105 protein-coding genes, 5 tRNA genes and 1 riboswitch (1 of these 111 cut by a window edge) are annotated in these 110,456 nt (G+C 72.1%); of the genes, 59 read left to right on the top strand and 51 right to left on the bottom strand.

The features are described 5' to 3' along the window. Positions 1-1,471 carry the 5' portion of a tetratricopeptide repeat protein gene (locus ACFYQQ_RS08255; protein ID WP_355790561.1) on the bottom strand. It extends 71 nt beyond the left edge of the window, so the window shows 1,471 of its 1,542 coding nt (coding positions 1-1,471); its start codon is at positions 1,469-1,471; its stop codon lies off the left edge, out of view. Positions 1,472-1,563: 92 nt separating this feature from the next. Here ACFYQQ_RS08255 and ACFYQQ_RS08250 point away from each other — a divergent pair, with 92 nt between their 5' ends. Then, positions 1,564-2,970 (top strand): FAD-linked oxidase C-terminal domain-containing protein, encoded by a 1,407-nt coding sequence (locus ACFYQQ_RS08250; RefSeq protein WP_355790558.1) that lies wholly within the window; start codon positions 1,564-1,566, stop codon positions 2,968-2,970. Positions 2,971-2,992: 22 nt separating this feature from the next. Here ACFYQQ_RS08250 and ACFYQQ_RS08245 read toward each other — a convergent pair whose 3' ends face one another. Beyond that, positions 2,993-3,466 (bottom strand): SsgA family sporulation/cell division regulator, encoded by a 474-nt coding sequence (locus ACFYQQ_RS08245; RefSeq protein ID WP_355790555.1) that lies wholly within the window; start codon positions 3,464-3,466, stop codon positions 2,993-2,995. A gap of 267 nt (positions 3,467-3,733) precedes the next feature. Here ACFYQQ_RS08245 and ACFYQQ_RS08240 point away from each other — a divergent pair, with 267 nt between their 5' ends. Further along, positions 3,734-5,449 carry an RDD family protein gene (locus tag ACFYQQ_RS08240; RefSeq protein WP_388903919.1) on the top strand — a complete coding sequence of 572 codons (1,716 nt, stop codon included), beginning with the start codon at positions 3,734-3,736 and terminating at the stop codon, positions 5,447-5,449. Between the two features lie 68 nt (positions 5,450-5,517). Continuing rightward, positions 5,518-6,231, top strand: a complete 714-nt coding sequence (locus ACFYQQ_RS08235; protein ID WP_355795307.1) for an RDD family protein — start codon at positions 5,518-5,520, stop codon at positions 6,229-6,231. Between the two features lie 94 nt (positions 6,232-6,325). Here ACFYQQ_RS08235 and ACFYQQ_RS08230 read toward each other — a convergent pair whose 3' ends face one another. Beyond that, positions 6,326-6,628 (bottom strand): hypothetical protein, encoded by a 303-nt coding sequence (locus ACFYQQ_RS08230; protein ID WP_388903917.1) that lies wholly within the window; start codon positions 6,626-6,628, stop codon positions 6,326-6,328. Positions 6,629-7,076: 448 nt separating this feature from the next. On the opposite strand from ACFYQQ_RS08230, the gene ACFYQQ_RS08225 reads away from it, so the two are divergent. Then, positions 7,077-9,422: an immune inhibitor A domain-containing protein gene (locus ACFYQQ_RS08225; RefSeq protein ID WP_355791750.1), complete on the top strand. Its 2,346-nt coding sequence runs from the start codon at positions 7,077-7,079 to the stop codon at positions 9,420-9,422. A 121-nt stretch (positions 9,423-9,543) separates the two neighbouring features. Further along, on the top strand, positions 9,544-9,885 hold the full coding sequence (locus tag ACFYQQ_RS08220) for a hypothetical protein (protein WP_355791753.1): 342 nt from the start codon (positions 9,544-9,546) through the stop codon (positions 9,883-9,885). Positions 9,886-9,910: 25 nt separating this feature from the next. Here the strand turns inward: ACFYQQ_RS08220 and ACFYQQ_RS08215 are convergent, their stop codons facing one another. Together ACFYQQ_RS08215 and ACFYQQ_RS08210 are read right to left on the bottom strand one after the other, a co-directional pair. After that, positions 9,911-10,495 carry a nicotinamidase gene (locus tag ACFYQQ_RS08215; protein WP_356172803.1) on the bottom strand — a complete coding sequence of 195 codons (585 nt, stop codon included), beginning with the start codon at positions 10,493-10,495 and terminating at the stop codon, positions 9,911-9,913. Between the two features lie 301 nt (positions 10,496-10,796). Continuing rightward, complete coding sequence (locus ACFYQQ_RS08210; protein ID WP_388903914.1) at positions 10,797-12,173, bottom strand: nicotinate phosphoribosyltransferase; 1,377 nt, start codon at positions 12,171-12,173, stop codon at positions 10,797-10,799. 80 nt (positions 12,174-12,253) lie between these two features. Between ACFYQQ_RS08210 and clpS the strand changes: the two genes are divergently transcribed. From clpS to ACFYQQ_RS08175, 7 genes are all read left to right on the top strand, one after another. Next, positions 12,254-12,571 (top strand): ATP-dependent Clp protease adapter ClpS, encoded by a 318-nt coding sequence (gene clpS / locus ACFYQQ_RS08205; protein WP_355780375.1) that lies wholly within the window; start codon positions 12,254-12,256, stop codon positions 12,569-12,571. A gap of 134 nt (positions 12,572-12,705) precedes the next feature. Next, on the top strand, positions 12,706-13,311 hold the full coding sequence (locus ACFYQQ_RS08200) for a DUF2017 domain-containing protein (RefSeq protein ID WP_355780372.1): 606 nt from the start codon (positions 12,706-12,708) through the stop codon (positions 13,309-13,311). A gap of 332 nt (positions 13,312-13,643) precedes the next feature. Further along, complete coding sequence (locus tag ACFYQQ_RS08195; RefSeq protein WP_355780369.1) at positions 13,644-15,086, top strand: amino acid permease; 1,443 nt, start codon at positions 13,644-13,646, stop codon at positions 15,084-15,086. Between the two features lie 92 nt (positions 15,087-15,178). Beyond that, positions 15,179-15,601, top strand: a complete 423-nt coding sequence (locus tag ACFYQQ_RS08190) for a M67 family metallopeptidase (protein ID WP_355780365.1) — start codon at positions 15,179-15,181, stop codon at positions 15,599-15,601. A 79-nt stretch (positions 15,602-15,680) separates the two neighbouring features. Next, positions 15,681-15,782 carry a putative leader peptide gene (locus ACFYQQ_RS08185; RefSeq protein WP_355780362.1) on the top strand — a complete coding sequence of 34 codons (102 nt, stop codon included), beginning with the start codon at positions 15,681-15,683 and terminating at the stop codon, positions 15,780-15,782. A gap of 113 nt (positions 15,783-15,895) precedes the next feature. Further along, the gene (locus tag ACFYQQ_RS08180) at positions 15,896-16,174 is read left to right on the top strand and encodes a MoaD/ThiS family protein (RefSeq protein ID WP_355780359.1); all 279 of its coding nucleotides are present in this window, start codon (positions 15,896-15,898) and stop codon (positions 16,172-16,174) included. Between the two features lie 5 nt (positions 16,175-16,179). After that, positions 16,180-17,130, top strand: coding sequence for a cysteine synthase (locus tag ACFYQQ_RS08175; RefSeq protein WP_355780356.1), 951 nt, complete (start codon positions 16,180-16,182; stop codon positions 17,128-17,130). Positions 17,131-17,226: 96 nt separating this feature from the next. Here ACFYQQ_RS08175 and ACFYQQ_RS08170 read toward each other — a convergent pair whose 3' ends face one another. After that, positions 17,227-17,685 (bottom strand): type II toxin-antitoxin system PemK/MazF family toxin, encoded by a 459-nt coding sequence (locus ACFYQQ_RS08170; RefSeq protein ID WP_355780353.1) that lies wholly within the window; start codon positions 17,683-17,685, stop codon positions 17,227-17,229. A 225-nt stretch (positions 17,686-17,910) separates the two neighbouring features. Here ACFYQQ_RS08170 and ACFYQQ_RS08165 point away from each other — a divergent pair, with 225 nt between their 5' ends. Next, on the top strand, positions 17,911-18,663 hold the full coding sequence (locus tag ACFYQQ_RS08165; protein ID WP_355780350.1) for an MBL fold metallo-hydrolase: 753 nt from the start codon (positions 17,911-17,913) through the stop codon (positions 18,661-18,663). Positions 18,664-18,728: 65 nt separating this feature from the next. On the opposite strand, the gene ACFYQQ_RS08160 is transcribed toward ACFYQQ_RS08165, so the two are convergent. Further along, positions 18,729-19,979, bottom strand: a complete 1,251-nt coding sequence (locus ACFYQQ_RS08160; RefSeq protein ID WP_355780347.1) for a PTS transporter subunit EIIC — start codon at positions 19,977-19,979, stop codon at positions 18,729-18,731. A gap of 270 nt (positions 19,980-20,249) precedes the next feature. Beyond that, positions 20,250-21,536 carry a PTS transporter subunit EIIC gene (locus ACFYQQ_RS08155; RefSeq protein ID WP_355780344.1) on the bottom strand — a complete coding sequence of 429 codons (1,287 nt, stop codon included), beginning with the start codon at positions 21,534-21,536 and terminating at the stop codon, positions 20,250-20,252. Positions 21,537-21,658: 122 nt separating this feature from the next. Here ACFYQQ_RS08155 and ACFYQQ_RS08150 point away from each other — a divergent pair, with 122 nt between their 5' ends. The 4 genes from ACFYQQ_RS08150 to rdgB all read left to right on the top strand — a co-directional run bounded on the left by ACFYQQ_RS08150 (position 21,659) and on the right by rdgB (position 23,944). Beyond that, entirely contained in the window at positions 21,659-21,946 is a 288-nt protein-coding gene (locus tag ACFYQQ_RS08150) for a PTS glucose/sucrose transporter subunit IIB (protein WP_355780341.1), read from the top strand. A 121-nt stretch (positions 21,947-22,067) separates the two neighbouring features. Further along, positions 22,068-22,802: a ribonuclease PH gene (gene rph / locus ACFYQQ_RS08145; protein ID WP_355780338.1), complete on the top strand. Its 735-nt coding sequence runs from the start codon at positions 22,068-22,070 to the stop codon at positions 22,800-22,802. Between the two features lie 82 nt (positions 22,803-22,884). After that, the gene (locus tag ACFYQQ_RS08140; protein ID WP_355780335.1) at positions 22,885-23,277 is read left to right on the top strand and encodes a hypothetical protein; all 393 of its coding nucleotides are present in this window, start codon (positions 22,885-22,887) and stop codon (positions 23,275-23,277) included. A 64-nt stretch (positions 23,278-23,341) separates the two neighbouring features. After that, positions 23,342-23,944 carry an RdgB/HAM1 family non-canonical purine NTP pyrophosphatase gene (gene rdgB / locus ACFYQQ_RS08135; RefSeq protein WP_355780332.1) on the top strand — a complete coding sequence of 201 codons (603 nt, stop codon included), beginning with the start codon at positions 23,342-23,344 and terminating at the stop codon, positions 23,942-23,944. Positions 23,945-23,994: 50 nt separating this feature from the next. On the opposite strand, the gene ACFYQQ_RS08130 is transcribed toward rdgB, so the two are convergent. The 4 genes from ACFYQQ_RS08130 to bcp all read right to left on the bottom strand — a co-directional run bounded on the left by ACFYQQ_RS08130 (position 23,995) and on the right by bcp (position 25,905). Further along, positions 23,995-24,069 (bottom strand) — tRNA-Leu (locus tag ACFYQQ_RS08130). 10 nt (positions 24,070-24,079) lie between these two features. Beyond that, positions 24,080-24,601 (bottom strand): HNH endonuclease signature motif containing protein, encoded by a 522-nt coding sequence (locus ACFYQQ_RS08125; protein WP_355780329.1) that lies wholly within the window; start codon positions 24,599-24,601, stop codon positions 24,080-24,082. Next, positions 24,598-25,263 carry an HNH endonuclease signature motif containing protein gene (locus tag ACFYQQ_RS08120; protein ID WP_355780326.1) on the bottom strand — a complete coding sequence of 222 codons (666 nt, stop codon included), beginning with the start codon at positions 25,261-25,263 and terminating at the stop codon, positions 24,598-24,600. The genes ACFYQQ_RS08125 and ACFYQQ_RS08120 overlap by 4 nt, the downstream gene beginning before the upstream one ends. A gap of 174 nt (positions 25,264-25,437) precedes the next feature. Next, positions 25,438-25,905 (bottom strand): thioredoxin-dependent thiol peroxidase, encoded by a 468-nt coding sequence (gene bcp, locus ACFYQQ_RS08115; RefSeq protein ID WP_355780323.1) that lies wholly within the window; start codon positions 25,903-25,905, stop codon positions 25,438-25,440. A gap of 165 nt (positions 25,906-26,070) precedes the next feature. Here bcp and ACFYQQ_RS08110 point away from each other — a divergent pair, with 165 nt between their 5' ends. From ACFYQQ_RS08110 to ACFYQQ_RS08100, 3 genes are all read left to right on the top strand, one after another. Further along, on the top strand, positions 26,071-26,409 hold the full coding sequence (locus ACFYQQ_RS08110; RefSeq protein WP_355780320.1) for a DUF3618 domain-containing protein: 339 nt from the start codon (positions 26,071-26,073) through the stop codon (positions 26,407-26,409). A 43-nt stretch (positions 26,410-26,452) separates the two neighbouring features. Beyond that, positions 26,453-26,797 carry a co-chaperone GroES gene (locus ACFYQQ_RS08105; protein WP_355780317.1) on the top strand — a complete coding sequence of 115 codons (345 nt, stop codon included), beginning with the start codon at positions 26,453-26,455 and terminating at the stop codon, positions 26,795-26,797. 45 nt (positions 26,798-26,842) lie between these two features. Next, a riboswitch (guanidine-III (ykkC-III) riboswitch) is annotated at positions 26,843-26,912 on the top strand. A gap of 31 nt (positions 26,913-26,943) precedes the next feature. Beyond that, positions 26,944-27,264 carry an SMR family transporter gene (locus ACFYQQ_RS08100; protein WP_355780314.1) on the top strand — a complete coding sequence of 107 codons (321 nt, stop codon included), beginning with the start codon at positions 26,944-26,946 and terminating at the stop codon, positions 27,262-27,264. Positions 27,265-27,289: 25 nt separating this feature from the next. Here ACFYQQ_RS08100 and ACFYQQ_RS08095 read toward each other — a convergent pair whose 3' ends face one another. After that, positions 27,290-29,698 (bottom strand): transglycosylase domain-containing protein, encoded by a 2,409-nt coding sequence (locus ACFYQQ_RS08095; protein ID WP_356237617.1) that lies wholly within the window; start codon positions 29,696-29,698, stop codon positions 27,290-27,292. 388 nt (positions 29,699-30,086) lie between these two features. Between ACFYQQ_RS08095 and ACFYQQ_RS08090 the strand changes: the two genes are divergently transcribed. From ACFYQQ_RS08090 to ACFYQQ_RS08075, 4 genes are read left to right on the top strand one after another with little or no spacing between them, the layout of a single operon-like run. After that, positions 30,087-30,887: an ABC-2 family transporter protein gene (locus ACFYQQ_RS08090; RefSeq protein ID WP_356176369.1), complete on the top strand. Its 801-nt coding sequence runs from the start codon at positions 30,087-30,089 to the stop codon at positions 30,885-30,887. Then, entirely contained in the window at positions 30,880-31,725 is an 846-nt protein-coding gene (locus ACFYQQ_RS08085; protein ID WP_388903905.1) for an ABC transporter permease, read from the top strand. Before ACFYQQ_RS08090 ends, ACFYQQ_RS08085 begins: the two co-directional genes overlap by 8 nt. A gap of 5 nt (positions 31,726-31,730) precedes the next feature. Then, positions 31,731-32,759: an ABC transporter ATP-binding protein gene (locus tag ACFYQQ_RS08080; protein WP_355794337.1), complete on the top strand. Its 1,029-nt coding sequence runs from the start codon at positions 31,731-31,733 to the stop codon at positions 32,757-32,759. A 10-nt stretch (positions 32,760-32,769) separates the two neighbouring features. Further along, positions 32,770-33,633 (top strand): DUF1707 domain-containing protein, encoded by an 864-nt coding sequence (locus ACFYQQ_RS08075; protein ID WP_388903903.1) that lies wholly within the window; start codon positions 32,770-32,772, stop codon positions 33,631-33,633. 39 nt (positions 33,634-33,672) lie between these two features. On the opposite strand, the gene ACFYQQ_RS08070 is transcribed toward ACFYQQ_RS08075, so the two are convergent. Beyond that, positions 33,673-35,031, bottom strand: a complete 1,359-nt coding sequence (locus ACFYQQ_RS08070) for an SGNH/GDSL hydrolase family protein (protein WP_355779661.1) — start codon at positions 35,029-35,031, stop codon at positions 33,673-33,675. A gap of 203 nt (positions 35,032-35,234) precedes the next feature. Between ACFYQQ_RS08070 and ACFYQQ_RS08065 the strand changes: the two genes are divergently transcribed. The 3 genes from ACFYQQ_RS08065 to ACFYQQ_RS08055 all read left to right on the top strand — a co-directional run bounded on the left by ACFYQQ_RS08065 (position 35,235) and on the right by ACFYQQ_RS08055 (position 38,919). After that, positions 35,235-36,596 (top strand): DUF445 domain-containing protein, encoded by a 1,362-nt coding sequence (locus ACFYQQ_RS08065; protein WP_388904015.1) that lies wholly within the window; start codon positions 35,235-35,237, stop codon positions 36,594-36,596. Between the two features lie 134 nt (positions 36,597-36,730). After that, positions 36,731-38,239 carry an MFS transporter gene (locus ACFYQQ_RS08060; RefSeq protein WP_355783602.1) on the top strand — a complete coding sequence of 503 codons (1,509 nt, stop codon included), beginning with the start codon at positions 36,731-36,733 and terminating at the stop codon, positions 38,237-38,239. Between the two features lie 209 nt (positions 38,240-38,448). Then, positions 38,449-38,919: a hypothetical protein gene (locus ACFYQQ_RS08055; protein WP_355783599.1), complete on the top strand. Its 471-nt coding sequence runs from the start codon at positions 38,449-38,451 to the stop codon at positions 38,917-38,919. A 58-nt stretch (positions 38,920-38,977) separates the two neighbouring features. On the opposite strand, the gene ACFYQQ_RS08050 is transcribed toward ACFYQQ_RS08055, so the two are convergent. Continuing rightward, positions 38,978-39,496 carry a levansucrase gene (locus ACFYQQ_RS08050; RefSeq protein ID WP_388903900.1) on the bottom strand — a complete coding sequence of 173 codons (519 nt, stop codon included), beginning with the start codon at positions 39,494-39,496 and terminating at the stop codon, positions 38,978-38,980. A 10-nt stretch (positions 39,497-39,506) separates the two neighbouring features. Continuing rightward, positions 39,507-39,956 (bottom strand): hypothetical protein, encoded by a 450-nt coding sequence (locus tag ACFYQQ_RS08045; protein ID WP_355791873.1) that lies wholly within the window; start codon positions 39,954-39,956, stop codon positions 39,507-39,509. Positions 39,957-40,176: 220 nt separating this feature from the next. On the opposite strand from ACFYQQ_RS08045, the gene ACFYQQ_RS08040 reads away from it, so the two are divergent. Further along, positions 40,177-41,142: a helix-turn-helix domain-containing protein gene (locus ACFYQQ_RS08040; RefSeq protein ID WP_356173230.1), complete on the top strand. Its 966-nt coding sequence runs from the start codon at positions 40,177-40,179 to the stop codon at positions 41,140-41,142. A gap of 391 nt (positions 41,143-41,533) precedes the next feature. Here the strand turns inward: ACFYQQ_RS08040 and ACFYQQ_RS08035 are convergent, their stop codons facing one another. After that, positions 41,534-41,836 carry a hypothetical protein gene (locus tag ACFYQQ_RS08035; RefSeq protein ID WP_355783119.1) on the bottom strand — a complete coding sequence of 101 codons (303 nt, stop codon included), beginning with the start codon at positions 41,834-41,836 and terminating at the stop codon, positions 41,534-41,536. Positions 41,837-41,985: 149 nt separating this feature from the next. On the opposite strand from ACFYQQ_RS08035, the gene ACFYQQ_RS08030 reads away from it, so the two are divergent. Beyond that, positions 41,986-43,098: a hypothetical protein gene (locus tag ACFYQQ_RS08030; RefSeq protein ID WP_355783121.1), complete on the top strand. Its 1,113-nt coding sequence runs from the start codon at positions 41,986-41,988 to the stop codon at positions 43,096-43,098. A 140-nt stretch (positions 43,099-43,238) separates the two neighbouring features. Here the strand turns inward: ACFYQQ_RS08030 and ACFYQQ_RS08025 are convergent, their stop codons facing one another. Continuing rightward, complete coding sequence (locus tag ACFYQQ_RS08025; RefSeq protein ID WP_355783126.1) at positions 43,239-44,012, bottom strand: HNH endonuclease; 774 nt, start codon at positions 44,010-44,012, stop codon at positions 43,239-43,241. 160 nt (positions 44,013-44,172) lie between these two features. Between ACFYQQ_RS08025 and ACFYQQ_RS08020 the strand changes: the two genes are divergently transcribed. Then, complete coding sequence (locus tag ACFYQQ_RS08020; RefSeq protein ID WP_355783128.1) at positions 44,173-45,228, top strand: DNA (cytosine-5-)-methyltransferase; 1,056 nt, start codon at positions 44,173-44,175, stop codon at positions 45,226-45,228. Positions 45,229-45,244: 16 nt separating this feature from the next. On the opposite strand, the gene ACFYQQ_RS08015 is transcribed toward ACFYQQ_RS08020, so the two are convergent. The 3 genes from ACFYQQ_RS08015 to ACFYQQ_RS08005 all read right to left on the bottom strand — a co-directional run bounded on the left by ACFYQQ_RS08015 (position 45,245) and on the right by ACFYQQ_RS08005 (position 48,191). Continuing rightward, positions 45,245-45,733 carry a very short patch repair endonuclease gene (locus ACFYQQ_RS08015; RefSeq protein WP_355783131.1) on the bottom strand — a complete coding sequence of 163 codons (489 nt, stop codon included), beginning with the start codon at positions 45,731-45,733 and terminating at the stop codon, positions 45,245-45,247. A gap of 215 nt (positions 45,734-45,948) precedes the next feature. Then, positions 45,949-46,923: a NaeI family type II restriction endonuclease gene (locus tag ACFYQQ_RS08010; RefSeq protein WP_355783133.1), complete on the bottom strand. Its 975-nt coding sequence runs from the start codon at positions 46,921-46,923 to the stop codon at positions 45,949-45,951. Positions 46,924-47,177: 254 nt separating this feature from the next. Then, entirely contained in the window at positions 47,178-48,191 is a 1,014-nt protein-coding gene (locus ACFYQQ_RS08005) for an SEC-C domain-containing protein (RefSeq protein ID WP_355783136.1), read from the bottom strand. 326 nt (positions 48,192-48,517) lie between these two features. Here ACFYQQ_RS08005 and ACFYQQ_RS08000 point away from each other — a divergent pair, with 326 nt between their 5' ends. From ACFYQQ_RS08000 to ACFYQQ_RS07975, 6 genes are all read left to right on the top strand, one after another. After that, positions 48,518-49,321, top strand: coding sequence for a class E sortase (locus ACFYQQ_RS08000; RefSeq protein WP_355783139.1), 804 nt, complete (start codon positions 48,518-48,520; stop codon positions 49,319-49,321). Positions 49,322-49,361: 40 nt separating this feature from the next. Continuing rightward, the gene (locus ACFYQQ_RS07995; protein WP_388903895.1) at positions 49,362-49,622 is read left to right on the top strand and encodes a DUF3311 domain-containing protein; all 261 of its coding nucleotides are present in this window, start codon (positions 49,362-49,364) and stop codon (positions 49,620-49,622) included. Further along, the gene (locus ACFYQQ_RS07990; protein ID WP_388903893.1) at positions 49,619-51,217 is read left to right on the top strand and encodes a sodium:solute symporter; all 1,599 of its coding nucleotides are present in this window, start codon (positions 49,619-49,621) and stop codon (positions 51,215-51,217) included. Before ACFYQQ_RS07995 ends, ACFYQQ_RS07990 begins: the two co-directional genes overlap by 4 nt. 233 nt (positions 51,218-51,450) lie before the next feature. Then, positions 51,451-51,762, top strand: a complete 312-nt coding sequence (locus ACFYQQ_RS07985; protein ID WP_356173198.1) for a DUF6412 domain-containing protein — start codon at positions 51,451-51,453, stop codon at positions 51,760-51,762. 98 nt (positions 51,763-51,860) lie between these two features. After that, complete coding sequence (locus ACFYQQ_RS07980; protein WP_356173195.1) at positions 51,861-52,622, top strand: membrane protein insertase YidC; 762 nt, start codon at positions 51,861-51,863, stop codon at positions 52,620-52,622. 190 nt (positions 52,623-52,812) lie between these two features. Then, positions 52,813-53,670, top strand: a complete 858-nt coding sequence (locus ACFYQQ_RS07975) for a fumarylacetoacetate hydrolase family protein (RefSeq protein ID WP_355789583.1) — start codon at positions 52,813-52,815, stop codon at positions 53,668-53,670. A gap of 156 nt (positions 53,671-53,826) precedes the next feature. Here ACFYQQ_RS07975 and ACFYQQ_RS07970 read toward each other — a convergent pair whose 3' ends face one another. Continuing rightward, a complete protein-coding gene (locus ACFYQQ_RS07970; RefSeq protein ID WP_355789580.1) occupies positions 53,827-54,300 on the bottom strand; it encodes a heme-degrading domain-containing protein in 474 nt (157 codons plus the stop codon). After that, a complete protein-coding gene (locus ACFYQQ_RS07965) occupies positions 54,297-55,403 on the bottom strand; it encodes a Gfo/Idh/MocA family oxidoreductase (protein WP_355789577.1) in 1,107 nt (368 codons plus the stop codon). Before ACFYQQ_RS07965 ends, ACFYQQ_RS07970 begins: the two co-directional genes overlap by 4 nt. A 47-nt stretch (positions 55,404-55,450) precedes the next feature. On the opposite strand from ACFYQQ_RS07965, the gene ACFYQQ_RS07960 reads away from it, so the two are divergent. Further along, positions 55,451-56,614: an ROK family protein gene (locus ACFYQQ_RS07960; RefSeq protein ID WP_388903889.1), complete on the top strand. Its 1,164-nt coding sequence runs from the start codon at positions 55,451-55,453 to the stop codon at positions 56,612-56,614. A 46-nt stretch (positions 56,615-56,660) separates the two neighbouring features. On the opposite strand, the gene ACFYQQ_RS07955 is transcribed toward ACFYQQ_RS07960, so the two are convergent. Beyond that, complete coding sequence (locus ACFYQQ_RS07955; protein ID WP_356173187.1) at positions 56,661-57,554, bottom strand: hypothetical protein; 894 nt, start codon at positions 57,552-57,554, stop codon at positions 56,661-56,663. A gap of 225 nt (positions 57,555-57,779) precedes the next feature. Here ACFYQQ_RS07955 and ACFYQQ_RS07950 point away from each other — a divergent pair, with 225 nt between their 5' ends. The 4 genes from ACFYQQ_RS07950 to ACFYQQ_RS07935 all read left to right on the top strand — a co-directional run bounded on the left by ACFYQQ_RS07950 (position 57,780) and on the right by ACFYQQ_RS07935 (position 61,549). Continuing rightward, positions 57,780-58,559, top strand: a complete 780-nt coding sequence (locus tag ACFYQQ_RS07950) for an HAD-IIA family hydrolase (protein ID WP_356173184.1) — start codon at positions 57,780-57,782, stop codon at positions 58,557-58,559. Between the two features lie 114 nt (positions 58,560-58,673). Further along, the gene (locus ACFYQQ_RS07945; protein ID WP_355788989.1) at positions 58,674-59,261 is read left to right on the top strand and encodes a hypothetical protein; all 588 of its coding nucleotides are present in this window, start codon (positions 58,674-58,676) and stop codon (positions 59,259-59,261) included. A gap of 167 nt (positions 59,262-59,428) precedes the next feature. Further along, positions 59,429-60,097: a class F sortase gene (locus ACFYQQ_RS07940; RefSeq protein ID WP_356173181.1), complete on the top strand. Its 669-nt coding sequence runs from the start codon at positions 59,429-59,431 to the stop codon at positions 60,095-60,097. Positions 60,098-60,514: 417 nt separating this feature from the next. Continuing rightward, the gene (locus tag ACFYQQ_RS07935) at positions 60,515-61,549 is read left to right on the top strand and encodes a glycoside hydrolase family 6 protein (RefSeq protein ID WP_355788165.1); all 1,035 of its coding nucleotides are present in this window, start codon (positions 60,515-60,517) and stop codon (positions 61,547-61,549) included. Positions 61,550-61,610: 61 nt separating this feature from the next. Here the strand turns inward: ACFYQQ_RS07935 and ACFYQQ_RS07930 are convergent, their stop codons facing one another. From ACFYQQ_RS07930 to ACFYQQ_RS07920, 3 genes are all read right to left on the bottom strand, one after another. Then, complete coding sequence (locus tag ACFYQQ_RS07930) at positions 61,611-63,548, bottom strand: kelch motif-containing protein (protein ID WP_355788168.1); 1,938 nt, start codon at positions 63,546-63,548, stop codon at positions 61,611-61,613. Further along, entirely contained in the window at positions 63,545-65,491 is a 1,947-nt protein-coding gene (locus ACFYQQ_RS07925) for a cellulose synthase catalytic subunit (protein ID WP_355788171.1), read from the bottom strand. The genes ACFYQQ_RS07930 and ACFYQQ_RS07925 overlap by 4 nt, the downstream gene beginning before the upstream one ends. A gap of 429 nt (positions 65,492-65,920) precedes the next feature. Continuing rightward, positions 65,921-65,994 (bottom strand) — tRNA-Lys (locus ACFYQQ_RS07920). A 187-nt stretch (positions 65,995-66,181) separates the two neighbouring features. Here ACFYQQ_RS07920 and ACFYQQ_RS07915 point away from each other — a divergent pair. From ACFYQQ_RS07915 to ACFYQQ_RS07885, 7 genes are all read left to right on the top strand, one after another. Next, positions 66,182-67,528: a peptidoglycan-binding protein gene (locus tag ACFYQQ_RS07915; protein ID WP_356173172.1), complete on the top strand. Its 1,347-nt coding sequence runs from the start codon at positions 66,182-66,184 to the stop codon at positions 67,526-67,528. 169 nt (positions 67,529-67,697) lie between these two features. Next, complete coding sequence (locus ACFYQQ_RS07910) at positions 67,698-68,885, top strand: SPFH domain-containing protein (protein ID WP_356173169.1); 1,188 nt, start codon at positions 67,698-67,700, stop codon at positions 68,883-68,885. A 160-nt stretch (positions 68,886-69,045) separates the two neighbouring features. After that, positions 69,046-69,663, top strand: a complete 618-nt coding sequence (locus ACFYQQ_RS07905) for a lytic polysaccharide monooxygenase (RefSeq protein ID WP_355793450.1) — start codon at positions 69,046-69,048, stop codon at positions 69,661-69,663. A gap of 114 nt (positions 69,664-69,777) precedes the next feature. After that, a complete protein-coding gene (locus ACFYQQ_RS07900) occupies positions 69,778-70,203 on the top strand; it encodes a hypothetical protein (RefSeq protein WP_355793452.1) in 426 nt (141 codons plus the stop codon). Positions 70,204-70,311: 108 nt separating this feature from the next. Beyond that, on the top strand, positions 70,312-71,973 hold the full coding sequence (locus ACFYQQ_RS07895) for an AMP-binding protein (protein WP_388903884.1): 1,662 nt from the start codon (positions 70,312-70,314) through the stop codon (positions 71,971-71,973). 124 nt (positions 71,974-72,097) lie between these two features. After that, entirely contained in the window at positions 72,098-73,342 is a 1,245-nt protein-coding gene (locus ACFYQQ_RS07890; protein ID WP_356237635.1) for a sensor domain-containing protein, read from the top strand. Continuing rightward, positions 73,327-73,980, top strand: a complete 654-nt coding sequence (locus ACFYQQ_RS07885) for a response regulator transcription factor (protein WP_356173155.1) — start codon at positions 73,327-73,329, stop codon at positions 73,978-73,980. Before ACFYQQ_RS07890 ends, ACFYQQ_RS07885 begins: the two co-directional genes overlap by 16 nt. A 129-nt stretch (positions 73,981-74,109) precedes the next feature. Here ACFYQQ_RS07885 and ACFYQQ_RS07880 read toward each other — a convergent pair. The 8 genes from ACFYQQ_RS07880 to ACFYQQ_RS07845 all read right to left on the bottom strand — a co-directional run bounded on the left by ACFYQQ_RS07880 (position 74,110) and on the right by ACFYQQ_RS07845 (position 80,885). Beyond that, positions 74,110-74,183: transfer RNA gene (locus ACFYQQ_RS07880), tRNA-Lys, on the bottom strand. Between the two features lie 123 nt (positions 74,184-74,306). Then, a complete protein-coding gene (locus tag ACFYQQ_RS07875; RefSeq protein ID WP_356173152.1) occupies positions 74,307-75,065 on the bottom strand; it encodes an IclR family transcriptional regulator C-terminal domain-containing protein in 759 nt (252 codons plus the stop codon). A 226-nt stretch (positions 75,066-75,291) separates the two neighbouring features. Further along, the gene (ehuA, locus tag ACFYQQ_RS07870) at positions 75,292-76,125 is read right to left on the bottom strand and encodes an ectoine/hydroxyectoine ABC transporter ATP-binding protein EhuA (RefSeq protein ID WP_388903880.1); all 834 of its coding nucleotides are present in this window, start codon (positions 76,123-76,125) and stop codon (positions 75,292-75,294) included. Then, positions 76,115-76,765, bottom strand: coding sequence for an ectoine/hydroxyectoine ABC transporter permease subunit EhuD (ehuD, locus tag ACFYQQ_RS07865; protein WP_355782213.1), 651 nt, complete (start codon positions 76,763-76,765; stop codon positions 76,115-76,117). Before ehuD ends, ehuA begins: the two co-directional genes overlap by 11 nt. Then, positions 76,762-77,493, bottom strand: coding sequence for an ectoine/hydroxyectoine ABC transporter permease subunit EhuC (gene ehuC, locus ACFYQQ_RS07860; RefSeq protein ID WP_355782210.1), 732 nt, complete (start codon positions 77,491-77,493; stop codon positions 76,762-76,764). Before ehuC ends, ehuD begins: the two co-directional genes overlap by 4 nt. Further along, positions 77,490-78,413, bottom strand: coding sequence for an ectoine/hydroxyectoine ABC transporter substrate-binding protein EhuB (gene ehuB / locus ACFYQQ_RS07855; protein WP_355782207.1), 924 nt, complete (start codon positions 78,411-78,413; stop codon positions 77,490-77,492). Before ehuB ends, ehuC begins: the two co-directional genes overlap by 4 nt. A gap of 10 nt (positions 78,414-78,423) precedes the next feature. Next, complete coding sequence (locus ACFYQQ_RS07850) at positions 78,424-79,890, bottom strand: amidase (protein WP_355782204.1); 1,467 nt, start codon at positions 79,888-79,890, stop codon at positions 78,424-78,426. A 35-nt stretch (positions 79,891-79,925) separates the two neighbouring features. Then, positions 79,926-80,885, bottom strand: coding sequence for a D-2-hydroxyacid dehydrogenase (locus ACFYQQ_RS07845; RefSeq protein WP_355782222.1), 960 nt, complete (start codon positions 80,883-80,885; stop codon positions 79,926-79,928). Between the two features lie 322 nt (positions 80,886-81,207). On the opposite strand from ACFYQQ_RS07845, the gene ACFYQQ_RS07840 reads away from it, so the two are divergent. Next, positions 81,208-81,942 carry a decarboxylase gene (locus tag ACFYQQ_RS07840; RefSeq protein ID WP_355782201.1) on the top strand — a complete coding sequence of 245 codons (735 nt, stop codon included), beginning with the start codon at positions 81,208-81,210 and terminating at the stop codon, positions 81,940-81,942. An 86-nt stretch (positions 81,943-82,028) separates the two neighbouring features. After that, positions 82,029-83,123 (top strand): LLM class flavin-dependent oxidoreductase, encoded by a 1,095-nt coding sequence (locus ACFYQQ_RS07835; protein WP_355782198.1) that lies wholly within the window; start codon positions 82,029-82,031, stop codon positions 83,121-83,123. Here the strand turns inward: ACFYQQ_RS07835 and ACFYQQ_RS07830 are convergent. Further along, complete coding sequence (locus tag ACFYQQ_RS07830; RefSeq protein WP_356173147.1) at positions 83,099-85,063, bottom strand: bifunctional diguanylate cyclase/phosphodiesterase; 1,965 nt, start codon at positions 85,061-85,063, stop codon at positions 83,099-83,101. The genes ACFYQQ_RS07835 and ACFYQQ_RS07830 overlap by 25 nt on opposite strands. Before the next feature lie 355 nt (positions 85,064-85,418). Here ACFYQQ_RS07830 and ACFYQQ_RS07825 point away from each other — a divergent pair, with 355 nt between their 5' ends. Further along, complete coding sequence (locus ACFYQQ_RS07825) at positions 85,419-86,948, top strand: M6 family metalloprotease domain-containing protein (protein ID WP_388903875.1); 1,530 nt, start codon at positions 85,419-85,421, stop codon at positions 86,946-86,948. 150 nt (positions 86,949-87,098) lie between these two features. Here the strand turns inward: ACFYQQ_RS07825 and ACFYQQ_RS07820 are convergent. From ACFYQQ_RS07820 to ACFYQQ_RS07790, 7 genes are all read right to left on the bottom strand, one after another. Next, positions 87,099-87,172: transfer RNA gene (locus ACFYQQ_RS07820), tRNA-Lys, on the bottom strand. Further along, positions 87,163-87,834, bottom strand: a complete 672-nt coding sequence (locus tag ACFYQQ_RS07815) for a bifunctional DNA primase/polymerase (RefSeq protein ID WP_355794154.1) — start codon at positions 87,832-87,834, stop codon at positions 87,163-87,165. The genes ACFYQQ_RS07820 and ACFYQQ_RS07815 overlap by 10 nt, the downstream gene beginning before the upstream one ends. 182 nt (positions 87,835-88,016) lie before the next feature. After that, complete coding sequence (locus ACFYQQ_RS07810; protein WP_355794155.1) at positions 88,017-88,403, bottom strand: hypothetical protein; 387 nt, start codon at positions 88,401-88,403, stop codon at positions 88,017-88,019. Between the two features lie 143 nt (positions 88,404-88,546). Next, positions 88,547-89,893 (bottom strand): AAA domain-containing protein, encoded by a 1,347-nt coding sequence (locus ACFYQQ_RS07805; RefSeq protein WP_388903872.1) that lies wholly within the window; start codon positions 89,891-89,893, stop codon positions 88,547-88,549. Continuing rightward, positions 89,890-91,500, bottom strand: coding sequence for a hypothetical protein (locus tag ACFYQQ_RS07800; RefSeq protein ID WP_355792976.1), 1,611 nt, complete (start codon positions 91,498-91,500; stop codon positions 89,890-89,892). The genes ACFYQQ_RS07805 and ACFYQQ_RS07800 overlap by 4 nt, the downstream gene beginning before the upstream one ends. Next, positions 91,491-92,708, bottom strand: coding sequence for a hypothetical protein (locus ACFYQQ_RS07795; RefSeq protein WP_388903870.1), 1,218 nt, complete (start codon positions 92,706-92,708; stop codon positions 91,491-91,493). The genes ACFYQQ_RS07800 and ACFYQQ_RS07795 overlap by 10 nt, the downstream gene beginning before the upstream one ends. Then, the gene (locus ACFYQQ_RS07790) at positions 92,605-93,558 is read right to left on the bottom strand and encodes a phosphatase PAP2 family protein (RefSeq protein WP_355782547.1); all 954 of its coding nucleotides are present in this window, start codon (positions 93,556-93,558) and stop codon (positions 92,605-92,607) included. The genes ACFYQQ_RS07795 and ACFYQQ_RS07790 overlap by 104 nt, the downstream gene beginning before the upstream one ends. Before the next feature lie 191 nt (positions 93,559-93,749). Between ACFYQQ_RS07790 and ACFYQQ_RS07785 the strand changes: the two genes are divergently transcribed. Then, the gene (locus tag ACFYQQ_RS07785) at positions 93,750-94,346 is read left to right on the top strand and encodes a histidine phosphatase family protein (RefSeq protein WP_355782549.1); all 597 of its coding nucleotides are present in this window, start codon (positions 93,750-93,752) and stop codon (positions 94,344-94,346) included. A 50-nt stretch (positions 94,347-94,396) separates the two neighbouring features. On the opposite strand, the gene ACFYQQ_RS07780 is transcribed toward ACFYQQ_RS07785, so the two are convergent. Beyond that, positions 94,397-95,857 (bottom strand): hypothetical protein, encoded by a 1,461-nt coding sequence (locus tag ACFYQQ_RS07780; protein WP_355782551.1) that lies wholly within the window; start codon positions 95,855-95,857, stop codon positions 94,397-94,399. A gap of 297 nt (positions 95,858-96,154) precedes the next feature. Here ACFYQQ_RS07780 and ACFYQQ_RS07775 point away from each other — a divergent pair, with 297 nt between their 5' ends. Together ACFYQQ_RS07775 and ACFYQQ_RS07770 are read left to right on the top strand one after the other, a co-directional pair. Continuing rightward, on the top strand, positions 96,155-96,592 hold the full coding sequence (locus ACFYQQ_RS07775) for a hypothetical protein (protein WP_355782554.1): 438 nt from the start codon (positions 96,155-96,157) through the stop codon (positions 96,590-96,592). 398 nt (positions 96,593-96,990) lie between these two features. After that, on the top strand, positions 96,991-97,866 hold the full coding sequence (locus ACFYQQ_RS07770; protein ID WP_356173136.1) for a fused MFS/spermidine synthase: 876 nt from the start codon (positions 96,991-96,993) through the stop codon (positions 97,864-97,866). 15 nt (positions 97,867-97,881) lie between these two features. Here the strand turns inward: ACFYQQ_RS07770 and ACFYQQ_RS07765 are convergent, their stop codons facing one another. Beyond that, positions 97,882-98,403 (bottom strand): hypothetical protein, encoded by a 522-nt coding sequence (locus ACFYQQ_RS07765; RefSeq protein ID WP_355784459.1) that lies wholly within the window; start codon positions 98,401-98,403, stop codon positions 97,882-97,884. 110 nt (positions 98,404-98,513) lie between these two features. On the opposite strand from ACFYQQ_RS07765, the gene ACFYQQ_RS07760 reads away from it, so the two are divergent. The 3 genes from ACFYQQ_RS07760 to ACFYQQ_RS07750 all read left to right on the top strand — a co-directional run bounded on the left by ACFYQQ_RS07760 (position 98,514) and on the right by ACFYQQ_RS07750 (position 102,288). Then, complete coding sequence (locus tag ACFYQQ_RS07760; RefSeq protein WP_355784462.1) at positions 98,514-99,218, top strand: response regulator transcription factor; 705 nt, start codon at positions 98,514-98,516, stop codon at positions 99,216-99,218. A gap of 34 nt (positions 99,219-99,252) precedes the next feature. Beyond that, the gene (locus ACFYQQ_RS07755; RefSeq protein ID WP_355784465.1) at positions 99,253-100,629 is read left to right on the top strand and encodes a HAMP domain-containing sensor histidine kinase; all 1,377 of its coding nucleotides are present in this window, start codon (positions 99,253-99,255) and stop codon (positions 100,627-100,629) included. A 195-nt stretch (positions 100,630-100,824) separates the two neighbouring features. After that, positions 100,825-102,288: a cellulose binding domain-containing protein gene (locus ACFYQQ_RS07750; RefSeq protein ID WP_356237642.1), complete on the top strand. Its 1,464-nt coding sequence runs from the start codon at positions 100,825-100,827 to the stop codon at positions 102,286-102,288. Positions 102,289-102,405: 117 nt separating this feature from the next. Here the strand turns inward: ACFYQQ_RS07750 and ACFYQQ_RS07745 are convergent, their stop codons facing one another. The 4 genes from ACFYQQ_RS07745 to ACFYQQ_RS07730 form a co-directional block, all read right to left on the bottom strand. Then, positions 102,406-103,836: a GH1 family beta-glucosidase gene (locus tag ACFYQQ_RS07745; protein ID WP_356237643.1), complete on the bottom strand. Its 1,431-nt coding sequence runs from the start codon at positions 103,834-103,836 to the stop codon at positions 102,406-102,408. 96 nt (positions 103,837-103,932) lie between these two features. Then, positions 103,933-104,841 carry a carbohydrate ABC transporter permease gene (locus ACFYQQ_RS07740; protein WP_355787070.1) on the bottom strand — a complete coding sequence of 303 codons (909 nt, stop codon included), beginning with the start codon at positions 104,839-104,841 and terminating at the stop codon, positions 103,933-103,935. 12 nt (positions 104,842-104,853) lie between these two features. After that, positions 104,854-105,870 (bottom strand): sugar ABC transporter permease, encoded by a 1,017-nt coding sequence (locus tag ACFYQQ_RS07735; protein ID WP_355787073.1) that lies wholly within the window; start codon positions 105,868-105,870, stop codon positions 104,854-104,856. A 5-nt stretch (positions 105,871-105,875) separates the two neighbouring features. Then, positions 105,876-107,195 (bottom strand): extracellular solute-binding protein, encoded by a 1,320-nt coding sequence (locus ACFYQQ_RS07730; RefSeq protein ID WP_355787076.1) that lies wholly within the window; start codon positions 107,193-107,195, stop codon positions 105,876-105,878. A 326-nt stretch (positions 107,196-107,521) separates the two neighbouring features. On the opposite strand from ACFYQQ_RS07730, the gene ACFYQQ_RS07725 reads away from it, so the two are divergent. Together ACFYQQ_RS07725 and ACFYQQ_RS07720 are read left to right on the top strand one after the other, a co-directional pair. Beyond that, positions 107,522-108,577 carry a LacI family DNA-binding transcriptional regulator gene (locus ACFYQQ_RS07725; RefSeq protein WP_355787079.1) on the top strand — a complete coding sequence of 352 codons (1,056 nt, stop codon included), beginning with the start codon at positions 107,522-107,524 and terminating at the stop codon, positions 108,575-108,577. A gap of 25 nt (positions 108,578-108,602) precedes the next feature. Continuing rightward, a complete protein-coding gene (locus ACFYQQ_RS07720; protein WP_356173122.1) occupies positions 108,603-109,430 on the top strand; it encodes a serine/threonine protein kinase in 828 nt (275 codons plus the stop codon). A 79-nt stretch (positions 109,431-109,509) separates the two neighbouring features. On the opposite strand, the gene ACFYQQ_RS07715 is transcribed toward ACFYQQ_RS07720, so the two are convergent. Continuing rightward, positions 109,510-109,582, bottom strand: a tRNA-His gene (locus tag ACFYQQ_RS07715). A 105-nt stretch (positions 109,583-109,687) separates the two neighbouring features. After that, the gene (orn, locus tag ACFYQQ_RS07710) at positions 109,688-110,290 is read right to left on the bottom strand and encodes an oligoribonuclease (protein ID WP_356173120.1); all 603 of its coding nucleotides are present in this window, start codon (positions 110,288-110,290) and stop codon (positions 109,688-109,690) included. Positions 110,291-110,456 lie beyond the last annotated feature (166 nt).

Here is a 110,456-nt window from a genome sequence, read left to right as displayed (position 1 = left end):
CCGGACCCGGCTCCGCAGCGTCCTCGCCGCTCTCGGTGTCCTCGGTGTCCTCGGACTCCTCCGGCAGCCCCACCGCGGCCGGCTCGCCCAGCGCCTTCAGCGCCTCCTCGGCTGCCGGGACGAGGAGCGGGGAGAAGTACGGATTGACGCGCAGCGCCTCCTGGAGATGCCGGCGGGCCGGCCCGTACCGCTTCAGGGAGCGTTCGATCTCCCCCCGGTGATACGCGTACAGGGCGCTGCGCACCCCGCCGCCGTGCTCCGCGTCCATCGCCCGCGTCGCGAACTTCAGCGCCTCCTCGTCTTGGCCGGCCCGGTGCAGCGCCCAGCCCAGCGCGTCCGCCACCGCGACACCCGGGTGCCGTTCCCACTCCCCGCGCAGCCGCCGCACCGCGGACCGCGCGTCCCCGTGATCCGCCTCGAACAGCCCCAGCACCAACTCGACGTCGACACCCCCGGCGGCCTCCTCCCGCGCCCGCTCCCGCAGCAGGTCGTACTGCACCCGGGCCGCCCCGCCCAGCCCCAGCGACTCGTACAGCTCGCCCAGCTCCAGGGCGTACCGCGGCGACGGCCGCCTTTCGAGCACGGTCCGGTACGCCTGCAGCGCCTCCGACGTGCGGTGCAGCGAGGTCAGCGCCCGGCCCTGCCCGGCGAGCGCCGTGTACTCGTCGGGGTCGGTGCGCAGTGCCGCCCCGTACCGCAGCAGCGCCTCCTCCGGCTCGCCCCGCTCCCACGCCAGATCGCCCGCGCGGGACAGATAGGCCGCCCGCTCGGCCGGCGTCCTCGCGCCCGCCGCCGCGTCCGCGAGAGCTGCGGCGGCGTCCTCGCGCCAGCCGCGGTCCCGGTACACCTGGGCGGCCCGTGCCATGACCGCCGGACCCGAGCGCAGTTCCTGCAGCCGGTCGAGCGTGCGGCGGACCGCCTTGTGGTCACCGAGACCCTCGTACGCCTCCAGCAGCTGCGGGTACGCCGTCCACCGCTTCGGCGCCCGCGTGACGGCCTCCTCGCCCCACTTGCGCGCCGCCCGGAAGTCGCCGCGGGCGTTCGCGAGGGCGGCCAGCCCCTCCACTGCCGTGCCCTTCCCGGCCGCCCCGGTCCCCAGCGCCGTGCGCAGCGCCTTCTCGGCCTTCGGGTAGAACGCGGGAGCGGCCGTACGCCGGCCCTGCTCGACGTACGCCGCGCCCAGCAGCGCCCACGAGCGGCCGTCGCCGGGCCGGGTCCGTACGCGCGCCTCGCGCTCGCCGATCAGCGCCGCGAGGTCGGGCAGCGCCACCGGGACCCCGGCCCCCACCGCCCTCACCGTCCTGGCCATCGGACCCGGCGCGGGCGGCGGCGGCTTCGCCCGGTCCGCGGGCAGCAACACCAGCACCCCACCGAGGACGGCACCCGCCGCGACGGCACCGGCCAGCAGGCGCCGCACGACGGGGGAGCGGCGCGGCCCGGAGGGAGCCGGCGGGAGCTGTGCGATCACCATGCCGCTCACTGTGCGTCAACACCGGGACCACGCCCCGGCACGCGAAGGGTGCCGTATCCGGGGTTCACACCGATGGCCCCGGGTGCGACGCTGTGATCATGAGCCGTATCGAAGCCCCGCGCGACGAAGCGACGGGCAACCTCGTGGACCGTCTGCTCGCGGGGCTGCCGGCCGAGGCGGTCCTCGTCGACCCGGACGTCACCGCCTCCTACGCCCACGACATGGCCAGCTTCTGCGCGGCGGGCACCCCCGCCGTCGTCGTCCTCCCGCGCACCGTCGAACAGGTCCAGCACGTCATGCGCACGGCCACCGAGCTGCGCGTCCCGGTCGTCCCCCAGGGCGCCCGCACGGGCCTGTCCGGCGGTGCCAACGCCACGGACGGGTGCATCGTGCTGTCCCTCGTCAGGATGGACCGGATCCTTGAGATCAGTCCCGTGGACCGGATCGCCGTCGTCGAGCCCGGCGTCGTCAACGCGACGCTCTCGCGCGCCGTCAACGAGCACGGGCTCTGCTACCCGCCGGACCCGTCGAGCTGGGAGATGTGCACCATCGGCGGCAACATCGGCACGGCCTCCGGCGGCCTGTGCTGCGTGAAGTACGGGGTGACGGCCGAGTACGTCCTCGGGCTCGACGTCGTCCTCGCCGACGGCCGCCTGATGAGCACCGGACGCCGCACGGCCAAGGGGGTCGCCGGGTACGACCTCACGCGCCTCTTCGTCGGCTCCGAGGGTTCGCTCGGCATCGTCGTACGGGCGGTCCTGGCCCTCAAGCCGCAACCGCCGCGGCAGCTGGTGCTCGCCGCCGAGTTCGCCTCCGGCGCCGCCGCCTGCGACGCCGTCTGCCGGATCATGGAGGGCGGCCACGTTCCGTCCCTGCTCGAACTGATGGACCGCACGACGGTGAAGGCCGTCAACGCGCTGGCCAACATGGGGCTCCCGGAGACCACGGAGGCGCTCCTCCTGGCCGCCTTCGACACCCCGGACCCCGCCGCCGACCTCGCGGCGGTCGGCGCCCTGTGCGAGGCGGCGGGCGCCACCCAGGTCGTACCGGCCGACGACGCGGCCGAGTCCGAACTGCTCCTGCAGGCACGCCGGTTGTCGCTGACCGCGCTGGAGGCGGTGAAGGGCACGACGATGATCGACGACGTCTGCGTGCCGCGCTCCCGGCTCGGCGAGATGCTGGACGGGGTGGAGCGCATCGCCGAGAAGTACGCCCTCACCATCGGGGTCTGCGCCCACGCGGGCGACGGCAACACCCACCCCACCGTCTGCTTCGACGCGGCCGACCCCGACGAGTCACGCCGGGCCCGCGAGTCCTTCGACGAGATCATGGCCCTCGGCCTCGAACTCGGCGGCACCATCACCGGCGAGCACGGCGTGGGCGTCCTGAAGAAGGAGTGGCTGGCGCGCGAGATCGGCCCCGTGGGCGTGGAGATGCAGCGCGGTATCAAGGCCGCCTTCGACCCCCTCGGCATCCTCAACCCGGGCAAGGTCCTCTGAGCGGTACGGGAGCCCCGGCCCCTCACTCACCCTCCGCCGACTCGTCGGACGGCCACGGGTCGCGCAGCCACAGGTCGTCGGCCGGGGTGGGCGCGAGAAGCTCGGCGAGGCCGTCGTCGATGCCGAGCTGCCCGGCCTCGGAACCCGGGGGGACCGCCCGCAGGGTGCGCTCCAGCCAGGCGGACACCTGCGCGGCGGGCGCCTCCAGCAGCGCGTCCCCGTCGGGCGAGCTCAGCGCCATCAGCACGACACCGCGGCCCGCGACCTTCGTCGGCCACACCCGCACGTCACCGTGCCCGCACGGCCGGAACACCCCCTCCACGAGCAGCTCGCGGGCGAAGGTCCAGCTGACGGGATGGTCCGAGCCCACATGGAAGGTGACGTGGACGGCGTACGGGTCGTCGGTGCGGTAGGTCAGCCGGGCCGGGACCGGGATGCTGCGTTCCGGGGACAGGACGAGGTTCAGCTCGAGCTCGCGTTCCACCACGGTGTACATGTCGATGCGCTTCCTTTCCGGATCGGGGCCCACGGAACGAGCCCGTACGAGTGGAGAGCGCGGGGCGCCCGGATCATTACGCGGGTTCGGGGAAGTTCTTCCGACTCCTGCGCGCACTGTCCCGGACAGCTTCGGTGCCAGGAGCGCGAGAGGGGGCGCGCGGTTGCCCTAATGGGGTGGGTAGCGCCGGAGCGCCGGTGGGGCGGGCGCGCGTCTGATAGATGTGGAGCCCCCAAAAGACCCCCGAGCAGATACGGGACGACGGACATGAGCGCCCCAACCCCGGCACCCGGCGACGACAGGCCCCGCGAAGGGTATTACCCGGACCCGTCCATTCCTGGATATGTCCGGTACTGGAACGGTGCGTCCTGGGTGCCGGGCACCAGCCGTCCCGCGCCGACGGACGGGGTGCCCCTCGCGCCCCCGGCCGGCGCGCGTCCCGCCTCCGTACCCGCTCCGGCGCCCGCCCCGCAGCGCTCGGTCCCGCTCGCGCGGGGAGCGGTGCCCCCGGCCGAGGAGACCGGCCCGCACTTCTTCGACGAGGATCCGCAGCCCCCGGCCGCGCCCCGCCAGGTGAGCCCGGCCGAGGCCCAGCACGGGAGCCGGCCCGAACCGGCGTCGGCCTGGGGCGCCGACCGGTCCCGGCAGTCCGGCTTCGGCGGCGACCAGGACCGCCGGGTCTCCTGGGGCGCCGGCCAGGGCGATCCGCGCGTCCCGCACACGGCGGAGCCCGGCGAGGCGCTCGTGCAGCCCGACGGCAGGTCCGCCCGCACGGACGGCACCACGACGATTCCCCCGGCGGACACCGGGGAGGACTCCCCGCGCCCGCCCGCCTCGGGCGGCACCGTCGTCTTCCGCCGCCCGACCGGCGGCACCGCCGCGGCCCCCGGGACCGCGGGCACCACCGGCACGCCGGACGCGGCCGGGAGTTCCGGCGCCCCCGGCACCACCGCCTCCGGTGCCGCCCACCCAGGGACCTTCGGCGCCCCGGGTTCCGGAACGGTGAACTCCGGTACGGGTGACGCCGCCACGCCCGCCGGTGCCTTCGGACCCGCGGGAGCGACCGGCGGGCCGCGTGTACCCGGACCCGCGGTCCCGGGACAGCCGTCGGCGCCCGGCGCCGCCCGAGCCGACGGCGGCGCGGGACCCCAGGGACCCCGCGGCTCCCTCGCGCCCGAGGGGGCAACGGCCTTCCGCGCGCCCGCCCCGCGCACGGAGCGGCAGGGCGGGGCGCAGAGCGGCGGGCCGGGAGCGGTCACCCCGCCCCCGACGTCCGGGCAGGCCGCCGCCTCCCAGGCGCGGCAGACACCGGCCCCGTCGGTCCCCGCGCAGTCCGGCGGCCCGGCCGCCTCCCCGATGAGCCCCGGGGCGGGCGGCGGACAGCCGTCCTGGGCTCAGCAGGTGCACCGGCTGGCGGGAGCGGGCGACGAGGGACAGCCCGTCGTCCCGTGGAAGCCGCCCGTCGACGACGTGTTCCAGGCGGCGGCCCGCGCCCAGGCGGCCGCCCGCCCCGCGGGGCTCGGCAGACGGCTGGCCGCCCGGCTCGTGGACACCGTCGTGCTGGCCGGCGCCACCTCCGTGGCCGCCGTCCCGCTGGGCACCAAGGCACTCGACCACGTCAACGACAAGATCGACGCGGCGAAGCAGTCCGGCGAGACCGTCACGGTGTGGCTGCTGGACGGCACGACCACCACCTGCCTCGGCATCGTCCTCGCCGTGCTGCTGGTCTTCGGTGTCCTCTACGAGGTGCTGCCCACCGTCCGCTGGGGCCGCACGCTCGGCAAGAAGCTCTGCGGCCTCCAGGTGCGCGACATCGAGGGCGGTGAGCCGCCCTCCTTCGCCCCGGCGCTGCGCCGCTGGCTCGTCTACAGCATCCCCGGTGTCCTCGCCATCGGGGTGGTGGGCGTCCTGTGGTGCCTGTTCGACCGGCCCTGGCGCCAGTGCTGGCACGACAAGGCGGCCCACACCTTCGTCGCCGCCTGACCGGAGCCCGTCGCCCGGACGGACCCGTGCCGGATGCGGAGCCGGGGGGTTCGCGGTCGACTCGGGCCATGAGCACCGAACCGCCGCCCCCCGGTCAGTTCCCGGACGACGACCCGTTCAAGAAGCAACAGCCGCCGCCCGCCCAGGGCGGCGGATCCCCGTACGACACCCCGCCGCCCCAGGGCGACCCGTACGGCAGCGGCGGCCCGTACGGGGGCCCGGGCGGCGGAGGGGACCCCTACGGCGGCGGAGGCCCGTACCAGGCCCCGGGCGGCGGGGACCCGTACGGAGGCGGGGGCGGCGGTCCGTTCGGCGGTGCGGACCCGCTCGCCGGGATGCCTCCGCTGGCCGGCAGCGGCAAGCGGGTGCTGGCGCGGATCATCGACATGATCCTGGTCGGGATCGTGATCTGGCTGCTGTCCTGGGGTTTCGGTTTCGCCCAGTACACGGTCGACACCGACGACATCGAGTACGGCAAGTCGTTCGGGCAGGAGGTCGTCGCCGCGATCCTATACATCGCGTACGACACCCTCATGATCAGCAGGACCGGCCAGACCCTCGGTAAGCGGCTCTTCGACCTGCGGGTGGCCAACCTGGACAACGGCGCGACGCCCTCCGTGCAGACCTCGCTGACGCGCGCGGCCGTGCTGTGGTTGCCGTTCGCCTTCTGCTGCGCCTGCGTGTGGACGGCGATCGCGGGCGGCTGGAGCTTCTTCGACCGCCCCTACAAGCAGGGCCTGCACGACAAGGCGGCCAAGACGGTGGTGGTCAGCACCCGTTGAGCCCGGCCGTCCCGTCGGCGGGACGGCACGCGCGGCACAGGACGGCGGGCCCGTGTGACACGGGCCCGCCGTCCTGCGTGCGAAGGTGCGTGACTCAGGGGCCCGACGGTCCGCGCGCGGACTCGGCCGAGCCGACGGAGGCCGTCTCCCGCCGTACCGGCACGGGCACCTGCTCCGGCATCCGGGGCCCGGCGGCGGCCGGTTCGGGTTTCGGTAGCGGGACCGTCATCGCGACGAGGAGTCCGAGGACGAGCGCCGAGAGGGCGATCACCGCGATACCCGCGCCCGAACTCGTCTGCGACAGCAGCAGCATGGCGAGTGTGGAGAAGATCACGGTGCAGGAGCCGTAGGCGAGCTGTGCGGCGGTCGGGCGAGGCCTGGCAGTCGGACGAGGCATGGCAATCGTGTCCTCGGGTGGGTGTCTCCCCCCGAGCCTCTCGCGATCGGGGAGGGTGCGGATAAAGATCTGGGGGTCGGACAACGGTGTCGACTTGGCTTTCCGCCGGCATTCCGGCGCTCCGCCAATCGACTCTATTCCGCTGCATGCCCGACAGGAACGACCAGTAAGCGTGACCTAACCCACGGTGCCGGAGCACAGGGGGCGCACGGAGTCATGGCGTCCGACAACTGGACGGCTGAGCGCGCCCGTTGGGGTGCCGGTCACCGTCCGGATACCGAACGGTCGCTTCGCATAGTGCACTTGGCCTGTGCAAGTCAAGATCTGTCTTTTCTCCGTCAACTCCGGTCGAATGTCGTCACTTGAATCGCGTGTACGGCGCGCGGGACCCTCCATGACCAGGACCCCCATCCTCTCCGCGCGCACGGGGCGCGGGGGAGGAAATCAAGTGAGCAGCAGATCCTGGACGTTCAGAGCGTCCGCGGTGGGCGTCGCCCTCGCGGCGGCGACCGCCACGTTCTCGACGTTCGCCGTGGCCCAGGCCGATGACGCACCGTCGTCGGTGTCCGTGGACCGCCACGACCCGCAGCCGGCCAAGAACAAGGTCGAACACGACCTCGACGGCCCGCTCAGCAAGACCCAGGAAGCGCAGCGCCAGGAGGCCCTGAACCGGGTCATATCCGGCGACGCCACGGTCAAGGACCGTGACGGCTCCCAGGTGGTGAAGCTCAACAAGAGCAAGTACGTCGAGCTCGGCCGCGAGAAGACGGACCAGATCTTCACGATCCTGGTCGAGTTCGGCGACCAGGTCGACAGCAGGTACGGCGGCACCGCCGGTCCGCTGCACAACCAGATAGCCGCGCCGGACCGTGCCAAGGACAACAGCACGGCCTGGCAGAAGGACTACGACCAGAAGCACTTCCAGGACCTCTACTTCGGCGCCGGCAAGAACACCGAGTCGCTGAAGAAGTACTACGAGAAGCAGTCCTCGGGCCGCTACTCGGTCGACGGCGAGGTCACCGACTGGGTCAAGGTCCCCTACAACGAGGCCCGTTACGGCTCCAACTACTGCGGCCAGACCAACTGCTCCAGCGTCTGGAACGTGGTGAGCGACGGCGTCACCGCCTGGGTCGCCCAGCAGAAGGCGGCCGGCAAGTCCGAGGCCGACATCAAGGCGGACCTCGCCCACTACGACCAGTGGGACCGCTACGACTTCGACGGCGACGGCGACTTCAACGAGCCGGACGGCTACATCGACCACTTCCAGATCGTGCACGCCGGTGAGGACGAGTCCGCCGGTGGCGGCGTCCAGGGCAAGGACGCGATCTGGGCCCACCGCTGGTACGCGTTCGGCTCCGACGCGGGCGCCACGGGCCCCGCGGAGAACAAGCTGGGCGGCGCGCAGATCGGCGACACCGGCATCTGGGTCGGCGACTACACCATCCAGCCGGAGAACGGCGGACTCGGCGTCTTCGCCCACGAGTACGGCCACGACCTCGGTCTGCCGGACGAGTACGACACCTCCGGCGGCGGCGAGAACGGCACCGGTTTCTGGACGCTGATGTCGGCCGGCTCCTGGCTCGGCACCGGCAAGGAGTCCATCGGCGACCTGCCCGGCGACATGAACGCCTGGGACAAGCTCCAGCTCGGCTGGCTGAACTACGGCACCGCCGAGGCCGGCAAGAAGTCCAAGCACAAGCTGGGCGTCGCGGAGTACAACACCAAGAACAAGCAGGCCCTCGTGGTCACGCTGCCCAAGAAGAAGGTCACCACCCAGGTCGTCACGCCGGCCCAGGGCGCCACCCAGTGGTGGAGCGGCAGCGGTGACAACCTCAAGAACACGCTGACCCGTTCGGTCGACCTGACCGGCAGGTCGAAGGCCGCGCTGACCCTCGACGGCTGGTGGGACATCGAGGAGGAGTACGACTTCCTCTACACCGAGGTGTCCACCGACGGCGGCGCCAACTGGACCGCCCTGGACGGCACGGCGGACGGCGCGGCCATCCCGCGCGACGGCAGCGACAAGCCCGCCCTGACCGGCACCACGGCCGCGTACAAGAAGCTGTCGTTCCCGCTCGACGCCTACGCGGGCAAGAAGATCGACCTGCGCTTCCGCTACTCGTCCGACGGCGGCAAGGCGCTGAAGGGCTTCGCGGCCGACGAGATCACCGTGACCGCCGACGGCACCGCGCTCTTCTCGGACAACGCCGAGACGGCCGACGCCGCATGGACGGCCAACGGCTTCTCCCGCATCGGCGCGTCCTTCACCAAGGACTACGCGCAGTACTACCTCGCCGAGAACCGCCAGTACGTCTCGTACGACAAGACCCTCAAGGTCGGCCCGTACAACTTCGGCTTCTCGACGACGCGTCCGGACTGGGTCGAGCACTACCCGTACCAGAACGGCCTGCTGATCTGGAAGTGGGACACCTCGCAGGCGGACGACAACACCAGCGAGCACCCGGGCGAGGGTCTGATCCTGCCGGTGGACGCGCACTCCAAGGCGCTGAAGTGGGCCGACGGCTCGCTGCTCCGCAACAAGATCCAGGCCTTCGACGCCACCTTCAGCACCTACCCGACCGACGCGTTCACGCTTCACAACGCCGACGTCGCGCTGAAGATCAAGTCGCAGAAGGGCGTCTCCGTCTTCGACGACCGCAAGGGCTCGTACTTCGACCCGGCGAACCCGTTCAACAGCGTCAAGGTCACTGACACCAACACCAAGATCAAGATCGTGAAGGAGCCCAAGGACGGCTCGACGATCTCGCTCCAGGTGGGTCCCTCGACCAACTGATCGGCATCTTTGCAGGTCAGAACATGATCGGCCGCAACCCTCTGGCGGGTTGCGGCCGATCGTGTTTAGGTGCGTCCTGTGACTTCCTTATTGACACCGAATCTCACGGGGGTGTGACCGCATGGCCGCAGGGGGTTTCTGCAAGCTGCCGAACGGCAGCGTGGTGGTGGCGCTGAACCTGCCCAGTCCGGCGGGGCCCGGTCGCGGATCGGTGCGCTTCCTCGTGCTGGCCCAGAACCGCGCCCGGGCGCTGACCCGGCTGCGCAACCTGGGCATGCGCGCGGTCTACCTCCGCGGCAACGCGGCGCCGCCCACCCCGGACGAGATCACCGCGGTCCTGCACCACCCCGACGGCCTCGTCTGGCGTACGGCCCCCGGCAGCGACCTCCATGGCCCCGAGCTCGCCCAGGAGCTCTGGCACCCGATACGGACCCTGATCCGCCGGCCGGTCACCCCGGCCTGACCGCCGCGGCGACCCCGGGCGGGCGTCAGACCACCGGCTTGCCGGAGAGGTCCACGCCCGCCTCCCGCAGCTCCTCCAGCGCCCGCTGCGTGCTCTGCTCGGCCACCCCGGCCGTCAGGTCGAGCAGCACCTGCGTGCGGAAGCCCTGCCGGACCGCGTCCAGCGCGGTCGCCCGCACGCAGTGGTCGGTCGCGATGCCGACCACGTCGACCTCGTCGATCTCCCGGGCCTTGAGCCAGTCGCCCAGCGGCACGCCGTTCTCGTCGGCGCCCTCGAAGCCGCTGTAGGCGGCCGCGTAGGCGCCCTTGTCGAAGACGGCGTCGATGGCGCCGGAGGCGACGGCCGGGGCGAAGTTCGGATGGAAGCCCACGCCCTCGGTGCCGGCCACGCAGTGCGCGGGCCAGGAGTGGACGAAGTCGGGGTTGTCGGCGAAGTGGCCGCCGGGGGCGATGTGCAGGTCGCGGGTGGCGACGACATGGCGGTAACCGGCGGGCGCCTGGCCGATCAGCTCGGTGATGGCGGCGGCCACGTCCGAGCCCCCGGCGACCGCCAGACTGCCTCCCTCGCAGAAGTCGTTCTGCACGTCAACGACGATCAAGGCGCGGCGCATGGTCGGTGTCCTTCGGGTCGGCAGGAGGGCGGTGGTGGGGTGGGGGCCCGGCCGTACTGCGTCACCCGCGGGACGGTCCCGGACCCCGGCCCGAGGGCGGCGCGGGTGCCGTGGACGGTCGTGCGGGCGCAGGTTGTCGTTCCGAGCCTAGAGACTTCGCGTGCACTGCGGGAGGGGGCATTCGGCTGCTGCGTCGTACGGGGGACGCTGCCGTTGCATTCCCGCTCACCGGTCGTTCATGCGTGAACGGACCGCCGGGAGCGGGCGGGACGCCGACCGTGCGGCGTCCCGCGGCCGTCCCTCAGACGTATTCGGTCGGGATGACCGGCTCGCCGCGCGAGAGCTGGGTCGCCGACAGCGGCAGGTTCGCCCGGGCGGCCGCGTGCCGGCTGCGGACGACGTCCAGGGGCTCGCGGGCCAGCACTCGGCCGTCCCTGACCAGCTCGACGAGCAGTTGGCGGTCGGCCAGTGCGGCGGGCACGGGACCGGTGCCGATCACCTCGGCCTCCGCGACGCCGTACTTGTCCAGGCGCCGGGCGGCCCACTTGCGTCCGCCCACGGACGTCTTGCCACCCGTCGACTTCTTCGCCACCGGCACCAGCGGAGCGTCCGGGTCCGAGGACTCGGCGCGGGCGACCAGCTTGTAGACCATCGAGGACGTCGGGTGGCCGGAACCCGTCACCAGCTGGGTGCCGACCCCGTACGCGTCCACGGGCGCCGCCGCCAGCGAGGCGATCGCGTACTCGTCGAGGTCCGAGGTGACGACGATCTTCGTCTTGGCGGCGCCCAGCTCGTCCAGCTGCTGGCGCACCCGGTGCGCGACCAGCAGCAGGTCGCCGGAGTCGATGCGCACGGCACCCAGCTCGGGACCGGCGACCTCCACGGCCGTACGGACGGCCTCGTCCACGTCGTAGGTGTCCACGAGCAGCGTGGTGCCCCGGCCCAGCGAGGTCACCTGGGCCTGGAAGGCGTCCCGCTCCCGGTCGTGCAGCAGGGTGAAGGCGTGCGCGCTCGTCCCCACCGTGGGGATGCCGTAGCGGTAGCCCGCGGCCAGGTCGGAGGTGGTCGCGAAACCGCCGACGTACGCGGCGCGCGCGGCGGCGACCGCGGCCAGCTCGTGGGTGCGGCGGGCGCCCATCTCGATCAGCGGCCGGTCGCCCGCGGCGGAGGACATCCGGGAGGCGGCCGCGGCGATCGCCGAGTCGTGGTTGAGGATCGACAGGATCACCGTCTCCAGGAGCACGCACTCCGCGAACGTGCCCTCCACCCGCAGGATCGGCGAGCCGGGGAAGTACACCTCGCCCTCGGGGTAGCCCCAGATGTCCCCGCCGAAGCGGTACGAGGCGAGCCACTCCAGGGTCGGCTCGTCGACGATCCCGTTCTGCCGCAGGAAGCCCAGCACGTCCGCGTCGAAGCGGAAGTTCTCGACGGCGTCGAGGACCCGGCCGGTACCCGCCACCACGCCGTACCGGCGCCCGTCCGGCAGCCGCCGGGTGAAGACCTCGAAGACGGAGCGCCGCTCGGCGGTCCCCCCGGCCAGGGCGGCCCGCAGCATCGTCAGCTCGTACTGGTCCGTGAAGAGCGCCGTGGAGGGAACGCCCACCCGTCGCCCGCCGCCGCCCTCCTGAGGAAGCGCTCCGCGCCCTTCTTCTGGCAGCCCAAGGTCCGCTGTGTTCATGACGAGGGATCGTACTCCCATCTCGTCACTCTGACGATTTGTGGGTCTCGTTTGGCCGGGCACCCCCCTCAAGTGGCAGCATGGGCGGTGTGACGGCTCCCGCACCTCTAGAGATCGAGAAGACCGAGTCGGCGGAGGAGGTCTTCGCCGTACCCGAGCCCGATGTCCCCTGGGTCACGATCGTCCACAACGACCCCGTGAACCTCATGAGCTACGTGTCGTACGTCTTCCAGATGTACTTCGGCTACTCCAAGGACAAGGCCCACAAGCTCATGCTCGACGTCCACCACAAGGGCCGGGCGGTCGTCTCCAGTGGCACGCGCGAGGAGATGGAACGCGACGTGCAGGCCATGCACGGCTACGGTCTGTGGGCCACCCTCCAGCAGGACCGCAAGTGACCGCGGGACCGCACATGACCGCAGGACCGGAAGCGACCGCAGCACCGGAGACGACCGCACCGGCCGCAGCGCGGCACCGCAGGACCGAACCGGCCGAGCGCGACGCGCAGCACTGGAAGTAGCGACGCAACCTGATGCCAGGACACTTCGAACCGCTCCCCGGCGGCGGCGCCGCCGTCGCGCTCGACGAGGTCGAGATCTCCATCATCCGCTCCCTCGCCGTGCAGCTCCTGGAGCTGATCGGCCCCGGCCCCGCCGAGAACGCGCCCGACGACCCGCTCGCCGAGCTGTTCGCCGAGGGCCCCAGCGAGCCGCCGTCCGACCCCGTGCTGCAACGCCTCTTCCCTGACGCGTACAGCGGCCCCGGCGTCGAGGCCCGTTCGCCCGAGGAGGCCGAGGAGCAGCGCGCCCACTCCTCCGAGTTCCGCCGCTTCACCGAGAACGACCTGCGCGCCGGCAAGCGCGACAACGCGCTCACCGTGATCCGCTCCCTGGACGCGCTCACCCCGGCCGGGGACGGCGGCGCGGTCCTCGAACTGTCCCCCGCGCAGTCCGAGCAGTGGCTGCGGGCCCTCAACGACCTGCGGCTGGCGATCGGCGCCCGGCTCGATGTCGTCGACGAGGAGGACACCGAACTCCTCTACCGCCTCCCGGACGAGGACCCCCGCAAGCCGATGGTGCTGGCCTACCTGTGGCTCGGCGGACTCCAGGAGACCCTGGTGGAAACCCTAATGCCCTGACCTGTCGCGACAAACTCCCCCCGCCGTGTTCGCTCAGCGGACGCTCAAATCCGGATAACGATCGTGTCACCGAGGCCGCGTCCTATGGGGCGCGGCTCGACTTTTGTCCGGTTCTCCCTGTGGTCTGCGCCACGAACGCCTCCGCCGATCACTGTTGCGGCCGTGATAAATCTTCACGACCGCCCGACGGGACGACACCCATGTCCCGCCGGGTGCGCCACCGAGCCGGCGGATCGCCGGCCAGGCACAGCTCCATCACATCCGGGGGGATCGGGACCCGATCCGAGGCCACGCAGACGGCTCGGGTCGGCATGGAGAAAGGCGCACCGAACATGACCTCATCGCAGGTCGACAAGAATTACGACGGCAGTGAGGCCGTGCAGAGCGCGGCAGCCGAGGACGGCGAGGGCTACCAGCGCGGGCTCGGCGCCCGCCAGATCCAGATGATCGCGATCGGCGGCGCCATCGGCACCGGCCTGTTCCTCGGCGCGGGCAAGGGCATCTCGAAGGCGGGCCCCAGCCTGATCCTCGCCTACGCCATCGCGGGCGTGGTCATCTTCTTCATCATGCGCGCCCTCGGCGAGCTGCTCATGTACCGGCCCGTGTCCGGCTCCTTCTCGGAGTACGCGCGCGAGTTCATCGGCCCCTTCGCGGGCTTCGTGACCGGCTGGACCTACTGGCTGTTCTGGGTCATCACCGGCATGACCGAGGTCACCGCCGCCGCCCAGTACATGAAGTACTGGACCCACGACAGCGTGCCGCAGTGGGTCACGGCACTGGTCTTCACGATCATCCTGTACGCCGCGAACCTGATCTCCGTGAAGCTCTTCGGCGAGCTGGAGTTCTGGTTCTCCATGGTCAAGGTCACCGCCATCGTCGGCATGATCCTGATCTGCGCCGGCATCCTCACCCTCGGCTTCTCCGACGCCGGCGACACCGCCTCCGTCAGCCACCTGTGGAGCGACGGCGGTTTCTTCCCGCACGGCGTCGGCAACACCCTGATGACCCTCCAGATGGTCATGTTCGCGTTCCTCGCGGTCGAGCTCGTCGGCGTCACCGCGGGCGAGTCCAAGGACCCGAAGACCGTTCTGCCCAAGGCCATCAACACCGTGCCGTGGCGCATCGCCGTCTTCTACGTCGGCGCCCTGATCATGATCCTCTCGGTCGTGCCGTGGACGCACTTCCAGCCGGGCGTCTCCCCGTTCGTCGCCGCCTTCGAGAAGATGGGCCTCGGCGTCGGCGCCGCCATCGTCAACTTCGTCGTCCTGACGGCCGCCCTGTCCTCCTGCAACTCCGGCATGTACTCCACCGGCCGCATGCTGCGCGACCTCGCGCTCAACGGCCAGGGCCCCCGCTTCTTCACCCGGCTCACCAAGAACGGCCTGCCCCTGATCGGCACCTCGTTCTCCGCCGCGATGATGCTGGTGGGCGTCTGGATCAACTACCAGTGGCCCGGCGAGGCGTTCAACTACGTCGTCTCCTTCGCCACCATCTCCGGCATGTGGGCCTGGATCATCATCCTGGTCTGCCAGATCCGCTACCGCCTGAAGTCCGACCGCGGCGAACTCCCGGTCTCCGAGTTCCGGGCACCCGGCGGCATCTGGGCCAGCGTCTTCTCGCTCGCCTTCATCGGCATGGTGATCGTGATGATGGGCATCGACAAGGACGCCCGCATCTCGCTCTACTGCGCCCCGCTGTGGGCCCTCGTCCTGGGCGTCTCCTACCTGGTGCTCAAGAGCCGCGACCCGCAGGCCGCCGCCTTCGCCAAGCGCTGACCGCCGGCCTTCCCCGGACCCCGCGTCCGGCATCCGGGCCGTCCCGTACCACCCTTCGGTACGGGGCGGCCCTTCTGCTTATCCTGACCAGCATGCTGACCATCACCCAGGCGCTCTTCGACCAGATCGTCGCGCACGCGCGGCAGGACCACCCCGACGAGGCCTGCGGCGTCGTCGCGGGCCCGGCCGGCACGGACCGCCCCGAGCGGTTCATCCCGATGCTCAACGCGGCCCGCTCGCCCACCTTCTACGAGTTCGACTCGGGCGACCTGCTGAAGCTGTACCGCGAGATGGACGACCGCGACGAGGAACCGGTCGTCATCTACCACTCGCACACGGCCACCGAGGCCTACCCCTCCCGCACCGACATCTCCTACGCGAACGAGCCCGGCGCGCACTACGTCCTGGTCTCCACCGCGGACGCCGACGAGGCCGGCCCCTTCCAGTTCCGCTCGTACCGGATCGTCGAGGGGGAGGTCACGGAGGAGGAGGTCACCGTCGTGGAGGGCTACTGATCCCGCATTTCGGTCAGAATTCATCCACCATCTGAGATCACACTCCGGGACCCCGACCGGGAATCGATACGATGAGCCCATGGTTTCCCACGACGTGAGCGAGAAGACGCCGGGCATGCTGCTCGTGGCGCGGCTGCACGTCGACCTGTGCAGGCTCAACAGCGCCCTCTGTCCGCGCTGACCCCTGCCGCCGCACGGCCGTGAAGCCGCGGCGTCCCGCACCGCGTCCCGCTCGCACGCAGCGCCGCCGCGCGCCCACCGACCCGACTTCCCTCCCGACAGGAGCCCGCAATCATGGCCATCGAGGTCCGCATCCCCACCATCCTCCGCACCTACACCGACGGCCAGAAGGCCGTCGAGGGCGGCGGGGACACCCTCGCCGAGCTCTTCGCCGACCTCGAGACCCGCCACACGGGCATCCAGGCCCGCATCGTGGACGGCGGCGAACTGCGCCGCTTCGTCAACGTCTACCTCAACGACGAGGACGTCCGCTTCCTCGACGGCATCAACACCAAGCTCACCGACGGCGACAACGTCACGATCCTGCCGGCCGTGGCCGGCGGCATGGCCTGATCGGTATGCGCTACGACTCCCCGCTGGCCGCGGTGGGCAACACCCCCCTGGTGCGCCTGCCGCGGCTGTCGCCGTCCGAGGACGTGCGTATCTGGGCCAAGCTGGAGGACCGCAACCCCACCGGCTCCGTCAAGGACCGCCCCGCCCTGCACATGATCGAGCAGGCGGAGAAGGACGGCCGCCTCACCCCCGGCTGCACCATCCTGGAGCCGACCTCCGGCAACACCGGCATCTCGCTGGCCATGGCGGCCAAGCTCAAGGGCTACCGCATCGTCTGCGTCATGCCCGAGAACACCTCGCAGGAGCGCCGCGACCTGCTCGCCATGTGGGGCGCCGAGATCATCGCCTCCCCGGCGGCCGGCGGCTCCAACACGGCCGTACGCGTCGCCAAGGAGCTCTCCGCCGAGCACCCCGACTGGGTGATGCTCTACCAGTACGGCAACCCCGACAACGCGGGCGCCCACTACGCCACGACCGGCCCGGAGATCCTCGCCGACCTCCCCTCCGTCACCCACTTCGTCGCCGGGCTCGGCACCACCGGCACCCTCATGGGCGTCGGCCGGTTCCTGCGCGAGCACAAGCCCGACGTCAGGATCGTCGCCGCCGAGCCGCGCTACGACGACCTCGTCTACGGCCTGCGCAACCTCGACGAGGGCTTCGTCCCCGAGCTGTACGACGCCTCCGTCCTCACCACCCGCTTCTCCGTGGGCTCTGCCGACGCCGTCACCCGCACGCGCGAGCTGCTCCAGCAGGAGGGCATCTTCGCCGGCGTCTCCACCGGCGCGGCCCTGCACGCCGCGATCGGCGTCGGCAGGAAGGCGCTGGCGGCGGGGGAGTCCGCCGACATCGTCTTCGTCGTGGCCGACGGCGGCTGGAAGTACCTCTCGACCGGCGTCTACACCGCCGCCACCACCGAAGAGGCCATCGAGACCCTCCACGGCCAGCTCTGGGCCTAGGGTCCGTCGTCTGGATCAGGTCGGCCGTGACGGACGGTTCGTCCCGGCCGATCCGTCCGGCGTCCGCGGCGCGCGGCGCACGCGGGACGGCGGCGCTCAGCGTGCCAGGTGGCGCACCTGGTCCCACAGCACGGGATCCACGACCCCCACCCGGCGCCGGAAGTCCCCGACCGGCACGTCCCGCAGCTCGTCCGTCTCCAGGAAACTGGGCCTGCCGTGCGCGTCGCCCACGGACCCCGGCGGCAGCGGGATCACCCCGGCCCGCTCGTCGTGGTACTTGCTGGTGATCTTCGCGACCCTCGCCCGCCGGCCCCGCACGGACAGCACCAGACACGGCCGGTCCTTCGCGCCGGGCCCGTCCTCGTAGGGGACGTTCGCCCACCAGATCTCCGCCGGCCGGGGCCCCGGCACCTTCCCGCGCGGCCCGGACGGCCGCCCCGGCGGACGCGTACGCCCCGACGGCCCGCGCCCCCGGCGCCCCCAGCCGTCGACCAGCGTCGCGACGAGCGCGAGCAGCACGACGGCCACCAGAGCGAGCCACCAGGACGTGTCCATACGGTAGAAGGTACCGGTGCGCACCCCCGGCCGCCGCCCCGCCCGGGCGCCCGTCCCTCCCGCGTCCATCCGAACCGGTGACAGCACAGGTGAGTTCGCCCACAACGGCCCCTGGCGGAGGAGCGACGGGACCTTTTGCGCCTTACGCTCGACGGACCGCACGACCCCCGTTCCCGTTTCGTTTCTGCCTTTGCATTTCCCGCCAGCGCGGAGGTTCCAGCTCTCATGAAGCTCACCGTCGTCGGCTGCTCGGGGTCGTTCCCGTCCGCGGAATCGGCCTGCTCGAGCTACCTCGTCGAGGCCGACGGCTTCCGGCTGCTCCTCGACATGGGCAACGGTGCCCTGGGCGAGCTGCAGCGCCACTGCGGTCTCTACGACCTCGACGCGATCTTCCTCAGTCACCTGCACGCCGACCACTGCATCGACATGTGCGCGTACTTCGTCGCCCGCTACTACCGCCACGACGGCGGACGCTGCGACCCCATCCCCGTCTACGGGCCCGAGGGCACGGAGCAGCGGCTGACCACCGCGTACGCGGACACACCCTCCGCCTCCTCGATGAGCGAGGTCTTCGACTTCCACACGGTCAAGCCGGGCACCTTCGAGGTCGGCCCCTTCACCGTGCACACGGAGAAGGTCCGCCACCCCGTGGAGGCGTACGGCATCCGGGTCGAGCACGGGGGCCGCTCGCTGACCTACTCCGGGGACACCGGGGTGAGCGAGACCCTCGACCAACTCGCCCGCGACACCGACCTGTTCCTGTGCGAGGCGGCGTTCACCCACGGCAAGGAGAACATCCCCGACCTGCACCTCAACGGCCGCGAGGCGGGCGAGACGGCCACCCGCGCGGGCGCGCGCCGGCTGGTCCTCACCCACATCCCCCCGTGGACGGACCCCCAGATCAACCTGACCGACGCCCGGGCAGCGTACGAGGGCCCGGTGGAACTGGCGGTACCGCGCAGGTCGTACGAGGTGTAGGCCCCGTACACACGAAAAGGCCCCCGGAGCGGACTCCGGGGGCCTTCGTCATGCCGTGCGAGGGCTCACGCCTTGGTGAGGTCCTCGACCTCCTCCTCGGGCTCGCGGCCCGGGGTGGTCAGGTTGAACCTGACGATCGCGAAGCGGAAGACCACGTAGTAGATCGCGGCGAAGACCAGTCCGATCGGGATGATCATCCATGGCTTGGTCGCCAGGTTCCAGTTCAGGAAGTAGTCGATGGCACCGGCCGAGAAGCTGAAGCCGTGGTGCACGCCCAACGCCCAGGTGACGGCCAGTGAGATCGCGGTGAGGACCGCGTGGATCACGTACAGCAGTGGCGCGATGAACATGAACGCGAACTCGATCGGCTCGGTGATGCCGGTGACGAACGAGGTCAGCGCGAGCGACATCATCATGCCGCCGACAGCCTTGCGGCGCTCGGGCCGCGCGGTGTGCGTGATCGCCAGGGCCGCCGCGGGCAGGGCGAACATCATGATGGGGAAGAAGCCGGTCATGAACTGTCCGGCGGTGGGGTCGCCGTGGAAGAAGCGCGGCAGGTCGCCGTGCCAGACGGCACCGGTGGCGTCCTTGTAGGAGCCGATCTCCTGCCAGGCGACGGTGTTGACGAACTGGTGCATGCCGACCGGGAGCAGGGCGCGGTTGATGGCGCCGAAGATGCCGGCGCCGACGGCACCGAGGCCGGTCATCCACTCGCCGAAGTTGGTGATCACGTCACCGACGGGCTCCCAGACCAGGCCGAAGAAGACGCCGACCGCGGTGCCGATGAAGGCCATCAGGATCGGGACCAGCCGGCGGCCGTTGAAGAAGCCGAGCCAGTCGGGCAGCTTCGTACGGTGGAAGCGCTGCCAGGTGACGGCGGCTATCAGACCCATGACGATGCCGCCGAGGACCTTGGGGTCGTTGTAGGTGGCGGCGATGTCCGCCCCCTTGGTGACCTTGGCGTCGGTGATCGGGAACGCGGTCAGTACGTTCTTGTAGACCAGGAAACCGACCAGCGCGGCCAGCGCGGTGGAACCGTCGGCCTTCTTCGCGAAGCCGATCGCGATACCTACGCAGAACAGCAGCGGCAGGTTACTGAACACCGCGTCGCCGGCGGTGGCGAAGACGGAAGCGACCTTGTCCCAGCCGAGGCCGTCCTTGCCGAATACGTCCGGCTGGCCGAGGCGGAGCAGGATGCCCGCCGCCGGCAGCACGGCGATCGGCAGCTGCAGGCTGCGGCCGACCTTCTGCAGGCCCTGGAACAGGCCGGATCCCCGCTTCTTTGCGGGGGCCGCCGATGCGGTGGCGGTGCTCATAGTTCCTCCATGTGCTGGGCGCTGCCGGGGGACGGGAAGGGCGAAAACGGAGTAGGCAGCGACCGCGTGGTCTACACCACTCAGTGGTGTAGACCTGTTGTAGCACGGTGAAGGCTGGATAAGGAACCCGCGTATTTTGTGGCCTGGGCCATAGCGGAGGAACCGGTTCCATTCATGCCGAAGGGGCCCCGGATCACGCCGAAGGGCCCCCGGACCAGGCAGGTCCGGGGGCCCTTCGGGCGGCGGCGGGGCGCAGACCCCGCAGGCGCGCTACGCCTTCGTCGTGTCCTCGACCTCCTCCTCGGGCTCGCGCCCCGGAGTCTTCAGGTCGAACTTCGTGATCGCGAACCGGAAGATCGCGTAGTACACGGCGGCGAAGCACAGCCCGATCGGGATGATCGCCCACGGCTTGGTCGCCAGGTTCCAGTTGATGACGTAGTCGATCAGGCCCGCCGAGAAACTGAAGCCGTCGTGCACGCCGAGCCCCCAGGTCACGGCCATCGAGACACCGGTCAGCAGCGCGTGGACCACGTACAGCAGCGGCGCGATGAACAGGAACGAGTACTCGATCGGCTCCGTGATGCCGGTGACGAACGACGTCAGCGCCACCGACAGCATCAGACCGCCGATCTCCTTGCGGCGATGGGGCTTGGCGCAGTGAGTCATGGCCAGGCACGCGGCCGGCAGCGCGAACATCATGATCGGGAAGAACCCCGTCGTGAACTGTCCCGCGTCCGGGTCGCCCGCCAGGAACATGTTGATGTCGCCGTGCACCACCGTCCCGTCCGGCTTGGTGAAGCTGCCGAACTGGAACCAGATGGGCACGTTCAGGAACTGGTGCAGCCCGATCACCAGCAGCGCGCGGTTCGCCACACCGAAGACACCGGCGCCCCACGCCCCCAGACCCACCAGCCAGTCGCTGAAGTTCTCCAGCCCGTCACCGATCGGCGGCCACACCCACAGGCACAGCGAGGCGAACGCGATCGCCACGAACGCCATGATGATCGGCACCAGCCGGCGGCCGTTGAAGAACCCGAGCCAGTCCACCAGCTTCGTCCGGTGGAAGCGCCGCCAGAAGTACGCCGACAGCAACCCGATCACGATGCCGCCGAACACCCCGGGATTCTGGTACGTGAACTCCACCACGGAGTTGTCCTCCGCCTGGCAGCCCAGCTTGATCGCGATGCTGCCCGACGGACAGTCCTCCGGAAACGCGCGCAACACGCTGTAGTAGACGAGAAAGCCCACCACCGCCGCCAGCGCCGTGGAACCGTCCGCCTTCTTCGCCATCCCGATGGCCACGCCCACGCAGAACAGCATCGGCAACCCGAGCTGACCGTCCAGCAGCGCGCCGCCCGCCGCGCCCATCACCTTCGAGACGTTGTCCCAGCCGAGCCCGTCCGCACCGAACACGTCCGGCTGCCCCAGCCGGTTGAGGATGCCCGCCGCGGGCAGCACGGCGATGGGCAGCTGGAGGCTGCGGCCCATCTTCTGCAGCCCCTGGAACGCGGTGTTCCAGCGGGCGCGCGCGGGTGAGACGGCGCTGTCGGCACTCATGGACGTCCTCCGGGAACAGGACCGGGTTTGGCGGCCGTTGAAAACTGGTGTAGACCAGTTGCGAGCGATCGGGCTGTCGTGATCGACATCATTCGGTACACACCGCACGACCGCTCGCGAAGATGGGCCAACTGTGGGTTACTGCGACAAAAGCGGTTCGGATCAGGGAGAAGCACATGGCCAGCAAGGCTGAGAAGATCGTTGCCGGGCTCGGCGGCATCGAGAACATCGAAGAGGTCGAGGGCTGCATCACCCGCCTCCGCACCGAAGTCATCGACCCGAGCAAGGTCGACGAAGCCGCCCTCAAGGCCGCCGGCGCCCACGGCGTCGTCAAGATGGGCACCGCCATCCAGGTCGTCATCGGCACCGACGCCGACCCCATCGCCGCCGACATCGAAGACATGATGTGACCACCTGAACCCACCGGGCCCACCCACACCGGGCCCCGCAGGGCCCACCCGGGCCCACTCCGAAGGGCCGCTCCCCGCACCCGGAGCGGCCCCTCACGCATGTACGGCTAGGCTCGTCGCCATGTCTCGAATCGACGGCCGCACGCCCGAACAGCTCCGCCCCATCACCATCGAGCGCGGCTGGAGCAAGCACGCCGAAGGCTCCGTCCTCGTCTCCTTCGGCGACACCAAGGTCTTCTGCACCGCCACCGTCACCGAAGGCGTCCCGCGCTGGCGCAAAGGCAGCGGCGAAGGCTGGGTCACCGCCGAGTACTCCATGCTCCCCCGCTCCACCAACACCCGCGGCGACCGCGAATCCGTGCGCGGCCGCATCGGCGGCCGCACCCACGAGATCAGCCGCCTCATCGGCCGCTCCCTGCGCGCCGTCATCGACTACAAGGCCCTCGGCGAGAACACCATCGTCCTCGACTGCGACGTCCTCCAGGCCGACGGCGGCACCCGCACCGCCGCCATCACCGGCGCCTACGTCGCCCTCGCCGACGCCGTCACCTGGGCCCAGGGCAAGAAGCTCGTCAAGGCCGGCCGCCAGCCCCTCACCGGCACCGTCTCCGCCGTCTCCGTCGGCATCGTCGGCGGCGTCCCCCTCCTCGACCTCCGCTACGAGGAGGACGTCAAGGCCGACACCGACATGAACGTCGTCTGCACCGGCGACGGCCGCTTCGTCGAGATCCAGGGCACCGCCGAGGCCGAACCCTTCGACCGCAAGGAACTCAACGCCCTTCTCGACCTCGCCGTCGCGGGCTGCGACGAACTCGCCGCCGCCCAGCGAGCCGCCCTCGAGGCAACCACGCGCTAGCCGTTCGCGTTCTAAGGGATACGGGCGCACGGTCCAGCCGTGCGCCCGCGACCACATCTTGCCCACGGGGAGGGACCGTTCCATGGCCTCGCGCCACCGCCGCCGCACCGCGGTAATCGCCATCGTCACCGCACTCGTCGCCCTGCCGGCGGCCGTCGGCTGCGACGCCGTCAACAAGGCCCTGGACTGCGTCCAGACCGCCGACGCCATAGCCGACAGCGTCACCGACCTCCAGCAAGCCGTCGAGAACGCCGCCGACGACCCCACACAGACCGACGAATCCCTCCGGTCCATCGAGCGGAACCTCGACAAGATCGGCGACAAGACCGACAACACCGACGTCAACAAGGCCGTCGACGACCTCGGCGACGCCGTCGACAACGTCCGCACCGCCATCAAGAACGGCGACGAGACCCCCGACATCAGCCCCGTCACCGACGCCGCCGGCGAACTCACCAAGGTCTGCACGCCGTAACCGCCGGCACCCCGCCCACAGGTACCGGACCACGGGCCACGCCCACCCCTGGATACTGGTGCGCATGACCCGCCTGATCCTCGCCACCCGCAACGCCGGAAAGATCACCGAGCTGAGGGCGATCCTCGCCGACGCAGGACTGCCCCACGACCTCGTCGGCGCGGACGCCTACCCCGACATCCCCGACGTCAAGGAAACCGGCGTCACCTTCGCCGAGAACGCCCTGCTCAAGGCGCACGCCCTCGCACAGGCCACCGGACTGCCCGCCGTCGCCGACGACTCCGGCCTCTGCGTCGACGTCCTCGGCGGCGCCCCCGGCATCTTCTCCGCCCGCTGGGCCGGCCGCCACGGCGACGACGCGGCCAACCTGGAGCTCCTGCTCGCCCAGCTCGGTGACATCGCCGACCCGTACCGGGGCGCCCACTTCGCCTGCGCGGCGGCCCTCGCCCTCCCCGGCGGCACCGAACGCGTCGTCGAGGGCCGGCTCACCGGCACCCTCCGCCACGCCCCCTCCGGCACGAACGGGTTCGGCTACGACCCGATCCTCCAGCCCCACGGCGAGACCCGCACCTGCGCGGAACTCACCCCCGACGAGAAGAACGCGATCAGCCACCGGGGCCAGGCGTTCCGTGCCCTGGCCCCGGTGGTACGGGAACTGCTGGGCTGAGACGGCATGGGAGAGGGCGCCACCCCGAAGGTGTGGCGCCCTGGACGCGGTGGGCCCGGTGGGACTCGAACCCACGACACACCGGACCTAAACCGGCGCCCTCTGGCCAGCTGGGGTACGGGCCCGCGACCCCGCCTACTCTACTGGGCCGGGTACTCCGCCCGCCGACGTGTCCCGGCCGCGCCCGCCCCGGCACCATGTGCTGGTGATCGCATGGCAGTTGGGGCACAGCAGCCGGAGATTCTCGCGCCGGTCGTCGCGCCGGTCGCCGTTCACGTGGTCGATCTCCAGCGTCATCGGCCTGCCCAGCCATCGCGGGCCGCACCCGCACCTGGAGCACAGCTCGGGCACGCCGACCGCGAGGAGTGCCCGGCGGAGGCGGCTCGTCGAGGTGCGGCCTGCCCCGGTGTGCTTCACGAGTACGGCCTCCGGCGGTTTGACGGGGGTCGTCCCCGGCTTTCCCCGCCGGTGCCCCTGCCCCAGTAAGTGCGTGGTCGTGAGCCGGTCCTCGGCGATCCAGCGGCGGAGCATCACGCGACGGCCGCCGTTGTCCGGGTGACCGAGGCGCCGCAGGACCTCGGCGAGCGAGGACGACTCGGCCACCGCCCGCGCCAGTTCGCCCGACGTTGGCCGCCCCGTGCGTCCGGTGCCGGTCACGCGGCCGCCGTCCGCCCGAGGCGGCCCCTGGACAGCCCCCGGTAGGTGTCGGTGGTGGAGTGGCAGTTCGGGCAGAGGATCCGCAGGTTCTCCGGACGGTTGTTCCGCCAGTCGCCGTCGATGTGGTCCACCTCCAGGGGGAGAGGCTCCCCGAGCCACTCGGGGCCGGTCCCGCACAGCGCGCACCTGAGGGCGACGCCCAGTTCGCCCAGCGCCCTCTTCAGCCGGCTGCCGGGGGTGCGCCGTGCGTGGGCCGAGGAGTCGGCGACGAGGATCTCCTCGGCGGTTCTGCGGCGCTGGTTGTGCCGCATCCGCTCCGTCCTCACCGCGTGGGTGAAGTGGGAGGTGTCGAGGCCGTACGCCCTGATGCGGCGGGCGATGTTCGTGTGATGCCCGCCCACGGGGTCGAGCCCGAGGTGCCGCAGTACCTCCCAGACGCTCACCGACCGGGCGACCACCGGTTCCAGGATCTCCCGCGTCCACCGCGTGCCTTCACGCTCGAAGTGGGAGGTGTCCACCCCGAGGCTCCGCATCCGCCTGCGGATGTGGTCGCGCGTCGGACTCCCCGGATCCACCCCCAGCCTCACCAGCGCCTCCGACAGTGTTCGGGACGCGGTCGCCGCTTCCTCCAGGCGGGCTTTCGTGTACGGGCTGGTGCCCATCGTTCCCCTCCGTTCCGGCCACCTGTTCGTGGCTCGTACGGAGTAACGAAGTGATGGTCGGACCGTCACGCGGGTGGACGGAACGGGCCGGTGGGCGGCGGCTCGGGGCGGGCCGGCGGACGGAGGTCCCGGGGTTGCGGGACCCCGTCCGCAATCCGCCCGCCGCCCGGGATCTCAGATGCCGAGGTCCTTGATGATCTTCGCCACGTGGCCGGTCGCCTTGACGTTGTACAGCGCCCGCTCGACCTTGCCGTCCTCGTCGACGATCACCGTGGAGCGGATCACGCCGACGTAGGTCCTGCCGTAGTTCATCTTCTCGCCGTAGGCGCCGTACGCCTGGAGGACCGTCTTGTCGGGGTCGCCGACGAGCGTGACCCTCAGGTTCTCCTTGTCGCGGAACTTGGCGAGCTTCTCCGGCGCGTCGGGGGAGACGCCGATGACGTCGTAGCCGGCGCCAGCGAGCACGTCGAGGTTGTCGGTGAAGTCGCAGGCCTGCTTGGTGCAGCCGGGGGTGAGGGCCGCCGGGTAGAAGTAGACGATGACCTTGCGGCCCTTGTGGTCGGCAAGGGAGACCTCGTTGCCGTCTGCGTCCGGCAGGGTGAAGGCGGGGGCGGTGTCGCCGGGCTGGAGTCGCTCGCTCATCGGTACCTCACGTGGCAGGGGCGGGTTTCGGGGAACGAGCCTAATGGGCTCGCGCACGTCCGACAGGGGGTGCCGTGGGGTGCGATCGCCCGTGAGCTGACAGACTGTCGACCAAAGACAGTCCGGAGAACAGAGTTACGTCGCAACGACCACGGAGGCAGCGCGGTGTCGGATACGTCGAGAACGTCGGATACCAGGACTCCGGCGCAGATCGAGGCGGACATCAAACGCCGCCGGGAAGTCCTCGCGGAGACGCTGGACGAGATCGGTGTGCGAGTCCATCCCAAGACCATCGTCGGGGACGCCAAGGCCAAGGCCGTCTCCCACATCGACCACACGCTGGGCCGTGCCTACATCAGCGTGAACCGGGTCGTGGGTGACGTGCGGGGGCAGTTCGTCACGGAGGAGGGTGCGCCCCGGCTGGAGCGCATCGTGCCGGTGGCGCTGCTCGCGGTGGGGCTGGTGGGTCTGCTCACGCTGACCCCGCGGCGTCGCAGGCGCTGACCCGATGGCGTACGGAAGCGGCCGGGGCGGGTAGGTTCGGGGCGTGAGCGAGAAGACCCATCACGACGACAAGCTGCCCATCCGGATGCTGCACGACCGCGTGCTCGTGCGGCAGGACGCCGCGGAGGGCGAACGCCGCTCGGGCGGCGGCATCCTGATCCCCGCGACCGCGGCCGTCGGCCGACGCCTCGCCTGGGCGGAGGTCGTGGCGGTGGGGCAGAACGTACGGACCGTGGAGCCGGGCGACCGGGTCCTCTACGACCCCGAGGACCGTGCCGAGGTCGAGGTGCGGGGCACCGCCTACGTGCTGATGCGCGAGCGGGACCTGCACGCGGTGGCCGCGGACCGCTTCGAGGGGTCCGAGGACTCGACCGGGCTGTATCTGTAGGCAGGTGCCGCAAGGGGCCGGTGACCGTTGTCACCGGCCCCTTCGGCGTTCCTTTGCTACGTTGGTGGGACCCCGACGAGACGCGCCGTACCGGGATCCGCAAAGACGACGCACCCCCTGTTGACCCATTGACGGAGGTGCCTGTCATGGCCTGGATCCTGTTGCTCGTCGCCGGTCTGCTCGAAGTGGCCTGGTCGGTCGGGATGAAGTACACGGACGGTTTCACCCGGCTGGTGCCGAGCGTCCTGACCGGTGCGGGGATCGTCGCGAGCATGCTGCTGCTGTCGTACGCGGCCAGGTCGCTGCCGATCGGTACGGCGTACGGCGTGTGGGTGGGGATCGGGGCCGCGGGTGCGGCGGTGCTCGGCATGGTGGTGCTGGGGGAGCCGGTGACCGCGGCCCGGATCTTCTTCGTCTGTCTGCTGCTGGTGGCCGTGGTGGGGCTGAAGGCGACCTCGGGTCACTGAGGCCGCCTTCACCGCCGCCGGGGCGCTACGGGCGTCTTGTGGTGGGTTCGCTGAACAGTCCGGCGGCCGTGCCCGCGGCGTCTCCGCCGTCCGTCGAGCCGCCGGTGTCCGTGGTGCCGCCGTCCGTCGTGCCTCCGGTGTCCGTGCCGCCGCCGTCGGTCGCCCCGCCGTCCGTGGTGCCGCCGTCCGTCGCCCCGCCGTCGGTGGCGGTGCCGCCGGTGGTGGGGGTGCCGCCGGTCGTGCCGCCCGTGCCAGGGGTGCCGCCGGTCTCCGTGCCGCCGGTGGTGGGGGAGGCGCCCGTGGTGCCGCCGGTGTCCTGGCCGCCGGTGCCGGGGGTCTGGCCGGTGGGGCCGGTGGAGGGCGACTGGGGCTCCTCCGCGCCCGCCTCCAGCTCCAGGTCGAAGTCCTTGACCGGGCTGCTCGCGAGGGCGGTGCGCGTGTACTGGGCCCAGATCTGCGTCGGGTAGCCGCCGCCGTTGATGCGGGCCTGGCCGAGCGCGCCGTACAGCGGCTTGTGCTCGCCGGTCTCGGGGTCCTGGCCCATCACGGAGACGACGGTGGCGAGCTCGGGTGTGTAGCCGGCGAACCAGGCGGCCTGGTCGTTCTCGGCGGTGCCGGTCTTGCCCGCGGCGGGGCGGCCCGCGGCCTGGGCGGCGGTGGCGGTGCCGCCCTCGACGACGCTCTGCAGGACCGACGTGGTGGTGTCGGCGGCCTCGCGGTCGACGGCCTGCCGGGTGCCGCGTCCGGGCAGCTGCACGTCCTCGGCGCCGTCCTTGGTGATGTCCTCGACGAGGGTGTACGTGCCGTGCCTGCCGTGGTTGGCGAGGGTCGCGTAGGCCTGAGCCATGTCCAGGACGCTGGCGGTGGCCGGGCCGAGGGCGATGGACGGGGTGGCGCTCAGGTCGGGGGTGCTCGCCGGGATGCCGAGGGCGACGGCCGTGTCCTTGACCTTCTCCGGGCCGACGTCGACCGCCATCTGGGCGTACACCGCGTTGACCGACTTGTCGGTGGCGGTGCGCACGGTGATGGGGCCGTAGGAGACGTTGTCCTCGTTCTCGGGGGCGTAGGAGCCGCCGCTCCAGCCCTGGACGGGCCGCTTGTCGGTGCCGTCGTAGACGGTGTTGGGGGTGATCGTGCGGCCGTCCTGCGTGGTCGAGCCGTTCTGCACGGCGGACGTGAAGACGAACGGCTTGAAGGTGGAGCCGACCTGGTAGTCGCGGCGGGTGGCGTTGTTGACGTACTGCTTGGTGTAGTCGATGCCGCCGTACATGGCGACGACCTTGCCGTTCTGCGGGTTGATGGAGACGCCGCCCGCGCGGACGTAGGTGTCGACCTTGCGGTTCTTCTTGTCGAGGCGGTCCATGACCTGGTCGTCGACGGCCTTGACGAAGGCGTTCTGCTTGTTCTTCTGGATGGTGGTGGTGATGCGGTAGCCGCCGGTGGCGAGGGTGTCCTCGTCGATGATCTTGTTGCTCGTGAGGTAGTCGCGTACGGCCTGGACGAGGTAGCCGCGCTGTCCGGACATCCCGGCCGAGCCCTTGGCCTCCTTGGGCGCCGGGAACGTGACGTCGACGCGGGCGGACTGGCTGAGCCAGTCCTTCTTGACCATGCCGTCGAGGACGTAGTTCCAGCGGGCCAGGGCCGCGGACTTGTTCTCGGGGTGGGCGATCACGTCGTACTCGCTGGGCGCGTTCAGGAGCGCGGCGAGGTAGGCGCCCTGCCCGACGGTGAGGTCCTGGGCGTCGACGCCGTAGTACGCCTGGGCGGCGGCCTGGATGCCGTAGGCGTTGCGGCCGAAGTAGCTGGTGTTGAGGTAGCCCTCGAGGATGTCGTCCTTGCTCTTCTCGCGGTCGAGCTTGATGGAGATGAAGAACTCCTTCACCTTCCGGGAGACGGTCTGCTCCTGGCCCAGGTAGTAGTTCTTCACGTACTGCTGGGTGATCGTCGAGCCGGACTGCCTGCCCTTGCCGGTGACGGTGTTCCAGCCGGCGCGGACCATCGCCTTGGGGTCGACGGCCGACTCGGTGTAGAAGTCCCGGTCCTCGGCGGCCAGTACCGCGTGCTGGGTGCCCTTGGCGATCTGGGCGAGGGTCACGTTCTCGCGGTTGACCTCGCCGTCGCGGGCGAGCTGGCTGCCGTCCGCGTACAGGTACACGTTGCTCTGCTTGACGGCGGCGGCGTTCGCGGGCGGGATCTTGACCAGGTAGTAGCCGAGCGCGAAGAGGCCGACGAGGAGCAGGATCAGGCCGACGAAGGTGCCGAGCACCATCCGCCAGGTGGGGACGAGCCGCCTCCAGCCGGTGCGCCGGGGCCGCTTCTTCTTGCCCGCCGGGCCCGCCGAAGCCGCCGGGTCCGACGGGTCCGACGGAGCCTGCGCGGGCTCGTCGGGCGCCCGGCCCTTGTTGCTGTCCTGCGGCTGCGGCTCGTCGCTCATCTCGGTGCCGGACTCCTGTTTCGCGTCGTACTGACCCGTACGACCTCGTACGTCTTCTGCGTCCCCTCTTGAAGACTCTCGCACCGGGCGTTCCGTTCCCCGATCCCGCAACGTGTCGCGACGGAAAAATGCGTGGCACGCCGCGCCACCTGCGGGCTAGGGTCTGTCGTTTGGATCAGGCCGGCCGTGACAGAGGTTTCGTTCTGGCCGGCCCGAGCGGGGTCTGGTGCGTGCAGCTGCAAGGCGGAGGAGGGAGTCGAAGCGGAGCTTCGGCGACCGACGACAACGCCGCAGATGTGCGTGCCAGACCCCGCGACACCGGCCTGATCCAAGCGACAGGCCCTAGGCTCGTGCGCTTTGGCCCGGAGCGGCGAAGGGGGCTGGGCTCGTGGGGACAGCGCGGTTGTACGCGGCCGTCGCGGTGAGCGGGTTCCGCCGGTACGCGACGTACCGGACGGCGACGGCGGCGGGCGTGTTCACCAACACCGTGTTCGGGCTGATCCTGGCGTACACGTATCTGGCGCTGTGGCACGAGAGGCCGCACCTCGGGGGGTACGACCAGGCGCAGGCGCTGACGTACGTGTGGCTGGGGCAGGCGATGCTGATGGTGGTCGCGGTGATGGGCGGCGGTTTCGAGGACGAGCTGATCGAGCGGATCCGCACCGGCGACATCGCGATCGACCTGTACCGGCCGGTGGATCTTCAGGCGTGGTGGCTGGCCGCGGACGCGGGGCGGGCGCTGTTCCACCTGCTGGGCCGGGGGGTGGTGCCGATGGTGTTCGGCGCGTTCGTCTTCGATTTGGCGCTGCCCGCCGATCCGCTGGCGTGGCTGGCGTTCCTGGTCGCGGTGGCGCTCGGGGTGGTGGTGAGTTTCGCGATCCGTTTCCTGGTGGCGTTGTCGGCGTTCTGGCTGCTGGACGGGGCGGGGGTGGCGCAACTGGCGTTCCTGGCGGGGATCTTCTGCTCGGGCATGCTGCTGCCGCTGAACGTGTTCCCGGGGGTGCTGGGCGAGGTGGTGCGCGCGCTGCCGTGGGCGTCGCTGATCCAGGCGCCGGTGGACGTCCTGCTCGGCCGGGCCGAGCCGCTGTCCACGTACGCGTTCCAGGCGGCGTGGGCGGTGGGGCTGCTGGCGGCCGGGCGGCTGCTGCAGGGCGCGGCGACCCGGCGGGTGGTGGTGCAGGGTGGCTGACGGCGGCGCGTACGCGGGCGGCGGGTACGGGCGGGTGCGGGAGGCCCTGCGCGCGTACCGCATGATCGCGGCGATGTGGATCCGCTCCACGATGGCGTACCGGGCGTCGTTCGCGATGACGGCGTTCGGGAACTTCGCGGCGACCGCGCTGGACTTCGCGGCGATCCTGCTGATGTTCTCGCAGGTGGACCGGCTGGGCGGCTACTCGCTGCCCGAGGTGGCGTTCCTCTACGGGCTGTCGGGGGCGGCGTTCGGGCTGGCGGACCTGGCGATGGGGTCGATGGACCGGCTGGGGCGGCGGGTGCGCGACGGCACGCTGGACACGCTGCTGGTGCGTCCGGTGCCGGTGCTGGCGCAGGTCGCCGCGGACCGTTTCGCGCTGCGCCGGCTGGGCCGGATCACGCAGGGGCTGCTGGTCCTCGGCTGGGCCGTCGCCGCTCTCGACATCGCGTGGAGTCCGCTGAAGGTGCTGCTGATCCCGGTGACGCTGCTCAGCGGGGGTGCGATCTTCGCGGCGGTGTTCGTGGCGGGCGCGGCGTTCCAGTTCGTGGCGCAGGACGCCTCCGAGGTGCAGAACTCCTTCACGTACGGCGGCAACACGCTGCTGCAGTACCCGCCGACCGTCTTCGCGAAGGACCTGGTGCGCGGGGTGACCTTCGTGCTGCCGCTGGCCTTCGTCAACTGGCTGCCCGCGCTGTACGTGCTGGGGCGGCCCTATCCGCTGGATCTGCCGGCCTGGGTGGCCTTCACGCCGCCGCTGGTGGCGGCGGGCTGCTGCGCGCTGGCGGGTCTGGCCTGGCGCGTGGGACTGCGTTCCTACCGGAGTACAGGGAGTTAGCGGACATGGACCGTCACAGCGTCGCCCCGGACGGGGGGCCGGCCGTCGCGGCCGGCGGACCGGCCGCGGCCGGGCAGGGCTTCATCGAACTCGACGGTGTCGAGAAGGTCTTCGAGGTACGCAGGAGGACCGGGTTCCTGCGGGGCGAGCGCCGGCAGGTGCGGGCGGTGGACGGCCTCTCGTTCACCGTGGCGCGCGGGGAGATGGTGGGCTACATCGGCCCGAACGGCGCGGGGAAGTCGACGACCATCAAGATGCTGACGGGGATCCTCACGCCCAGCGGGGGCCGGCTGCGGGTGGCGGGGATCGATCCCTCGCGCGAGCGGACCCGGCTGGCGCAGCGGATCGGTGTCGTCTTCGGGCAGCGCACGACGCTGTGGTGGGACCTCCCGCTGATCGACTCCTACCGGCTGATGCACCGCATGTACCGCATCCCCGACGGCCGTTACCGGGAGAACCTCGACCGGTGTGTCGAACTCCTTGAGCTGGCACCGCTGTTGGACGTGCCGGTGCGGCAGCTGTCGCTGGGGCAGCGGATGCGCGGGGACATCGCGGCGGCGCTGCTGCACGACCCGGAGGTGCTGTACCTGGACGAGCCGACGATCGGCCTGGACGTGGTCTCCAAGGCCAAGGTCCGTGGTTTCCTGCGGGACTTGAACGCGGACCGGGGCACGACGGTGCTGCTCACCACGCACGACCTCACCGACATCGAGCAGCTGTGCCGGCGGGTGATGGTCATCGACCACGGGCGGCTGATGTACGACGGTGCGTTGGCCGGGCTGCACGAGGTGGCGGAGGCGGAGCGGACGCTGGTGGTGGACCTGGAGCGTGAAATGCCGCCCGTCCAGGTGGAGTCGGCGCGGGTGGTGCGGGTGGAGGGGCCGCGGCAGTGGCTCGCCTTCCCGGCCGCGCGGTCGGCGGCTCCGTTGGTGGCGCGGATCGCCGCGGAGTATCCGCTGGTGGATCTGTCGGTCCGCGAGCCCGACATCGAGGCGGTCATCGCGAAGATGTACGCGGAGAGGGCGAACTCGTAGGCTGCTCGGCATGACGGACGAACTCCCCGGGCTCCGGGCCTCCGACGCCGATCGTGAACGAGTCGCCGAGCAGCTGCGGGACGCGCTGGCCGAAGGCCGCCTCGACATGGAGGAGTTCGAGGAACGTTTGGAGGCGACGTACCGGGCCCGTACGTACGGTGAGCTGGCGCCGATCACCCGTGATCTGCCGGGCGCGGACGCCGTCGCGCCGGTGTTCCCGGCCGGTGTGCCCGCGGAGCGCGGCGGCTGGCGGGAGCGGATCGTCGGCGGTGAGGGCTCGTCGTCCTGGGGTGTCGCCGTGCTGTCGGGGTTCGAGCGCAAGGGGCGCTGGACCGTGCCGCGGCGCTTCACGGCGTTCACGTTCATGGGCGGTGGTGATCTCGACCTGCGCGAGGCGAACTTCGCGGAGCGTGAGGTCGTCGTCCACTGTGTCGCGGTCATGGGCGGCGTGAACATCCTGGTGCCGCCGGGCGTCGAGGTCGTCGTGCGCGGTGTCGGTGTGATGGGCGGTTTCGACCACCGCGAGGACGGTGTGCCGGGTGACCCCGGGGCGCCGCGCGTGGTCGTCACCGGGTTCGCCTTCTGGGGCGGGGTGGGGGTGGAGCGCAAGCTGACGAAGGCGGAGCGGCTGCGTCTGAAGGAGGAGCGCCGGCGGCTCAAGCTGGAGCGCAAGGCGGCCCGCAAGGAACTCCAGGGCTCCGCCGGGCCGGACCTCGACGACCACGACGGCGAGGACGGCTTCGACGAGTCCGACGACCGGGACGGCTCGCGACGCGGGTCTTTGACAGAGCGTCAGGAGCGCCGGGAGCGGCACGCGGAGCGCCGGGAGGCGCGGCGCGAGGACCGTGGCCGGCGGTGGCACGGGGGCCACTGACCGGCGGCGCCGGGACGGCCGTCCCGGCGCCGGGGCCCGTCAGAGCTCGGCCGGGGCCGCGCCCTTCAGGTCGCCCAGGTCGAAGGAGTCGGCCATCTCGCGGTAGCCCTTGTCGCTCGGGTGCAGGTGGTCGCCCGAGTCGTAGTCGGAGCGCAGCCGGCGCGGGTTGTACGGGTCGCGCAGCGCCTTGTCGAAGTCGACGACGTCGTCGTACACCCGGCCCGAGCGGATCTCCGCGTTGACGGCCTGGCGTACGGCCTCGCGGTCGTCGCTGTAGCCGCGGTGCCCCTGGAAGGGCATCAGGGTGGCGCCGACGACGCGCAGTCCGCGGGCGTGGGCCTGCGCGACGAGCTTGCGCAGTCCGCCGACGATCAGGCGGGGGTCGGCCTGGTTCGGGTTGCGCAGGATGTCGTTGACGCCGAGGTCGACGACGACGGCCCTGACGTTCGTGCGGCCGAGGACGTCGCGCTGGAAGCGGGAGAGGCCGCTCGGGTTGTCGGCGGGGCGGCCGAGGCCGGAGGCCAGGACCTGATTGCCGCTGATGCCCTGGTTGACGACGCTGTAGCGGGGCACGTCGCCGGAGCCGGCGGCTTCGCGCAGGCGGGCCGAAAGGGCGTCCGTCCAGCGGCGGTTGGCGCCCACGGTGGAGGTGACGCCGTCGGTCAGCGAGTCGCCGATCACGACGACCGTGCCGTCCGACTCGTTGCTCAGCACGTCCAGGGCGGTCAGGTAGCGCCAGTACGGGGTCTGCCCGGTGTACGCGGTGCCGGTGACGTCCTCGGTGCGGTCGCCCTCGGCGGTGTACGAGATCTGCCGGGCCTGCGGGTGGTAGGTGACCGGGCCCGACGGGGTGGGCGAGAACGTCGTCACGAGGACGTCGCCGCCGCGCGGGACGGTGACCCGGACGGCGTCGCTCATGACCTGCCGCCCGGCCGGGATGATCACCGAGGCGTTCCCGGCGAAGGTGAGCCGGCGCATGGTGTCGGCGGCGGCCGCCGCGTCGTGCGGGGCGGCGGCGACGGCGAGGGTGGCGTGCGTGATGCTGAGCGGCTGCTGCCCGTAGAGATTGGACAGCGTGACGCGGGCACTCGTACCCCCGACACCGGCGTGCACGACGTTGCGCACGGAGCGGCCCGCCATGCCGTTCGTCTCGGTGCCCGGCTCCGCGCCGGCCGGGGAGGCCGACCAGGAGCCGACCCAGGTGCCGGTGGACGCCGGGGCGGCGGAGTTGTGCGGGGTGCGGCCGCTCGCCAGATCGGTCTCGGCGCCGCCCTCGTCGGTGGAGACACCGACGTGTATGGCGGCGGAGAACGTCATGATCACGGCGATGATCGCGGCGAGCAGGGCGCCGTGTCGTGCGGGGGACACCCCCGCACCCCCGACGTGACGCTTGGTCATGCGGTGCGTGTCTCCTCGGACGACGGGAGCCCGAGGCTCCGATGTGATGACCCCATGATGCGGCATGGGGAAGAAGAACTCCGAAAGACCCCTGTGGTCCCCGGTTGAACTCCCGTCCGGACAGACGCCGGGAACTCCTGTTCCGTTCCATGAGTCGGTCAGGAAGGGACAATGTGTACGAGGTCACCGAGCGGGTGGAGCGGATGGAACGTACGAAAGCGGAAGAAACAGGTGCCGAGGGGCAGCATGCCCGGCCGGGTGCCCCCGGGAACCGTCCGGCCGCGGGCCCGTCCGGGCGGGCCATGAACACGTTCAGCCCCGCCGACGAGGAGAAGCGCCGCGGGGTGCGCCGGATGAAGATCACGGCGACCGGCCTGCTGCTCTTCGTCGCCCTCGTGTACGTCCTCGCCAAGTGGGCGTCCCACCAGGGCGCGGGCGCCTGGGCGGAGTACGTGGCCGCCGCCGCGGAGGCCGGCATGGTCGGCGCGCTCGCCGACTGGTTCGCGGTCACGGCCCTCTTCCGTCACCCGCTCGGCCTGCCGATCCCGCACACGGCGATCATCCCGAACAAGAAGGACCAGCTCGGCGTCTCCCTGGGCGAGTTCGTCGGGGAGAACTTCCTCTCCGAGGAGGTCGTACGCCAGCGGCTGCGCGCCGTCGGCATCGGCAGCCGGCTCGGCGCCTGGCTCGCCGAACCGGAGCACGCCGACCGCGTCACCGCCGAACTCGCCACCGCGCTGCGCGGGGCGCTGACCGTGCTGCGCGACTCCGACGTCCAGGCGGTCGTCGGCGAGGCCATCACCCGGCGCGCCGACGCCCAGGAGATCGCCCCCGGCATCGGCAAGATGCTGGAGCGGGTCGTCGCCGACGGCGGCCACCACCGGGTCGTGGACCTGGTCTGCGTGCGCGCCCACGACTGGCTGGTGCTGCACGGCGACTCGGTGATGGACGCCGTGCAGGGCGGCGCCCCCGGCTGGACCCCGCGGTTCGTCGACAGGAAGGTCGGCGAGCGGGTCTACAAGGAACTGCTCCGCTTCGTCACCGAGATGCGCGACGCGCCCTCGCACCCGGCCCGCGGCGCCCTCGACCGCTTCCTCACCGACTTCGCCTCCGACCTCCAGTCCGACACCGACACCCGGGCCCGCGTGGAGCGCCTCAAGGGCGAGGTGCTCGGCCGCGGCGAGGTCCAGGACCTGATCGCGTCCGCCTGGACGGCCGTACGCGCCATGATCGTCTCAGCCGCCGAGGACGAGCGCAGCGAACTGCGCCTGCGGGTCAGGGCCTCGCTGCTCTCGCTGGGCGCCCGCATGGCCACCGAGCCCAAGCTCCAGGGCAAGGTCGACGGCTGGGTCGAGGGGGCCGCGGTGTACGTGGTGACGACCTACCGTACGGAGATCACCTCCCTGATCACCGACACCGTGGCCGGCTGGGATGCCGAGCACACCACCCGGAAGATCGAGGCCCACATCGGCCGCGACCTGCAGTTCATCCGGATCAACGGCACGGTGGTCGGCTCGCTGGCCGGACTGCTCATCTACGTGGTGTCCCGCGCCCTGGGGGCCTGAGACGACGTGCCCGGACGGGCGGGGCGGGGAGCCCACGCGGGTACCCCGGGCGCCCGCCCCGGCGGGCGTGAGAAGCGCAGACCAGGGCACTCTGAACTGGGTCACCCCCGGGGTCACTCAACGAAGAGGGAGCCATGACAGCATCAGCGACGCCGGCCTCAGTGCCCGGCTCCACGGGAACCGTCACGACCGCGGTACCGGCCCGCCTGGACCGGCTGCCGTGGTCACGCTGGCACTGGATGATCGTGATCGGCCTCGGCACCGTCTGGATCCTGGACGGCCTGGAGGTCACCACCGTCGGCAACATCGCCGGCCGCCTCTCCGAGGACGGCAGCGGACTGGCCATCACCTCGGCGCAGGTCACCGGCATCGCGGCGGCGCTCTATGTGGCGGGTGCCTGCGCGGGCGCGCTGTTCTTCGGCTGGCTGACCGACCGGTTCGGCCGCAAGAAGCTGTTCATGATCACGCTCGCCGTGTATCTCGCCGCGACCGCGCTGACCGCCGTGTCCTTCTCCCCGTGGTGGTTCTTCACCTTCCGCTTCCTCACCGGTTTCGGCATCGGAGGCGAGTACGCGGCCATCAACTCCGCGATCGACGAGCTGATCCCCTCCAAGTACCGCGGCCGTGTCGACCTCATCATCAACGGCAGCTACTGGCTCGGCGCGATCGGCGGAGCCCTGCTCTCCATCGTCATGCTGAACACGGACATCTTCCCGAAGAACGTCGGCTGGCGGCTCACCTTCGCCCTCGGCGTCGTCCTCGGACTGGTGATCCTGCTGGTCAGGCGACACGTGCCGGAGAGCCCGCGCTGGCAGTTCATCCACGGCAAGGGTGAGGACGCCGACGCTCTCGTCACCTCCGTCGAACGCGAGATCGAGGAGGAGAAGGGGCAGCCGCTCCCGGCGCCGGACCGCGAGATCACCATCGAGCAGCGCAAGAGCATCGGCTTCGGCCTCATCGCCAAGACCGTCTTCGGCCGCTACCCCAAGCGGGCCACGCTCGGACTCGCCCTCTTCATCGGCCAGGCGTTCCTCTACAACGCGATCACCTTCGGCTTCGGCGCCATCCTCACCAAGTTCTTCGACGTGCCCACCGGCAAGACCGGCTACTACTTCGCGGTCATCGCGGCCGGCAACTTCCTCGGCCCGCTGCTGCTCGGCAAGCTCTTCGACACCGTCGGCCGGCGCATCATGATCTCCTCGACGTACCTGATCTCCGGCATCCTCCTCTTCGGCACGGCCTGGCTCTTCGACCAGGGCTCGCTGGACGCGGTGACGATGACGGCCTGCTGGTGCGCGGTGCTGTTCTTCGCGTCGGCGGGTGCCTCCAGCGCGTACCTGACGGTCTCCGAGGTCTTCCCGATGGAGACCCGGGCCATGGCCATCGCCTTCTTCTACGCCCTCGGCACCGCCGCCGGCGGCATCAGCGGTCCGCTCGTCTTCGCGGACCTCACCGAGTCCGGCGTGGTCGGCGACACGGTGCTCGCCTTCCAGATCGGCGCGAGCCTGATGTGCGCGGCGGGGCTGGTCGCCGCGTTCCTGGCGGTGAACGCCGAGCGCCGGTCGCTGGAGGACATCGCCACACCCCTGTCGGCGACGGAGAACAAGCCGGCGTCCGACACCTCTTCGGCACCGGCGACCTGATCGCAGGCCGGGTCTGACCCCGGTTTTCCGGTCCCGGTCTGGTTACGGCCCCGGCGTCCTGTGGGCGCCGGGGCCGGTGTGTGTGGGGGCCCGGTGCGCTGCGGGGGCGGGTGAGCGCGGCCTCCGATGCCATGCGGGGCGTACCGGGGAAGGGAACCTGAGTACGCGTACTCTGTCGGACCGTTTCCTTCCGGCGGAACCTCGTACGCATGACCGAGAAGCTGTTGAGCCCCTTGCGAACGCGCCCCTGGCCGGAACGCTGGCTGACGCGCGTGCTCGGCGCCGCCCTCTCCGGGACGGCGTATCTCCTGTGCCTGCCCTGGGATCTGCGCGACCGCGTGCGGATACCGGGCGCCTTTGACGAGACCACCCCGGTGCCGGGCGCCGGTGTCCTGCTGCTCGCCGCGGCACTGCTCCTCCTGGCGGCCTACTTCGGCCACCGCGACGCCCTAGCCTGGCCGCTGCTGCTGGTCGCCGTGCCCCCGGCGGCGCTCATGCACCTCTCCCTGCGCACGCACCCGGGCCCGCCGGACGGGTTCTCGCACGCGTGGCCGCTGGTGTGGGCGTTCCACACGCTCGTGATCGCCACCGGGGTACTCGTGGCGGCGGCGGTGGCCCGGCAGTTCAGGGACGAACCGCAGGACGACGAAGCGGTGTTCGCCCACACCTGTGACGCGTGAGGAGTGACTGAGGACTCCGGACGGCCGGTTCGGGGCGCCCGATGCGTGAACTCCCGGCTCACTGACCGTAGAAGTACGCGGCGCCCTTCTCGATGAAGTGCGAGGCGTAGACGCGGCCGAGGGCGGGCTTGCCGCGGTAGGTGCCCACGTACTGGCGGGCGCTGTCGACCACCACGGGCCGGGTCATGACGGCGAACTTCAGGCGCTGCTGCTGCTCCGCCCACTGCACGGCCGCCGGGTCGACCCGCTCGCTGACCAGCACGGGGAACGCGCCGATCCCGTTCTGCAGGCCGACCGGCAGGCCGCCCTTGTTGTCCTTGGCGTACTTCATCACCTGGTCGGTGAAGCCCGAGATGGCCTCGACGGTTATCTCCGGGACGGCCGCCGCCACGGTGAACAGGTGCAGCCGCGTGGCCATCCAGCGCATACGGAAGTCCGCGCGGCGCCCGACGAGGACGGGCACCCCGGCCCAGTCCTCCCACCGGGTGCCGCATCCGTCGGCCGTCAACCGCTGTTCCAACGAGGCCAGGTAGGCCCTCGACGCCGAGTGTCCCGGCGGTCCCTGCTGTGCGTACATGAGCGGGATCCTATGCGCCGGTCGTGGATCCCGGTCGGATGATCATCAGAACGGTGACGGTGGCCCAGAGCAGGTTGAAGATTCCCGTGAACATGGCGAGCCGGACCGTCGCCGCCCGGTCGCCCGTACCCTCCAGGATCGCGCTCTGCCGGGGCAGGACCAGCGCGGCCAGGACCACGGCGGCGGCCGCCGTCAGCGCGATCGAGACGACCAGCCAAGTGTCCCCGAGGACGCCCATGTTGCTCGCGGTGGCGAACCCGAACGCGGGCACGACGACGCCGACGGCGGCGTACACCCGGCAGATCCGGTGCAGCAGCCGCGTGGTCGCGAGGGCCTGGACGTCGGCGGGCTCGTCGAGCACCTTGCGCGCGGCGGGCGGGAACAGACTCGCGGCGACGGTGACGGGCCCGACGGCGACGATGGCGGCGATGACGTGAACGGCGAGGAGGAACTTGGTCACGCAGCGACGGTAGGGGCCGGTCCGGATCTTGCAGAAGTGGCGATAGTGCCAGGAGTCAACGGATTCCAGCCAGGGGCGTACGAGACCACGGGCTGAGGCTTCTATCGAGATGACGGGGGTAGGAGCCGCCGTTCACCGCGGCGGGTCGGGGTCACCAGGGCGGGTCCGTCGGGGTTGGCAACAGGTTGGCTGCAATCCGGCGAATGTCTAGGCTCTCGCCATGCACACCGTGGCCGTACTGGCGCTCGACCAGGTCATCCCGTTCGACCTCTCCGCCCCGATCGACACGTTCGGGTGGGCCCGGCTGCCGGACGGCCGGGAGGCGTACCGGGTCCGGGTCTGCTCGGTGGCCGAGGAGGTGAGCGCGGGCCCGTTCGCGGTGCGGGCCCCGTACGGCCTGGACGCGCTGGCGGAGGCCGACACGATCGTCCTGCCGGGGGTGGCGGACCCGAGCGCGCCGCTGCCGCCGGGGGTGGCGGAGGCGCTGCGCGCGGCGGCGGCGAACGGCACGCGGATCGCGTCGATCTGCGTCGGCGCCTTCGTCTTCGCCGCCACCGGGCTCCTGGACGGGCTGCGGGCCACCACGCACTGGGTCGCGGCGGCGGACCTGGCGGCCAGGTATCCGGCGGTCACGGTCGACCCGAACGTCCTCTACGTCGACAACGGCCAGTTCCTCACCTCGGCGGGCGCGGCCGCCGCGATCGACATGTGCCTGCACATGATCCGCCGGGACCACGGCTCGGCGGTGGCGGCACACGCGGCCCGGATGTCCGTGGTCCCGCTCGAACGGGAGGGCGGGCAGGCCCAGTTCATCGTCCACGCCCAGCCCCCGGCGCCCGCTGGCAGCACGATGGAGCCCCTGCTGCACTGGCTGGAGGAGAACGCGGGCAGGGACCTGACCCTGGAGGACATCGCCGTCCAGGCGGGCATGAGCACGCGCACGCTCAACCGCCGCTTCCGGGAGCAGACGGGGACGACGCCGCTGCAGTGGCTGCACCGGGCGCGGGTCCGACGCGCCCAGTACCTCCTGGAGACGACGACCTACCCGGTCGAACGCATCGCGACCCAGGCGGGCTTCGGCTCCCCGACGGCATTCCGGGACCGCTTCAGACGCGTCGTGGGCACGAGCCCGCACGCATACCGGAGGGCGTTCCGGGGAGCGCCGGGGGCTGCCGCGTCGGCGTGACGGTGATGCGGGCTCCTGGATCGGGAAGGGTCCGGCGGCGAGCGCTCGTGACGTCCGGTAGGGCGATTCGGAGCCGGGCGCTCAGAAGGGCAGGTGGGGCGGCTCGGCGGCGTCCGCTCGGACCGGCCGACCGGCGGGCTCGGGCAGGGGCGCTCGGACGGGCTAGTACGACGGCTCGGCGACGGAGGCTCGGACTGTGGCCGATCGGCGGCCGGGGGAGGGGCGTTCGGGCGGGGCTGTACGGCGACTCGGCGACGGAGGGTCGGGCCATCCGTACGGCCGCTCGGCAAGGGCGCTCGAATCGGCCGTACGGTGACGCAGCTCGGCCGCCGGGTAGCTCAGCAAATTGGCGACGGGCGCCGGGCGCCGGTCTGACCGCCGGACCCCGGTATCAGGCGTGGCGGTCGGCGACGGCCCAGGAGGCGAGCGCCACGGCTCCGGCGACGCCGAATACGGCGGGCCAGGCGCCGACCTTCTTGGCGAGGGGGTGGGATCCGGCGAAGGCGGCGACGTAGGCGGCGCCCAGTACTCCGGCGGCCCTGCCACCGGCCTGCTGCTGCCACTGCCGTCCGGCGGCGGCACCGGCGGCGGCCAGCACGACCCCGCCCAGCTGCCGCTTCCCGGTCCACCGGGCGACGCCGTACCCGCCGACAAGTCCGCCGGCGGCCACCACCGCGGCCGGAACCTTCGCCATCGCTGCCTCCTGCTGCTGCCGACTCGGTCGATCGCCATCGAGGCTAACGCGCTCACCTCACCGCAGGACGACCGCCTCACCCGGCACCGGAAACCGTCCCGGTCGGGGGCCGGACCCGCGCCCTTGGAGCGTGTCCCTACAGTCGGCCCATGACCAGAAGGACCACCCCGCCCCGCCCGCTCGATGTCGAGTCGCTCTTTCCGGAGTTGGCGGCATACCGCGGGACGACGACCCGGCTGCACCCGAGACCGGGCACTCCCGACGCGTCCATGAGCTCGGTGGGCGGGCCGTTGCTGTGGCCGGCGGACGAGCCGTGGCCCGCTTGTACGGAACCGCACGGGCGCAGCCGGGGCAGGCGCCCGGCGGACATCCACGAGGCGCGCCGAATCCTGGCCGAGGCATGGGCGCGCGAGCCGGACGCGGGGCCCACGGAGGAGGAACGCCGGCGCTTGACGGAGTTGAGCCGCGAGCACCGCGTGGCGGACCTCGCGGACACCGACCCGGTACCGATGATCGGCCTCGCCCAGCTCTACCGGCGGGACATCGCCGACCTGAGGCCGGGACCGGACGACTGCGACCTGCTCCAGGTCTTCTGGTGCCCGTTCGACCGGCACGGCGCGACGGGCTACGGCATGTCCCTGGACCTGCGCTGGCGCCGCTCACGAGAGGTAACGGGCGCTTTGCTCACGCCCCCGCGGCCGGAGGTCGTCGGCTACGAGGGATACGTCCCGGAACCCTGCGTACTGCATCCGGAACAGGTGCCGACGTACCCCTTCGCGGGCCTGCTGCCGGAGGAACTCTGCGCCCGGATCGACGCGTGGGAGGAGGCTCTGGAGGAGGAGGCGGAGGAAGCCCGGGAAAGCGCGGCCGAGGAGGAACGGGAACAGTCCTGGGACTCGCAGGAGGAGTACGAGGAGTGGGTGAAAGCTCGTGCGGCGGAGGCGCCGCCCGAGCCGCCTCGGTACCAGTACGACCTCTCCATCCCGCCCGGCTGGCGGGCCGGCGGCTTCGCGTCCTGGCATCTCACGGACCCGACGCCCATGAACTGTCACACCTGCGCGACCCCGATGGAACTGCTGCTCACGATCGACAGCTCCGAGTGGGACGGCGGAAGCGGCAGCTGGAAACCCCTGGAAGAACAGGACCTCCCCACCCACAGATCAGCCACCCCAACGGAAATAACGGTAGGCCGCTGGGGCGAACTGAACATCTTCACCTGCCCAACCGACCCGGTGCACGAGCATCGTTGGAGCATTCAGTAAGCAATGGGCCGCAGTTGAGGGTTCTCACCAGAGCTAGGCGGAGACCGTATGACTCCGCCACGTATGCATGCCGATCCCGTGCACGGGCTGGTTGCCCAGGGAGGCGGCCCCGGTGAGGCGCTCGGTCGGGGGCAGCTCCGCTATGAAGCGGAATTTGGCCCCGGAGCGTCAGCGGTGCCCGCCGTGGATCCGCGGATCAGGGCCCGCAGCGCCTGAGGAGTGCGCCACGATTCTCCGGGAGAACTTCTGTGACACATGCGGTGACAGTTGGCGCACAGGCACGCGAGGTCGTCGAGCCTGGTCTCTCGTTGCCCGGATATGTGCAGAGGGGTGACATGGTGGACTTCGATGAAGTTCTCGCCAAGGCGACCGTAGACACGTGCGAAGTCGAAGTCGCAGACCTCGCAGCTCAGCGGCAGGCCGGTGCGGCGAACTTGCTTGATCTTCCGCTGGCGCAGCTTAGGGTCGCGTTCGCGGACGAGAGCCTGGCGGACGAGGAGACGCCCTTCGATTGCTGTGGCTCCCGTGTCGTCGAACTCGTCGGGCTGCTCGGGGAGGAGCTGGAGTGCGCCCGAGCCCATGCCGGCCTCGATCGCCTGTGCAGCCTGCAACATCTCGGTCTCGCGTTCGGTGAACGCAGCGATCATCAGCCGGGTGGGCTCGCCGCACCGGGTCCGCCTGCCTGTGTAGGCCGGGTGGTTAGTCGCGAAGTCTGTCGTCTTACGGCTGACGCTGTCGGGGGAACGGAAGCCGGGGAGGCCCAGTACGTCAGGGCTGTGGATGGGAAGCGACCGCAGCAGCTCAGAGAGCTCCACAACTTCCCGATCCGGGGTGCGCAGCTCGCGCCAGCCGTTCCTCACCACCAGCGCCCCAGCCAACACGAGCTCGTCTTCAGTCCACGCAGGGCTCCGCATGAGCAATATCGTATGAGTGTTCGGCGCAACGGAGGGTGCGTTCAGTGAACCAAGGGACGTGCTGCACACTTGTCAGGTCTCGTTGTCAGTGGGGTCTGTCACCCTCAGTGATGGTGGATTGCAAAATGTGTCTGCCGCTGCACGGCTGTAAGGAGGGGACATGACCCGCACGAACGAACTGAAGTACACCTCGGTGGAGATCTGCGCAGGGGCTGGCGGGCAGGCGGTAGGCCTGCACAACGCCGGCTTCAAGCATGCCGCGTTGATTGAGATCGACAGGGACGCATGCCAGACCCTCAGGGCGAACACCGCGAGGAACCCGGAGTGGACTGGCTGCAAGGTCATCGAGGCCGACCTCCGGGAGTTCGATCCCGCAGGGCTGGGGCTGGAGCCGGGAGAGCTCGATCTTCTGGCGGGAGGTGTGCCTTGTCCTCCTTTCTCCGCGGCAGGCAAGCAGCTCGGGCGCAATGATGAACGCGACCTCTTCCCGACCATGCTTGAGCTCATTGACCAGCTTGAGCCCAAGGCGGTCATGATCGAGAATGTGCGTGGTCTGCTCGACCCCAAGTTCGCTGAGTACCGGCAGGACATCATCAAGCGCCTCGAGTCGATGGGCTACGAGGAGTGCTACTGGGACATTCTGGAAGCCAAGAAGTACGAGGTGCCGCAGCTGCGTCCGCGGGCGATCCTGGTCGCGATGAAGCCGGAGTATGCCAGGTACTTCGAACATTCCAAGCCGGAAGAGAAGCCTCCGGTCAGCGTTGGGCAGGCGCTCCATGATTCGATGCGAGAGCGCTACGACGCGGTGGCACACGACCCTCGCGCTGAGCAAGCGTTCAAGAAGTGGTACGAGAAAGCGCTCGAGGGCGTAGCGCCCACTGTTGTGGGCGGCTCCAAGAAGCATGGCGGTGCCGATCTCGGGCCTACGCGAGCCAAACGCGCCTGGGCTGAGCTCGGAGTATGCGGGCTAGGGGTCGCTAATGAACCGCACGAGATGAAGGACGCGGAGAGGGACCTCTTCTCTCCACTGGGCCCCAAGCTGACCGTGACGCAGGCCGCTCTCATTCAGGGATTTCCCGCGGACTGGAAGTTTTCCGGCCGTAAGACAGCTGCATACCGGCAAGTAGGGAACGCATTTCCGCCGCCGGTTGCCCAAGCTGTGGGAGAGCAGATCTACGCAGCGTTCGAGGCGGCAGAGAAGGCTCCGAAGAGCTGACGGCTTCGCGGCTTCGTCACTTGTTTTTCCTGAGGCGGCTGACCGTAGCTGCGATCTTGACGGCGCATTCTTCGGCGGGATCGTGCTCCCAGAATCTGAGCACGGTCCAGCCGGCCGCTACCAGCCGTTCGTCCGTGTTGCGATCGCGTGCCATGTTCCGCGCAACCTTTTCTGACCAGTAGCCGGAATTGGTCTTGGGTGGCACGTAGTGCTCAGGACAGCCATGCCAGTAGCAGCCGTCGATGAACACGGCCAGCTTCGCTGGACGGAAGACGATGTCAGCCGTGCGGCGAAGATCCGGAAGTGGCTTGGCGGCTACCCGGTAACGGAGTCCTTGGGCATGGAGGAGGCTACGGACGAGCCGCTCAGGCTTGGTGTCCCGGCTGCGGATCGCCTGCATGTTGCGACGCCGGGCTGCTGATGATGCCCAGGACCCTTCGGGAGGAGTCCACTCCACTAGAGGCAGGCTTTCGGCGCCGCCGTTGCCTCGGGCCTCACTCACCATTGGACCAGTGCTTCTGTGGATTGTTGGCACGGGAGGACTCGGCGCAAATGTACGTACTCCTCCCGGGCCGATACCAGTACGACATTACCAACGCTTCTTGCTGTGTGATCAAGGGCGTACCAGGCCCCGTGGTAGACGGCACTGAGCCCCCCGGTACCCCAGGCGATGTCCGCGATGCGTGAGCACGCAGAGGCTGTCAGGTCCGGTGCTCGGCTTCATCCCGCGGTGTGCTTGGGGAGAAGAGGAGCGGTTTCTTCCGGGTCGATGGATTCAGCCAGGACCCACTCCCGGCCGTCGAGCTTGACTCTTGGTTTACCGCCATGGTGCGCCCGTGCCTCCGCTACACGGAAGCTGACGAGTTCACCGGGCTGTGGCACGGGCGCTCCAAGGGCCCGCGCGACAGCCTGATGTTTCCTGTAGTGGCCGGGGATGAGAATTCCTCGCTCTCTCAGCACAGTACGAGCACGGCCCTTGGCCTCACGAATCCTCGCCATGTAGTCGTGCTGCTGGGCAACAGTGCGGACCACGCCCCGCCCTATCCGCCTCATCTGCACCCGCTCGAACAACTCGTTCACGCGCTTCTGTCCCGACGAGGGAGACAGAATGGCTTCCCGGGTCAGGGGATCAAGGTGGAGCAAGACGTTCTCAGGCAATCTGGCATCCCGCCAGAGCCAAAGGATCTTGTCGCGGTGCTCGGCCTTGATCGTCAGTTTCAGATCTCGGTTGTTACCGCCGTTAAGCCACTCCCGTCGTATGCGGAGCAACCCGGCACTCCAACGAGTCTGGTAGTCGTCTGCCCATACGAGGAGGCACAAATGCCCCATTGCCTCGGGAGGGATCATCCATCCGCCGAACTGCTGTGAGTACTTGCAGTCCACGTCGGTCCCACTGATCCGGTAGTCCATGTTGACGCCATCATCGAACGCGAACTCCCGCTGCAGATTGATCTCGACGAGAGTCCCGGCATGGGTCTTTTCCGTCTTGAACAGAGTCTTCCAGTCGTAACGGCCCGTGACTTCACCATTGAGCAACTGGTCAATGGTGTCGCGGAGCACCGCGGCGAACCGCCGTCCATCGGGATCCAGGGCAAGGATGTGTGCGTGCACAGCCTCAAGCTCGCGGTCCTCGGCCGCGGCCGCCTGGGTGGCGATCTGGGCAGCGGCTCTTACATCCTCGTCGAAGGGAAGCAAACCCTGTCCGTTCCGTGAGTTCTTATCGGCGGAGGCAGTACAAGAAGTTCTAGGGCGCATCGACGACAGCCGCGTCCCTCTGGCTGGGAGAAGAATCCCGCCAAGTCGCCAGCATTCTCCGGCCACCTCCACGTCCACCAGCGGTCGCCTGGAAGGCGGGTGGGCCCCGGCCGCCGGTGCGCACAACTTGCGTTCGTGACGTTCCAGGCGCGGCCTGAGGCCCTTTGGCCCTCCGTCCCAGGACGGATCAGCATTCAGGCGCCGGTGCCGTGACACCCCTCATAAGCCCGGCCCGACCCGCACCAGCACACATCCCCCCGCGGTGGCCAAGACACCGCCAACCCCCTGGCCGCCAGGGTCGTCGCGTACTGGGGGAGGAGTGTCGTGTCCGTCGGGGACGAGGCTTCCGACGCTGCGAAGGCCTCGTAGGACGGGACCGTGCCCGTGACGATGCCCAGGTTCGGGGTGCCCGAGGCCGCCAGTTCGCGCAGGGACGCCTCTATCGTCGCCAGGTGCTCCTCGTGCGAGGGGTACTCCGAGGACAGCGACGGGTACGCGCTCAGCAGCTCGGCCAGTTCGTCCGCCGGCCAGTGCAGCACCGCCACCGGGAACGGCCGGGAAAGGGCCTCCCGTGCCGTGGTCAGCTCCGACTGGAGGCGGGCGATCTCCGCCTGGAGCTCCGCCGGGTTGTCCGAACCGAGCGACCACACCCGCTTCGGGTCGTGCAGCTCGTCCAGGGACACCGGCGCCGTGTGCAGCGTGTCCGCCAGCGCGTCCCACTCGTCGTGGCCCGCGCCCAGCATGCGCCGCACCCGGTGCCGGCCGAAGAGCAGCGGATGCGTGGAGTACGGGGGTTCCGACGTGCCCGTCAGCAGCAGCCGCGCCCCCTCCGTGAACGTCTCGTGCGCCGCTTCCAGCTCGTCGTGCGACTCCAGGGCCTCGGCCACGATCACCCAGGCCGCCGGGTCCCGCGGGGACGACGCGCGGACTCCGTCGATGATCGCCCGCGCCTCCGCCTCGTGGCCGTACTCCCACAGGTTCGCCGCCTTCAGGGCGCGTACCAGCTGTGGGTTCTCCAGGGGCTCGGGGGACGACAGCAGGCGGTCGTACAGCGCGGTGGCGCTCGGGCGGTCACCGGACAGTTCGAGGTGGGCCGCGGCCTGCACGAGCAGGTGTTCGGCGTCCTCGGGGTACAGACCCGCGGTCCGCTCCAGGCGTGCCGCTTCGGCGTTGTGGTCGACGTTCTCGGCTGGCGTGTCGGGGCGCATGGTGGACACCGTACTGCCGTGGACCGACAAATGAGAGAGATCCGCAGGCCACAGCCTCGACCGGGGTCCGGCCCGCAGCGGCGTCGCGCGAACTGGTTCCGGTATCCCGCAAACCACACCTACGCCGAGCTCGCGAGCCACGTGAGTCCCGCGCCACCCGCCCCGCCAGCCATGACCGGGCAGCGCTCAACCCCCCGCCCTCCTCGACCGGTCGGCGCCCGACCCCGCCCCCGCCCGTCACGACCGCGCGACGCCAACCCCGTTTCCCCGCTGGTGACTTGAACCGGCACCCCCTATCCTGCGACCCCGGCGAAGGAGGCGTGCCTATGCGGGCTCCCGGGGTCGTGGATCACGGCACGCGGCGGCGGCGTGCCCTCGGCCGGCGGGTGCTGTGGAGTGCGGGCGAGGTTCTCGTCACCGTCGGCCTGGTGCTCGCGCTGCTGGTCGTGCACCAGGTGTGGTGGACCAACCGGCAGGCCCGCGAGGGTGCCGAGCGGCGGGTCGAGGCGCTGGAGCGGGAGTGGGACCGGGGGCGGCCGGGCGCCACACCGGCCCCGGAAGAGGGCCCGGGAGCGGACGCGGACCGCCAGGGCGCCGGGGCCGGAGACCGTACGGCACCCGCCGGCCCGCGCGGGCGCGCGGACACCGGGGGCCGCACCGCCCGCGAACGGCCCCGCCGGTCCCAGGCCTACGCCGTCCTCACGGTCCCCCGCCTCTCCCTCCGCGTCCCGGTCGCCGAGGGCGTCGGCAAGCCGGACGTCCTCAACAGGGGGTACGTCGGCCACTACCCGGGCACGGCACAGCCGGGCGGTGCCGGGAACTTCGCGCTCGCCGGGCACCGCAACACCCACGGCGAGCCCTTCCGGCACCTCGACCGGCTCCGGCGCGGGGACACGGTCGAGGTCGAGACCCGTACCGCCACGTACGTGTACGCCGTCGACCGGACGCTTCCGCGGACCTCCGCGCGTGACGGCGGGGTCCTGGCCCCGGTCCCGCGCAGCACCGTCCGGCCCGCCTACGGGTACGGCGAGCCTGGGTACTACCTGACGCTCACCACCTGCACCCCGGCGTACACCTCGAAGTACCGCCTGGTGGTGTGGGGCACGCTGCGCTCCATGCGGCCCCGGTAGGAAGAGGACGGGACGGGCACCGCGGCTAAGGTCGTCTTCCGTGAACGCACGTCCCGAGAGCGCGGGCCCGGCGCCGGCCCACCCCGTCAGAGCGCGACTGCACCGGCTCTGGCTCCTGACCCCGTTCGTGCTGTACCTCGGTGTCCTGCCGCTGGTGAACCGGGTCGATCCGGTGGTCCTCGGGCTGCCCTTCCTCGTCGTGTGGCTGCTGGGGGCGACCGTCCTCACGCCCTTCGCGGTGTGGCTGACCTGGCGGGGCGACCGGCGTCTGGCCGCGCGGCGCCGGAGCGGGCGGTCATGAGCGACTCGGCCGTCGCCACCGCCGTCTTCGGCGTCTTCATGGTGGCCACCGTCGCCCTCGGCCTGCTCGCCGTGCGCAACCGCGGGGGAGGCCAGGGCGGGCTCGCCGAGTGGTCGGTGGGCGGGCGGAGCCTCGGGGCCGTGTTCATCTGGGTGCTCATGGCGGGGGAGTCGTACACCAGCTTCAGCTACCTGGGCGCCGCGGGCTGGGGATACAACTACGGGGCTCCGGTCCTCTACGTCGTCGCGTACATGTCCTGCGGTTACGCGGTGGGCTACCTGGTCGGCCCCATGCTGCACGCGTACGCCCGGCGCCACGGCCTGGTCGGCATCACCGACATGGTGGCCCACCGGTACGGCCGGCCCTGGGCCGGAGCACTGATCGCGGTCCTCGCCACCGTCTGCCTGCTCCCCTACATCCAGCTCCAGATCACCGGCATGGGCGTCGTCGTCTCGACCATCTCGTACGGCGCCATCGGCCTGAACTGGGGCTATTTCGTGGCGTTCGCCGTCACCACCGGCTTCGTCGTGGTCAGCGGGCTGCGCGGCAGCGCGTGGGTGTCCGTGCTGAAGGACGGCCTGGTCATCGCGACCCTCGCCTTCCTCGTCCTCTACGTGCCGCTGCACTACTTCGACGGGTACGGCGACTTCCTCGACCGCCTCGTCGAGCAGAAGCGCGACTGGCTGACCCTGCCCGGACACGGGGGCGGCGAGAGCGGGCTCGGCACCCCGTGGTTCATCACGACCTCGCTCCTCAACGCCCTGACCGTCGTCATCTTCCCGACGACCGTCGCCGGTTACCTGGGCGCCCGCGACGGCGACGCCCTGCGCCGCAACGCGATCTGGCTGCCCGCGTACAACATGCTGCTGTTCGTGCCGATGCTGCTCGGGACGGCCGCGCTGTTCGTGGTCCCCGGACTGACGGGCGCCGACTCGAACCTCGCGCTGTTCCGGATGGTCATCGACTCGCTGCCGGCCTGGGCGGTCGGGATCGTCGGCGTCGCGGCGGCCCTGTCCTCCATCGTGCCGATGGCGGTGTTCATGCTGGTCATCGGCACGATGTGGGGCCGCAGCGTGCTGTCTTCCGTCCCCCGCTGGCGCGCCCAGCAGGCCCAGAAGCGCGCCTCGCAGACCGTCGTCGTGCTCGCGGGCACGATCGCGCTGATCATGACGTACGCGGCTCCCAACACCCTGGTACGTCTGTCGCTCATCTCGTACGAGGGGATGGCGCAGCTCGTGCCGATGCTGCTGCTCGGGCTGGTGTGGCGGCGGTTCACGCTCACGGCGGCGCTCAGCGGGCTCACCGCCGGGGGCGTCCTGGTGTGCTGGCTCGTCTTCAGCGGGCGGGACCCGGTGTTCGGCGTGAACGCCGGGATCGTAGCCCTGGCCGCCAACCTCCTGGTCGCCCTCGCCGTGGCGTACGCCTGCGGCGGCACCCCGGACGACGGGCGCCCCGACCGTGAGGTGCTCGCGCTCGGCCCCACGGACGAGCCCCCCGCCGGCGAGAACCCCGCCGGCGAGAACCCCGCGGATGAGATCCCCGCGGGCGAGCACCCCGCTCACGGGAAACCCGCACGAGAGGCTCCGAGCCCCTGACGGACGCCACCGACCCACGGCACCGACGCACGGCACCGACGCACGGCACCGACGCACGTCACCGACGCACGTCACCGACGCACGCCGCCGAGGTGCGTCACGTGGACGAGACCGAGCCGTATCCCGCGCGGGCCGCTCCGGGTCCCGCATCGTGCGACCCGCCCGCAACCCGCCCCAGGACCCCATCCTGTATAACGGCAGGACGACCACGTGTACGAGAGGGGGAGCGGCCGATGCTGCGGAGCTGGGCGGCCGTGCGGCCCGCCGCCGCGCTGTTCCTGCTCGTCGTCGAGGTCGCGCTGCTCGACACGGGCAGCCTCTCCGCCGCCGTGGCCTTCGCCGCGACCGCTGCCGCCGGTTCCGCGCTCGCCGCCTGCGCCGTCATCGCCGCGCGCAGCGTCCCGGCCGTCCCGCGCACCCGCGTACGGACGGCGATCCGCGACCGCGAGCAGCGCACCGCGTTCCTGCCCCAGCGCGATCCCGACGCGTCGGGACGTACCCGCCCCCGGGCGCCGGGGTGTGCCCTCCCGGCGGCCGCCGCGTAGGGACGCGCACCTCTCTCCTCACCGTCGCGAACCCCGCGCGGGCCGTCATGCCGATCTGCTCGTTTTCCGGCACGACGAGACCCCCGGAGGGCTCACCCATGTCCGCTTTCATGTCCGTTTTCGCGAGCCTGGTCGAACGGTTCGCCGATCTCCTCCAGCCGCTGTTCCACGCGTCCGCGGCGGCGGCCGCCATCGTCCTGTTCACCGCGCTGGTACGCCTGCTGGTGCACCCCCTGTCCAGGGCGTCGGCGCGCGGGCAGCGGGCGCGCGCCCGGCTCCAGCCGCAGGTCGCCGCGCTGCGCGAGAAGCACGGCTCGAACAACGAGAAGTACCAGAAGGCGCTGCTCGCCCTGCACGCCGAGGAGAAGGTGTCGCCGCTCTCCGGCTGCCTGCCGAGCCTGTTCCAGATGCCGGCCTTCTTCCTCCTGTACCACCTGTTCTCCAGCTCGACGATCGGCGGCGAGGCCAACGCGCTGCTGGGGCACCGGCTCCTCACCGCCCCGCTCGGCGGCCGCTGGGCGGACGCGCTGGGGCACGGCGGGCTCCTCGGGACCCAGGGGCTCGTCTACCTCGGGCTGTTCGCGGTCGTGGCCGTGGTCGCGACCTTCAACTTCCTGCGCACGCGGCGGATGATGGCGGCGGCGCCCGCCCCGGCGGCCGGCGGGCAGCAGGTGCCCGGTCTCGGCGCGGTGAACAGGATCGTGCCGTTCATGTCCTTCTTCACGCTGTTCACGGTGGCCGTCGTACCGCTGGCGGCGGCGCTGTACGTGGTGACGAGCACGACGTGGAGCGCGGTGGAGCGGGCGGTCCTCTACCGCGACATGCCGGGCGCGGCACCGGCGGCGGCCGCACTGGTCTAGCGGCCACCGTCGGCGGCTGCTCCGTTCCAGCGGCGGCCGCGCTGGTCAGGGGACGGCCCCGCCCGCGGGCCGGTGGCGGTCCAGTCCGTGAACGGGGTCTTGCGGACTGGACGCACAGCTTGGAGGATCGACCAGTCCTCCGATGGCTGCACCCGTCGGCGGGCTGCCGCGATCGAGGGAGATTGTGATCATGAAGCTGCTGCGAGTCGGTACGGCGGGGGCGGAGCGGCCGGCGCTGCTCGACGCCGAGGGAACCCTGCGGGACCTGTCGGGCCTCGTCCCGGACATCGACGGAGCGCTGCTCGCCGACGACGGGGCGCTCGGCCGGATCCGCACCGCCGCCGAGGCCGGGGACCTGCCCGCGCTGGACGCGGCCGGACTGCGCGTCGGTCCGCCGCTGGCCCGGATCGGCAAGGTCGTGTGCATCGGGCTGAACTACCACGACCACGCCCGGGAGACGGGCGCCGAGCCGCCCGCCGAGCCGGTGATCTTCTTCAAGGCGGCGGACACGGTCGTCGGCCCGAACGACACGGTGCTGGTGCCGCGCGGCTCGGTGAAGACCGACTGGGAGGTGGAGCTGGCGGTCGTGATCGGCCGTACGGCCCGCTACCTGGGCTCGCACGAGGAGGCGCTGGCCCATGTCGCCGGGTACGCGGTGGCGCACGACGTCTCCGAGCGCGAGTTCCAGATCGAGCGCGGCGGCACCTGGGACAAGGGCAAGAACTGCGAGACGTTCAACCCGCTGGGCCCCTGGCTGGTGACGGCGGACGAGGTGCCCGACCCGCAGGCGCTGTCGCTGCGGCTCTGGGTCAACGGCGAGCTCAAGCAGGACGGGACGACGGCGGAGCAGATCTTCCCGGTCGCCGAAGTCGTGCGCTACGTCAGCCAGTTCATGACGCTCTACCCGGGCGACGTGATCAACACCGGTACGCCGGCGGGTGTCGCGCTCGGACAGCCCGAGCCGAAGCCGTTCCTGCGGGCCGGTGACGTGGTGGAGCTGGAGATCGAGGGCCTGGGGCGCCAGCGCCAGGAGCTCAAGGACGCGTGAGAGTACGGGGCCGGGGGCGCCCTCGGGGGAGTGGGGTACCCCCGGCCTCGTACGTATGTGGGGCCGAACACCGTCCGGACGCCGGCGACCCGGCCGGAACCGCGTTCCGCGCCCGGCCGGCGTCACCGGTCCGCGGCGGCCCGGCCGGTGCCGGGCTCAGCCCTTGAAGTGCTCCAGGGCCTCGACGACCATCCGGTGGTCCTCGACCTGCGGAAGGCCGGACACGACCACCGTGCCGACGACTCCCGCGCCCTCGACCGTGATCGGGAACGCGCCGCCGTGCGCCGCGTACAGGTCGGGGTCCAGCCGCGAGGACTCCTCGAACGTGGTGCCCTTGGCGCGGAAGCGGGCGCCGACCAGGTACGACGAGCAGCCGTAGCGCTCCACGACCCGGCGCTTGCGGTCGATCCAGGCGTCGTTGTCCGGAGTCGAGCCGGGCAGCGCCGCGTGGAACAGCTGCTGGCCGCCGCGGCGGATGTCGACGGCGACCGGCGCGCCGCGCTCCCGGGCCAGCTCGACCAGCAGTGAACCGAGGGTCCACGCGTCGTCGTACGTGAAGTGAGGGAGCGTCAGGCGCCGCTCCTGCTCCTCCAGTTCGGGGATCGTGGGGGTGGCCGTCGGGGCGCTCACAGCGTCACCGTCCCGCCGTCGCGGGCGGAGCGTCGCGCCGCCTCCAGGACGTCGAGGGCGTCGGCCGCCTCGTACGCGGTGACCGGGTTCGGGCCGCCGTCGCGCAGGGCCGCGGCCACGGCCTGGTAGTACGCCGGGTAGGCGCCCCGCAGCGTGGGCTCGGGGCGGCCGCCGCCGGTCAGCGGGGACTCGCCCGCTCCGACGTGCCCCCACAGGGTCTCGGGTTCGATGCCCCACTCGGCCGTGCTGCCGGGGCGCTGGCCCTCGCGCAGGACCGCCTCCTGCGGGTCGAGGCCGTGCTTGACGTAGCCGGCGCGGGAGCCCAGCACCCGGAAGCGCGGGCCCAGTTGGGCGGTGGTCGCGGACACGTACAGGTGGGAGCGGACGCCGTTCACGTGCGTGATCGCGATGAAGGTGTCGTCGTCGGTCTCCGCGCCCGGGCGGCGCACGTCCGACTCGGCGTAGACCTGCGCGGCCGGACCGAAGAGGGTCAGCGCCTGGTCGACGACGTGGCTGCCGAGGTCGTAGAGGAGACCTCCGATCTCTGCCGGGTCGCCGGACTCGCGCCAGCCGCCCTTGAGCTGCGGGCGCCAGCGTTCGAAGCGGGACTCGAAGCGGTACACGTCGCCGAGTTCGCCGTCGTCCACGAGCTTGCGCAGGGTCAGGAAGTCGTTGTCCCAGCGGCGGTTCTGGAAGACCGACAGGAGCAGGCCGCGCTCGTCGGCCAGGGCGGCCAGCTCGCGCGCCTCGGACGCCGTGCCGGCGACGGGCTTGTCGACGACGACCGGCAGGCCCGCCTTCAGGGCGGTCGTCGCGAGCGGGACGTGCGTCCTGTTCGGCGAGGCGATGACGATCAGGTCCAGCTCGCCGGCGCGCGCCCACAGCTCGTCGGGCGTGGCGGCGAAGCGGAGACCGTCGCCGAACTCGGCGCGGGCCTGCTCCTGCCGCTCCGGGTTCGAGGTGACGACCGTGTCGAGGGCGAGGCCCTCGGTCGCGGCGATCAGCGGGGCGTGGAAGACGGAGCCCGCGAGGCCGTAGCCGATGAGGCCGACGCGGAGGGGGGTGCCGGGGCCGGATCCTGTGCCGGTGCTGGTGCCTGTCATGCCCCCACTTTCGCAACGCTGTTGCCAAAGTGCAAGCGCGGGGGACAATGGCGTACGTGAACAGGAGCAGCGCGGAGTCGGAAGTGAACCGGTCGGGGGTGCGCGGGCGCGGTGCGGAGGCGGGGGTGAACCTGCTGGCGCTGCGCAGCCACAACGCCGCGCTGGTGCTCGACCTGCTGCGCACGGCGGGCCCTGCGGGCATCAGCCGCCTCGAACTCGCCGAGCGGACCGGGCTCACCCCGCAGGCCGTCAGCAAGATCACCGCCCGGCTGCGGGCGGACGGACTGGCGGCGGAGGCGGGGCGGCGCGCGTCCACGGGCGGCAAGCCGCGCACGGTGCTGCGCCTGATCCCCGAGGCGGGCCACGCGGTGGGCCTGCACCTGGACCGGGACGAGCTGACGGCTGTCCTGAGCGACCTGACGGGCGCGGTGGTCGCCGAGCGGCGCTCCCCCCTGGACCTCGGGTCGGGGGCGGAGGCGGTGGTCGCCGGTGCGGCGCGCGAGGTGGCGGCCCTGCTCGCGGGGGCGTCCGGCGTCACCTCCGTGCTCGGCGCCGGGGTCGCGCTGCCCGGCCCGCTCGACCACACCCGCGGGGTGCTGCACCGGGTCACCGGTTTCCCGGAGTGGGACGGGTACCCGCTGCGGGAGGCGCTGGCCGCGCGGCTCGGGGTGCCGGTGGTCGTGGACAAGGACACCAACGCGGCCGCGCTGAACCTCGCGGTCGGCGGCGCCGCCGGGTCCGGCCAGGCGTCCTTCGCGTACCTGCACCTCGGTACGGGACTCGGCGCCGGGCTGGTCCTCGGCGGGGTGGTGCACCGGGGTGCGCGCACCGGCGCGGGGGAGTTCGGGCACCAGGTCATCCAGCTGGGCGGACCCCGCTGCGACTGCGGGAACCACGGCTGCATCGAGGTGCTGTGCCTCTCCGCGGTGGCACGCGGCGCCGTCGACGAGGCGGCCGAGGTCCTCGGGGCGGGCGCCGCCAACCTGGCCGGGCTGCTCGACATCGACCTCGTGCTCCTCGGCGGCCGTACCGTCGCCGCCCACGAGGAGCACTTCGTAGGGGGAGTCGGCGCCGTCCTCGACGAGCGCGCCCGGCGCGGGGGCCTCGACGCGGCGGTGCCGGTGCGGCTCGCGCCCGGGGGAGCCCGCGCGGTCGCCGAGGGCGCTGCGCAGCTCCTCCTCGCGCCCCTGTTCGGCCGCGCCGACGGCTGACGGCGCGGCCGGGGCGTACGGACAGCGGACGCAGAGGCTCCTGGCCCTATCGCCCCCTACGCAGGAAGCGGGAGGCGATCAGGAGCGCGCTGCCCGTGGTGAGCAGGAGGGCGCCGATCAGGAGCCAGGTGCCGCGTGAGGCGCGCGAGCCGGTGCTGGCCAGTTCCTCGGTGGCCGGCAGATCCTCACGGGTGCCGGAGCCGGTGGTGGCACCGGCGCTCACGGCCGCCCCGGCCTCGGTGGCGGTACCCGGGGCGGAGGGCCCGGCGGATTCCGGGGGCGTGGTGGCCGTGGGGGCGCCGGTCTTCGTACCGCCGTCCTCGGGGGTGTCCGGGCCGCCGGCGATGCGGAAGCGGTAGTCGTTCGACTGGCCCACCCAGTCGCCGTCGTCGCTGTGCCGGCGCACCAGAGCCGCGTTGGCCACGACGTCGTTCGGGGCCGTGGCGGCCGAGGTGACGCGCAGCCGCACCTTCACGCTCAGGGTGCGCCCGGGTGCCACGGTGAAGCCGGGGAACCCCGCGAAGGCGCCGACGAGTTCGTCGTCGTCCGTGCGCACGAAGGACACGGGGCGCGCCCGCTTCCCCTCGAAGAACTCCAGCCGCACCTCGGACGGGCGCAGCCGGCGTTCCGCGTCGACCAGGACCACCACGGGGTGGAGGTTCCCGCAGGGGTGGGCGGTCTTGTTGGTGAGGTCGATGGACCACGTCCCCTCGGCGCCCCCGGTCTCGTAGACGTCGGGCCCGCCGTGGATGCGGGTCGTCAGCGGAAAGGCGCGGGCGTCGGGCTCGGCGCAGGCGGGACGGCGGTCGGCGCCGGGCGCCGCGAGAGCCGGGGCGGGCGCCGCCGAGGGGGCGCCGAGTCCGGCGGCGGCCGGGACGGGGCCGCAGCAGAGGGCGGCCGTGGCGGCAACGGAGAGGGACAGGGACGTACACAGTCGCATGAACATATGACCTGCCATGGGCGCCGGACCTCCGCCGCCGCCACGCCCACCACGCCCCGGACGGCCGCCGAGGTCCCCTCGATCGGCGGAGCGCCGTGCCGCCGGACGCGCTCCGGACCGGGATCGACCGGAACCGCCGAAGTGCGTTCGGAACCGGCGGACATCGGACGACAGCTGATCGCTAGGCTGAGGGCGACGCAGCACCGCGTACGGCAGGAGAACGGCATGGCAGAGCGCAAGCCCATCGAATCGTGGCTCACCGACATGGACGGTGTCCTCATCCACGAGGGCGTGCCGATCCCCGGCGCCGACGCCTTCATCAGGAAGCTGCGGGAGTCCGGCCGGCCGTTCCTGGTGCTGACCAACAACTCGATCTACACCGCCCGCGACCTGCACGCCCGCCTCCAGCGCATGGGCCTGGACGTGCCAGTGGAGAACATCTGGACGTCCGCGCTCGCCACCGCCAAGTTCCTGGAGGACCAGCGGCCCGGCGGCACGGCGTACGTCATCGGCGAGGCCGGGCTGACCACCGCGCTGCACGACATCGGGTACGTGCTGACCGACCACGAGCCGGACTACGTGGTGCTGGGCGAGACCCGGACGTACTCCTTCGAGGCCATGACCAAGGCGGTCCGGCTGATCAACGGCGGCGCGCGCTTCATCTGCACCAACCCCGACGAGACCGGCCCCTCGGCGGAGGGCCCGCTGCCCGCCACCGGAGCGGTCGCCGCGCTGATCACCAAGGCGACCGGCAAGCAGCCGTACTTCGCCGGCAAGCCGAACCCGCTGATGATGCGGACCGGCCTGAACGCCATCGGCGCGCACTCCGAGAGCAGCGCCATGATCGGCGACCGGATGGACACGGACGTCCTCGCCGGGCTGGAGGCCGGGATGGAGACGTTCCTGGTGCTCACCGGACTGACCACACCCGCCGAGATCGAGCGGTACCCCTACCGCCCCTCCAAGGTCGTGGACTCGATCGCGGACCTGGTCGACCGCGTCTGACCCGCGTTCCATGCGCGGAGCGGTCGAAATCCGCTCGAACGGAGCAGTGGGCGTCCTCCCCGGGATGCGGCCGGCGTCCCGGGAGAGGAGTCTCCAGGTGTCTGGAGGTTCACGATGGGTTCACTGCGACTCACACTCTGTGCCGGTGCGGTGCTCGCCGCCGCCCTCACCCCCGCGGCCCACGCGGCCGACGCGGCCGTCTCCGTCACCCCCTCGCCCCCGGCCCCCGGCGGCGACGTCACGCTGCGGGCGTCCGGCTGCAAGGCCAGGACGGCCACCGCGAAGTCTCCGGCGTTCGTCGCGGACGCCCGGCTCACGGGCGGCGACGGCGCGCTCGTCGGTGAGACGCGCGTGCGTTCCTCGCTGAGGCCCGGCACCTACCCCGTCAAGGTCGCCTGCGACGGCGTCGACGACAAGGTCAAGGGGACGCTCACCGTCGCCCGCGCCGACGGCGCGAGTCCTCCCGCCTCGGACCGGCCGCACCGCCCGGTGGACCGGCCCGAGCGGCCCGAGGCCGCCGTGCCGGCCTCACCGATCGCCCCCGTACAGGCGGGCGGCGGCGGCACGGCCCACTTCGCGTCCGTCGACACCCGCTCCACCGGCCCGGGCACCCGGCAGGCCGTCACCGGCCTGGTCCTCGCCGGCGCCGCCGCCATCGCCGTCGCGGTGCGCAGCGCCCGCCGGAACCGCGCCGACGACTAGGACCCTCGCTCCGGTCGGCGGGGCCGCGCGGGTCCGGCACCGGCGTTCTCGTCCGGCCCCGGCGCTCCGCCCCGGCTTCCTCCTCCGCCGTGCGGCCGCACGCGCCGGGCCCCGCCCGGGACCGGTCACGGCCGGACCGAACCGCCCGACAGGGTCAAGGAGTTGACATGTCCGACCGGGAGCGTTCCTCCGGCACCGGGCGCCTGATGACGTGGGCCGCCTGGGCGGTCCTGCTGCTCGGGTTCTGGCTCTGGGGCCGCGAGGTGACCGACGTACGGCAGGGGATCGCGACGCCGACCACGGGAGACGTGGCCGCGGTCGGCCGCCCCTGGGGCGGCGTCGAACTGCCCCCCGCGCACAAGCCGTTGAGGCAGGCACGGCCGCTGCGCGTGGACGTGCCCGCGCTGCGGATCCAGGCGCCGGTGGTCGCCCGCGGCCTGGACCGGCAGGGAGCGATCCAGCCGCCGCCCTACGACCAGCCGGGCGTGGTCGGCTGGTACGGGGCCGGCGCGCGGCCCGGGGCGGCCGGGACCTCCCTGTTCGTGGGGCACGTCGACACCGAGACCCGCCCCGCCGTCTTCTACAGGCTCAGCTCGGCGCGCCCCGGCGACAAGGTCCGGGTGGTCCGCGACGACGGCACGGTCGCCGAGTTCACCGTCGACGACGTCCAGGTCGTCCCGCGCGAGCGCTTCGACGCCCGGCAGGCCTACGGGGCACGGAAGCGGGGCCGGGCCGAGCTGCGGCTGGTGACCTGCGGCGGCACCTTCGACCGGGCCAGCCGCTCGTACACGGCGAACGTCGTCGTCTCGGCGTACCTGACCGGCACCCGCGCGTGACTGCCCGGCCCGGCCGGCGACCTGCTCCCCCCGGAGCCGCCGGCCGGGCTGGTCCTCGACCGCGCGCGCTCGGGCTGCGGGAGTAACCCGGCGACCGGCGCGGGAGGTTCTGGGAGCCGTCCTGGCCTCACGGTCGGCTCGATCGGCCGGGGACCGGGGCCGTTTGAGAAGACTGTAGAACGGATGAGCGCTGCGGCCTAGGGGGAATTTGACGCCAAGTCCGCCCGCGGTGGCTGTGCGTGATGACCACAGGTGGCGGCGGGCCGCCCGGCGGTCCCGTCCGGCATGCGGAGTGTCCCGTCCCGGCCGCCGGACGGCGCGCTGTAACAGCTCCCCGAGAAGGAAGCGGTGACCATGTGGCGACCCGCCGCCTATGTCAGGATTGGTGCCTTGGACGGTGCACCGAGGGGGAGTTGCATGTACGGCAGCACGGGGGCGGTCTCCACGTTCGCCTCCAGGGCGGCACGGTGGTCCGTGGCGGCGGGGGCGGCGCTGGTGCTCGCGGGGTGTTCCTCCGGCGGCGGGGGCGGCGAGGAGGGCGAAGCGGGCCCCGGGATCGCCCAGCGGCCGAAGGGCTCCGACCCGTACTGGGTGAACCCGCACGGCAACGCGGCCGAGCAGGTCGCCAGGTACGAGAAGGCGGGCAGGAAGGACGAGGCCCGGCAGATCCGCAAGATCGCCGAGCAGCCCACCGCCGAGTGGATCGGCCCGGAGAACCCGGAGCAGGAGGCACGCGGCTTCACCGTCGCAGCGCGGAAGGCCGACCGCTCCGCGCTGCTCGTCCTCTACAACATCCCGCACCGCGACTGCGGTCAGTTCTCCCGCGGCGGCGCCGCGGACGGCGACGCCTACCGGACCTGGGTCGAGGGCGTGGCCCGGGGCATTGGGGACCGGCCCGCCACGGTGATCCTGGAACCGGACGCCCTGCTGCACCTGGTCGACCGGTGCACCCCGCAGGAGTTCCACGAGGAGCGCTACGACCTGCTGGCGGGCGCGGTCACCGAGTTGAAGGCGCTCAAGAACACGAAGGTCTACGTGGACGCGGGCAACGCGGGCTGGGGCCGCCCCGACCAGATCTTCGAACCGCTGCGGCGCGTGGGCGTCGACCGCGCCGACGGCTTCGCGGTCAACGTCTCCAACTTCTACTCGACGAAGGACTCCCTCGCCTACGGCAGGCAGCTGTCCGCGAAGGTGGGCGGCAAGCACTTCGTGATCGACACCAGCCGCAACGGCAACGGGCCGTACACGGGCGGTGAGCCGGACGAGAACTGGTGCAACCCGCCGGGCCGCGCGCTCGGGGAGCCGCCGACGACGAAGACCGGCGATCCGCTCGTCGACGCCTACCTGTGGGTCAAGCGGCCCGGCGAGTCGGACGGCACGTGCAAGGGGGGCCCGGAGGCGGGCCGTTGGTGGCCCTCGTACGCCCTGAAGCTGGCGAAGGCCACCGGCTGACCCCGCGGCACGCGTGAGCGGGGGGCGCCCTCCGGACTCCCCGGAGGGCGCCCCCACCCGGCTACGGCACCCGCACCCAGCGGGCCTTGCCGGGTGTCCCCTCGCCGTCCGTCACGAACAGCATGTACCAGCCGGACGGCACCAGGTTCCGGTTCTTCGGGACCGTCACCCTGATCCCGTCCTTCGTGGTCACGAAGTCCAGCGCGACGGAACGCTGGTCGGTGTCCGTGACGTGCGTGGACGCGCTCGGCCGGATCAGCCGCGCCGCCTTCACCGCCGAAGGACGTGCCGAGCGGAAGGTGGCCGAGGCGCCCCGGGCGACGGTCTTCGGGCCGCCCGAGAGGGAGGGCCGCGCGCCTCGGTACAGGTAGGGCGGGGTGTAGATCTCGACGCGCTGCTCGAACTCGCCGGGCTCGGTGTTGCCCTCGTCGGCGTACAGCGGGTCGGAGCCGAAGAACATCACCCGGCCGTCGGGCAGCAGGATCGACCCCGCGTGGTAGTTGCGCCCCACCAGCGGGTCGGCCACCCGGTCGAAGGCGTTCTTGCGACCGTCGTAGATCCGCGCCTGGAGGATGTCGGACGCCCCGCGCCCGCGGTAGTCCTCGGAGCCGCCGGACACCAGCACGGTGTCGTCGGGCAGGATCGAGTACTGGGGATAGCGGGTGCCCTTCTCCAGCTCGGGTCCGTCCGTGAACCTGGGGTGCCCGGCCAGCAGGTCGACCAGCCGGGTCTTCTTGCTCGCCCGGTCCGACTCGCCGACCCCGCCGCCGCCGATGACCATGTACCGCTCGTCCTGCGCGGGCGGCAGGAGCACGGTGCCGGAGGTCTCCAGGAGCTTCGGGTCGCTCATCCCGGGGATCTTGGTGAACTCGTTGCTCTCCAGGTCCCAGACCCCCGGGTCGCGGCCGACGTCGTCCGGGCCGTAGCCGGCGTTGGAGCCCGAGTAGAACAGCTTGCCGTTCTGCATCAGGGTGATCGCCGGGTAGGTCGGGAACTGGCGGGTGCCCTTGGTGTACGTCCACGTGCCGGCGCGGGGGTCGAAGACCTCGTTCTTGCCCGGGACCAACTGGCCGATCTCGTCGAGCCCGGAGAGGCTGAGGACCTTCCCGTCGGAGAGCGTGGTCAGCGTCGGGTACCAGCGGGCCTCGTTCATCGGGTCGACCTTGATGTACTTCTCGGCGACCGGGTCGAACTCGAAGGCGTCGCGGATGCCCTGGAAGTCCTTCTTGTCGAGGGCCAGTTTCTGCGCGATGCCGTAGGTGTTGCGGGCGTCGGCACCCTTCAGGCCCTGGACGCGGTAGTTGTCCTGCGTCCCCGTCTCGTACCGGGCGCCGCTCTTCTGCGCCTCGACGTAGATCCGGCCGAGGCCGGGGTCGTTGCGCAGGAACCTCCCGGTGTCCTCGTCGAAGACCTTCTTCGCCCGGGGCACCAGCACCGGGTCCTTGGAGACGAACGTCCGGCCGTTCTTCCTGCCCGTGAACCGGGTCCCGGCGGGCAGCGTCACCGGCTCGTCCGGGTTCTCGTTGTGGACGATCATCAGGCCGCCGGCCTTGGTGACGTCGCCCTTGAGCTTCTCGTACCGCTTGGTGCCGCCCGCGATCAGCAGCCGGCCGTCGGCGAGCTGGGTGTGCCCGGTGCAGAACAGGTCCTTGGGCGTCGCGACCTTCTTGACCGTGCCCTTGACCGGGTCCCAGATCCGGGTGTCGAACCTCTTGGCGTCGAAGTTGTCCTGGTCGTTGCCCGAACCCGCGATCAGCAGCACCTTGCCGGTGTGCAGCAGGGCCGCGTGGATGGTGTTCTGTCGGTACTCCTTCGGGAACTCCACGATGTCCCAGTGCCCGTTGGCGGCCTTGTACTCCGCTTTGTTGATCTTGTACTCGTGGTATCGCTCCGTCCCGAAGCGGTACAGCCACGGGCCGTTCATCCCGGCCAGCGCGAGGACCACCGCCCCGCCTATCGCGAGGCGACGGGCGCGTCGGCGGCCTGCACGGTCCTTCATTTCTTGCGTCCCCCAAGAGCGATCTGGATGGTGCTGTCGGCGCCGGCGGCGCCCTCCGGCTCGTCCGGCGCGGCCCAGCCGGGCCGGTGCCGCGGTGCGTGCGGGGCCGGTACGGCGGCGGACGGGACCGCGTCCTGCGGCTCGGCGGCCGGCGGTTTCCGGCGGTCCTGCCGCAGCGTCCAGCGCCAGACGAGGATGGGTGAGGCGGTGACCAGCAGGGCGAAGGACGCCCACGTGATCATGGCCGGGTGGGCGTGCCCGTACAGGAAGGCCGCGGTGATCGAGCCGGCGAAGACCGCGATGAAGAAGAGGTGGATGCGGAAGGTCCCGAAGAGGGTGTCCGGGCTGGACGAGTCCCCCTTGGGCGTCACGACGAAGCTGCTCTTGCGGCGCAGCACGGCGTCCAGCAGCGAGCGGGCGTAGACCGGTGCCGACAGCGCGGACATCGCCATCCCGGCCACCCCGCCGGACCCCTCCGGTTCGTGCGGGGAGACGTTGTGCCGGCGGTTCCAGACGTAGAGGCCGATCTGCAGCGCCGAGGCGTTGCCGTAGAGCATCAGCCAGATCGCCGGGTCGATGTCCACGCCCGAGGCGCCGAGGCCCAGGAACAGCGCGCAACTGAGCGCCGCGAGGATCCAGTTGAGGGCGGACATCGGGTAGAAGATGATCATCATCGTGTAGTTGAAGAGCTTGCCCGGCGGCAGGGAGTAGAAGCCCTTCCAGTACTGCTTGAGGATCGTCTCGTAGGTTCCGCGCGACCAGCGCAGCTGCTGGGTGAAGAAGTCGGTCCAGGCGCCCGGCCCCTCGCCGACCGCCAGCACGTCGGGTGTGTAGACCGAGCGCCACTTGCGGCCGGTGGCCGGGTTCTCGGCGCGGTGCATCTCGAAGCCGGTCGCCATGTCCTCGGTGATCGAGTCGTAGAGACCGCCGATCTGCTGCAGCGCCCTGATGCGTACGGCGTTGGAGGTGCCGACGAACATGGGCGAGCCGTAGAAGTTGCCGGCGCGCTGGATCAGGGCGTGGAAGAGGAACTGCTGCGACTCGGCGGCCTTGGTGACGAAGGTGTCGTAGTTGCCGTAGACCTGCGGGCCGATGACGAATCCGATGTCGGGGTCCCGGAAGAAGCCGAGCATCCGCTCCAGGTAGTTGGGCAGCGGGACGTGGTCGGTGTCGACGGAGGCGAAGAAGTCGTAGTCGTCGCCGTGCGCGTCGAGCCAGGCGTTGTAGTTGCCGTGCTTGGTCCTGGCCCGGTGCGGGCCCTTGGGCCGGTTCCACTTCTCGACGCCCTTGCGGGAGAAGTGGTGCACGCCCAGGCGCTCGCAGACCTCCTTCACCTCCGGGTCGTCGCCCTCGTCGAGCAGCCAGACGTGCAGCAGGCCCCGGTGCCGCAGTCTGACGGCCGCCTCCAGGGTCTTCGTGACCATCGCCAGCGGTTCCTTGCCGGGCACGAAGGAGGTGAGGAACGCGACGCGCGTGCCGGTCTCGGGCACCACCGGGACGGGGTCGCGGGCGACCAGGGTGGCGTGCGCGTTCGACAGCACGTTCATGCAGCGGAAGAACTCGATCAGCCCGATCGACACCAGCATCACGACGTCGAGCGCCGGCAGGAAGTCGTAGGCCGGGTGGTCGCGTTCGGTCCAGTGGTCGGGCTGGAGCAGCCAGCCCAGCAGGACCAGCGAAAGCAGCGGGGCGGCGCCCAGCATCAGCGCGGCCCGCAGCCGGTGCGGCTCCTGGGAGAGCAGCGAGCGGTACCGCACCTTGTACGGCTTGTCCGGGTCCGGCTGAGTGAGGGGTCCCGCAAGCCGGCTGTAGTGCTCGTAGTCGTACCTGGGCAGCGTCCTCCGTATCCGGCGGAAGCCGCCTGTCCGGTGGGCCGGCACCCTCAGCCGGGTCGTCTCGGACGGGTCGAAGCCCTGTCGGGCGCCCGTCGGCGTCGACGTCATGAGTCATCCCCCCGCACGCGCCCTCGGACGCGTGGTCGTCGGTCTCCGTCGTCCGCTCCGGTCCCCCTCGACCGTCCCGGACGCATCAGTGGCAGGCTGCCGTAAACCAGATCGTTTATGTCGTTATGGACATAAAACGACGGCCTTCCGGTTGCATGATGCCCCCCTCGGCATCCGTCCATGAGTGGAATCCCTCGATCCCCCCATGGCGGCACATCCGGCCCGGGCGCCCCAACTGCCTCAGATGGGCAGTCCCTTGAGGCCCCAGGGTTCTACGCCGTCCGGCATGATCGCAAGATACGCAATGAGGTAGCAATCGGTCATACGTCTGTGAATGGGACGTGTGTGCGAAGAAGGGGTCTCTTGTCGCCGCTGTGGAGACGGCGAAGAGGCCCCTCACCGATGGTGAGGGGCCTCTTCGTCTGTCTGTGCGCCGCCAGGGACTCGAACCCCGGACCCGCTGATTAAGAGTCAGCTGCTCTAACCAACTGAGCTAGCGGCGCGCGCTGACCTGGAGAACTCTACCCGATTCCGGGAGGTGGTCCGGCCCGCCGACGGCCGGTGAGTCGGCGTGCACGGAGGGTGCCGTACATCATTCGGACCGTCAGCATGCGACAACGGCCGACAGTTGAGAAACTGACGATCGTGCAGAAATGCGGACATTTCCACCTGGAGTGTGAGGGCGATCGCATGGAGACTCCGGTATTCGAGGAATTCGATCCCGCGAGCGACTGCGACTGCCCCGGCTGTACCGGCCGGCGCCGTGCGGGGGGCGCCCAGGCGTCCGGCGCACCGGCGACCGGTGCCGTCCGTCCCGCGGCGCGGGGGGCCCTCGCGCTCGCCGCGGCGGCGGGCACCGTCCTCGGGGCGGGCCACCCCGCCCCCGCCGTCGCCGTCACCCACGGCCCGGCCAGACCCGGCCTCCCCGCGGGGGACGAGCCCGACACCCCGCAGGGCCGCACGGCCCCGCTGCACGGCCCGTCCGGTCGCCCGGCCCGCCCCGGCGGGCCGGGGACCCTGGCCGCGGCACCCGCCACCACCCGGGCCGAGATCATCAACCGGGCCAAGAAGTGGGTCGCCGCCGAGGTGCCGTACAGCATGACCGCGTACTGGTCGGACGGGTACCGGCAGGACTGCTCGGGCTTCGTCTCGATGGCCTGGAACCTGGACGGGAACGAGTGGACGGGCAGCCTTCCCGCCTACGGCGTCCGGACGTCCAAGGACCGGCTGGAGCCCGGCGACATCCTGCTCTTCCACAACCCGAGCAACCCGCAGAACGGCTCGCACGTGGTCATCTTCGGCGGCTGGGCCGACTACACGCGCACCTACTACATCGCCTACGAGCAGACCCGCCCGCACACCCGCAAGCAGTCGACCCCCTACGCGTACTGGAGCAACTCCGGCCGCTACGTGGCCTACCGCCCCAAGGGGGTGAGCGAGGAACCGGCGGGCGGTCCGGGACCCACCGACCCGGACGGGCAGGAGGGCGGGACCTCGCGCTTCCCGGGCGCCGGGTACTTCGGGCCGGGCGCGGACAACGCGCACGTCACCCGGCTGGGGCGGCTCCTGGTGCAGCGCGGCGGCGCCCGTTTCTACACGACGGGACCGGGCCCGCGCTGGTCGGACGCGGACCGCAGGGCCACCCAGGCGTTCCAGCGGGCCCAGGGATGGAGCGGGGCGGACGCCGACGGGCTGCCGGGGCCGACGACCTGGTCGTACCTGGTCGGCGGCAGGGGCAAGGACATCCCGGCGGCCGGGACGCCGGGACCCGCGGTGCCGGACCCCTCCTCGCACGGGGTGCCCGGCTACCCGGGCCGGGCGCTGTTCCGGCCGGGCGCGGTCAACGCCTACGTCACCCGGCTCGGCGAACAGCTGGTCGAGAAGGGATTCGGCACGCACTACACCAAGGGCCCCGGGCCGCGCTGGGGCGAGGCGGACCGGCGCAACGTCGAGGCGTTCCAGCGGGCCCAGGGCTGGCGCGGCGGCGCGGCGGACGGCTATCCGGGCCCGGAGACCTGGCGGCGGCTTTTCTCCTGACGCACCTCGCAGGACGCACCACCCGGCACGCACCCGTGCACCGGCCCGCGCGCCGGTGCGCCCCGTGCCGGTACGGCCGCATCCGCACTCGCGCGGCTGCGTGCCGGGCCGGTCGTGTACCGGCGCAATTCGTGACAACCCTTCCAGGCGCGGAGGCATGGAGGCACGTATGACCACGACGACGTCACACACCCCGGAGTCCGAGGGGGCGCCGTCCGCCCCCCTGGAGACGGCGGCCGAGGCCGTGCTGCGGCCGGCCCGGCTCATCCACAACGAGGCGACCACCGAGATCCCCGTCCATCTGCTCTTCCGGGACGACCCCGACCCCGTCGCCGTACCGGTCGCGCCCGCCGTGGTGGGCCGCCGGCGCGGCACGGGCGAACAGCCCCGGGTCAGGCGCCCCGCACCGGTACGGGCCCGCCCGGTCCCGGAGGTCGACCCCGAACTGGCGGAGCGCCCGGCGCGGGTGCTGCCCGGCGCCGCGGGGGTGCTGGCCGGGGTCTGCGGGGTGGCCGGCTGCCTGTTCACCTCGTGGTGGGCGGGGGTGCTGCCGGCCGCCGTGACGCCGCCGGGGCTGCCCGCCGGTCTCGCGGGCGCGGGACCGGGTCCCGCGCAGTGGGCCGGGTTCGCCGCCTCCGGCGCGCTCGCCCTCCTCGGTTTCGGCGGGCTGGCCCGCGGCCGGACCGGCCGGGCCTGGGTGCTCGGCCTGTTCGGGCGCTACCGGGGCACCGTCCGGCGCACCGGTCTGATGTGGGTCAACCCGCTGGTGCTGCGCCGCCGGATCGACGTACGGCTGCGGCACTGGCGCAGCGAGCCGATGCCCGCCGTCGACGCGAACGGGGTGGCGCTGCGGGTGGTGGTCCTCGTGGTGTGGCGGGTCAAGGACACCGCGCGGGCCGCGCTCGGCGTCGAGGACCACGAGGGGTATCTGCGCGAGTGCGTGGAGGCGGCGCTGTCCCGGGTGCTCTGCCGGCTGCCCGCGGACCCGCCGGCCGCGGGGCGCGGCGGGCCCGGCAAGGACGGTGCGACGCTGCGCGACACCGAGGCGGCGGGCGACGCGCTGACCCGGCTGGTGGCCGCGGACACGGCGCCGGTGGGCATCGAGGTGTTCTCCGTGCAGCCGGTCCGGGTCGAGTACGCCCCCGAGGTCGCCTCCCGGATGCAGCGCCGTCGGCTGGCCGCGCTGGACGCCCAGCACCGCGACACCGTGCTCACCTCCGTCGTCGACTCGGTCGAGGACACGGTGACCCGGCTGACCTTGCGGGGCCTGGTCGACCTCGACGACTACGAACGCAAGGCGCTGGTCAAGGACTTGACGGTGGCGTTCTGCACGGGGCGCACCGCCGACGCTGACTGAGCGGTTGCCGGGGGAGCGGCGCCGGTGCGGAAACCGGCGCCGAGATTGGTATGGACATGTTCAACTGCCGGTAATAATCTGGGACTTGGTCTAGACCTGAACATGGCGGTATGCGCGTACGGCTCACGGAACCTCCCCCACGTTCTCCAGGAGCGGCAGCATGCGAATACGGACGACCAAGAAGGCCAAGTGGTACGCGGGCGTGGTCGGTCTCGCCACGACCGGAGCGCTGGTGCTCTCCAGCGGCGGCGCCACCGGCCACGGCTACACCGACCTGCCCGTCAGCCGGCAGAAGCTCTGCCAGAACGGCACCGTGACCGGGTGCGGTGACATCCAGTGGGAGCCGCAGAGCGTCGAGGGCCCCAAGGGCTTCCCGGCGGGCGGCCCCGCCGACGGTCAGATCTGCTCGGCGAACCACGCCAACTTCGGTGCGCTGAACCAGCCGACGAAGCCCGGCGGCGGCGCCTGGCCCACCACCAGGGTCACCGGCGGCCAGAGCTACACCTTCCGGTGGCAGTTCACGGCCATGCACGCCACGACCGACTTCAAGTACTACATCACCAAGAACGGGTGGAACCAGAACCACGCGCTCAGCCGCTCGGACCTGGAGACCACGCCGTTCCTCACCGTCCCCTACAACAACCAGCGCCCGCCGTCCACGCTCTCGCACAGCGGCACGATCCCCGGCGGGCGCAGCGGCCACCACGTCATCCTCGCGGTGTGGACGGTGGCCGACACGGCGAACGCCTTCTACGCCTGCTCGGACGTCACCTTCTGAGCCACCCGGGTGCCATGCTCCCGACAACGCTCGGGATAGGGTCCGCGTGCGCCGTGACCGACTCCGGTCGCGCCGCACGTGGAACCCTTTCTCACGTACGGGGGTAAGTAGCGCATGGATTTCGTCTTCCACATAGTCTTCCCGCTGCTCATCGTGGTGCTGTTCTGGGCCGCCTGGGCGATCGTGCGCCGGACGCGGGAACGCCGCGCCGCCTGGGAGAGCGGGCTCACCGCACGTGCGCGGGTGGTGCGCGCCTGGGTCACCGTCCGGATGGTCAACAACGTTCCGCAGCGCACCCAGTGGCACGAGTACGACTTCACCACGGCCGACGGTGTGGCCGTCCGCTTCAAGGAGGCGGGAGGCCCCGCGAGCCTGGACGCGGGCGGTGAGGCGCTCGTGTACTACGCGGGCGACGAGCCCGACAAGGCCACCGCCTCGGAGCCCCGGCCCGGCAAGGACACGTTCGTGACGACGGTCTGTCTCGTCGTCCTCGGGGTTGCGGTCGTCATCCTCACCAAGGTGGCGGTCGAGTACTGGTGAGGCCGCGACCTCGGACAGCCCCTGTCCCGTGACGACCGACGCCCTCGCCTTCGGTGGAGGCGTCGTGACCATCGCCATCTGACGTACCGTCAGTTATGGTGCGCTGCCATGGGGTCCATCAGACGCACCGTCGCGGAGCTCGTGGGAGCGGGCTGGGGGGACGACCGGCCCGGGCTGTGGTTCGAGGGCCGCGTGCTCAGCCACCACCAGGTGACCGCCGGCGCGGCGGCCCGGGCGGCCCTCCTGGCCGACCTGCTGCCGCCCGGCGCGCCACCGCACGTGGGCGTGCTGCTCGACAACACCCCGGAGTACCCGATGTGGTTGGGCGCGGCGGCCCTGGCCCGGGCCGCCGTCGCCGGGATCAACCCGACCCGGCGCGGCCCCGAACTGGTTCGCGACATCCGCCACACCGACTGCCGGGTGCTGGTCACCGAGCAGGCGCACCTGCCGCTGCTCGCCGGCCTCGAACTCCCGGGCGTACGCGTCCTGGTGACCGGCACCGACGCCTACGCGGCCCTGCTCGCCCCGTACGAGGGCGCCGGTCCGGACACCTCCCGGGCCGTCCCGTCCGACCGCCTCCTGCTGTACTTCACCTCCGGCTCGACCGGCGCCCCCAAGGCGGCGATCTGCACCCAGGGCCGCCTGGCCGCCGCCGGACACTCGCTCGCCGGCCACTTCGGGGTGCGCCGCGACGACGTCCACTACATCTGCATGCCGATGTTCCACGGCAACGCGGTGATCGCCGACTGGGCGCCCGCGCTCGCGGCCGGCGCCGGGGTCGCGCTGCGCCGGCGCTTCTCCGCCTCCGCGTTCCTCACCGACGTACGGGCCTGCGGTGCCACCTACTTCACCTACGTCGGACGGGCCGTGCAGTACCTCCTCGCGACCCCCGCCCGGCCCGACGACCGCGACAACCCGCTGCGCCTCGGCTTCGGCACCGAGGCGGGCGCCGTGGACGCGGCGGCCTTCGAACGGCGCTTCGGCGTACGGCTGGTGGAGGGCTACGGCTCCTCGGAGGGCGGCGCGGCCATCCAGTGGGCGCCCGGCACCCCGCCGGGCGCCGTCGGCCGGGCGGCACCCGGCGACGACCTCGCCGTGGTCGACCCGCTCACCCGCGAGGAGTGCCCGGCGGCGGAGTTCGCCGCCGACGGACGGTTGCTCAACGGCGAAGCGGCGATAGGGGAGTTGGTGAACCGGGGGCCCAACCCCTTCGAGGGGTACTGGCGCAACCCCGAGGCCGACCGGGCCCGCCTGCGCGAGGGCTGGTACTGGACGGGCGACCTCTTCTACCGCGACCCCGACGGGTTCCTGTACTTCGCGGGCCGCACCGACGACCGGCTGCGCGTCGACAGCGAGAACCTCGCCGCCGCCATGATCGAGAACATCCTCGCCCGGTACGAGCGGGCCGTCGCCGTCGCCGTCTACGCCGTGCCGGACCCGGTGGCGGGCGACCAGGTGATGGCGACGCTCGCCCTGCGCTCCGGCGCCGCGTCCTTCGACCCGCACGCCTTCGCCGGGTTCCTGCGCGCCCAGCCGGACCTCGGCACCAAGATGGCCCCGCGGTTCGTGCGGGCCGTCGACCGCATGCCCGTCACCGCCACCAACAAGATCCACCGGGCGGGGCTGCGACGGCAGGGGTTCCGCTGCCCCGACCCCGTCTGGTGGCGGCCGGCGGGCGAGGACGCCTACCGCAGACTGACGGCCCCGGACCTGGCAGGCCTGGAGGAGGAGTACCGGGCCCGCGGCCGGGAGGAGCTGCTGCGGAGGTAGGACGGGGAGCTGTCCGACCGCGCGCGGAGCCGGCCACCGCCCCCGGAAGGTAGGTCTGGGCCCACCCCCGGGACGCCCGCTGCGCGTATGGTCCGCGCCTCCCGCCGCCGCCTACCGTGGGCGCATGATCAGCAGCCTGCGCCGGGGCCCGGTACGCGCGTTCGCCTATCTCGTCACCGGCGTCCTGACCGGCGCCCCGATCCTGGTGGGCCTGCTGGTCCTCGGTGTCGTCGGCGTCGCGCTCACCCCGCTCCTGGTGGGCCTGCCCCTGCTGGTGCTGCTCGCCCTGTCCGGGGTGCCCGTCGGAGTCCTGGAGAGGCGGCGGCTGCGCCTCGCCGGCCCGGCGTCCGCGCTGCCGGGCCCGCCGGACGGGGGCAGCCCCCACCGCACCCCGGACGAACCGGGCCTCGCCGCCTGGGCCCGGCTGCGGCTGACCGAGCCCGCGACCTGGCGCGAACTGGCGTACACCGTGCTGCTCGCGTCCGTCCTGTGGCCGCTGGACCTGCTCGTGCTGACCGCGGCGGTCCTGGTCCCCGCCGCCATGGCCGTGGCGCCCGTGCAGCTCGCGCTGTCCGGCGGCGACACCCGCGTCGTCAAGCTCTGGCCGGTCGACTCGTACGCCTCGGCGGCCCTCTGCGCCGCCACGGGCGCCGTCCTCCTGCTCCTGCTGCTGTGGCCGCTCGACCGGTACGCCCGGGCCCGCGCCGCGCTCGCCCGGCTGCTGCTCGCCCCGCGGGAGGCGGAGCAGCGGCTGGCCGAGGTGACACGGTCGCGGGCCCGGCTGGTGGCCGCGTTCGAGGCGGAGCGGCGGCGCATCGAGCGGGACCTGCACGACGGGGCGCAGCAGCGGCTGGTGGCGCTCGGCATGAACCTGGGTCTGCTGCGTCTCGACGCTCCGCCCGAGTTGGCCGCCCGGCTCGCCGCCGCCCAGCGGGAGTCGGAGCAGGTCCTGCTGGAGCTGCGGGAGCTGATCCACGGCATCCATCCGCAGGTGCTCGCGGACTACGGGCTCGGGGACGCGATCGCGGACGCCGCCGACCGGTCCGCCGTCCCGGTGGAGGTGGCGGTGGAGCTGCCGAGGTTCGAGGAGCCGGTGGAGTCGGCCGTGTACTTCGCGGTCCGGGAGGCGCTCGCGAACGTCGGGCGGCACAGCGGCGCCGGGCAGGCCCGGATCACCGGCGCTCACGCCCGGGGGCGGCTGCGGGTGGAGGTGCGGGACGACGGACGGGGCGGCGCGGACCCGGTGCGCGGCTCGGGCCTGACCGGACTTGCCGACCGGCTCGCGGCCCTCGATGGCACACTGACCGTCACGAGCCCGGCCGGCGGGCCGACCGTCCTGTGCCTGGAGATTCCGTGCCTGCCCCGCTGAGAGTCGTACTGGCCGAGGACAGCGTGCTGCTGCGCGAGGGACTCGTGGGCGTGCTGGCCCGGTTCGGGCACGAGGTCGTCGCGGCGGTCGGGGACGCGGACGCCCTGCGGCGGGCGGTTCCCCAGCACGCGCCGGACCTCGTCGTGACCGACGTACGGATGCCCCCGGGCTTCCAGGACGAGGGGCTGCGCGCCGCCCTCGCCCTGCGCACGGACGATCCGGCGCTGCCGGTCCTGGTGCTCAGCCAGTACGTCCAGCGCGCCTACGCAGCCGACCTCCTCGACACCGGGGACGGCACCGGCGTCGGCTATCTGCTCAAGGACCGCATCGGGCAGGTCGAGCAGTTCGCGGAGGCGGTGGAACGGGTCGCGGCCGGCGGCACGGTCGTCGACCCCGAGGTCGTACGGCAGCTGCTGCGGCGCCGGCGTGACCCGCTGGCGGCGCTGACACCCCGCGAGCGGGAGGTGCTCGGGCTGGTCGCGGAGGGCAGGTCGAACGGGGCGATCGCGCGGGAGCTGGTCGTCACCGAGGCCGCCGTCGGCAAGCACATCGGGAACATCCTCGGGAAGCTGGACCTGCCCCCGGCGGAGGACACCCACCGCCGGGTCCTCGCGGTGCTGGCCTATCTGCGGGGCTGATCCGGAGCCGTCGCGCGGGGCGGGGCGGGGCGGGGCGCTGGGCGACCCGGGCGACGCGGGCCGCGCGGAAAACAGCGATGGCGAGGAGCGTCCACGATCGCTCGTGAACACCCCTCGCCATCGGCGATGTGCGCCGCCAGGGACTCGAACCCCGGACCCGCTGATTAAGAGTCAGCTGCTCTAACCAACTGAGCTAGCGGCGCATGACTCTCGCCTCCCGCTCTCGCGGGGCGGCGACATGAAAAATAATACCCGGTCCCCGGGGGTGCTCCGGACCACCCGGCGCCGGCCCGATCGGCCGTGCGCGCGGGCGCGCCGGACGGGTCCTACAGGGCCAGGGAGAGGAGCACCGGCGCCGCACCCCGGTTCAGTGTGTCCGCGGCCCGGCGGAGCCGGTGCGCGTGCTCGACCGGCAGTGACAGCGCGAGGCAGCCGACCGAGGAGCCCGCGGTGATGGGGACGGCAGCGCACACCGTGCCGACCGCGTACTCCTGGAGGTCGAGCACCGGGACCGTGGGCGGCTGCGCGTCCAGCCTGCTGAGCAGCACCCGCTCGCTGGTGATGGTGTGCGAGGTGAGCCGGGCCATCTTGTGGCGGGCGAGGTGGTCGCGCCGCCCGTTCAGGTCCAGCTGGCCCAGCAGGCTCTTGCCGACGGCGCTGGCGTGGGCGGAGGAGCGGAAGTCCACCCATTCGTTGACCGCGGGCGTCGCAGGGCCCTCGGCGCACTGGGTGACGTGCACCTCGCCGTCGATGTAGCGGCTGATGTAGACGGCGGCGCCCAAGGAGTCGCGCAGCCGGTCGAGGGTGTGCTGGAGCTTCTCCCGCAGGGCCTGGTCGCGGCCGTGCGCGGAGCTGAGCCTGCCGAGGGCGGCACCGGCGACGTAGGCGCCGTCGGTGACCTGCTCGACGTATCCCTCACGACGCAGCATCCGCAGGAGCGTGGTCAGGCGCTCCGTGCCGAGGCCGGTCAGGCGGGCGAGTCGGATGTCGGTGATGCCGGTCGCGTGGCCCGCCACCGTCTCCAGGACGCGCAGGGCGTCCTGAGCCGAGTGGTGGGGTGCGGTCGGCTCGTTCATCAGCGCCACGGTTTCCCCCTGCGCTTTTCGGCCGTCTCGAAGAGAGGGAGCCCGGACAGTGGGCTCACTTCACGATAACCGCCAAAGCGCTTGCGGTGACCGTCCGTTGATGAGATTGGCGGCGCGTTCCCCTCGCTCAGCAGGAACGCGCCACCCTGGCATATGCCAGCGTCATCGGTCAGTGGTCATGCCCCAGGCGCGGGACCTCGCGCCTTGTCCTGTTCACTTCGCGTGATCAGAGGACCGCGCTGAGGAATTCCCGGGTCCTGTCGTGCTCCGGGTCACCGAAGATCCTCTCCGGCGGGCCCGCCTCGATGACCCGGCCGGAATCGAACATCAGCACCTGGTCGGAGATGTCACGGGCGAAGTTCATCTCGTGGGTCACGCACAGCATCGTGATGTCGGTGGTGCGGGCGATGTCGCGCAGCACGTCCAGGACGCCCGCCACCAGCTCGGGGTCGAGCGCCGAGGTCACCTCGTCCAGCAGCAGCACCTGGGGGCGCATGGCCAGCGCCCGGGCGATCGCCACCCGCTGCTGCTGACCGCCCGAGAGCTGGCTCGGGTACTTGTCCAGGTGCTCGGTCAGCCCGACCAGTTCGAGCAGCTCCCGGGCCCGCTCCTCGGCCGCGTCCCGGGACATCCCGAGGACGGTGACGGGCGCCTCGGTGAGGTTGCGCAGCACCTTCATGTTCGGGAACAGGTTGAACTGCTGGAAGACCATCCCGATGTTCTTGCGGACCTCGCGGACGTGCTTCTCGCCGGCCGGGACCAGCCGGCCGTTGCGTTCCTCGTGGGTCAGGTACTCGCCGCCCACTCTGATGGTGCCCTCGTCGGGCCTGGTCAGGGTCATCAGCAGCCGCAGGATCGTCGTCTTGCCGGAGCCGGACGGGCCGATCAGCGTGACGTGCTTGCCCGAGTCGACGGAGAAGTCGAGCCCGTCGAGGACGGTGTTGTCCCCGAAGCGCTTGGTGACCTTGTCGAAGCGGATCAGCTCGCTGCCGTCCACCGGCGGATTGGCCGTCTTCGCGGCGTCCTCGACGGTCTGTGCGGGATTGGTGTCAGCGGACAAGACGTCGCTCCAGGGCTCGCATGAGGAGGGAAGCCGGATAGGAAATGAGGATGAAGGCCACGCCGATGACCGTGAGGGGCTCGGTGAACTGGAAGTGCTCCTGCGAGAACAGCCGTGCCTCGCCGAGCATCTCCAGGACCGTGATCGCCATCAGCAGCGGTGTGTCCTTGAGCATCGAGATGACGTAGTTGCCCAGCGCGGGCACCACCCGGCGGATCGCCTGCGGCAGGACCACCGCCGTCCAGGTGCGCGTGCGGGGCAGGTTGAGCGCCGTGGCCGCTTCCCACTGGCCGGCGGGCACCGCCTCGATACCGGCCCGGTAGACCTGCATCGTGTACGTCGAGTAGTGCAGTCCGATCGCGACCACACCGGTGGTCAGCGCGGAGAACGTGACTCCCCATTCGGGCAGCACGTAGAAGAGGAAGAACAGCTGCACCAGCAGCGGGGTGTTGCGGACGAACTCCGTGACCACCCCGACCGGCCAGCGCACCCAGCGCGAGGGCGTGCGCATCAGCAGCGCCCAGACCAGCCCGAGGGCGAAGGAGATCAGCGAGCCGAGCACCAGCGCCTGCAGGGTGATCAGCAGGCCGTCCCGGAACTGCGGCATGAAGTCACCGACGGCGCTCCAGTCCCAGGTCATCGCGCACCTCCGGTCCCGGCGCCGACGGTCGCGGTGTCCGCCGCGGCACGCCGCAGCGACCACGTCCTGCTCGGCGCGGGCGCCCGGCCGAGCCCCGCCTTCAGCCGTCGCTCCAGCCCGCGCATGATCCGAGTGAGCAGGAAGGCGATCGCGAAGTAGATCAGCAGGACGTACGTGTAGATCTCCGCGCTCTCCTGGAGCGCCAGCCGCACCAGGTTGCCGCTGAACGCCAGGTCGCCCATGCCCATGACGGAGACCAGGGCGGTGCCCTTGAGCAGTTCCACCAGCAGGTTCGAGAAGGGCGCCATCATCTCCGGCACGGCCTGCGGCAGCAGGATCAGCCGCATCCGCTGCCAGGGCGTGAAGCTGAGCGCGATCCCGCCCTCGCGCTGCGCCGGGTCGACGGAGTTCAGGGCGCCGCGCACCACCTCGGCGCCGTACGCGCCGTAGGTGAGGCCGAGCGCGAGCGTGCCCGCCCACAGGGGCACCAGCTGCCAGCCGAACGCGGGCGGCAGCACGAAGAACACCCAGAAGATCATGATCAGCGCGGAGGTGCCGCGGAACACCTCGGTGTAGAAGCCCGCGAGGAAGCGGACGATCCACAGCCGGGAGGTGCGCGCGATGCCCACCGTGAAGGAGACGGCCGCGGCCAGCAGCGCGCTGAGCACCAGCAGCTGGACGGTGGTCCAGATCCCCCTCAGTACGAGTTCCCAGAGTCCCGAGGTCATCCGCGGCAGAGCTCCTTCGCGGTCATGTCGGTCATCTCGGCCTTCGTGAAGCCGAACGGCCGCAGGATGCGAAACAGTTCACCGCTCGCCTTGAGCTTGCGCAGCTCGGCGTTGAAGGCGTCCCGCAGCCGGGTCTCGGTCGGCCGGAAGGCGAACCCGCCCCCGTCCACGTGCGGTTTACCCTTCACCAGCGGTGCGAAGGGCTTCGTGCTCTCCGTCTTCGCGGACTTCCTGACCACCTCGCGCACGGTGAGCGCGGTACCGGCGAACACGTCGACGCGGCCCGCCTCCACAGCGTTCAGCCCGGCCACCTGGTCCGGCACGATCAGGATGTCGCTCTCCTTGTAACCGGCCTCGACGGCGTACGCGATCTCCGCGTAGCCGGTGCCGGTGGCGAACCTGGCCTTCTTCTCGACGACGTCCTTGTAGTCGTGCAGCCCCTTCGGATTGCCCTTGCGGACGACGAACGCGTCCAGCATCTGGTAGTCCGGGTCGGAGAAGATGACCTGCTCGCAGCGCTCCGGGTTGATGTACATCCCGGCGGAGACCACGTCGAACTGCTGGGAGTTGAGCCCCGGGATGAGCGAGCCGAACTCCGTCGGCACCGGCTGGACCCGGTCGACGCCGAGCCGCTTGAAGACGGCCTTCGCCAATTCCGGCGCCTCGCCGGTCAGTTCGCCGTTCCGGTCGATGTACCCGAAGGGGATCTCCCCGGCGATGCCGAGGCGTACGACGCCCTGCGCCCGCAGCCGGCCGAGGAGGTCACCGCCCCCGGCGGCGGAGGCCGTGGCCACCCGGCTGCAGCCGGCCGCCCCCAGCGCGGCGACCGCGCCGAGCGCCGAAGCACCCGCGAGCAGCGACCGCCGGCTGGGTTTTCCTATGTGTACGTCCTGAGTGTCGTTCCCAAGTGGTGGAGCCATGGCGGCGCGGCTACCCGAGACCACCCGGGTTATTCGGATCAGTTCCCTCCGCTCGTGGACCCGGCGCCCTCGACCCCGTCGGCACCGGGGGTGCGACTCCGGCCGCGCCCGCCGCGTACAGGGCGTGGGCCGTCCGCAGGACCACGTCGTCGCGGTGGCGGGCGGCCACGATCTGCAGGCCGACCGGCAGCCCGTCGGCGTCCGTCCCGACGGGCACGCTCGCGGCGGGCTGCCCCGTCATGTTGAAGGGGTACGTGAACGGGGTCCAGCCCGTCCAGCGACGGTGCCCCGAGCCCTTCGGGACCTCCACGCCCGCCTCGAACGCGGTCAGCGGCAGCGTCGGTGTCACCAGCACGTCGTACGAGCGGTGGAACAGCCCCGCGCGCCGCCCCAGCTCCGCCCGTACGTCGACGGCGGCCAGGTAGTCCAGCGCGCTGAACCGGGCTCCGAGGGCGCTGATCTCCCGCAGGCCCGGGTCGAGCACCTCCCGCTGCCGGGGCCCGAGGCGCCGGGTCACCCGGGCCGCCCCGCTGAACCACAGCGTGTGGAACGCCTCCACCGGGTCCGTGAGGTCCGGGTCGGCCTCGGAGACGTACGCCCCGAGCCCCGCCAGCCGCTCCACCGCCCGCCGCACCGCCGCCGCCACCGCCGGACGGACCGCGACCTGCCCGCCCAGGGACGCCGAGTACGCCACCCGCAGCCCGCGCACCCCGCCCTCCAGCGCCGCCCGGAAGGAACCGGCCGCCGGCCCGAGCGCCGACCAGTCGCGCACGTCGGGACCGCTGATCACGTCCATCAGCAGGGCCGCGTCCGCGGCGTCCCGGGTCATCGGGCCCACGTGCGCCAGCGACCCGAAGGCGCTCGCCGGATACAGCGGGACCCGTCCGTACGTCGGCTTCAGCGCGAAGATCCCGCAGAAGGCCGCCGGGATGCGGAGGCTGCCGCCCCCGTCCGTGCCCAGCGACAGCGGGCCCGCGCCCAGCGCCACGGCCGCCGCGCCGCCGCCGCTGGAACCGCCCGCCGTGCGCGAGGTGTCGTACGGATTGCGGGTCACCCCGGACAGCGGCGAGTCCGTGACCCCCTTCCAGCCGAACTCGGGCGTCGTCGTCTTGCCGAGGAAGACCGCGCCCTGCTCGCGCATCCGGGCCACCGAGGGCGCGTCCTCGTCCCAACGGCCCTGCGGATCCACGGTCGTCGAGCCCCGCAGGGTCGGTCCGCCGCGCTGCAGGACCAGGTCCTTCACGGTCACCGGAACTCCGTCGAGCAGCCCCGTGGCCGTGCCGCGCAGCCAGCGGTCCGCCGATTCCCGCGCCCGCGCCAGGGCTTCGTCCGCGTCGAGGCGGACGAAGGCGTTGACGGCGGGCTGGATCCGCCCGGCCCGCTCCAGGGCCGCGCGGGTCGCGTCCACCGGACTGAACTCGCCCTTGCGGTACCCGTCGAGGAGTTGTAGCGCGGTCAGCTCGGTGAGTTCGGTCATCCGCCCCTCCAAGGAGTCAGGACCCTGCGCGTGCCTCAGTGCCCGGGTACGTACCCGAGCTGCTTGTCGACCACGTTCCGCAGCGGCCTCCCGCTCTCCCAGAGGTCGAACAACTCCAGGAACTGCGCGCCGAGTTCGTCCCGCCAGCCGACGGTGTCCCCGCTCATGTGCGGCGACACGATCAGCCCGGGGACGTCCCACAGCGGGCTCTCGGGGCCGAGCGGCTCGTGCTCGAAGACGTCCAGCGCGGCGCCCGCGATCCACCGCTTCGCCAGCGCCTCGGCCAGCGCCTCCTCCACGACGAGCCGACCGCGCCCCACGTTGACGAAGCGCGCGGACGGCTGCATCACCCCGAAGCGGCGGGCGTCGAACATGCCCCGGGTGGCATCCGTCAGCGGCGCCGCGGCCACCACCCAGTCGGCCCGCGCCATCAGCCGGTCCAGATCGCCGGGGCCGTGGACGCCGGTCCGCGGGGTGCGTCCGACCAGCGCCGTCGTGACGCCGAGCGCCTTGAGGGTCGTCGCGATCGCGCGCCCGATCGGCCCGGAACCCACCACGCACGCCCGGGTGCCCGCCACCCGCTGCGACTCGCGGTGGCGCCACTCCCGCTCGCGCTGGAGCGCCCAGGTGCGCGGCAGGTCCTTGGCCATCGCGAGGACGAGGGCGGCGACGTACTCCGCGACCGGCTGCTCGAAGACGCCGCGCGCGTTCGTCACCACGGTGTCGGACGCGACGAGTTCGGGGCACAGCAGGTGGTCCGTGCCGGCGCTCGCCGTGTGCACCCACCGCGGCCGCGGGCCCTCGCCGGGCCAGGCGCGGCGCACGGCGTGCGAGGTGAAGTCCCACACCAGCAGCACGTCCGCCCACGGCAGCCGCTCGGCCAGCGTGGACTCGTCGGCGTGCTCGATCCGCACCCGCCCGGTCAGCCGGCCGAGGCGGGGGAGCGGCTCGGCGTCCAGGACGAGCAGGGTCGTCCCGGACCGGCCGCCGGACATCGAGGAGGAACCGTTTCGCACTGCGCGTCCGCTTCTCTGGAAGGGAAAGGCCGTCCGAGCTGCGCTGATCGCCCACGCTCGCACCCGGGCCGGCCTTCGTCAACACGGCCCCGTGGTCGGCGGCCCACCCACGACGCCCTCCCGCAGTAGGACGCTCCCCGGCCGGAGACCGGACCGCTCGTCCCGGTGATCCCGGCCGATCCGCTCACGGTGTGGGCCCCGCGGCGCCGACGGGGTACCCGGGCAGTGGGTCCCGCCGACGCCGACCGGCCGGTTTCGCGCGGCGGCGGCCCGCAGCGCCGGAAGAACAGGAAGGTCGGGCATGACCGCACTCGGATTCCTTTACCCGGGCCATTCGGCCGAGGACGACTATCCGCGCATGGAGCAGCTCCTGGGCAGCGACGTCCGCCTCCCCCTCGTCCACACGGACCTCGGCGAGGACGTCCACCGCGTCGACGCCCTGCGGGAGACGGGCTCCGCGGCCCGGCTCGCGGCGGGCGTGGAGGAGCTGCGGCTGTCCGGCGCGGAGGCGGTCGTGTGGGCCTGCGCCGGCGGCAGCTTCGTGTACGGCTGGGAAGGCGCCCACGAGCAGATCCGCGGCCTCGCCCGGACGGCGGGTCTGCCCGCCTCCTCCACCGCCCTCGCCTTCGCGCACGCGGTACGCGAGATCGGCGCCCGGCGGGTGGCGGTCGCGGCGGCGGCCTACCCCGACGACGTCGCCGCGCTGTTCGCGTCCTTCCTGCGGGACGCCGGCGTCGAGGTCGTCGCGGTGCGCGGGGCCGGGGCCGGCACGGCCGCCCACGCCGGCACCTGGGGCGAGGCCGAGATCCTCGCCCTCGCCCGGGAGGGCGACCGTCCCGACGCGGACGCCGTCCTCCTCCCCGACACCGCCCTGCACACCGCCTCCCACCTCCCCGCCCTGGAGCGGGCACTCGGCAAGCCCGTCCTCACCGCCGCCCAGGTCACCGTCTGGGAGGCCCTGCGGCTCGCGGACCGCCGCGTGAACGCCCCCGGACTCGGCACCCTCTTCACCCGGGAACCGGTCGTCCAGACCTGACCGCCACCCGGCGCCGGGAATAACCGGGGACACCCTCCTGTTCGTGGAACGAGGAGCACGCGACGAAGCAAACAGGAGGCACCCCGGTGGCAGAGACGGACGAAATCCGAGGCAGGGCGCAGGGCACCGCCCCGGTACCCCTCTCCGTACTGGACCTCGTCACGGTCGGCGCGGGCCGTACCGCGACCGACGCGCTGCGCACCAGCGTCGCCATCTCCCGTCTCGCGGAATCCCGCGGCTTCCACCGCTACTGGGTCGCCGAGCACCACTCGATGCCGGGTGTCGCCTCGTCCTCACCGGCCGTGATCCTCGCCCACCTGGCCGCCCACACGGACCGCATCCGGCTCGGCTCGGGCGGCGTGATGCTGCCGAACCACGCCCCGCTGGTCATCGCCGAGCAGTTCGGCACGCTGGAGGCCATGGCCCCGGGCCGGGTCGACCTGGGCCTCGGCCGGGCCCCCGGCACCGACGGCGCCACCGCCGCCGCCCTGCGCCGCACGGACCGGCTGAACGAGGGCGCGGACGACTTCCCCGAGCAGCTCGCGGAGCTGATCCGCTTCCTGGACGACGACTTCCCCGACGGGCACCCCTACGCCCGCATCCACGCCGTCCCCGGCCCGGTCCAGGCGACCTCGCCCGGCGGCGTGCAGTCCCCGCACCGGCCCCCCGTCTGGCTGCTGGGCTCCTCCGGCTTCAGCGCCCGGCTGGCCGGCGTCCTCGGCCTGCCGTTCGCCTTCGCCCACCACTTCTCGGCCCAGAACACGATCCCGGCCCTGGACCTCTACCGCGAGTCCTTCCGGCCGAGCGCGGTCCTGGACGCGCCGTACGCCCTCATCGGCGTCTCCGCCCTCGCCACGGACGACGAGAAGGAGGCCCGCCGCCAGGTCCTCGCCGCCGCCCTCAACATGGTCCGGCTGCGCACCGGCCGCCCCGGCCTGGTGCCGACGCCCGAGGAGGCGGAGGCCTACGACTTCTCGCCCATGGAGCGGGAGTTCGTCGACAGCTGGAACGCCAACGTCATCCACGGCACCGCCGACGAGGTGCGGTCCGGCCTCGACGACCTCCAGAAGCGCACCGGCGCCGACGAGTTGATGATCACGGGCAACGCGCACGGTGGCGACGTGCGGCTGCGCTCCTACGAACTGATCGCGGACGCCTACGGTTTGCCCGCGCCCGCCTGAACGGCCGGAGCCGTCAGCAGCTCGGCGATGCGGTCCGGTGCCACCGGGCGGGAGTAGAGCCACCCCTGCCCGGTGTCGCAGCCGATCCCGCGCAGCCGCCCCGCCTGGGCCGAGGTCTCCACGCACTCCGCGGTGACCGTCAGCCCGAGCCGGTGGGCCAGCTGGATGAGGGCCTCCACGATCACCTCGTCGGCGGGGTTGGGGTGGCCGTCGGCGCCGTCGGGGTTCTCGTACTGGAAGCCCCGGACGAAGGAGCCGTCCAGCTTCAGGACCGACACCGGCAGCCGGCTGAGGTACGCCAGGTTCGAGTACCCGGTGCCGAAGTCGTCGATGGCGATGCGCACGCCCATGTCGCTGAGCGCCTGGAGGGTCTGCAGGGGACGGCCGGCCGAGCCCATCACCGCGGACTCGGTGAGCTCCAACTGCAGCAGATGCGGGGCGAGTCCGGTCTCGGCGAGGATGTGCGCCACGTCCTCGACGAGGTCCGAGTCCCAGACCTGGCGCACCGCCACGTTCACGCTGACGAAGATCGGCTTCGTGTCCGGGTGGTCGAGCTGCCAGCGCCGGGCCTGCCGGCAGGCGGTGGCCAGCACCCACCGGCCCAGCTGCACGATCGAGCCGTCCTCCTCGGCGAGTCCGATGAACCGATTCGGCGTCAGCATCCCGAACTGCGGGTGGTTCCAGCGCACCAGCGCCTCGACCCCGCGCACCCCGCCGTCCTCCATGCTCACCAGGGGCTGGTACTCGAGGACGAACTCCTCGCGGTCGATGGCCGGGCGCAGGGTGGAGGACAGCGCCTGGCGCGTCATGCGGTGGGCGTTGCGCTCCGGGTCGAAGAGGGTCCAGCGGGACTTGCCGTCGGCCTTGGCCCAGTACAGCGTCGTGTCCGCGGCCTGCATCAGCCCGGTCGCGGTGGTCCCCGCCGCGTGCCGCTCCACCACGCCGATGGACGCCGACACCGACAGCCGCCGTCCTGACAGGTCGAAGGGTGCCTCCAGTGCCCGCAGCACCGACTCGGCGAGGTCGGCGAGCTGTTCGGTGCCGGTGGAGTCCTCCACGAGCAGGGCGAACTCGTCGCCGCCGAGCCGGGCCACCAGGGGCGTGGCGGCCCTGGCGTGCCCCGCCTGCTCGGCGCAGCGCGTCAGCCGTTCGGCGACGGCCGCCAGCAGCCGGTCGCCGACGCGGTGGCCGAGGGTGTCGTTGACCGCCTTGAACCCGTCGAGGTCCAGGTAGCACAGGCCGATCCGGCCGGTGCCGCTCTCCTCGTACGCCTCCGCCTCCAGCGCGGCCGTCAGGCGCTCGAAGAACAGGGTGCGGTTGGGCAGCCGGGTCACCGGGTCGTGCATCTGCAAGTGCCGCAGCCGTGCCTGGAGTTCACGCCGGGCGCTGACGTCGGCGACGGACAGCAGGACCGCCTCCTCCTGGGGCAGCGGGGTCACCGTCACCTGCACCCAGAGGCTGTACCCGTCGGGGTGCTTGATCCGGCGCGTGCAGCGCAGCCGTGCCTGCCGGCCGCCCAGCACCTCGCGGTACGCGTGCCAGGTGCGGGGGTCGGACGCCAGGTCCACCAGGTCGGACGCGGTCCGCCCGACGAGCGCGTCCGAGCCGGTGCCCAGCAGCAGCCCCAGCGTGTCGTTGGCGATGACCACCAGGTCCTCGCGGTCCACGACGGCCATGGCGAGCGGCGCGGCGGCGAAGGCGGCACCGAAGGTCCGGCCGGTCCGGAGGGCGGACACGGCGTCGAGCGGCGCGTCGGCGACCGCCTCGTGCAGCGTCTCCTCGGGTTCGCTCCGGGTCTCCGCGGTGGCCGTGCCCGGCGGCGCGCCGGCCGTGGGGTGGGACGGCATGGGCGTACGAGGAGATGTGTCGATGTGACGCTCTGTGACGGCCGGCCGGATGAGGTCTGCCGCGGGCGCCGGCCCTTCGGACGTTCCGCTCACCGCTCGCTCCCGCAGTGCACTCGTTCTTCGTATGGGTCTCGTCGGGGTACTCGGCCGAACGGGGGACGGCCGCACAAGCCGGGCCCGTGCAGGAAAGTGTGCCGATCATAGAGGTTGGCCCCGGGGCCTTCCAGCCACTCTCCGGCGTCCCGGCGGAACCGTCCCTTCTGGCAGATCGTTTCTGCCCGCCCCTGGACAGCTTCCTTCCTGCGGCGATCGCTTGTGACGTTCTGTGAGTGCTCGGGGTGTCGTCCTTCGAGCACTCTCACTCTTCTGGTGCAGACAAACAGGGCGTAGTACTACAAATGCACACAGTCTGGGTGCGGTGTCCTGAAAACCGCATCCGGAGGTCGACGTGCCGCGTCCGCTGCCACTGAAGGGGCTCACTCGCGAGGCCCTGCGGAGTCTCACCCGTGACGGGGCGCCCCGCCTGCGCAGTACCGCCGCCGCTTTCACCTCGCTGACCGCCCTGGCCGCCACCTCACTGGTCACCGCTCCGGCACTGGCCGAACCGCTCGCGGCGCCGTGCGTCCTGAAGCGGACCCCGGCGCACCACTCGGAGGGCGTCGACACCTGGAACGCCTCCTATCCGCGCCCCACCCGCGCCCTCGACGCGGTCATGGTGTTTCTTTCATTCCCCGATTCGGAGCCCACGACCACACCCGCCGAACTCACCGCCGACTATTTCCCGTCCACCACCCGCTTCTTCGAGCGAGCCTCCTACGGCAAGTTCACGCTGCGCCCCCACCCGCGGCGCCAGTGGATCCGGATGCCACGCCCCTCCACGGCGTACGCCATACGGCGCGACTGGAACGCCGCACACCGCGGCGCCTACCTCCGCGACGCGCTGCGGGCGGCCGACGCCGGGGTCGACTTCTCGCGGTACGACATCGTCTACCTCGTGGCCGATCCGGACGCGCCGGGCGTCGACTCGGACGCGACGAAGGTGGTCAACCTCGACACTCCGCTGCGCGCCGACGGCAAGGAGATCCGGCGGGTGGTCACGGTCTTCGAGAAGCACCCGCCGGACCGGCTCGTCCTCGCCCACGAGACGGGCCACGTCTTCGACCTGCCCGACCTCTACCACCGGCCCTCCGACGGCAAGGGCGACTGGGACACCCATGTCGGCGACTGGGACCTGATGGGCAGTCAGTTCGGCCTGTCGCCGGACCTGTTCGGCTGGCACAAGTGGAAGCTGGGCTGGCTCGAACCCCGCCAGGTCAGCTGCGTCTCGGGGTCGGGCAGCACCCGCCTCACCCTCGAACCGCTCGGCACGGGGCCGGCGGGGACGGCGGCCGCGGGCCCGCCGCCGGCTGACGCCGCGGAGGAGCCGGGCATGCCGGGAGCCCGGCCGCGTCCCGCCGGACGGCTCCCGGGCTTGGACGAGCAGCCCCCCGGCGCCGACGCCGCAGGCGTGGGACCGGACCACCGGACCCCGGAGCCGGGGGCGCAGTTCGACGGCGCGGGCGGACGGAGCGCCGGCACGGCCGAGCAGCCGACCGGTTCCGGGAGGCCCGCCCTGGGCCTCGGCGCCCGCACGCTGACGACCGGGCGCGGCACGAAGCTGGCCGTGGTGCGCACCGGGCCGGACAGTGCGCTCGCCGTCGAGGTGCGCGCCCCGGAGGGCAACGACGGGGCGACCTGCACGCAGGGCGTCCTCGTGTACCGCGTCCGCAGCGAGACCGAGTCGGGCGGCGGTCCCATCGAGGTGCTCGACGCGCATCCCCGGTCCGAGGGGTGCTGGGACGACTCGGTCTACCCGCCGCTGGCGGACGCGCCGGTCGGGCTGGGCGAGAGCTTCACGGTGCCGGGCGAGAACGTCCGGGTCGAGGCCGAGGACCGTACGGCGTCGGGCTCCTGGACGGTGAAGATCACGCTCGGCTGAGCGGCGGGGGAGGGGTGGCCGGGCGCCACGCGGCGGCGAGCACGCGCGCTCTCGGTGTCGGCTTCCGTACGGCGGACGTCGGTACGGGGCGGAAACGACGATGGCGAGACAGATTCGCGTCTCCGCGAACTTGTCTCGCCATCTGCAACGTGCGCCGCCAGGGACTCGAACCCCGGACCCGCTGATTAAGAGTCAGCTGCTCTAACCAACTGAGCTAGCGGCGCCTGCTGACGTCGTAGACCTTAGCATCCTGATCGGCGGGAGGAAAAATCGATATCCGCACCGCCGCGGAGGCCGCGGCGCGGGCCGCGCGGACGGCCGCCCAGAGCACGATCTCGGGCCCCGGGAGCCACGGCTGCCGGCAGTCGGGAGCGACGAGCCACCGGGATTCGGGCCGGTCAGGGCCGTCGCAGGCCGCCGTGGTCAGGGCCGGCACGGTGACGGCGTCCCCGGTGCCGTGGCACAGCAGCGGCGGGACCGCACCGCACCGTCCGGGCCCCGCGTCCGACCGGGAACCCCAGTCCTCCCACGCCAGCAGCGAGGGCAGTCGCTGGGCCGTGCCGGGCGAGGCGAAGAGGAGCATGCGCCCCCGGTAGACGGCCACCGGGCCGGAGCCGGGCCCCTCGTCCCAGAGCCGGTCGAGCATCCGGCGTCCGAAGACGGCGGGGGCGTTGACGACGTCGAAGGCCGCGCCGCAGGGCAGGACGACCGGGGCGGCGGGGCGCTCCTCCCAGAGGGCGAGCGTGCTGCGCGGATACGTTCCGGCGGAGGCGAGCCACGCGGCGCCCTCCGAGGTGACGTCCGAGACGTCGTAGCGGTCGGGGGACGGCGCGTCCACGCCGGAGCCGCGAGGGGAGATGCCTGCCTGGTTCCGTGTGTCGCTCATGCCGTCTACATCTACCGGGGGTGAGCGCCCTGTTCCGGAGAGTTGCCGGAAGTCGGGACAGGAGGGCGGGGGGAGGAGTATCTTGCCCACCTGGCATATGCCACATCGCCTTGCGGGCAGGCCGGCCGGGCGTCGTGCCGCGAGCCCCGGTCCGGGGCGCGGCCCTCGCGCGGGCGCCGGGCTCAGGCGTGGTCGCTGATCCCGTGGCCGTGGCCCCGGCCGCCTCCGTCGTCGCCGCCGCGCAGCAGGTCCCGGCCGAACTCGACCATCTTCTTCGCGTAGTCCTCGGTCCACTGGGCCCGCTCGGCGATCGCGGCGTGCGTGAGCCGGTCGAAGCGGCGCGGGTCGGCGAGCTGGGCGGCGGCGATGGCCTGGAACTCCACGGCGCGGTCGGCCGCGGCACGGAACGCCTGGGTCAGCTCCGTCGCCCGCGCCAGCAGGGCACGCGGGTCGTCCATCGACTCCAGGTCGAAGAAGTGCTCCGGGTCGGCCGCCGCCTCGGCCGGCTCGAAGAGCAGGGGCGCGGGGCGTAGCCGCGGTTCGTTCCGACGCGGCGTGGGCTCCGCCATGTCTTCTCCTCCTCGTACGGTTCCGGTGGCCCCGCGGCGAGCATGGGCCACCGTCCATTGTCCCCTGACGGTGCAAGTGGGCCCTTGGCACGCCTGTGCGATCGCCGCCCGCACCGCTGACCGGGCCCCGTGGACGGCCCCGATCAGGGCCGCCAGCCCACCCGGTGCTCCGACAGCCGCGCCAGCACCGCGTGGTTCGCCTCCCAGCCGTCCGGGAACTTGACCGTGACGCCGAGCTGGACGGGTTCCGTCGAGGGGTGGTCGTCCAGCAGGTCCGAGACACCCGCCCGGCACACCACGATGCAGGCGTGCCGGTGCCGTGAGGCGAGGACGCACAGCCGGCCCGTCTCCAGGTGGAACGCCGTCGCGTCGGGCCGCCCGGACAGCGGGTGCAGGAACACCGTCACGTCGAACTCGCGGCCCTGGAGCCGGTTGGCGGTGTCCACGGTGACGTCCGCGACGCCGAGATCGGTCAGGGCGGCCCGGACGGCGGCGGCCTGGTCGCGGTGCGCCGTGCCGACGGCGATCCGGTCGGCGGTCAGCGGCACCGGGTCGGGCGACCGCTCGGAGGTGGCCGCACCGCCCCGGTCCAGCAGCCGGCGCACGACCAGGGCCACCGCCCTGACCGCCTCGGGGTCGGTGCGCGGAGTGTGCCGGGCGGGCAGCTCCAGCAGGCCCCAGCCCGCCTCCGCCGCCTCGTCGATCACCCGGTCGGGTCCCGAACCGTCCGAGGGGACGGCGAAGCCGAGCCGGCGGTCGCCGTGCTCGGTGCCGCTGCGGAACGGCGTGTACGGGTAGAACGCGTCCGAGACGAGCGGCGCGGCCGAGGCGGGCAGCCGCCACGACACCGGCAGCCGGTGCTGCGGCAGCTCGGGGTTGTGGGCGAGCAGGGTCGTCACGGCTGACGCCGACGGGTCGTACGACAGCCCGGCCCACTGCTCCGAGCCCACGATCGAGAACGGGTCGAGCTGCCCCGGGTCGCCCACGAACAGCGCCCGCTCGAACAGTCCCGCCACGGCGAGCAGCGCGTCCGAGCGCATCTGGTACGCCTCGTCGACGATCGCGTGCCGCCAGGGCTCCACGCCTTTGACATGCGCCCACTTGGCGGCCGTCGAGATGACGACCGAGAGCCCCGCGAAGTCGGCGGCCTTCGCGGACTTGCGGACGTTCGCCAGGTCGTCGAGCGCCTTGTCGTACGGGTCGGGGTCGCTGCTGTGCAGGCGGCCGACGGACAGCTCGGGATCCTTCTCGGCGAGCCGCAGGACCAGGTCGTCGACCTGCGCGTTCGTCTGGGCGATGACCATCAGCGGCCGTCCCGCCGCGGCCAGTTCGAGGGCGGCCCGCACCACCAGCGTCGACTTGCCGGCACCGGGCGGCGAGTCCACCACGACCCCCCGGTGCGTGCCGTGCAGGGTGTCGCGCAGGATCGCGTCGGTGGCGCGGCCTGCGGCGGCACCGGGGTCGGTGGGGACGGCGGAAAGACCGGTCACAGGACGTCCTCTTCGGTCACCGGGTCGGGGGCGGGAGCGGTCGCGGACCCGCCCGGCGGGCCGCCGTGGGTCCAGGGCGTCTCCTCCGGGTCGGGCAGCTTCGCGCCGCCGCGCTGCTCGTGCTCGAAGAGGGTGAAGCAGACGAGGTCCCCCTTCTCCGGCACCGACCCGGCCTCGGGCTCCTTGCCGCGCCCCATCTTGTCGACGATCCGCAGCACCACGAGCCCGCCGGCACCGGCCTCCCCGTGCTCCTCGTACCCGACGAACTCGGCGGCCTGCGGCTTGCCGCCGAGCGAGCGGTAGACCTTCGCGCGCTCCCCGAGATGCGGCCGGTCGTCGGTCCGGACGGTCACCAGGGGGCGCGGACTGGGCCGCTTGCCCTCGCTGTACGCCATGACGACATCGGTCACCTCACCCGCGAACGCCTCGCCCGCGAGCCGCCGTCCGGCCATCACCAGCGGGTCGTCCAGGGCCTCCTGCGCCTCCAGACGCGCCTGTTCGCGCTCGCGGGTGGCCAGCTTGTTCGCGGCGGTGACCGCGTCGTCGCGGCGCGGCTGTGGGGGCTCGCCGGCCACGACCCGGTCGCGGTGACCGGTGAACGACCAGCGGTCCCGGGTCCAGCGGTCGGCGACGTGCGCCCCCTCGGGCAGCTCCCGCAGCAGGTCCAGTCCGCGCCACACCGCGTCCCAGGTGGGCCGGGTCCGGCTCGCCACCAGAGCGCGGATCCGCCCCTCGGCCGCGGTCAGTTCACCGAGCCGGTCGTCGGCCTCCAGACCGTCCTCGGCGGCGGCCAGTGCCGTACGCGCGCGGTCGTAGCGCTCGATGGCGGGCGCCAGCAGCTTGTTGTCGAAGGCGGGGTCGGTCGCCGGTCCGGCGGGCGGGCACAGCAGCTGCCCCTCGGAGTCGCGGGTCAGCTCCGCCCGCAGGGCCGCCTCGGCGCCGGACTCGCCCGGCGCCGGGTCGATCCAGGCGAGGAGGGCGCCCAGGTGCTGGTCCTCCAGGCTGCTCTGCCCGGTCGCCCAGTGCCGGGACAGCACGTCGGACAGGGCCAGGAGCAGGGAGGAGCCGGGCACCCGCGCCCGCTCCCCGTAGTGCGTCAGCCACCGCCCCAGCAACGGCACCCGGGGCGGCGCGGGATGGGGTGCCTCCGGCTCCTCCTCGGCGGTGCGCCGGAACCGCATGGAGCGCCCCAGCAGCCGTACGAACTCCACACCCGCCCGGCTCGGCACGATCAACTGGGGGGCGTCCGCGCACAGTTCGACCTCGACCTTGACCCGCTTGCCGGTCTCCGGGTCGGTCTCCGTGCGCTCGGCGGCCTCCACCTCTCCCGCGTACCCGTCGATGTACGGCAGGACGACCGCGGCCAGCTCGGCCAGGAACGCGAACCGCAGGTCACGGTCCCGGGGCTGCGGTACGACGAGCAGAGTCGGCGCGTCCCGGTCGGTGCCCACGAGCGCCCCGAGCGGTGCTCCGGCCTCGCCCGCCGTGGTCAGCGGGACGAAGACGAGGGGCCGCTCCGACAGGTGCCGGTGCCGCACGGTGGCCGCCGGCTGCGCGCGCCCGCTGCTCACGGCCTCCAGACGGGCCAGCGTGGTGATCAGCGACAAGGGGCCACCTCCGGAAGTGCTTCCTGGCCCTGGTGGGGCACCGTGCGGGGCCTGAGCGCCTCGGCCCTGAGCGCGGCCGCTCTGCGCAGGGCGGCCACCGCGGGGTCCCGCGGGTCACCGGCCTCGCCGTGGGCCGCGGCCAGCACGTCGCCGACCGTCGTCAGTCCGCCCAGCTCGGCGCGCAGGGAGCGGCCCAGGGCCGTCACCGCGCCCTCGCCGCGCGAGCGGTCCCGGCAGTGGAAGGCCAGCTCGCAGGCGGCCAGGCACTCGGGCGCGTAGGCGGCGGGGACCGCCTCGACGGCCGCGGTCAGGTCGGGGGCCGGGCGGTCCGGGGCGAAGCAGGTGCCCTCCGGGAGGGCGTCGGCGATGTCCTCGACGCGGGTGAGCCGGGCGAGCTGGCGCCGGGTGACCGCGCGCTGCTTGCGCACGTCCACGGCGGACGCCGTCGGCAGGTTCGAGAAGTCCTTGGGGCACACCAGCAGCACCCGGTGCCGCACCTCGGGGGCGGGGTCGATCAGCGCGGCGACCCGCTCCAGCGCCAGCACGTAGACCGCGGACTGACGGGCGGCGGCGCCCACCTTCGCCGGGTCCGCCGAACCGTCCAGCATCGGGAACGACTTGATCTCGACGACCGTCCAGCCGCCGTCGGGGTGCACGACCACCGCGTCCGGCTCCAGGAAGGCGGGGGAGCCCGCCACGTCCAGCGCGAGCATCGGATGGTCCAGCAGGGTCCAGGCGGCGGACCCGGTGGCCTCGCGCAGCGCGAGCGCCGTACGCGCCGCGCGTCCCTCGGGGCCCGCGGCCGTGAGGTCGGGGACGACACCGGCGGCGGGCGGCTCGGCCCGCGGGTCCAGCGTCTCGTGCACGAGCCGCAGCAGCTCGGCGCCGCCGTCGGCCTTCACCCGGGCCTCGAACGCGTTGCCCCGCGTGAAGGCGAACTGCGACTGGCCGAAGGCGGACGGCGAGCCCAGCGCGTCGGCCAGCTTCGCCTTGTCGACACCCGCGCCGTCCAGCAGGGCGCGGCGCTCGCAGCCGGGGTTGGCGGCCAGCGCCGCGAGGGCCCGCGCGTCCAGTGCCTTCGGCGGGACGTCCGGGCCGCGCAGCTCAGCGAGCCGCTGCCGCAGCGCCTTCCCCCGCGTCGGCGGGAGAGGCGTCCGGCTCGGCTCCCGGTCCGGTTCGGGACTCGCGCTGTCGGGGAATTCGCTCACCCGCGGAAGTCTTGCACTCTCCACTGACAATCGAGGAACCCGCGCCCCGTGAGGCCAGTGCGACGGGAGCGAAACGCGATCCCAGGCGCGCTCTGGCGGATTCCGCGGCCCGCAGCACGAGCGGGGTGAGCGCCAGTCCGACGCCCATCACGGCGGCTCCCGCGACGGCGTCGAGGAAGTAGTGGTTCGCGGTGCCCATCACGACGATCGTGGTGAGCAGCGGGTAGGCGACGCCCGCGGCCTTGGCGAGCGGGGTGCGGCCGTGGCGCCAGAGCATCACCCCGCACCACAGCGACCAGCCCACGTGCAGGCTCGGCATCGCCGCGTACTGGTTCGTCATGCCGCCCATGCCGCGGGGCGCGCTCGCCTCGCCGCCCCACCAGCCGTAGTCGCTGTACTGGGCCATCGTGTCGACGAAGCCGTGGCTCGCCGCGAGCAGCCGGGGCGGGCAGGTCGGCAGCAGCGTGAAGCCGATCAGGCCGATGAACGTGGAGGTCATCAGCCAGGTGCGGGCCGCCCGGTAGCGCACCGCGCGGGAGCGGAAGAGCCACACCAGGATCAGCGGGGTGACCAGGTAGTGCAGGGAGGCGTACCAGAAGTCGGCGGGTACGCCGAGCCAGGCGTGGTGCGTGAAAAGACGGTTCAGCGGATGCTCGGCGTTGAGGTGGAGGACCTTCTCCACGCGCAGGATCGTCAGACCGTGGTCGACGGCGCCGGCCACGTCACCCCGCGCGAGCAGGCGGCCCGCCGAGTAGCACGCGTACACCAGCACGATCAGCGGGAGCTCGGTCCACCAGCGCAATCGGGTACGTGCGATCGCCCCGGTGCCGGGTGCCTCGGTCTGCGGCATCCGATCGCCCTCCCCCTTCTGACTGCAGTCCTGGGGCCGATGGCCCGCTCGTCCACTTTACGGTGTATGTGCGCGCCGCCGAGCGGCGCCCCCGGTCCTCGAAGACGCCGGGATCGCCCGGCGGGTTGCTCCGTGCAAGCGTGCGCGATGATGGAGGCATCCGCCTCCCATTTCCCCCGGAAGGGCTCCTCATGGCACCGCGCATCCTGCTGGCCCGGCACGGACAGACGGAATGGTCGCTGTCCGGCAGACACACCGGCAGGACGGACATCCCCCTCCTGGAGGAGGGCCGGCGCGGTGCCAAACTACTGGGCGAACGCCTCCACCGGGCGCCGTTCGGCGCTCTGCCCGGTCTCGAAGTGCGCACGAGTCCGCTCGTACGCGCGCGTGAGACGTGCGAACTGGCCGGCTTCGGCGAGCGCGCGAGCACCTGGGACCCGCTCATGGAGTGGGACTACGGGCAGTACGAGGGCATGACCCCGGCGGAGATCCAGGCGGTGCGGCCGGGCTGGTTCATCTGGCGCGACGGGGTCCCCGGGGGCGAGACCCTGGAGCAGGTCTCCGCGCGCGCGGACGAGACGGTCGCCTGGGCCCGGGCCGAGGACCGCGACGTCCTGGTCTTCGCCCACGGGCACATCCTCCGGGCCATCGGCGCCCGCTGGCTCGGCCTGCCGATCGACTTCGCCGCCCGCATCCGCCTCAACCCGACGTCGCTCTCCGTCCTGGGCTGGGCCTACGGCGAGCCCGCGATCGAGGCCTGGAACGACTGCGGCCACCTGGCGGGCTAGGGCCTGTCCCTCCCGCCCCGTTTCCTTCCCCGCCCGCGCCGGCCCGCGGTTCACGCCGTGCGCGGCAGGCTCGCGTGCCGGTCGAGGAACGCCGGCACCCCCGAGGCCCGCCGGTGCGGGAGAAGCACCCGGGCCGTGCCCGCCAGCATCGTCTGGATGCGGGAGGACTGGACCTCGTCCAGGAGGTCCAGGACGCGCAGACCGGCCGCCGCCGCCTCGTCGGGACGGCCGCCGCGCGCGAGGTCGTCGGCCAGCTCGGCCGTGTAGAGGGCGATGTTGCGGGTGAAGTGCGGGTCCTGGAGGTGTGCGGCGCGCCGGGCGTGCCGGGCCGCGCGCGGCCAGTCGCCCAGCGTCGACCAGCACTGCGCCTCCAGCACCTCCAGCTCGGCCTCGCCGTAGAAGCTCATCCACTCCGGGTCGGCCGCCGAGGGGCCCCGCTCGAAGAGGGCCTGCGCGCGGGCCAGGGCGCGCCGGCAGCCGGTGCGGTCGGCTAGCCCCGCCCAGCCGCCCGCCTCCCGCAGCGCGAGCAGGGACAGCAGCCGGGGCGAGCCCAGGTGCAGGGCGGCGCGCTGGGCCGCCTGTGCCGCCCGCACCGCCTCCCGGGGGCGGCCCGCGTCCCGGGCGAGGAAGGCCGTGTTGCAGAAGGCGTGCGCCTCCAGTCCGGCGTCCCCGCACATCCGGGCCGTCGCGAGCGCCTCCGCGTAGTGCGAGCGCGCGTCGTCGAACCGGCCCGAGTCGTGGGCCAGCCACCCGACGGAGATGGCCAGTTCACCGGCGCCCGCGTACAGCCGGTCCGCGGTCGACTGCCGCATCGTGCCGGCGTCGAGCAGCGCGTAGGCGGTGCGCAGCGGGGTGGCCGCCCTGCGGTACAGGCCGTCGGCGCCGTGCCGGTCGTCGAGCAGCCTGATCTTGCGGACGGCCTCCTCCAGGGCCCCCGCCTCGGGTGTCCCGGCCCGGTGGACCGGTCCGTCCGCGGCCGACGCGGGCGCGCCGAGGCCGAGTCCCAGGGGGCTGAGGGAGGCGGCGGCCACGGTGGCGGTGCCGCCGGTCATGAATGCGCGACGCTGCACGTCGCTCTCCTCGTGGTTCTGTTCGTGGTACTCGTGCGTGTCGCACGTGTCTTGCGGGTCATACGGGTCGCGGTGCCCGTCCGACTCATGCGGGGCGGCGGACAGGCTCGTGAGGTGGACGGGGGGCGCCTCGTCCGACGTACGCGCCCCCCGTCCGCGCACCGACGAGCGGGGAGCGAAGCCCAGGTCGGCCAGCGTGCGGCCGGGATACATGTGCAGGAACACCCGTTCGTAGGCGTAGTTGGGGCAGCGGATCTCGCCCGCCTCGACGCGCCCGATGTACCGCGCGTCGCAGCTGACCCGCTCGCCGATCTCCCGCGCCGCCCTGCGCACCGCGGCGGCGAACTCGCCCGGTGAGCGGTGCCCGCGCAGCCGCCGGAAAGCGAGGTTCGGCCGTGGCGGCCGGGGGTACTCGGACGAGGTCACCGTTGACGACGTCATGGCCGGGCCCTCTCTTGCGAACCGTCGAACCATGCCGGACCGAGGCGAGTTGTCCGTTAACCGCCCGATCGTCGCCCTGGTTCCGGCGGGCAAGAACGTACCTGCTGTGACGGGCCCGACACCCGGGGTTTGGCTACAAACCGGATATCCCATCCCCGATCTGCCATGAACTGCCATCCTTTGCGGCGGAGTTCCGCCGTAGCCGTTGACGCCCTGACGCGTTGAACCCTGTGGACCGGGAGCCGCCCGAACTCCCGACCTACTCGTCAGGAGGAGGGTTCCGTGTTGGAGGCCGGGATGAAGACCAGGCAGAGCACCGATTTCCGTACGGCGTCGGCCGCGGCGCGACCCGGACCGCACGCCGAGTTCGCCGCCCCGCCGGGGCAGGACAGCGACCTGGATCTGGTGACCGTGCCGGCGCGGCAGGGACTGGAGGCGGTCGACATCCTCCGCCGCGGTTCCTCCGAGTCCGTCGGACCGGTACTGCACGACGACAACGGCGACACCCTCGGCTTCCTGGTGCCGCCCGGCACGGCGGACGCCTGGGACATGCCGGGCAGCACCTGTACGCAGACCAACGGCCGCGGGGTGAGCCTCGCGCCGGAGCCGCCCGTCGAGGGCTCCGACTGGCTGCTCCCGCCGGGGGACGCGGACCTCGCGACGGACCCGGCGGTGCTGCGCGCGGCGCTCGGGGAGGCCGCCCGCCTCATCGAGGCCGCCGACAACTGCCGCTGACCCCGGCTCCCGAGCCGTACGCTCCCCGGGCGACCATCCGCCCACCGGGCCGACCCTGCCCCGAGCAGGTGGCCCCGGCCACCGGGCAGCCGCCGGGCGACGCCTCCACTCCGAGCCGGCCGCCCCGGCACCCGCAGCGGGCCGCCCGTCGGACTCCGCCGTACCCGGCCACAGCGCAGGCCCGGCCGTCTGCCCCGCAGATGCCGGCTCGCCGCCGCTCGCCCCGCTTTCCCGACCGGCACGCCCACCCCGCGCCTCCGACGCGCCCTGGGCCCCGCGGCTCCGGCGCCGTCGCGCCCCGCCTCCGTCGGTGTCGAGCCGACTGCCGATGTCCGTCCCCAGCCGCCCTACGCGCCCGCCGGTGGGCCGACCCCCTTCCGCGCGTCGATAATGGCCTGATGGGCAAGTCGAAGAGTGGCCGGAGCGCGCGGCGTGGGCAGGGGGCCGACGCCGTCGTCGAGCCGGTCGACGGCGGGCTCGCGGAGCTGCTGCCCGACCCGGACCGGGCCCGCGCCTGGACCCTCCTCGTCGACGGGGCACCGCAGTCGCACGTCGACCTCGACGACCCCTCCTACCTGAGCTTCGAGTACCAGCGGCGCCTCGGCCACGTCATCGACCTGGTCGCCCCGCCCGGCAGACCCGTGCACGCCGTGCACCTCGGCGGCGGAGCGTTCACCCTCGCCCGCTACGCGGCCGCCACCCGCCCCCGCTCCACCCAGCAGGTCGTCGAACGCGACGCGGCCCTCGTGCAACTGGTCCGCCGCGAACTCCCGTTGGACCCGAACGCCCGCATCCGGGTGCGCTCCACGGATGCTCGCGAAGGACTCGGCAAGGTGCCGGACGGCTGGGCGGACCTGGTGATCGCCGACGTGTTCAGCGGCGCCCGCACCCCCGCGCACCTCACCTCCGTCGAGTTCCTCACCGAGGTCCGCAGGGTGCTCAGGGACACCGGCCAGTACGCCGCCAACCTGGCCGACGGACCGCCGCTCGCGCACCTGCGCGGCCAGATCGCCACCGCCGCGAGCGTCTTCCCCGAACTGGCCCTGGTGGCCGACCCGACGGTGCTGCGCGGCCGGCGTTTCGGGAACGCCGTCCTCGTCGCCTCCGCGCACCCGCTGCCGGTGGCCGAACTCACCCGGCGCGCGGCCTCGGACCCGCACCCCGGACGGGTCGAACACGGCAGGGCCCTCGCCGACTTCACCGGCGGAGCGGTCCCGGTCACGGACGCCTCGGCGGTGGCCTCGCCCGCACCGCCTCCGTCCGTGTTCCGCTGAGGTGCGCCGCCCGGCTCAGTACGTGCCGATCTCCACCCGGGGCGGCCCGTCGTGCCACGTGCAGAACACCGACACCCGGTCGGCCCCGGAGCCGAACTCCACGCGGATCCACGTCTCCGTCTTCCACACCTGCATCGACCAGCCCGAGGCCGGCGTCGCGGAGACGAGCGTCGCCGAGGTCTTCCCGAGGTCGAACACGGCCCGCCCGCCGTCCGTGCCGTAGCTCTTGACCTGCCCCGAGGCACTCGGCCCCGGCCCGGCGGACGCCGACCGGGAGGGCGCCGAGGAGGGCGTCGTGGTGGGCCCGGGGGTCCTCCGCGGCTTCTCCGAGGGGCTCTTGGACGGCGAGGGGCGGCTGGTCGAGGAGGCCAGCGGCTTCGACTCCTGCGTGGTGGCGTCGGCCGCCGTGATGGGCAGCGCGCGCGGCGGGTCGTAGGCGGTCCCCGCCATCACCGTGTGGACACCCCACCACGACAGCGTGACCGCTGCGCCCGTGGCGAGCGACCACGCGAGTACGTGTACGAGACCTCTGCGCATCGCGGGCCATACTGCACCACGCGCCCCACCGGTGTCTCATGGGTGCGTCCCGAACGGAGTTGTCCACAGGCACCGGACCGGCATCCCCCGGATGGCGTACGGTGCCGCCCATGGCAAGTGTGCTCGTGGTCGAGGACGACCAGTTCGTGCGCTCCGCCCTCATCCGGCATCTGACCGATGCCGCGCACACCGTGCGCAGTGTCGGCACCGCCCTGGAGGCGCTGCGCGAGGTCGCCCATCACTCCTTCGACGTGGTCATCCTGGACCTCGGTCTGCCCGATCTGGACGGCTCCGAGGCCCTGAAGATGCTCCGCGGCATCACGGACGTCCCCGTGATCATCGCCACCGCGCGGGACGACGAGACGGAGATCGTCCGGCTGCTGAACGACGGCGCGGACGACTATCTGACCAAGCCCTTCTCCGTCGAGCACCTGTCGGCGCGCATGGCGGCCGTCCTGCGGCGCTCGCGGGCGTCCGTGGGCGAGGCGCCCCCGTCCCGGGTGATCCGGGTCGGCGGCCTCTCGGTCGACCCGCTGCGCCGCCAGGCCGAACTGGACGGCGTACGCCTGGACCTGACGCGCCGTGAGTTCGACCTGCTCGCCTTCCTCGCGGGCCGGCCGGGCGTGGTCGTGGCGCGCCGGGAGCTGCTCGCCGAGGTGTGGCAGCAGGCCTACGGCGACGACCAGACCATAGACGTCCATCTGTCGTGGCTGCGGCGGAAGTTGGGCGAGACGGCGGCCAAGCCGCGCTATCTGCACACGCTGCGCGGGGTCGGCGTGAAGCTGGAGCCGCCGCGGACGGAGCCGGCGCCGTGACGGCGGGCCGGGCCAAAGTCCTGGGGCGGCCGCGATGAGGTGGGCGCTGGTCAAGGTGTGCGTGGCGGTGACCACGATGGTCGTGGTGGCCTTCGCGGTTCCGCTCGGGCTGGTCATCAAGGAGATGGCCCGCGACCGGGCGTTCTCGAACGCGGAGCGGGAGGCCGCGGCCATCGCCCCAGCGCTCTCCATCACCACCGACCCGGAGCAGCTGGAGCGGGTCGTCGCCTCCGCCGGCTCCGACTCGGGGCTGGCCGTGCACATCCCCGCCTCCGGTGGCGCGGCGGCCGTCGACCTCGGCAGGCAGCGCGCCGCCGACAAGGACATCACCACCACCCGCGAGCTGGGCCGGGCCTCCACCACCGGGGTGCCGGGCGGCTCCACGCTGCTCCAGCCGACCGCGCTGAGCTCCGGTGAGATAGCGGTCGTCGAGGTGTACGTCCCCGAGTCCGAGACGAGCAACGGCGTCGGGACGGCCTGGGCGGTCCTGGCGGCCGTCGGCGTGGCCCTGATCATCGGCTCGGTCGCGGTGGCCGACCGGCTCGGCGTGCGCATGGTGCAGCCCGCCCAGCGTCTGGTCGAGGGCGCGCACGAGCTGGGGGAGGGCAAGCTCGGCGCCCGGGTGCCGGAGGAGGGGCCCACCGAACTGCGGCTCGCCGCCGTCGCGTTCAACTCGATGGCCGACCAGGTCGTCCAACTCCTGGCGAACGAGCGGGAGCTGGCCGCCGACCTCTCCCACCGGCTGCGTACGCCCCTGACCGTGCTCAGGCTGAACACGGCCTCGCTCGGCGACGGACCGGCCGCCGACCAGACCAGGGCCGCGGTCGCGCAACTGGAGCGCGAGGTCGACACGATCATCCGCACGGCCCGCGAGGCCAAGCCGCAGACCGCGGCGATCGGCGTGGGCGCCGGGTGCGACGCGTCCGAGGTCGTCCGGGAGCGGATGGACTTCTGGTCGGCGCTCGCGGAGGACGAGGGCCGCAAGGTCCGTCTCGCGGGCGTGGACCGTCCGGTGCGCATACCGGTGGCCCGCGCCGACCTGGTGGCCGCGCTCGACGCCCTCCTCGGCAACGTCTTCCGGCACACCCCCGAGGGCACGGCCTTCGCGGTCGACGTGCACAACGGCGAGGACGCGGTGATCGTGCTGGTCTCGGACGCGGGCCCCGGCATCGTGGACCCGGACGCGGCGATGGCGCGCGGCCGGGGTTCCGGCAGCGACGGGTCGACCGGACTCGGCCTGGACATCGTGCGGCGTCTCGCCGAGTCGACCGGCGGGGACGTGCGCATCGGCTCCTCCGTGCTCGGCGGAACCGAGGTGCGGATCTGGATCCAGCTCGACGGGCGCGCCCCCGTCCGCCGCGGCCACCGTGGAACGGTCCGGCGCCGCAGGCGCGGCGTGGGCGTGAGCTGAACGCCTCGCGGCGCCGGGCCCGCTCCGACGCCGCCGAGAGCCGAATTGGTCTCGACCTTTAACCGTCCCCGATGCCTTCCTTAAGCGCACCCTAAGATCCCCGACCACCGCCCGGATCAGGCGCTTTGCCCGTTTGCCGGTCGCTAGCGTGCTGCTCGCACCCACCCCCCGTGAAACCGCGAAAGCAGGCACGCGATGAGCAGCACGCACCGGCGCAAGGTCAGTGGCAGGAACAAGGCGATAGGCGGCGTCGTCGCCGCAGCCGTGATCGGCGGCGGCGCCCTCCTGTTCACCGGGACCGCGCAGGCGGCCGGCGTCGGCGCCGCGTACACCAGGACCAGCGACTGGTCCACCGGCTACACGGGTCAGTACGTCATCACGAACGACAGCGGCCAGGTGAAGAAGGACTGGACGCTGGAGTTCGACCTGCCCACCGGAGCCAAGCTCAGTTCGCTGTGGAACGGCCGGTCCGAGGTGAGCGGACGGCATGTCACCGTGACGCCGCCGTCCTGGGACACCGACGGCCTGGCCGCCGGCAAGTCCGTGACCATCGGCTTCGTCGTGAACGGCACCGCGGACCCGAGCGGCTGCCTGATCGACGACGCCAAGTGTTCGGCGGACGGCGGGGCGACGCCCGAGCCCAGCGGCCGCCCGTCCGAGACGGCGAAGCCCGAGCCGAGCGCCACCCCCACGAAGAGCCCGAGCCCGAGCACGTCGGCCCCCACCACCCCCGCGCCCACCCAGACGCCGGGCAGCGGCACGAGCACGGACGCGGGCTTCGCGCCCTACGTCGACACGTCCCTCTACCCGGCCTTCGACCTGGTCGCGAACGCCGCGGCGACCGGCGTGAAGGACTACAACCTCGCCTTCGTCACCGACGGCGGCGGCTGCACCCCCAAGTGGGGCGGCGTCACCGACCTCGGCAGCGACGCGGTCGCCGGCCAGATCGGCGCGCTGCGGGCCAAGGGCGGCGACGTCCGGGTCTCCTTCGGCGGCGCGGCCGGTTCGGAGCTGGCGACCACGTGCTCGTCCGCGGACGCGCTCGCCACGGCGTACGGCAAGGTCGTGGACGCGTACAAGCTCACCAAGGTCGACTTCGACGTGGAGGGCGGCGCGCTGCCGAACACGGCTGCCAACACCCGGCGCGCGCAGGCCATCGCCAAACTGCAGAAGGCCCACCCCGGCATCGACGTCTCCTTCACGCTCCCGGTGATGCCCGAGGGCCTGACCCAGGACGGCGTGAGCCTGCTCGCCAACGCCAAGGCGAACGGCGTGGCCGTCGACACCGTCAACATCATGGCGATGGACTACGGGCCCGCGTACAGCGGCGACATGGGCACTTACGCCGAGCAGGCCGCCACCGCGACCCAGGCCCAGGTCAAGAGCGTCCTCGGGCTCTCCGACAGCGCGGCCTGGAAGGCGGTCGCCGTCACCCCGATGATCGGCGTCAACGACGTCACCAGCGAGATCTTCAAGGTGGACGACGCCACCCAGCTCGTGAACTTCGCCAGGTCGAAGGGGATCGGCTGGCTCTCCATGTGGTCCGCGACCCGCGACAAGCAGTGCGCGGGCGGGGCGAAGAACTACGCCGACGCCACGTGCAGCTCGATCGTCCAGGACCAGAACGCCTTCTCCAAGGCCTTCGGCGCCTACAAGTAGCCCCCACCAAGTAGGCCCTTCCCCACGGGGGAGAGCGCGCCCCGGCCGGACCTCCCCCCACCCGGCCGGGGCGCGCTCCGTTCCCCCGTTCCCCTCCCGCCCCCCCCGGTCGGTGGTCTACTCGGCGGCGACCGGCGACGGCAGGGCGCCCGTCCGGGCCGCCTGCCCGTACCAGAGGGCGCTCGACTTCGGCGTACGGGCGAGGGTCGCGTAGTCCACGTACACCGCGCCGAAACGCTTGCCGTAGCCGTACGCCCACTCGAAGTTGTCCATCAGGGACCAGAGGAAGTAACCGCGGACGTCGGCGCCGTCGGTGATCGCGCCGCGCACCGCGGCGAGGTGGCCGTGCAGGTAGGCGATGCGCTCGGGGTCGTGCACACGGCCCTCGGGGTCCGGCTTGTCGTCGTAGGCGGCGCCGTTCTCGGTGATGTAGAGCGGCAGTCCCGGCGCCTCACGGGTGTAGCGCATGATCAGGTCGTGCAGGCCCGTCGGGTCGATCGTCCAGCCCATCTCGGTGCGCTCGCCCGGTGTCTGGTGGAAGGCGACGTCCTCCGAGCCCGGCCACGGCGAGAAGGCGCTCGCTCCGTGACCGTCCGCCCGCGGGCCGCTCGGCTCCGCTTCGGGGGCGGAGACCAGCGCGGGCGTGTAGTAGTTGAGGCCGAGCGCGTCCAGCGGCTGGTGGATCAGCTGGAGGTCGCCGTCCTGTACGTACGACCAGTCGGTGACGGAGGCCGTCGCCTCGAACAGGCTCTGCGGGTACGCGCCGTGCAGCATCGGGCCGTGGAAGACGCCGTTGGCGAGGTCGTCGATGCGCCGGGCCGCCGCCAGGTCGGCCGGGCTCTGCGAAAGCGGCCTGACGACCGAGGAGTTGAGGCTCACCGCCACCGTGTTGCGGGCGGGCATCGCGGAGCGCAGCGCCGATGTGCCGAGCCCGTGCGCCAGGTTGAGGTGGTGGGCCGCCCGCAGGGAGGCCGCCGGGTCGGTGCGGCCGGGGGCGTGCACACCGGAGGCATAGCCCAGGAAGGCGCTGCACCAGGGCTCGTTGAGGGTGATCCACTGCTCGACGCGGTCGCCCAGCGCCTCTCCGACGATCTGCGCGTACTCGGCGAACCGCAGGGCCGTGTCCCGCTCCGGCCAGCCGCCCGCGTCCTCCAGCTCCTGCGGCAGGTCCCAGTGGTAGAGGGTGACCGCGGGCTTGATGTCGTGCGCCAGCAGCTCGTCGACCAACCGGCGGTAGAAGTCCAGGCCGCGCTGGACCGCGGGGCCGCGCCCGGTCGGCTGCACCCGGGGCCAGGAGATCGAGAAGCGGTACGCGTCCAGGCCCAGCTCCGCCATCAGCTTCACGTCGTCGCGGTAGCGGTGGTAGTGGTCCACCGCCACGTCCCCCGTCTCACCCCCCGCCGTCTTGCCCGGCGTATGGCTGAAGGTGTCCCAGATCGAGGGGGTCCGGCCGTCCTCACGCACCGCCCCCTCGATCTGGTACGCGGAGGTCGCCGCACCCCAGAGGAAGGCGGGAGGGAAGGTCACGGGCGTCACTGAATCGGGCATGGAAGCGCTCCCATAGGAGGTCGGGGAGACCGACGGTGAAGAGAAACGGAGGGGCGGGGGCCGGGGCGGCGATGACCCGGCCCCCGGAGCAGGGGTTCAGCCCTTGACGGCGCCCTGCATGATGCCGCCGACGATCTGCTTGCCGAACAGGGCGAAGACGAGCAGCAGCGGCAGGGTGCCGAGCAGCGCGCCGGCCATGATCAGGGACTGGTCCGGGGTGTACCCGCGGCCGAGACCCGCCACCGCGACCTGCACGGTCGGGTTGCCGGTCTGGGTCAGGACCAGGAACGGCCACAGGAAGTCGTTCCACGTCTGCACGAAGATCAGCATGCCCAGGACGGCCATCGCGGGCCGCGCCGCCGGGAACACGATGTGCCACACCACGCGCCAGCTGCTCGCGCCGTCCACCCGGGCGGCCTCGATCAGCTCGTTGGGCAGCGCCTGGATCAGGTACTGCCGCATGAAGAAGACACCGAAGGCGCTCACCAGGGAGGGGAAGATCACCGCCTGGAGCTGGTCGGTCCAGTCGAGCTTGGCGACCATCATGTAGAGCGGGATCACGCTGAGCTGCGGCGGGACCATCATGGTGCCGATGACGATCAGCATCATCGCGCCGCGGCCCCGGAAGTGCAGCTTGGCGAAGGCGAACCCGGCGATCGTGGACAGGAAGACGACGGTGGCCGCCGAGATCCCCGCCACGAGCGTGGTGTTGAACATCGCCTCGCCGAGATTGGCGTCCCCCCAGGCGAGGTCCAGGTTCTTGAAGAGGTTGGAGCCGAACCACAGCGGCGGCGGGGTCTGCGCCAGCCGGTTGGTGTCGCGCGAGGCGGCGATCGCCGTCCACACCAGTGGGAACAGCGAGCCGATGGTGAACAGGGCGAGGATCAGATAGGCGAGGGGACCGCCGTGCAGCTGTCCGCCCGCACGCGCCGACTTGGGGCGCCGGCTGCGCTTCGGCTCCTTGGGCACGGCGTCGGCGGGCGGACTCGTCAGGGTCGTCGTCACGGCCGGTTCTCCTTAGGTACTGGCGCGCAGCCGGCGCGAGATGACGTAGTTGACGATCCCGATCACGATGAGGATCAAGAACATGGTCCAGGCGATGGCCGAGGCCCGCCCGAGGTGCTGGTTGACCCAGCCCTGCTCGTACAGGTAGAGCCCGAGCGTCTGGAACTGGTGCTCGGCGCCGCCGGAGGCACCCTTGTTCTGGTCGAACAGCAGCGGCTCACCGAAGACCTGGCTCGCCCCGATCGTCGAGACGACCACGGTGAACAGGATCGTCGGGCGCAGCTGCGGCAGCGTGACGTGCAGGAACTGCTGCCAGCGCGAGGCGCCGTCCAGCGCCGCCGACTCGTACAGGTCCTGCGGGATGGCCTGCATCGCCGCCAGGTAGATCAGCGCGTTGTAGCCGGTCCAGCGCCAGATGATGATCGTCGAGACCGCGATCTGCGAGGGCCACTTGTCGTTCTGCCAGTCGATGCTGTCGACGCCGACGAAGTGCAGCGCCCAGTTGATCATGCCGTAGTCGCGGCCGAAGAGCAGGACGAACACCAGGGACGCCGCGGCGATCGAGGTCGCGTACGGCGCGAGCATCGCGACCCGGTAGAACGTGGAGGCGCGCAGCTTGTAGTTGAGGATGTGGGCGAGGCCCATCGCCATCAGCAGCTGCGGGACGGTGGAGATGATGCCGATGGTCAGGGTGTTCTTCGCCGCGTTCCAGAAGAACTCGTCGTCGAAGATGCGCGTGTAGTTGCGCAGGCCCGCCCACTCCATGTCGGTGGGCGCCGTCAGCTCGACCGTGTGCAGCGAGGCCCAGCCCGTGTAGATCAGCGGGAAGAGGCCGAAGGCGAGGAAGAGCAGGAAGAACGGGGAGGCGAAGACGTACGGGCTCCACCGAAGGTCCCGCTGCCATCGCCGCGAGAGCCGGGCCCGGCGGCGGATGTCCGCCTCCGTGGGCGCCGCGGCCGGTACGCGGTCGGCCGGGGCCGCGCCCCCCTCCTTCACGGGGGGCGCGGCGGTGTCGTGCCGGGTGGACATACCGGTCACTTCTCCAGGTTGTTGTCGATGGTCTTCGTGGCCGTCTTCCAGGCGTCCGCGGGGGACTTGCCCTTCGTCACGAGGAACACGCCGTTGTCGGTCAGACCCTGCTGGATGATCTGGTCCTTCGGGCCGATCACCTGGACCGGGCTGTCCTTGGCGGCCGCCGCGAAGATGGTCCCGATCGGGGCGTCACCGAAGAAGTCGTTCTTGGCGCCGGTCACTTCGGGAAGCTCGTACGCCGTCTGCGCGCTCGGGAAGCTGCCCCGCTTGGCGAACAGGGTGGCCTGCTGCTTGGGCGCGGTCAGCCACGCGGCGAGCTTCGAGGCCTCCTTCACGTTCTTGCCGGCCTTGGGCACGGCGAGGAACGAGCCGCCCCAGTTGCCGCCCGCGGGCGCCTTGGCGACGTCCCACTTGCCCTTGGTGTCCTTGTTCGCCTTGGACGCGATGTAACCGAGCATCCACGGCGGGCAGGAGACCGCGGCGAACTTGCCGTTGGCGAACGCCTGGTCCCACGTCGGCTGGAACTGCGTGAGGTTGCCGGTCAGACCGTCCTTGGCCGCCCCGGCCGTCAGGTCGAAGGCCGACTTCACGGCGGGGTTGTCCTTGTAGATGACCTTGCCGGAGGCGTCGTAGAACTTCTCCGTCTCGCTGCCGAGGACCGCGTTCAGCAGGCCGCCGGGGGAGTCCAGGAAGGTGGTGCCCTTCGGCGCCTTCTTCTTGTACTCCTTGCCGACCTCGACGAACTTGTTCCAGTCGCCGCCCCACTTCTTCGCGAGTTCCTCGCGGTCGGTGGGCAGGCCGGCCTTCTCGAACATGTCCTTGCGGTAGCAGATGGCCATCGGGCCGATGTCGGTGCCGAGGCCGACCGTCGCCCCGTCCTTGGCGGTGGCCTGCTTCCACTTCCAGTCGAGGAAGTCGCCCTCCTTCACGCCCGAGACCTTGGAGAGGTCCACGAGCTTGGCGGCCTGGGTGTCGACGACCTCGGCGATGTTGCCGACCTCGACGCCCTGGATGTCGGCAAGACCGCTGCCCGTGGTGAGGTGGTTGACGAGAGCCGGGTAGTAGTTCTCGTTCCGCTCGGTGACGTTCTCCTGGATCTTGATGTCCGGGTTCAGCTTCTCGTACTCGTCGTACAGCCCGGCCTCCTTGAAGCCGAACGTGCCGAACAGACCAAGGGTGATCGTGGTCTTGCCCTTGCCGCCGCCCGACGAATTAGAGTCGCCATCGCCGTCGTCGGCACAGCCGGCCAGCAGCCCGGCGCCCAGCGCTGCGACGGCCGCGACGACCACCGCCTTGCGGGCGGTAAGGGAACGTGCTCGCATTGCATCCTCCTGTTGCCCTGACGTGCCGACCCCCCGGCCAACTGCATTGTTGGGCCCGTTAGTTCTCGCTGCGGCTCGGGCGGGGAACGTGCGGGATGTGTTTTGTCAGGTACCGTGGGAGCGCTCCCACAAGTGATGTGTTGAAGAGTCGTCGGTTCACGCGGGGGTGTCAAGGGTGAGGACGCCGAGATATCTCTTCGGTTATCGGGCTGTTAACTAATCCCGGCGACGGAGCCTCCGCGGCCCGTCTCGGGGCGTCGCGCGCGGATCAAGACTGTTAGATTCCAGGCCAACGCGGTGTGACGCGGTGTGAAGGGAGGCGGACCATGGCAGGCCACGGAGCGCGGGGCCGGAGCGGCGGACGGCCGACTCTCGAGGAGGTCGCCGCGCGGGCCGGGGTGGGCCGCGGCACGGTCTCCCGGGTCATCAACGGCTCGCCGCGGGTCAGCGACGCCACGCGCGCGGCCGTCCAGGCGGCCGTCGCGGAACTCGGCTACGTCCCCAACACGGCGGCCCGCGCGCTCGCCGCCAACCGCACCGACGCCATCGCGCTCGTCGTCCCCGAGCCGGAGACCCGCTTCTTCTCGGAGCCGTACTTCTCCGACATGCTCCGGGGCGTGGGCGCCGAGCTCTCCGAGACCGAGATGCAGCTGCTGCTGATCTTCGCGGGCAGCGACCGGGAGCGGCAGCGCCTCGCGCAGTACCTGGCGGCGCACCGGGTGGACGGCGTGCTGCTGGTGTCCGTGCACGCCGACGACCCCCTGCCGGACCTGCTGTCCCAGCTGGAGATCCCGGCCGTGATCAGCGGCCGCAGATCCGCCCGGGAGACGCTTCCCTCGGTGGACTCCGACAACCTCGGCGGCGGCCGGGTCGCCGTCGAACACCTGATCGCGCAGGGGCGGCGGACCATAGCCCACCTGGCCGGCCGCATGGACGTCTTCGGCGCCCAGCGCCGCGTCGAGGGCTACCGCGAGGCCCTGCGCGCCGCGGGCCGCGAGGTCGACGAGGACCTGATCGTGGCCGGCGACTTCACCGAGGAGGGCGGCCGCCGCGCGATGACCGAACTCCTCGCCCGCTGCCCCACCCTGGACGCGGTCTTCGCCGGCTCCGACGTCATGGCGGCCGGCGCCCGCCAGGTGCTGCGCGAGGTCGGCCGCCGTATACCGGACGACGTGGCGCTGGTCGGGTACGACGACTCCGCCATCGCCCGCCACATGGACCCCCCGCTGACCAGCGTGCGCCAGCCGATCGAGGAGATGGGCCGCGTGATGATCGACCTGCTGCTTGGCGAGATCGCCGACCGCAGGCCCGTCGCCTCGCGCGATCTGGAGAGCCGTCAGGTGGTCCTGCCCACGGAACTGGTGGCGCGCGCTTCGTCCTGACCTCTCGTAGGGCAAGCTGGCGTGCATGGTCCTCCATCCCTTGCTGGCAGTCGACGAAGTCTCCGCCGTGGAGCCGTATCTGGGCCGGGTGGGTGAGGTGTTCACCGCGTTCCGGGAACAGGACTCCGGGTGCGTGTCGTACGGGGTCCGGCTGCTCGACGGCGCGTGCTGGTTCGTCAAGGAGGCGGTCACCGACGGCGCCCGCCAGTCGCTGGAGCGCGGCTGGGCGTTCCACCGCGCCGTACGGCACGCGGCCATCGTCCCCCAGGTCCACCGCATCGCGGTACGGGACACCTGGGCGGTCGTGATGCCCTGGCGCAAGGGCGAGGTGCTCTACCACCCCACCGGGACCGGGCAGCGCGACCGTACGAGCCCGCACACCCCGATGGCCCGCTTCCGCGCCCTGCCGACCGCGGACATCCTGCGCGCCTTCGACCGCGTCCTGGACGCCCACCTGGCCGTGGAGGGCGCCGGCCACGTCGCCGTCGACTTCTACGACGGGGCGCTGCTGTACGACTTCGCGGGCGGCGTGGCCCACCTCGTCGACCTCGACGAGTACCGTCCGGGCCCCTTCGTCGTGGAGGAGGAGCGGCTGCCGGGCTCCCGGCGGTACATGGCGCCCGAGGAGTTCGAGCGGGGCGCGGTGATCGACGCCCGTACGACGGTCTTCACCCTGGGCCGCACCGCGCGGCTGTTCCTGGACGCCGGGGACGAGGAGCGGGCCTGGCGGGGTACGGCACCGCAGCTCGCGGTCATCGAGCGCGCGACCCGGCAGGATCCCGCCGAGCGCTACGAGGACGTGGCCTCCTTCGCCGCCGCGTGGCGGGCGGTGCGCCCGGGCCGGGCCGCCTGAGCCACGGCCGGGCGCGGACGGCCCCTGAAACGCAGTCAGCCGGTGACCTGAACGAACAGGTCACCGGCTGACTACTCAGGGTGAGTGACGGGACTTGAACCCGCGACATCCTGGACCACAACCAGGTGCTCTACCAGCTGAGCTACACCCACCATGACCGGCGGTTCTCCGAAAGTGGTTTCCCCGACCGGCCGAGAAAAAGTGTACAGGGTCCGAAGGGGTGCTCGCGCCCGCCTTTCCGCGGGGCGGGCGCGGGACTATTCGACGGGCAGGACGTGCTTGGCGGCGATCGTGCGGGCGGTGTCCGAGTCGGGGCCCGGCTGCGGGACGAAGATCGCCTCGCGGTAGTAGCGCAGCTCCGCGATCGACTCGCGGATGTCGGCCAGGGCCCGGTGGTTGCCGTTCTTCTCGGGGCTGTTGAAGTACGCCCTCGGGTACCAGCGCCGGGCCAGCTCCTTCACGGAGGAGACGTCCACGATCCGGTAGTGCAGGTAGTCCTCCAGGGTCGGCATGTCCCGGAGCAGGAAACCGCGGTCGGTGCCGACCGAGTTCCCGCAGAGCGGGGCCTTGCCCGGCTCCTTGACGTGCTCCCGTACGTAGGCGAGCACCTGCTCCTCCGCGTCGGCCAGCGTCGTGCCGCCGGCCAGCTCTTCGAGGAGGCCGGAGGCGGTGTGCATGGTGCGCACCACGTCCGGCATGGTCTCCAGCGCCGCGTCGGGCGGGCGGATCACGATGTCCACCCCCTCGCCGAGTACGTTCAGCTCCGAGTCGGTGACCAGCGCGGCCACCTCGATGAGCGCGTCGTCGGACAGCGAGAGACCGGTCATCTCGCAGTCGATCCACACCATGCGATCGTTCATGTGTCTTACCCTACGGCCCGCTCCGGCCCGCCGGACCGCCCGTGGGCCCCCGGCCCCCCCGCCCCCGGGGCCCCGCCCGGGCCGGGGGGGGGCCCGGGGGGCCCCCCCCCCCCGGGGGGCGGGGCGCGGCGCGGGCCCCCCCCGCGCGGGCGGCCCCCCCCCGCGC

The sequence above is a fragment of the Streptomyces sp. NPDC005496 genome (assembly GCF_042872045.1).
Classification (GTDB): Bacteria; Actinomycetota; Actinomycetes; order Streptomycetales; family Streptomycetaceae; genus Streptomyces.
This window is presented reverse-complemented; position numbering and strand designations above follow the sequence as displayed.

Bases quoted from the DNA above. Each gene is read 5' to 3' on its own strand.
- ACFYQQ_RS08015 (WP_355783131.1), bottom strand. From the start codon at position 45,733: ATGGTGAGTGAGGCCCGAGGCAACGGCGGCGCCGAAAGCCTGCCTCTA.
- ACFYQQ_RS08065 (WP_388904015.1), top strand. From the start codon at position 35,235: ATGGAACGTACGAAAGCGGAAGAAACAGGTGCCGAGGGGCAGCATGCC.
- ACFYQQ_RS07720 (WP_356173122.1), top strand. From the start codon at position 108,603: ATGGTCCTCCATCCCTTGCTGGCAGTCGACGAAGTCTCCGCCGTGGAG.
- ACFYQQ_RS07775 (WP_355782554.1), top strand. From the start codon at position 96,155: ATGAAGACCAGGCAGAGCACCGATTTCCGTACGGCGTCGGCCGCGGCG.
- ACFYQQ_RS08230 (WP_388903917.1), bottom strand. From the start codon at position 6,628: ATGCCTCGTCCGACTGCCAGGCCTCGCCCGACCGCCGCACAGCTCGCC.
- ACFYQQ_RS08170 (WP_355780353.1), bottom strand. From the start codon at position 17,685: ATGGACACGTCCTGGTGGCTCGCTCTGGTGGCCGTCGTGCTGCTCGCG.
- ACFYQQ_RS07950 (WP_356173184.1), top strand. From the start codon at position 57,780: ATGGCAGAGCGCAAGCCCATCGAATCGTGGCTCACCGACATGGACGGT.
- ACFYQQ_RS07750 (WP_356237642.1), top strand. From the start codon at position 100,825: ATGAGCAGCACGCACCGGCGCAAGGTCAGTGGCAGGAACAAGGCGATA.
- ACFYQQ_RS08180 (WP_355780359.1), top strand. From the start codon at position 15,896: ATGGCCATCGAGGTCCGCATCCCCACCATCCTCCGCACCTACACCGAC.
- ACFYQQ_RS08210 (WP_388903914.1), bottom strand. From the start codon at position 12,173: ATGAACACAGCGGACCTTGGGCTGCCAGAAGAAGGGCGCGGAGCGCTT.
- ACFYQQ_RS07900 (WP_355793452.1), top strand. From the start codon at position 69,778: ATGGATTTCGTCTTCCACATAGTCTTCCCGCTGCTCATCGTGGTGCTG.
- ACFYQQ_RS07915 (WP_356173172.1), top strand. From the start codon at position 66,182: ATGGAGACTCCGGTATTCGAGGAATTCGATCCCGCGAGCGACTGCGAC.
- ACFYQQ_RS08190 (WP_355780365.1), top strand. From the start codon at position 15,179: ATGCTGACCATCACCCAGGCGCTCTTCGACCAGATCGTCGCGCACGCG.
- ACFYQQ_RS08120 (WP_355780326.1), bottom strand. From the start codon at position 25,263: ATGGGCACCAGCCCGTACACGAAAGCCCGCCTGGAGGAAGCGGCGACC.
- ACFYQQ_RS08050 (WP_388903900.1), bottom strand. From the start codon at position 39,496: ATGTACGCACAGCAGGGACCGCCGGGACACTCGGCGTCGAGGGCCTAC.
- ACFYQQ_RS07990 (WP_388903893.1), top strand. From the start codon at position 49,619: ATGAGCGACTCGGCCGTCGCCACCGCCGTCTTCGGCGTCTTCATGGTG.
- ACFYQQ_RS07745 (WP_356237643.1), bottom strand. From the start codon at position 103,836: ATGCCCGATTCAGTGACGCCCGTGACCTTCCCTCCCGCCTTCCTCTGG.
- ACFYQQ_RS07965 (WP_355789577.1), bottom strand. From the start codon at position 55,403: ATGACAGGCACCAGCACCGGCACAGGATCCGGCCCCGGCACCCCCCTC.
- ACFYQQ_RS08030 (WP_355783121.1), top strand. From the start codon at position 41,986: ATGACCAGAAGGACCACCCCGCCCCGCCCGCTCGATGTCGAGTCGCTC.
- ACFYQQ_RS08020 (WP_355783128.1), top strand. From the start codon at position 44,173: ATGACCCGCACGAACGAACTGAAGTACACCTCGGTGGAGATCTGCGCA.
- ACFYQQ_RS08095 (WP_356237617.1), bottom strand. From the start codon at position 29,698: ATGAGCGACGAGCCGCAGCCGCAGGACAGCAACAAGGGCCGGGCGCCC.
- ehuB (WP_355782207.1), bottom strand. From the start codon at position 78,413: ATGGCTCCACCACTTGGGAACGACACTCAGGACGTACACATAGGAAAA.
- ACFYQQ_RS08150 (WP_355780341.1), top strand. From the start codon at position 21,659: ATGGGCCAACTGTGGGTTACTGCGACAAAAGCGGTTCGGATCAGGGAG.
- bcp (WP_355780323.1), bottom strand. From the start codon at position 25,905: ATGAGCGAGCGACTCCAGCCCGGCGACACCGCCCCCGCCTTCACCCTG.
- ACFYQQ_RS07980 (WP_356173195.1), top strand. From the start codon at position 51,861: ATGTCCGCTTTCATGTCCGTTTTCGCGAGCCTGGTCGAACGGTTCGCC.
- ACFYQQ_RS08075 (WP_388903903.1), top strand. From the start codon at position 32,770: ATGACGGACGAACTCCCCGGGCTCCGGGCCTCCGACGCCGATCGTGAA.
- ACFYQQ_RS07925 (WP_355788171.1), bottom strand. From the start codon at position 65,491: ATGACGTCGACGCCGACGGGCGCCCGACAGGGCTTCGACCCGTCCGAG.
- ACFYQQ_RS07940 (WP_356173181.1), top strand. From the start codon at position 59,429: ATGTCCGACCGGGAGCGTTCCTCCGGCACCGGGCGCCTGATGACGTGG.
- ACFYQQ_RS07840 (WP_355782201.1), top strand. From the start codon at position 81,208: ATGACCGCACTCGGATTCCTTTACCCGGGCCATTCGGCCGAGGACGAC.
- ACFYQQ_RS08195 (WP_355780369.1), top strand. From the start codon at position 13,644: ATGACCTCATCGCAGGTCGACAAGAATTACGACGGCAGTGAGGCCGTG.
- ACFYQQ_RS07895 (WP_388903884.1), top strand. From the start codon at position 70,312: ATGGGGTCCATCAGACGCACCGTCGCGGAGCTCGTGGGAGCGGGCTGG.
- ACFYQQ_RS08140 (WP_355780335.1), top strand. From the start codon at position 22,885: ATGGCCTCGCGCCACCGCCGCCGCACCGCGGTAATCGCCATCGTCACC.
- ACFYQQ_RS08070 (WP_355779661.1), bottom strand. From the start codon at position 35,031: ATGACCAAGCGTCACGTCGGGGGTGCGGGGGTGTCCCCCGCACGACAC.
- ACFYQQ_RS08000 (WP_355783139.1), top strand. From the start codon at position 48,518: ATGCGGGCTCCCGGGGTCGTGGATCACGGCACGCGGCGGCGGCGTGCC.
- ACFYQQ_RS07810 (WP_355794155.1), bottom strand. From the start codon at position 88,403: ATGGCGGAGCCCACGCCGCGTCGGAACGAACCGCGGCTACGCCCCGCG.
- ACFYQQ_RS07735 (WP_355787073.1), bottom strand. From the start codon at position 105,870: ATGTCCACCCGGCACGACACCGCCGCGCCCCCCGTGAAGGAGGGGGGC.
- ACFYQQ_RS08005 (WP_355783136.1), bottom strand. From the start codon at position 48,191: ATGCGCCCCGACACGCCAGCCGAGAACGTCGACCACAACGCCGAAGCG.
- ACFYQQ_RS08080 (WP_355794337.1), top strand. From the start codon at position 31,731: ATGGACCGTCACAGCGTCGCCCCGGACGGGGGGCCGGCCGTCGCGGCC.
- ACFYQQ_RS08025 (WP_355783126.1), bottom strand. From the start codon at position 44,012: ATGCGGAGCCCTGCGTGGACTGAAGACGAGCTCGTGTTGGCTGGGGCG.
- ACFYQQ_RS08055 (WP_355783599.1), top strand. From the start codon at position 38,449: ATGACCGAGAAGCTGTTGAGCCCCTTGCGAACGCGCCCCTGGCCGGAA.
- ACFYQQ_RS08215 (WP_356172803.1), bottom strand. From the start codon at position 10,495: ATGCGCCGCGCCTTGATCGTCGTTGACGTGCAGAACGACTTCTGCGAG.
- ACFYQQ_RS07770 (WP_356173136.1), top strand. From the start codon at position 96,991: ATGGGCAAGTCGAAGAGTGGCCGGAGCGCGCGGCGTGGGCAGGGGGCC.
- ACFYQQ_RS07815 (WP_355794154.1), bottom strand. From the start codon at position 87,834: ATGAGCGACACACGGAACCAGGCAGGCATCTCCCCTCGCGGCTCCGGC.
- ACFYQQ_RS07960 (WP_388903889.1), top strand. From the start codon at position 55,451: ATGGCGTACGTGAACAGGAGCAGCGCGGAGTCGGAAGTGAACCGGTCG.
- ACFYQQ_RS08235 (WP_355795307.1), top strand. From the start codon at position 5,518: ATGAGCACCGAACCGCCGCCCCCCGGTCAGTTCCCGGACGACGACCCG.
- ACFYQQ_RS07935 (WP_355788165.1), top strand. From the start codon at position 60,515: ATGTACGGCAGCACGGGGGCGGTCTCCACGTTCGCCTCCAGGGCGGCA.
- ACFYQQ_RS07755 (WP_355784465.1), top strand. From the start codon at position 99,253: ATGAGGTGGGCGCTGGTCAAGGTGTGCGTGGCGGTGACCACGATGGTC.
- ACFYQQ_RS08185 (WP_355780362.1), top strand. From the start codon at position 15,681: ATGGTTTCCCACGACGTGAGCGAGAAGACGCCGGGCATGCTGCTCGTG.
- ACFYQQ_RS07850 (WP_355782204.1), bottom strand. From the start codon at position 79,890: ATGACCGAACTCACCGAGCTGACCGCGCTACAACTCCTCGACGGGTAC.
- ACFYQQ_RS07790 (WP_355782547.1), bottom strand. From the start codon at position 93,558: ATGCCGCAGACCGAGGCACCCGGCACCGGGGCGATCGCACGTACCCGA.
- ACFYQQ_RS08155 (WP_355780344.1), bottom strand. From the start codon at position 21,536: ATGAGTGCCGACAGCGCCGTCTCACCCGCGCGCGCCCGCTGGAACACC.
- ACFYQQ_RS08035 (WP_355783119.1), bottom strand. From the start codon at position 41,836: ATGGCGAAGGTTCCGGCCGCGGTGGTGGCCGCCGGCGGACTTGTCGGC.
- ACFYQQ_RS08240 (WP_388903919.1), top strand. From the start codon at position 3,734: ATGAGCGCCCCAACCCCGGCACCCGGCGACGACAGGCCCCGCGAAGGG.
- ACFYQQ_RS07780 (WP_355782551.1), bottom strand. From the start codon at position 95,857: ATGACGTCGTCAACGGTGACCTCGTCCGAGTACCCCCGGCCGCCACGG.
- rdgB (WP_355780332.1), top strand. From the start codon at position 23,342: ATGACCCGCCTGATCCTCGCCACCCGCAACGCCGGAAAGATCACCGAG.
- ACFYQQ_RS07930 (WP_355788168.1), bottom strand. From the start codon at position 63,548: ATGAAGGACCGTGCAGGCCGCCGACGCGCCCGTCGCCTCGCGATAGGC.
- orn (WP_356173120.1), bottom strand. From the start codon at position 110,290: ATGAACGATCGCATGGTGTGGATCGACTGCGAGATGACCGGTCTCTCG.
- ACFYQQ_RS07945 (WP_355788989.1), top strand. From the start codon at position 58,674: ATGGGTTCACTGCGACTCACACTCTGTGCCGGTGCGGTGCTCGCCGCC.
- ACFYQQ_RS08220 (WP_355791753.1), top strand. From the start codon at position 9,544: ATGGCCGCAGGGGGTTTCTGCAAGCTGCCGAACGGCAGCGTGGTGGTG.
- rph (WP_355780338.1), top strand. From the start codon at position 22,068: ATGTCTCGAATCGACGGCCGCACGCCCGAACAGCTCCGCCCCATCACC.
- ACFYQQ_RS08040 (WP_356173230.1), top strand. From the start codon at position 40,177: ATGCACACCGTGGCCGTACTGGCGCTCGACCAGGTCATCCCGTTCGAC.
- ACFYQQ_RS08060 (WP_355783602.1), top strand. From the start codon at position 36,731: ATGACAGCATCAGCGACGCCGGCCTCAGTGCCCGGCTCCACGGGAACC.
- ACFYQQ_RS07845 (WP_355782222.1), bottom strand. From the start codon at position 80,885: ATGTCCGGCGGCCGGTCCGGGACGACCCTGCTCGTCCTGGACGCCGAG.
- ACFYQQ_RS08175 (WP_355780356.1), top strand. From the start codon at position 16,180: ATGCGCTACGACTCCCCGCTGGCCGCGGTGGGCAACACCCCCCTGGTG.
- ACFYQQ_RS07785 (WP_355782549.1), top strand. From the start codon at position 93,750: ATGGCACCGCGCATCCTGCTGGCCCGGCACGGACAGACGGAATGGTCG.
- clpS (WP_355780375.1), top strand. From the start codon at position 12,254: ATGGGCGGTGTGACGGCTCCCGCACCTCTAGAGATCGAGAAGACCGAG.
- ehuD (WP_355782213.1), bottom strand. From the start codon at position 76,765: ATGACCTGGGACTGGAGCGCCGTCGGTGACTTCATGCCGCAGTTCCGG.
- ACFYQQ_RS07890 (WP_356237635.1), top strand. From the start codon at position 72,098: ATGATCAGCAGCCTGCGCCGGGGCCCGGTACGCGCGTTCGCCTATCTC.
- ACFYQQ_RS08100 (WP_355780314.1), top strand. From the start codon at position 26,944: ATGGCCTGGATCCTGTTGCTCGTCGCCGGTCTGCTCGAAGTGGCCTGG.
- ACFYQQ_RS07760 (WP_355784462.1), top strand. From the start codon at position 98,514: ATGGCAAGTGTGCTCGTGGTCGAGGACGACCAGTTCGTGCGCTCCGCC.
- ACFYQQ_RS07905 (WP_355793450.1), top strand. From the start codon at position 69,046: ATGCGAATACGGACGACCAAGAAGGCCAAGTGGTACGCGGGCGTGGTC.
- ACFYQQ_RS08245 (WP_355790555.1), bottom strand. From the start codon at position 3,466: ATGTACACCGTGGTGGAACGCGAGCTCGAGCTGAACCTCGTCCTGTCC.
- ehuC (WP_355782210.1), bottom strand. From the start codon at position 77,493: ATGACCTCGGGACTCTGGGAACTCGTACTGAGGGGGATCTGGACCACC.
- ACFYQQ_RS08200 (WP_355780372.1), top strand. From the start codon at position 12,706: ATGCCAGGACACTTCGAACCGCTCCCCGGCGGCGGCGCCGCCGTCGCG.
- ACFYQQ_RS07955 (WP_356173187.1), bottom strand. From the start codon at position 57,554: ATGCGACTGTGTACGTCCCTGTCCCTCTCCGTTGCCGCCACGGCCGCC.
- ACFYQQ_RS07975 (WP_355789583.1), top strand. From the start codon at position 52,813: ATGAAGCTGCTGCGAGTCGGTACGGCGGGGGCGGAGCGGCCGGCGCTG.
- ACFYQQ_RS07985 (WP_356173198.1), top strand. From the start codon at position 51,451: ATGCTGCGGAGCTGGGCGGCCGTGCGGCCCGCCGCCGCGCTGTTCCTG.
- ACFYQQ_RS07725 (WP_355787079.1), top strand. From the start codon at position 107,522: ATGGCAGGCCACGGAGCGCGGGGCCGGAGCGGCGGACGGCCGACTCTC.
- ACFYQQ_RS07910 (WP_356173169.1), top strand. From the start codon at position 67,698: ATGACCACGACGACGTCACACACCCCGGAGTCCGAGGGGGCGCCGTCC.
- ACFYQQ_RS08160 (WP_355780347.1), bottom strand. From the start codon at position 19,979: ATGAGCACCGCCACCGCATCGGCGGCCCCCGCAAAGAAGCGGGGATCC.
- ACFYQQ_RS08165 (WP_355780350.1), top strand. From the start codon at position 17,911: ATGAAGCTCACCGTCGTCGGCTGCTCGGGGTCGTTCCCGTCCGCGGAA.
- ACFYQQ_RS07730 (WP_355787076.1), bottom strand. From the start codon at position 107,195: ATGCGAGCACGTTCCCTTACCGCCCGCAAGGCGGTGGTCGTCGCGGCC.
- ACFYQQ_RS07765 (WP_355784459.1), bottom strand. From the start codon at position 98,403: ATGCGCAGAGGTCTCGTACACGTACTCGCGTGGTCGCTCGCCACGGGC.